This window comes from Pseudomonas sp. NFACC25 (genome assembly GCF_900100935.1).
Lineage (GTDB): Bacteria > Pseudomonadota > Gammaproteobacteria > Pseudomonadales > Pseudomonadaceae > Aquipseudomonas > Aquipseudomonas marginalis.
The window spans coordinates 57672-173014 of sequence record NZ_FMUC01000009.1 but is presented as its reverse complement, the minus strand read 5'-3'; the positions used below and the strand labels follow the sequence as shown (position 1 = coordinate 173014).

Here is a 115343-nt window from a genome sequence, read left to right as displayed (position 1 = left end):
CTGGAGAATTTCATCTTGCCCGGTGGTTCGGCGCTGATTGCCCAGGCCCATGTGTGCCGCAGCCTGGCGCGCAGTGCCGAGCGGCGCTGTCAGCACCTGAATGCTGTCGAGCCGTTGGAAGGGGTGGGGTTGGCGTATATCAATCGGCTGTCGGATTTGCTGTTTGTGGCGGCAAGGGTGATTGCCAGGCGCCAGGGTGTTGCAGAAGTGTTGTGGCAGGCGGCGGCGAAGCCACACTGATGATGATTCGGTGACTGATAGGGCCTCATCGGGGGCAAGCCCCCTCCCACATTTTGATCACATTCCAAAGTTGGAACCCGGTCGAATGTGAGGGGCTTGCTCCCGATAGGGCCCTTCAGAGCACCATCAAGCCTCAGGCCAGAACGCCCGAATCCCTGCGACACCTTGAGCGCCGGCTTCCCACGCCTGCTCCCGCTCAGCAGGCCCTACCCCACCCAGCAGAAACACCGGTTTGCTGAACCCACGGATCAACTCTGCCGCCTGTTCCCAGCCCAACGGCTGCGCATCGGGATGGGTCTGGGTCAGCTGCACCGGCGACAGCGTGACAAAATCCACGTCCATCAACTCCGCCAACGCCAGTTCCTCCGCGTCATGGCATGACGCCGCCAACCAGCGATCCTTCGGCAACGGCCGGCCCTTGCTCGCATATTTGCGCAGTTGGGCCGAGGTCATATGCCAGCCGGCCGCCGGGAAGTCCCCGAGCCATTCAAACGGTCCCTTGAGCATCAACTGCGCCTTACCGGCGCACAGGCCCACCGCATCTACCGCGAGGTCGCGGTACTTGGGGTCGTAACCATTGGGCGCCCGCAGCTGAATCAGCTTGATGCCACCGGCGATAGCCTTCTGGATCCCGCGCAAGAGCGTGGGCGTTTCCAGCTCGCCCGGCGTGATCAGGTAGTCGGCCGGCAAGCGCGCAGCCGCCACGATCGGCGCATTGGCCGCCGGGAACTCATAGTGGGGCAGATCGCGCGGGGCCACCCATTCCAGCGGTTGTCCCTCGGCGCCGTGGGGCTCGCCGGTAAAGGCCGAGACTTCCCAGACATCCAGCAACACCTGCTTGTCCGGGTAGTCATGTTGCACCTTGATCAGCGGTCGCGCCGTGGAGACCTGAATACCCAGCTCTTCCTGCAACTCACGGGACAGGGCCGTGGCGACCGACTCATCGGCCTCCACCTTGCCACCGGGAAACTCCCACAGGCCGCCCTGATGCTGGGTATCGGCACGGCGCGCCAGCAGGATCCTGCCGTCGACACCGCGGATCACCGCTGCTGCTACATGCACTCGTTTCACCGCGCTTATCCTCTTCTATCAGGTGCGGTATTCCGCATTGATCTTCACGTACTCGTGGGACAGGTCGGTGGTCCAGATGGTTTCGCTGCACTCACCGCGACCGAGTTCGATGCGGATAGTGATTTCTTCCTGCTGCATCACCGCCGAACCCTGGGCTTCGGTGTAGGTCTCGGCACGGGCGCCACGGCTGGCGATGCATACGTCGCCCAGGAACACGTCGATCTTGCTCACGTCCAGGTCCGGCACGCCGGCACGGCCGACGGCGGCCAGAATGCGGCCCCAGTTCGGGTCGGAGGCGAACAGCGCGGTCTTGATCAGCGGCGAGTGGGCCACGGTATAGCCGACATCCAGGCATTCCTGATGGTTGCCGCCGCCGTTGACTTCAACGGTCACGAACTTGGTCGCGCCTTCACCGTCACGCACGATGGCCTGGGCCACGTCCATGCACACCTCGAACACCGCCTGCTTCAGCGCCGCGAACAGCGGGCCGCTGGCTTCGGTGATTTCCGGCAGGTTGGCCTGGCCGGTGGCGATCAGCATGCAGCAGTCATTGGTGGACGTGTCGCCATCAATGGTGATGCGGTTGAACGACTTGTTGGCGCCGTCCAGGATCAGGCTGTGCAGCACATCGCGGGAAACCTTGGCGTCGGTGGCGATATAGCCAAGCATGGTGGCCATGTTCGGGCGAATCATGCCCGCGCCCTTGCTGATGCCAGTCACGGTAACCGTCACACCGTCGTGCACGAACTGGCGGCTCGCGCCTTTTGGCAGGGTGTCGGTGGTCATGATGCCGGTGGCGGCTGCCGCCCAGTTATCCACAGACAGGTCGTCCAGCGCGGCTTGCAGGGCGCCTTCGATTTTTTCGACCGGCAGCGGCTCACCGATGACGCCGGTGGAGTATGGCAGCACTTGGCTGGCGTCCACGCCGGCCAGTTGGGCCAGCTTGGCACAGGTACGTGCGGCGGCGACCAGCCCAGGCTCACCGGTACCGGCGTTGGCATTGCCGGTGTTGGTCAGCAGGTAACGAATCGAGCCGGCAACACGCTGCTTGGCCAGGATCACCGGCGCGGCGCAGAAGGCGTTGAGGGTGAACACGCCCGCAACGGTCGAGCCTTCGGCACAGCGCATCACCACCACATCCTTGCGCCCTGGGCGCTTGATGCCGGCCGAAGCGATACCGAGCTCAAAACCGGCAACCGGGTGCAATGTGGGCAAAGGACCAAGACCAACAGCCATGAATGCGCTCCTTAAAAATAGGTGATGTCTGTGCCGTCGTGATCGACGGTGAAGTTAATGGCAAAACGCCGCGACGGCAGGGGCCGGTCGCGGCGCGGGGTGTAGCAGCGTCAGGCAAAAATCTTAGTTGATTTCGCCGTGGCAGTGTTTGTACTTCTTGCCCGAACCGCACCAGCACAGTTCGTTGCGGCCCAGCTTCTGCTCGTTGCGAACCGGGGTCTGGGCCAGGGCCACATCGACCTCTTCACCCAATACTTCAGGCGCTTCCAGACCGGGTGCCTCGTCGTGCTGGAACTGCATGCGCGCAGCCAGTGCCTCGGCCTCCTGGCGCAGGCGCGCTTCTTCCTCGATCGGGTCTTCGCGACGCACCTGAACGTGGGACAGAACGCGAATCGAATCGCGCTTGATCGAATCCAGCAACTCGGAGAACAGCGTGAACGACTCGCGCTTGTACTCCTGCTTCGGGTTCTTCTGGGCATAGCCACGCAAGTGGATGCCGTGACGCAGGTGGTCCATGGTCGACAGGTGGTCTTTCCACAGGTCGTCCAGCACGCGCAGTACGATTTGCTTCTCGAAGGTGCGCAGTGCTTCGGCACTCGCCTGCTCTTCTTTCTCGTTGTATGCGGCCAGCAGCTCGGTCATGAGCTTCTCGCGCAGGGTTTCTTCGTACAGGTGGTCGTCTTCGTCGAGCCATTGCTGGACCGGCAAGTCGACACCGAAGTCGCTCTTCAACGCCGCTTCCAGGCCAGCGACATCCCACTGCTCAGGCAGCGATTGTGGCGGGATATGTGCGCTGACGGTGGCGTTGAGCACGTCCTGACGGAAATCGGCGATGGTTTCGCCAATGTTGTCGGCGGCCAGCAACGTGTTACGCATGTGATAGATCACTTTACGCTGTTCGTTGTTGACGTCATCGAACTCGAGCAGTTGCTTACGAATGTCGAAGTTACGGCCTTCTACCTTGCGCTGGGCCTTCTCGATGGCGTTGGTCACCATGCGGTGCTCGATCGCTTCACCGGACTGCATGCCCAGGGCCTTCATGAAGTTCTTCACCCGATCCGAGGCGAAGATACGCATCAGGCTGTCTTCCAGGGACAGGTAGAAACGGCTGGAACCGGCGTCACCCTGGCGGCCGGCACGACCGCGCAGCTGGTTGTCGATACGACGGGATTCGTGGCGCTCGGATGCGATCACCTGCAAGCCACCGGATTCCAGCACGGCCTGGTGGCGTTTCTGCCAGTCTGCCTTGATCTGGGCGATCTGCTCAGGGGTCGGATCGTCCAGCGAAGCCACTTCCACTTCCCAGTTGCCGCCCAGCAGGATGTCGGTACCACGACCGGCCATGTTGGTGGCGATGGTCAGCGCACCCGGGCGACCGGCCTGGGCGATGATCTCGGCTTCTTTTTCGTGGAACTTGGCGTTGAGGACCTTGTGCTCGATGCCTTCCTTGTTGAGCAGGTTGGACACGTGCTCGGAAGTCTCGATGGTGGCGGTACCCACCAGGATCGGACGACCCTGGGCCATGCCGTCCTTGATGTCGTTGATGATCGCCGCGTATTTCTCTTCGGCAGTCAGGAACACCAGGTCGTTGAAGTCTTTACGGGCCAGCGGCTTGTTCGGCGGGATGACCACCACCGACAGGCCGTAGATCTGGTGGAATTCGAACGCTTCGGTGTCGGCGGTACCGGTCATGCCGGACAGCTTGTTGTACAGGCGGAAGTAGTTCTGGAAGGTGGTGGACGCCAACGTCTGGCTTTCGGCCTGGATGTTGAGCATTTCCTTGGCTTCGATGGCCTGGTGCAGGCCTTCGGACAGACGACGGCCCGGCATGGTACGCCCGGTGTGTTCGTCGACCAGTACGACCTGGCCATCCTGCACGATGTATTCGACATTGCGATGGAACAGCTTGTGGGCACGCAGGCCGGCATACACGTGGGTCAGCAGGCTCAGGTTGTGGGCCGAGTACAGGCTCTCGCCTTCGGCCAGCAGGCCGATCTGGGTCAGCATGTCTTCGACGAACTGGTGACCGGCTTCGTTGAGTTCGACCTGGCGGGTCTTCTCGTCGATGGTGAAGTGACCTTCTTTGGTCACCACGCCTTCCACTTCCTCGATGTGCTGCTCAAGGCGCGGGATCAACTTGTTGATCTCGGTGTACAGGCGCGAGCTGTCTTCGGCCTGGCCGGAGATGATCAGCGGGGTACGGGCTTCGTCGATGAGGATGGAGTCGACTTCGTCGATCACGGCAAAGTTGAGTTCGCGCTGGAATTTTTCTTCCATGCTGAACGCCATGTTGTCGCGCAGGTAGTCGAAACCGAATTCGTTGTTGGTACCGTAGGTGATGTCGGCGGCGTAGGCGGCGCGCTTCTCTTCCGGCGGCTGGAACGGCGTTACCACGCCGACGGTCAGGCCGAGGAATTCATACAGCGGGCGCATCCAGTTGGCGTCCCGACGAGCCAGGTAGTCGTTCACCGTCACAACGTGCACGCCCTTGCCGGACAGTGCGTTGAGGTAAACACCCAGGGTTGCTACCAGGGTCTTGCCTTCACCGGTACGCATTTCGGCAATCATGCCTTCATGCAAGGTCATGCCGCCGATCAACTGCACGTCGAAGTGGCGCATGCCCATGACACGCTTACCGGCTTCACGGGCAACCGCAAAGGCTTCGGGAAGCAGCTTGTCGAGGGTTTCACCTTTGGCTATGCGGGCCTTGAACTCTTCGGTCTTGGCGCGCAATTGCTCGTCCGAAAGGGCAACCATCTGCTCTTCGAAGGCATTGACCAGCTGCACCGTCTTGAGCATGCGTTTGACTTCGCGCTCATTCTTGCTTCCAAAAAGTTTCTTTAACAAAGGCGCAAACATATCGGCAGGTTCTTCCACACATAGGGATGGAGGGCGCACCGTGAGTGGCCCGAGCAGCCCTCACGGCCGCATGCGAACGCGCATTCTACCCGGAATCGTGGGTGAGGAAAGTGGCGTTGTTCCCCGAGGCGGGCAAGGGGCTGTGAGAGGGCTTGTTTAAAATAAGGGCTTTTGCGCGAACTTCAACCCGTGGAGCTCATTGATTTTGTGGATAAAGCCCCGGCAATGCATTGCCCGGGGCCGCGTAGACGCTTTCTGCTAAGATGGCCGCTCTGTTACTTAAGGTGTCCAATCATGGCATTTCGCCCTCTTACAGCCCGCGCGCCCAGCGTGTTGCTTCGCGAAGCCAAGCCGTTGAAAGCCATCTTTGGCCATGCGCAACGCTTGGGCCATTTGCAACGCCTGCTCGAAAGCCAACTGCAACCGGCGGCCCGTGAGCACTGCCACGTGGCGTCCTGGCGTGAAGGCAACCTGCTGCTGATTGTCACAGATGGCCACTGGGCGACCCGCCTGCGCTATCAGCAAAAACGCCTGCAGCGTCAATTGATGGCGTTCGATGAGTTCGCCAGCTTGACGCGCATCCAGTTCAAGGTGCAGCCGCCGACCGTGCAGCAAGGCGCGGCGGGCCACACGATGGACTTGTCGGAGACGGCGGCCGAGACGATTCAGGCCACGGCCGACGGCATCAGCGATCCGGGCCTGCGCGCGGCACTTGAGCGGCTGGCCGCCCATGGCAAGCCCAAGCCCTGAACCGTTACTTGCGCTTACTGCCGCCCAGCAAAGACCCCAGCAAACCACGCACCAGTTGGCGCCCCATCTGATTGGCGGCCTGCTGCATCGCGGACTTCAGCGCCTTGCCTGCGGTGGTTCCCAGAAACGCCCCGGCCTTGTCGGTGAAGCTGGGCTCCTCGTCGGCCTGCCTGGCCTCTTCGGTCGGTCCAAGCGCCTTGCGCGCCATCAGTACTTCATAGGCCGACTCGCGATCAATCGGCTTGTCATAGCGCCCCTGCAAGGGCGAACCGGCCACCAATGCAGCGCGTTCAGCGACGCTGAGCGGCCCGATTCGCGATTGCGGCGGCGCGACCAGTACGCGCTGGACCACTTCAGGCGTACCTTTTTCCTGCAAGGTGCCCACCAATGCCTCACCCGTGCCCAACTCGGTCAACACCGATAACGCATCAAACGCCGGGTTCGGCCGGAACCCGTCTGCGACCGCCCGCAAGGATTTCTGTTCTTTCGTGGTGAACGCCCGCAGGCCATGCTGGATGCGCAAACCCAGTTGCGCCAGCACGGAGTCCGGCAGGTCGCCCGGCGATTGGGTGACGAAATACACCCCCACGCCCTTGGAACGGATCAGCCGCACCACTTGCTCCAAGCGCTCCTGCAAAGCCTTGGGCGTGTCGGCAAACAACAAATGCGCCTCGTCGAAAAACAGCGCCAGCAACGGTTTGTCGGCATCGCCGCGCTCGGGCAGCTGCTCGAACAATTCCGCCAACAGCCACAACAGGAAGGTCGCGTACACCTTCGGCGCTTCATGCACCAGGCGGCTGGCATCCAGCAGATGGATACGCCCGCGTCCCTCGCGGGTGGGCTGCAAGATGTCTTCAAGCTGCAGGGCCGGCTCGCCAAACAACGCCTCGGCGCCCTGCTGCTCCAATACTGCCAGACGCCGCAACAGCGCCTGGCTGGAGCCGGTGGTCATCAGCGCCGCATCCTCGCCGAGCAACTCCGGGTGATAACGCAGGTGGTTGAGCAGGGCCTTGAGGTCCTTGAGGTCCAGCAGCAACAGGCCTTCGCGATCCGCCACCTTGAACGCCGCGTAAAGGGCCGACTGCTGGCTGTCCGTGAGTTCCAGCAAACTGCCGAGCAACAAAGGCCCCATTTCGCTGATGGTGGTGCGCAATGGATGACCGGACTGCCCGTGGATGTCCCATAGCGTGACCGGATACGCCTTGGCCGTGTAATTAAGGAACGGCATGCCGGCGATGCGCTCTGCGACTTTGCCCTGAGGGTTGGCGGCGGCACCCAGGCCACAGAGGTCACCTTTGATATCCGCGGCAAATACCGCGACGCCCGCATCACTGAACGCTTCTGCCAGACGTTGCAACGTGACCGTCTTGCCTGTGCCCGTGGCGCCGGCGATCAAGCCGTGACGGTTGGCCAGGCGCATGGCCTGGGCAATGGGCTGGCCGTCAAGACCGGCACCGATAAGGAGTTGCGTGGAGTCAGGCATTTCGTCACCCATGGTTAATCTTTAATGTCGCCAGGTCGATAAGACAGATGTGAGACCCACAAAGTCTAAAAAACGCTCAGATAGTTCCTACAGGGACCAACGGAAATATCAAACTTTTTTTGACGCTACCCTCCCGCGTGTTCCACAAGGACGCGCTTCGGATATTAAGACCTTAGCGGACCCTTCAAGCTATGAATAAAAATCTGCGTTTCAGCCATAAAATCCTGCTTGCAGCCTCCCTTATCGTCATCGCGGCATTTACGCTGTTCACCCTTTATAACGACTATTTGCAACGTAACGCGATACGCGAAGACCTCAATAGCTACCTGCACGAGATGGGCGACGTCACCGCCAACAGTATCCAGACCTGGCTGACCGGACGTATCGCATTGGTGGAAAACGCCGCACAGAACATCGCCATCAACCCTGAACCCGCTGCGGTTGCAAGCCTGCTGGAGCAGAAAACCCTGACGTCATCGTTCATGGCTACCTACGTGGGTGACAGTCAGGGCGCCTTCACCATCCGTCCCGACACCAAGATGCCGGACGGCTTCGATCCACGCGTTCGCCCCTGGTACAAAGGTGCCCAGAGCAGCAACGGTTCGACCCTGACCGAGCCCTACATCGACGCAGCCACCGGGCAATTGATCATCTCCATCGCCACCCCCAGCGCCAAGGGTAGCCAGAGCATCGGCGTGGTCGGCGGCGACCTGAGCCTGCAGACCCTGGTGGACAACATCGGTGCACTGAACTTCGGTGGCATGGGCTATGCGTTCCTGGTCAGTGCCGACGGCAAGGTGCTGGTACACCCGGACAAAAGCCTGGTGATGAAGTCGCTCTCCGATGTCTACCCAAAACACACGCCCACCATCAGCGGCGACTTCAGCGAAGTCGAAGCCAACGGCAAGGACAACATCGTTACTTTCACACGGATCAAGGGGCTGCCCTCGGTGAACTGGTACCTCGGGGTATCAGTGGACAAGGACGAAGCCTACGCAATGCTCAGCAAATTCCGCACCTCCGCCGTAATCGCCACCGTGATTGCCGTGGTGATCATCATCGCTCTGCTCGGCATGCTGATACGCGTGCTGCTGCAGCCGCTGCACGTGATGACTCGCGCGATGCAGGACATCGCCGACGGCGAAGGTGACCTGACTCGCCGCCTGGCCATCCAGAATCACGATGAGTTCGGCACCCTGGGTAACGCATTCAACAGCTTCGTAGAGCGCATTCATACATCGATCCGCGAAGTGTCCTCAGCCACCCAACAGGTGAATGAAGTCGCACTGCGGGTTGTCAGTGCGTCCAACTCGTCGATGGTCAATTCCGACGAACAGGCCAACCGCACCAACAGCGTTGCCGCCGCGATCAACGAACTGGGCGCCGCCGCACAGGAAATCGCGCGTAACGCCGCACAGGCCTCCAACCAGGCCAGCGATGCACGGCAATTGGCCGAAGACGGTCAACAGGTGGTCGAACGCAATATCAAGGCGATGACTCAGCTGTCTGCAATGATCAGTGCCTCAAGCAGCAATATCGAAGCACTTAACAGCAAGACGGTGAATATCGGCCAGATTCTTGAGGTAATCACCAGTATTTCCCAGCAAACCAACCTGCTGGCACTGAATGCCGCCATCGAAGCCGCACGCGCCGGGGAAGCCGGGCGCGGGTTTGCGGTGGTCGCCGATGAAGTGCGCAACCTGGCCCATCGCACCCAGGAATCGGCACAGCAAGTACAAAAGATGATCGAGGAGCTGCAAATCGGTGCCCGTGACTCAGTCAGCACCATGAGCGACAGCCAGCGCCACAGTCATGACAGCGTGGAAATCGCCAACCTGGCCGGCGAACGCTTGAACAGCGTGACCCAGCGCATTGGCGAGATCGACGGCATGAACCAGTCGGTGGCCACCGCGACCGAAGAGCAGACCTCGGTCGTGGAGTCGATCAACATGGACATCACCGAGATCAACACCCTCAATCAGGAAGGCGTGGAAAACCTGCAATCGACGCTGCGCGCCTGCGCCGACCTGGAACAGCAGGCGGCACGGTTGAAACAGCTGGTGGGCAGCTTCCGGATCTGAACTACCGCAGGAGCCGGTCAGGCTCCCGCACTGTTTTCACGATGAACGCCAACCGAACATCTATCCTTAGCTCAGGTCCACGTTAGGAGAGCAATGGATCGGAGGGATGTTCATCGTGCATATCGCTGACATAACCATGTTCTACGCCCCGACAAGCGGCGGCGTGCGCACTTACCTGGACGCCAAGCACCGACGCCTGAGGCTTAAGCCCGGCATTCGCCATAGCCTGTTGATTCCTGGCGCGCAATGGAGCAACCAGGATGGCATCTTCAAGGTACCGGCTCCCGCGCTGCCCTTCGGCAAAGGCTACCGCTTCCCCCTTCGCCTCGCCCCTTGGCGAAATGTCCTGCACGATTTACAGCCCGATCTGATCGAGGTAGGTGATCCCTATCTCACCGCCTGGGCCGCGCTGGATGCCCGGCGCCAGCTGGATGTGCCGGTGATCGGCTTTTACCACTCCGACTTACCGCTACTGGTGAGCAACCGCATGGGGTCTTGGTTTGCCCCGAACGTTGAAGCCTATGTCAGCAAACTCTATGGAAGTTTCGACCGGGTACTGGCGCCCAGCCAGGTAATGGCCGACAAGCTCATGGGGCTCGGCGTGAAGAATGTGTTCGTCCAACCACTGGGCGTGGACCTGCAAACCTTTACCCCTGACGCCCGCGACCCAGGCCTGCGCGCCGAGTTGGGGATCGGCGAAGACACCCGCCTGCTGATCTTTGCCGGGCGCGGCTCCAAGGAAAAAAACCTGCCGATCCTGCTTCGCTGCATGAAACGCCTGGGGGACGGCTATCACTTGGTGCTGGTGGGCTCCGGCATGCCGACCAGCGTGCCGGCCAATGTCACCGTCATCGAGGGGTTTCGCCCGGCACAGCATGTCGCCCGGCTGATGGCCAGTGCCGATGCCTTGCTGCATGGCGGCGACCAGGAAACCTTTGGCCTGGTCATCCTCGAAGCCATGGCTTGCGGCATACCGGTAATCGCGGTGGCGGCTGGCGCGTTCACGGAGATAGTCGACGAACGCTGCGGCCTGCTGTGCGCACCGAACAACCCAAGGGCGATGGCCGATACGGTGCGCGAGCTGTTCAACCTCGGCAGCAGGCGCCTGGGCGCGCAGGCTCGGCGTCATGTAGAACAACATTACGCCTGGTATACGGTGGTCGACAGCCTGCTCGGCCACTACCACGCGGTACTGGGCAGTCACAAGCCGATGCCTTCCCATGCATGAGCGCTCGGTATTACTGGTGCTGCACGATGTGGCGCCGCACAACTGGGCCGATTATCGGCCCTTTGTCGAAGCCGTCGATGCCCTGGGCGCCGTGCCAATCACATGGTTGGTGGTGCCGGACTTCCATCATCGCGACGCCTTGACTGCCCACGGCGATTTTCAACGCCTGCTGGATCGCCGCGTGACCAAGGGCGATGAACTTGCCTTGCACGGTTACTACCATTGCGATGACCAACCGGCACCGCGCACACCCAAAGACTGGTTCATGCGCCGCCTCTACACCCATGAGGCTGAGTTTTATCAACTGTCTCAAGCCCAGGCCCTTGATCGTCTTCAGGATGGCATTGAAGTATTCCGGCGTCATGACTGGCCGTTGCACGGCTTCGTCGCACCCGCCTGGTTAATGAGCCAAGGCACTCGCGAGGCCCTGCGCCAACTACCGCTGAGCTACACCAGCAGCCCGCAGCATCTGTATCGACTGCCCGATTTCACGCCGATCGAAGCCCCGGGCCTGACCTGGAGTGCGCGCAGTGCATGGCGCCGAGGGGTGTCCAGAGTCATCAGCGATCGTCGCGAACAGCGCTGGCACGCCGCCCCGGTGATTCGCCTGGGCGTGCACCCGGTAGACATGCGCCACGCATTCTCTCGCGGCTATTGGCTTGAAACCGTACAACGCCTACTCGACGCAGGGCGAACACCGCAGACCAAGGCTGCCTGGCTGGCTGAACAGGTGGTCGCTCAAGCACCTCGGCCAGGGGCTCCGGGCAATTCATCGGCCTCCTGCAATTGCTCCCACAGCTCGGCGGCTCCCGGAAAGTCCGTACCGTCTTCCGGCTCCAGCGCATCCGGGTCGTAACGACTCAGGCAGCCCTCACCCAACGTCGCAGGCGCCTTGGACGTGGCTTTATCAAGTGGGTCGGTCATGGCCTGGTCCTGAAAAGTGCGGGGAATGAAAAAGGGCCTGCAGCGATTTAACGCCCAGGCCCTTCTTTGTTCAACCAAGACGCTTGAATCAGAATACGACCGTCTTGTTGCCGTGCACCAGCACGCGGTCTTCCAGGTGATAGCGCAGGCCACGGGCCAGCACCATCTTCTCGACATCACGGCCAAACCGCACCATGTCCTCAATGCTGTCACTGTGGCTGACACGCACCACGTCCTGCTCGATGATCGGACCGGCATCCAGCTCTTCGGTGACGTAATGGCAGGTTGCGCCAATCAACTTCACGCCCCGCAGGGAAGCCTGGTGGTAAGGCTTGGCCCCCACGAACGACGGCAGGAAGCTGTGGTGAATGTTGATCACCTTGCCTGCGTATTCGCGGCACAGCTCAGGCGGCAGGATTTGCATGTAGCGCGCCAGCACAACCACGTCGGCCTCATGCTGCTTGACCAGGCGAGAGACCTCGGCGAACGCCGGCTCCTTGTCCTGCGGGTTGACCGGCACGTGGTAGTAAGGGATGCCATGCCACTCGACCATGCTGCGCAGGTCGTCATGGTTGGAGATCACGCACGCGATCTCGCAATCCAGCTCGTCGCTGTGCCAGCGGTGCAACAAATCGGCCAGGCAGTGGGATTCGCGGCTGGCCATCAACACCACGCGCTTTTTCTGCTCGGTGTCGGTGATGTGCCAGGTCATCGAAAACTCTTCCGCGATGGGTGAAAATGCCTCGCGGAACGCTTCAAGACCAAAGGGCAGCGTGTCGGCACGGATTTCGTGACGCATGAAGAACCAACCGCTGAGGTTGTCCGAGTGATGGCTCGCCTCGGTGATCCAGCCGTTGTGGGAGGCCAGAAAGTTACTGACTTTGGCAACGATGCCGACCCGGTCCGGGCAAGCAATCACCAGCCGAAAAGTGCGCATTAGGGGGGAACTCCAGAACTTCACAAAGGCCGCCATTCTAGCGATTGTGCAGAAAAACTGCAGTATTCGATGAGCCTTATTCTGATCCGTTGCCCTGGCCACATCCCTTAATAGCGCATGGTTTTACCATTGCTATATGAATGAACAGCGCACGCTGCAGCAATTATGCGAATTTCAAGGAGATTATTTTCGGGGTAGCCCCTACTAATTAACTCGATTGCATAGCGTCTTCACAAACATTCAAAGTAATTCACCTGAATACGCGCTTAAATGTTTACTTGGGGAAACCGCCTGACTATTATTGGGCCACTATCCCTGTCAATCAGCGTTCTACATAAGGTAGTCCACATGTCTCTGATCAACGAATACCGTGCCACCGAAGAAGCTATCAAAGAGCTGCAAGCTCGTTTGAAGAACCTGTCCCAAGATGACAAACTGAAAACCGAGCTGGAATTCGAAGGCAAACTGCGCACCCTCATGGGTGAATACTCCAAATCCCTGCGTGACATCATCGCGCTGCTGGATCCAGAGTCGAAAGTTAAAGCACCCCGTGGCGCCGTGAAAACTACCGGTACCAAGCGTGCGCGCAAGGTCAAGCAATACAAAAACCCGCACAACGGTGAAGTGATTGAAACCAAAGGCGGCAACCACAAAACCCTGAAAGAGTGGAAAGCCAAGTGGGGCGGTGACGTGGTTGAAGGCTGGGCTACCCTGCTGGGCTAAGCCTCACCCGGTCTGCGCTTGATACGCAACCCATTAAAAACGCCAGCTTGCTGGCGTTTTTTATTGACCGTCTTTTCTACAAACCGCTATTACCGATTCACACGAGCGGCTAAAGAGTCGGCATATCTCTGCCATTGCTCCAGCACCTGCTGCTGAAACGGCGTCGCACTAACGGCCAACTCCTGCCGAGCGTGATTAAATGCCTCCAGGGTATTCGGCGCGCCGAATTCAGGATTTGCCAAACGTTGCTGACAGAAAAGTTTCCAGCGTTGTTGCTCCTCGCTGTTCAGCGTATTGGGGAAGTTACGCGCCCGGTAGCGAAACAATAATTCAGGCAAACGCTGATCATCAAAAGGCCACTGCTGGCTGGCTAACTGCGCAGGCTCAGCCGCCCGGACTTGCTCGCATAAGCGTCGATCACGATCCCCGATAAAACCCTCGTAAAGCTGCTGTTCCGGGTCTGAACTCGGGGCAAAATCTTCCTCGGCGTAAATGACTGCCAACTTATCGCGCCAAAGTGCCTGTGCGTCAGTTAGCCGCAGGGCTCGCGCCTGGCAAATATCCATATCCAATTGCAGGCGTTCACGATCCTCGGCCCGCAGTACGTTCAAGGGCGCGACCACGGGGCAACGGTTGATATGCACCAACTTGAGCGGCACCGGCAGTTCACCTTCGGCAAGGTCCTCGCGACGGGTATACAGGCGTTGGCGCAAGGCAGCGGCATCCAGGTCCAGCAGCCCCTGGGGATCGAGCCCAAGGTCGCAGACAATCAGTGCATTGCGGTTGCGCGGGTGCCAGGCCAGGGGCAGCACGACCCCCAGGTAATGACGCTCGGCGGAAAAACGTCCGGAGATATGCACCATGGGTTGCAGCAGGCGCACCTGGTCCATCACCCGTTGCTTGCTGCGCAGTTGAAACAGCCAGTCGTACAGCTTGGGCTGCTTCTCGCGCACCAGGCGCGCCAGGGCGATGGTGGCACGCACGTCGGATAACGCATCGTGGGCCTGGCCATGGTCAATCCCGTTGGCGGCGGTCAGGCGCTCGAGCTTGAGGGTCACGCGCCCATCCTGCTGCGGCCACTCGATGCCTTCCGGGCGCAGGGCGTAGGCAGTGCGAACCACATCGATCAGGTCCCAGCGGCTGTTACCGCCCTGCCACTCCCGCGCGTAGGGGTCGAAAAAGTTGCGATACAGGCTGTAGCGCGTCATTTCGTCGTCAAACCGCAAGGTGTTGTAACCTGCGCCGCACGTCCCCGGGGCCGCCAGTTCGGCATGTACACGGGTCATGAAATCGGCCTCGGCCAGGCCTTTTTCCGCCAGTATTCCAGGGGTTATACCGGTAATGGCACAGGCGGCGGGATGGGGCAGGATGTCGTCGCTGGGCAGGCAGTAAAGATTGACCGGCGGGCCGACCTCGTTGAGATCGAGGTCCGTACGAATGCCGGCAACCTGCAGTGGGCGATCGCTGCGCGGGTTGATGCCGGTGGTTTCATAGTCGTACCAGAAAATGGAGGTCACGGGCTATTCCTGTGCTGAAGATCGACGAAGTCTAGGCGTTCAGCCGTGTTCGGAGCCAGCACCAATTCCACTGTACAAACATCCAGCAAAACCTTGAGTAGTTGCTTCCATCACGGACACTGTTAGCATCCGTGTCTCCAGCCGCTCTGCACTGCCAAGGATCGCGATGCCATCAGCCCCATTGGACACCCTCTACCAGATCGAGACCCCGGAGGGCATCGACCTGCCGCTGCGCCCAGCCGGCCTGGTGCCACGGGCGCTGGCATTTGCCTTCGACCTCGGCGCGCGTGCAGTGATCATGGGCGTGCTGCTGGTGCCATTGGCGTTGCTCGGCAATATAGGTGTTGGCCTGGGATCGCTTCTGCTGTTCCTGGTCAGTTGGTGGTACATGGTGCTGTTCGAGGTGCTCAACCAAGGCTGCTCACCGGGCAAACAGGTCATGGGCTTACGGGTCGTGCAGGACGACGGGACCCCTATAGGCTGGTCGGCGTCGCTGATCCGCAACCTCCTGCGGTTTGTCGACATGCTGCCTTTCGGCTACTTTCTCGGCGCCATCAGTTGCCTGCAACATCCTCACTTCAAACGCCTTGGCGACCTGGCCGCCGGCGCCCTGGTGGTCTACCGCGAACAGCCGCAGGCACGTCCCCAGGTGCCCCAAGCTGCAGCCCTGCGCTTGCCGTTTGCCCTGGACCTGAGTGAACAGCGAGCGATTCTTGGCTTCGCCGAACGCCAGGGCGAACTGTCCCCTGAACGGGTACACGAACTCGCCTCGATCCTTGCGACGCCGCTGCAGGTGTCCCCGGCCCGCGCCGTGGAGCAACTCAACGGTGTGGCCCGCGGCCTGCTGGGGCCGACATGAAGCAGAGTCTTTTCGAGAGCCGTTACCAACACCAATGGCAAGCGTTTGCCGAACAACTGAAGCAGTTGGAACACGGCAAGGCCAAGGCCAGTGATATGGCCGATTTCCCTCATCAATACCGGCGTCTATGCCAGCTCCTGGCCCTCGCCCAGGAGCGCGGCTACAGCAGTTACCTGGTGGATCCCCTGCAACAACTGGCATTGCGCGGCCATCAACAACTGTATCGCCACCGCAGCCAATTGGCCGCGAACGTGCTGAGTTTCGTCCTGGCCGATTTTCCGCGTCTGGTGCGAGAACAGTGGCGTTTCGTGTTGATTGCCAGCCTGCTGTTCTTTGGCAGCCTGCTGGGCATTGCCCTGCTGGTCTACCTGTTTCCCGACCTGATCTACAGCATTGTCAGCCCCCAGCAGGTGGCAGAGATGCAGGGCATGTATGACCCCGAGGCCAGCCGGCTGGGGCGCGCTGCCGAACGTGCTTCGAGCGAAGACTGGATGATGTTTGGCTACTACGTGATGCACAACATCGGTATCGCCTTTCAGACATTTGCCGCCGGCTTGCTGTTCGGCCTGGGCAGTGTGTTTTTCCTGATATTCAATGGGCTGATCATCGGCGCGATTTCCGGGCACCTGACCGAAATCGGCTATGGGCAGACCTTCTGGTCATTTGTCATCGGCCATGGGGCCTTTGAGTTGACGGCCATTGCACTCGCCGGTGCCGCGGGCCTGCAACTGGGCTGGGCGTTGATCGCCCCGGGGCAACTGACCCGTGGCGAATCCCTGCGGCTCGCCGCTCGCAAGAGTGTGCAACTGCTGTGCGGTGTCATGGTGTTCCTGCTGATCGCAGCATTTATCGAGGCCTACTGGTCTTCCACCACCCAGATCGCCCCTTGGATCAAATACCTGGTGGGTGCTGCACTTTGGCTAATGGTGGCGGCTTACCTGACCCTTGCCGGACGGACTCGCCATGCGCCTGAGTAATGCCAGCGTGGCGATTCGCCCGCGTACCGCATGGGAGGCCATGGACCTTGGGGTATTAATGGCCCGGGAGCATCGCCTGCTGTTGATGAGCAGTTGGGCGCTGGTGACCCTGCCGGTTTTTGCCCTGCTTACCGCGTTGCTATGGAAATACCCGTCCACAGCCGTGTTCCTGTTCTGGTGGCTCAAACCGGCGTTCGACCGCTTGCCTTTATATATCCTCTCCAAAGCCCTGTTCGGCGAAACACCCAGCCTTAAGCAGGCCGTGCGCCAATGGCCAAGACTGCTTAACCACCAACTGCTGGCCAGCCTGACCTGGCGCCGACTTAGCCTCAGCCGCAGTTTTATAATGCCGGTCAGCCAGCTCGAAGGCCTGGACGGCCAGGCGCGCCAGAAACGCCTGGGCGTGCTGCAGCAGCGCAATGCCGGTGCAGCGCGCTGGTTGACCACCGTTGGGGTGCACCTGGAAATCGGCTTGTGGTTCGGCTGCATGGCGCTGTTCTATCTATTCATTCCGCAACAGCTTGAACTGGATTGGGATTGGCAACGGTTGGCGCTGGCGACGGGCTCCGAGGGGGTCTGGCTGGAACACTTGAGCAATGCCTTCTACGCCTTGATCCTGGTGTTTTGGGAGCCCATCTATGTCGCCTGTGGTTTCAGCCTTTATCTCAATCGCCGCACCCTGCTGGAGGCGTGGGACCTGGAGCTGGTATTCCGCCGCCTGCGCCAGCGTCTGAGCAGTGTGGCGCCACTGTTAGTGCTGGTGATCGGGCTGACCTTGCTGCCATTCAACCCGCCCGCCATGGCGGATGACGCCAAGCCACTGCCCCCCCAGAGCGCAAGCCAGTCCATCAAGTCGCTGCTGGACAAGCCGCCCTTCAAAAATCCGGAAACCGTCACCCGCTATCGCTTTGGCGAAGAAAAGTCCGTCGTTAAAAACAAGGCACACAGTGACGGCAAACTTCCGGCGTGGCTGCAGGCACTGCTGGACAACCTCAACAGCAACACGTTCAAGCCTGTCGCCCAAGGCCTGGAAGTGCTGTTATGGAGCCTGCTGATCGGTGGCGTGGCCCTGGTGGCCTGGCGTTATCGGGACTGGTTGCGCACCTTTGTCAGCCTGCGCGGGGCACGTACACCCAAAGCAGCGAAACCACCACCCGCGCAATTGTTCGGCCTGGAACTGGGCGCCGAGACCCTGCCCGAGGATATCGCCAGCGCCGCCGAGCAACTCTGGTCTACCCAGCCACGGGAGGCCCTCGGCCTTTTGTATCGTGGCCTGCTGAGCAGGTTGCTGCATGACTTCAACCTGCCCCTTAGAAGCGCTGACACCGAAGGCGAGGTCCTGCAACGGGTTCACCAGTTGCAGCAGCCGCAGTTGCTGGCCTTCAGTGATGAATTGACGCGGCACTGGCAAAACCTCGCCTATGGCCATCACCTGCCCCCGGTCTCAGTCCAGCAGACATTGTGCAACGATTGGCGTGCCCTGTTCAGTGCGGGAGGCGCCCGATGAACCGGCCATTACTGTGGGTGGGGCTGCTGTTGGCGTGCCTGCTTGGAGCGGGCGGTTTTTACGCATGGAGCAAAGCGATCCCCTATGAAGAAGTGGTGGACCGCGGCCCCTCCCCGGAAGCCCTGGCCAATCCTTACCTGGCAGCCGAACACTTTCTGCGCCTGCAAGGCCTGGCCGTTGAGCGCGCCAATGGCCTGGAACGCCTGGCGAGCCTGCCCGCCAAGGGCAACAGCCTGCTGTTGCTGGGCGAACGCGGCAACATGTCACCACGCCAGGCAGGGCAACTCCTGGACTGGGCCAGGTCCGGCGGCCATCTACTGGTGGTCGCCGAGGCCCTGTGGGACGAAGAAACCGGCAAGAGCGGTGACCTGCTGCTCGATCGCCTGCCTATCCACCAAGTCCTCAGCGATGAACCCGATGCCCCGGCCCCAGCCCCCAAAAATAAAGCACCGGACCTGACCAAACTGTATGTCGACAACGACACAGCCCCGGTCTATTTCAGTTTCGACACCGACTTCAACCTTATCGACCCCAAGCACCTGGCACAATTTTCAGCCAATAGCGCCCGGTCGAGCCACTTGATGCAACTCGACCTCGGGCAAGGCCGCGTAACGGTGATCACCGACAGCGAGCTGTGGAAAACGCCGGACATTGGCAAACACGACAATGCCTGGCTGCTGTGGCATCTGACCCAGGGCACTGCCGTAACCTTGTTGTTCAACGGCGATGTAGATGACCTGTTCACCCTGCTGCTGCGTTATTTCCCCCAGGCGTTGGTGGCGCTTATTGCCCTGATTGCCCTGGCACTCTGGCAGGCAGGTATGCGCCAGGGCCCAATCCAGGCGCCCGCCCCCAAGGCACGCCGGCAATTGCAGGAGCACCTGAAAGCCAGCGCCGACTTCCTGCTGCGTCGCAGCGGCCAAGGCACCCTGTTGCAGGCCTTGCAGCGCGACATCCTGCGCGCCGCACGGCGGCGTCACCCCGGCTTTGAACATCTCGACAACACGGAACAGGGGCGAGTACTTGCCCACCTGACGCGCCAACCCTCCCACGTCATCAGCCAGGCCCTCGGCCCACTCCCGACGAAACGGCTTTCCAGTGCCGATTTCAGCCGGCAGGTGGCGTGCCTGCAAACTCTCAGGAATGCCCTATGAGCGAATTTCCCAGCGCTACCACCCTGCCCGGCGACTCTCTGCAACGCGCCAGCCAGCAGGCCCAGGCCCTGCGCATTGAACTGCGCAAGGCAGTGATCGGGCAGGATCAGGTAATCGATGATGTACTCACCGCGCTGATCGCCGGCGGCCACGTATTGCTCGAGGGTGTCCCCGGGCTGGGCAAGACCTTGCTGGTACGTGCCCTGGCCCGTTGCTTTGACGGCGAATTCGCGCGGATCCAGTTCACCCCGGACCTGATGCCCAGCGATGTCACCGGCCACGCGGTGTACGACCTGCACACCGAACAGTTCAAGCTGCGCAAGGGGCCAGTATTCACCCACTTGTTGCTGGCCGACGAAATCAACCGCGCTCCGGCCAAGACCCAGGCAGCCCTGCTCGAAGCCATGCAGGAACGGCAAGTCACCCTCGAAGGCGAGGCGCTGCCCATTGGCCAGCCGTTCATGGTACTTGCCACGCAAAATCCCATCGAACAGGAAGGCACCTACCCCCTGCCGGAAGCCGAACTGGACCGTTTCATGCTCAAGGTACGCATGGACTACCCCGATGCGCAGCAGGAACTGGATATGGTGCGCGAAGTGACACGCTCATCACGGGCCGACATGCTGGACGTGCACCCGTTGCGCACCGTGCTGAAGGCCGAGGACGTGCTGCAACTGCAGCTGGTCGCCAGTGAACTGGCCCTGGATGAACACGTGCTCGACTATGCCGTGCGCCTGGCGCGAGCAACCCGCAGCTGGCCGGGACTGGCCATAGGCGCCGGCCCGCGAGCCTCCATCGCCCTGGTACGCGGCGCCCGCGCACGGGCCTTGTTACGTGCAGGCGAGTTCGTCACACCGGATGACATCAAGGACTGTGCCCTGGCGGTACTGCGTCATCGGGTACGTCTTGCGCCAGAACTGGATATAGACGGGCTGGAGGTCGACCAGGTGCTCAAGCAGCTGCTGGACCAGATTCCGGCACCCCGGCAATGACCCGTCCATGAAACCGACCCGTCTGTTATTAGCCTGGCTCAGCGTACTGCTGGGCTTGAGCATCCTGCTGGGCGCTGCGGCCGCCTTGCAGCTCAAGGTACCCGAGACCTTGCACTCAATAACATGGGGCTTGCTCCTGGCGCTGTTGCTGCTGGCCATGCTCGACGCGCTGCGACTGCGCCGCCGACCCTCACCACGCGTGCACCGGCAGATGCCCGGCAGCCTGGCGCTGGGGCGCTGGGGCGAAGTCCGCCTGTCCCTGGAACATGACTACCCACAGGCGCTGACAGTGCAGGTGTTCGATCACGTCCCCGACGGGCTGAGCGTGGAAAACCTGCCCCAGTCCATCGAACTGCACCCTGGTGAACGCAGTGAGCTGGGTTATCGCCTGCGCCCCTTGCGGCGTGGGCATTTCGCGTTCAGTCGCTGCGAAGTCCACCTGCCCAGTCCCTTGGGGCTCTGGTCTGCACGGCGTTTTATCGAAGCCGAGGATGCCACCCGCGTCTACCCGGACTTCGCCCGCCTGTACGGGGCACAACTGCTGGGTGTGGATAACTGGTTGAGCCAACTGGGGGTCCGTCAACGGCAACGACGAGGATTGGGACTGGAGTTTCATCAGCTGCGCGAGTTTCGTGAGGGCGACAGCCTGCGGCAAATCGATTGGAAAGCGACCGCGCGGCAACGTACCCCCATCGCCAGGGAGTATCAGGACGAGCGCGACCAGCAGATCGTGTTCATGCTCGATTGCGGCCGACGCATGCGCAGCCAGGATGACGAGCTGTCCCATTTCGACCACGCCCTCAATGCCTGCCTGCTGCTTAGCTACGTGGCCCTGCGCCAGGGCGATGCGGTGGGGTTGTGCACCTTTGCCACTGACCAGCCACGCTACCTGGCACCGGTCAAGGGCAGCAGCCAATTGAACCTGTTGCTCAATACGGTCTATGACCTGGACACCAGCCGCCGAACCGCCGACTACCAGGCAGCGGCCAGCCAACTGCTGGCCCGGCAAAAACGGCGGGCATTGGTCATTATTGTCAGCAACCTGCGGGATGAGGATGATGAAGCCCTGCTCTCCGCCGTCAAGCGCATCAGTCGTCAACATCGGGTGCTGGTGGCGAGCATGCGTGAGGAAGTACTCGATCGACTGCGCCAATCCCCCGTACAAACCTTGCCCGAAGCCCTGGCCTACAGCGGTACTGTCGACTACCTCAATACTCGGGATGAATTGCATGACCGCATGAACGCCCACGGTCTGTCGGCGTTGGATACGTTGCCATCAGAAATGGGGGCGGCCCTGGTGACACGCTACCTGGGTTGGAAGAAAGCCGGAGTATTCTAAAAAAGCGCACGACTGCGGCAGGGATGGCAGCACCCCGGCCGCGTCGACAGCGCGCCGCTTCTAGGCCGAAGCCTGCAAGGGATCAAAACTGAAGTACTGCAACAGCACGTTGATCAGTTGCCCATATTCCTCGGGAGCCTCAAGCACGCTGAACCCGGAATCGTAGTGCTGCGGGTTGATATCTTCATGGCTCCACAGGCAGGTCGCCGTGATGTCAATGACATGGAACGTGTCGTCAGCCCCGGGTATCTTCAAGCGCAACTCGAAGTCCACATCGACCATCATGGGTAACTGGCTGACCAACATCAGCCCGTCGTCAGAGACGTTACCCAGAAAACCTATGGGTTTGTCGGTGACACGGTTAAACACTTGCAGGAAATACGGTAGTTGATGCCGCTCGATCCGTCGGTCGGTAAACATGGTGAGATCGCCATCCAGTGGCCATGACTCTGGCCGTGCCAGTGATTCGGAACGAGCGCAATTGCTCGCTCTCCCTGGATCTCGGTGTGACAACGGACAACATTTTGTCACTCGACAGCTGCCGAATCCGGGCCCTGCATCCGTTCGAATAGAAACTTGTACAAACGAACGTTGAAAGAATAGCCCAAGACTGGCAACGGGCCAGTTATTAAATGACGAATGCCATTACAAAGAGGCAGGCCGCGGCTGTGCCACGCTCGCACCGGGGTAATGGCCCAGTTGCTGCAAGGTATCCAGCCTCGCGCGGGCACGGTAGGCATACTCGCTCGACGGGTACTGGTTAATGATGAATTGATAGGTTTGCACGGCATCGACGAACAGTTTCTGGCGTTCCAGGCATTGCCCGCGCAACATCGAAACTTCCGGTTGTACATAACGCCGTGTACGGCTCTCGCGGTCGACCTGGGATAGCTCCAAGGTGACGCGCTCGCAATCACCGACCTTGTATGCACGGTAGGCATTGTTCAAATGGTGGTCCATCGACCAACGGGTGCAGCCGACAACACTGACGGCCAGGGCAGCAATGAGCAAAATTCGCATGAAGTTCTCCTGTCTTGTGCAGTGTATCGACCCCTCGTCAAAAATCTTCAAGGATGTTCATCTATTCAACCGGCGCGAAAACAAGCGAATCGTCGATAAGTAGTGCAAACGAACAATGACTACAACCAAAGAGCATAGTAGCCTTCCTCAGCGCTTGAACTCAGGAGTCTGTGCATGTCCGTCCGTCGTACCAAAATCGTCGCCACCCTTGGCCCGGCCAGCAACTCGCCGGAAGTCCTCGAACAGCTGATTCTGGCTGGTTTGGACGTTGCCCGTCTGAACTTCTCCCACGGCACCCCGGACGAGCACAAGGCTCGCGCCAAGCTGGTGCGTGACTTGGCCGCCAAGCACGGCCGCTTCGTCGCACTGCTGGGTGACCTGCAAGGCCCGAAAATCCGTATCGCCAAATTCGCCAACAAGCGTATCGAGCTGAAGATCGGTGACAAATTCACCTTCTCCACCAGCCACCCGCTGACCGAAGGCACCCAGGACGTCGTAGGTATCGACTACCCGGACCTGGTCAAGGATTGCGGCGTCGGTGACGAGCTGCTGCTGGACGACGGTCGCGTGGTGATGCGCGTCGACACCGCGACCCCGACCGAACTGAATTGCACCGTGATCATCGGCGGCCCGCTGTCCGATCACAAAGGCATCAACCGTCGTGGCGGTGGCTTGACCGCCCCGGCCCTGACTGAAAAAGACAAGGCCGACATCAAGCTCGCCGCTGAAATGGAAGTGGACTACCTCGCCGTGTCCTTCCCACGCGATGCCGCCGACATGGAATACGCCCGTAAACTGCGCGACGAAGCCGGCGGTACCGCCTGGCTGGTGGCGAAGATCGAACGCGCCGAAGCCGTGGCCGATGATGAAACCCTCGACGGCCTGATCAAGGCGTCCGACGCGGTGATGGTTGCCCGTGGCGACCTGGGTGTGGAAATCGGCGACGCCGAGCTGATCGGCATCCAGAAGAAGATCATCCTGCACGCGCGCCGCCACAACAAAGCGGTGATCGTCGCGACCCAGATGATGGAGTCGATGATCCAGAACCCGATGCCGACCCGCGCCGAAGTGTCCGACGTGGCCAACGCCGTGCTCGACTACACCGACGCCGTAATGCTCTCGGCCGAAAGCGCCGCCGGCCCGTACCCACTGGAAGCCGTGCAGGCCATGGCGCGTATCTGCGTCGGTGCCGAAAAGCACCCGACCAGCAAGACCTCCAGCCACCGCATCGGCAAAGTCTTCGAAAGCTGCGACCAGAGCATTGCCCTGGCCGCCATGTACACCGCCAACCACTTCCCGGGCGTGAAAGCGATCATTGCCCTTACCGAAAGTGGCTATACGCCGTTGATCATGTCGCGTATCCGTTCTTCGGTACCGATCTACGCGTTCTCCCCGCACCGCGAAACCCAGGCCCGTGCGGCCATGTTCCGTGGCGTATACACCGTGCCGTTCGACCCGGCGTCGTTGCCGCCCCATGAAGTCAGCCAGGCGGCCATCGACGAGTTGATCAAGCGCGGCGTAGTGGAGAAAGGCGACTGGGTCATCCTGACCAAAGGCGACAGCTACCACACCATCGGCGGCACCAACGGCATGAAGATCCTGCACGTTGGCGACCCAATGGTCTGAGTGACAGGCTGAAAACCAAAAGCCCTGCCATGTGAATGGCGGGGCTTTTTGCTTTCCGTGTGGCAGGGAGCATGTCGAATCGTCGCACCCACATGGGGTTAGCGCCTATCCATAAACCCCGACAACGCCGCAATCGCTTCCGGCGACTTCAAGCGCTGCACAAACAACGCCCCCTCTTCCTCGATCACTTGCCGCAACTGCTCACGGTCCACGCTCTTCATCAACTGCTTGCAGACCTGCACCGCTCCCGGCGCCAGGGTTTCAAAGCGCTCGGCCATCTCCCGCGCCTTGGCCAACGCCGCCTCGCCACTGCCCAACGCTTCGGTCGCAATCCCCCACGCGGCCGCTTGTTCGCCGCTGAAGCCCTCACCCAGCAACAGCAGTTCAGCCGCCTTCGCGTGTCCCAGCAAACGCGGGAGGATCAGGCTCGACCCAAACTCCGGACATAGCCCCAAATTGACGAACGGCATGCGTAACCGTGCATCGCGGCTGATGTACACCAGGTCGCAATGCAGCAGCAGGGTCGTGCCGATCCCCACCGCCGCACCCGCTACGGCTGCGATCACCGGCTTGCGGCAGTTGAGCAGGCTTTTCATAAAGTGAAACGGCGGGCTGTCGAGGTCGCCGGGCGGCTGTTCAAGAAAGTCGCCGATATCGTTGCCGGCGGTAAAACACTCGCTGCTGCCCTGGATCAGCACGGCATTGATCTGCGGGTCCGCATCGGCCTGCTCCAACGCCTCGGCCAATTGGCTGTACATGGCTCGGGTCAGGGCGTTTTTCTTATCCGGGCGATTGAGCTGCAGGGTCAGCAGCCCGCGCTCGCGTTGCAGCAGGATGGCGTCGGTCATGGCGAATCTCACGGCAGTGGAATTCAGCACTCAACCACGGGGCAGGAACACATCGGCCAGCAGTTGATTGCGCGGCAGCCCCGCCAGGAACAGGCGCCTGGAGAAGGCCTCGACGCTGACAGGATGCCCGCAGAGTAAGGCCAGGGTTTGCCGGGAAACAAGCCGCAGTTGCGCCAATGCCTGGGCCGACTGCGCCGCAGTCCACAGCTCCACCGTCAGGTTCGGATGACGCGCAGCCAGTTCGGCCAGGGGCCCGGCCAGGTAATGACCGTCGGCATCATGGGCCAGGTGAATCACCCGGATGGCGCCCTGGTGATCCTGGCGCAACGCCTCGCGCAGCACACCCCACAGCGGCCCCAGGCCGGTACCGGAAGCCAGCAGCCACAGCGGCCGGGATTGCCAGTCGGGATCGTATTGCAGTGCTCCGCCACGCAGTTCTCCCAGGCGCAGGCGATCACCCACCGACAACGCGCGCGCGGCATCGCTGAATGCGCCGGGCTGGCGGCAATCGATATGAAACTCCAGGAAGGCATCCTCCTGAGGCAGGCTGGCCAGGGAATAAGGCCGTGCCACCTGCCCGGCCCACAACACCATGTGCTGCCCGGCGCGATAGCGCAGTCCACGCTCCGCTTGCAGCCGCAGGCGCAGCACCGAGGCATTCAACCAATCGGCCCCCACCACCAGGGCCGGCAGGCCGTCCCGCAGCGGGTCGAACGCCTCGACCTGCAGATCGCCGATCACCTGGCACTGGCACGCCAGGCGCCAGCCCTCCTGGCGTTGTGCCGGGCTCAAAGCAGCGGGCTGCCGGTCCTCGACCTCGCCCTGGCACCGCACCAGGCAAGCATGGCAGCTGCCGGCACGGCAACTGTAAGGCACGGCCACACCCGCCTGGTTCAAGGCATCCAGCAGGTTGCTGCCGGTGGCTACCGACCAATGGTGTTCGCCGACGTACAGTTCAGGCATAGCAGGACTCGATCACAAGGGGCGCGCACAGGGAATCATGCCTGCGACAGTTTGACCATAGTCGGGTGTATCGGCCACCGTGCCGGGTTATACTGCCGCGCCTTTTTAGCGTCGCGCCTGCACCACTTGGCGTGCCTTGGAAAGGTGGACTCAGCCGACCGATGCACCCCACTGAGCCCACCTTTATTGAATGTTCCCTTATAGAGGAGCGCGACTCATGACCGTGATCAAGCAAGACGACCTGATTCAGAGCGTTGCCGACGCCCTGCAATTCATTTCCTACTACCACCCCGTTGATTTCATCCAGGCGATGCACGAGGCCTACCTGCGCGAAGAATCGCCGGCAGCCCGTGACTCCATCGCGCAGATCCTGATCAACTCGCGCATGTGCGCCACCGGCCATCGCCCGATCTGCCAGGACACCGGTATCGTCACCGTGTTCGTGCGCGTGGGCATGGACGTACGTTGGGATGGCGCCACCATGGGCCTGGACGACATGATCAACGAAGGCGTGCGTCGCGCCTACAACCTGCCGGAAAACGTCCTGCGCGCCTCCATCCTGGCCGACCCGGCCGGTGCGCGTAAAAACACCAAGGACAACACCCCGGCCGTGATCCACTACTCCATCGTTCCGGGTAACACCGTGGAAGTGGATGTGGCGGCCAAGGGCGGCGGTTCCGAGAACAAGTCGAAGATGGCCATGCTCAACCCGTCCGACTCGATCGTCGACTGGGTGCTCAAGACCGTTCCGACCATGGGCGCCGGCTGGTGCCCACCGGGCATGCTCGGCATCGGCATCGGCGGCACCGCCGAGAAAGCCGCGGTGATGGCCAAGGAAGTGTTGATGGAATCCATCGACATCCACGAGCTGAAAAAGCGCGGCCCGCAGAACCGTATCGAAGAGATGCGCCTGGAGTTGTTCGAGAAGGTCAACCAACTGGGCATCGGCGCCCAGGGCCTGGGTGGCCTGACCACCGTGCTCGACGTGAAGATCATGGACTACCCGACCCACGCCGCTTCGCTGCCGGTGTGCATGATCCCCAACTGCGCCGCCACCCGTCACGCGCACTTCGTGCTCGACGGTTCGGGCCCGGCGTCGCTGGAAGCGCCACCGCTGGACGCCTACCCGGAAATCGTCTGGGAAGCCGGTCCATCGGCCCGTCGCGTCAACCTCGACACCCTGACCCCGGAAGAAGTGCAGAGCTGGAAGCCGGGCGAAACCGTGCTGCTCAACGGCAAGATGCTCACCGGTCGCGACGCCGCGCACAAGCGCATGGTCGAGATGCTGAACAAGGGCGAAAGCCTGCCGGTGGACCTCAAGGGTCGCTTTATCTACTACGTCGGCCCGGTTGATCCGGTGCGCGAAGAAGTGGTTGGCCCGGCTGGCCCGACCACCGCGACGCGGATGGACAAGTTCACCCGTCAGATCCTCGAGCAAACCGGCCTGCTGGGCATGATCGGTAAATCCGAGCGCGGCCCTACCGCGATCGAAGCGATCAAGGACCACAAGGCCGTGTACCTGATGGCCGTGGGCGGCGCCGCTTACCTGGTGGCCCAAGCCATCAAGAAGTCGCGTGTAGTGGCCTTCGCCGAACTGGGCATGGAAGCGATCTACGAGTTCGACGTGAAAGACATGCCGGTCACCGTTGCGGTGGACAGCAAGGGCGAATCCGTCCACATCACCGGTCCTGCCATCTGGCAGAAAAAGATCAGTGAAAGCCTGGCGGTAGAAGTGCAGTAAGCACCCTCCCCCAATAGTGAGGCGACCGCGGCCCATGGCCCGGTCGCTTTTTTATTGCCTGCTGATTCACCTATGGCAAGCGGGTTTATTGTGGTGAGCGGGCTTGCCCCGCTCACCACAAGAAGCCCACTCTCCCTTCAGCCACGACAGCCCCTCACCACAAGACCCAAGCCGCTCATGCTATGGTGCACTCCCCTTACCGTGCCTGCCCATCACCGTATGATCGTGATCCCTCGCCCGCTGCGCCTGACCTTCTACTCCCTGCTGATCATCGCCGGTGCGCTGCTGGCCGCGGCCTTGGCCACGCGCCATGCCGAACGCCAGGCGTTGGTGGACGATGCGGCCCGCGCCAACCAGCAGCTCGCGCTGTATGCCAACTCGTTGCACACCCTGATCGAACGCTACCGCGCCCTGCCCGCTGTGCTGGCACTGGACTCGGAAATGATCAACGCGCTCAAAGGCCCGTTGGACCCAGGCACCCAGGACCTGCTCAACCGCAAGCTCGAACGCATCAATGGAGCGGCGCAGTCCTCCACCCTGGAGTTGATGGACCGCACCGGCCTGGCCGTGGCCGCCAGCAACTGGAACTTGCCGAGCAGTTATGTCGGGCACAACTACGCGTTTCGGCCGTATTTCAGCCAGACCAAGAGCCAGGGCACCGGGCGCTTTTACGCGGTCGGCGTAACCACCGGGATCCCGGGGTATTTCCTCTCCAGCGCCGTGCTGGATGAACACGAGCAGTTCCTTGGCGCCATGGTGGTGAAACTGGAATTCCCTGAGCTGGAGCGCGAATGGGCCCAGGGCGATGACCTGTTGCTGGTCAGCGACGCACGCGGCATCGTGTTTATCGCCAACCAACCGGGCTGGCGTTATCGCAACCTGCACCCGTTGTCGGCCAGCGACCTGGTCGAACTCAAGGCCACCCGCCAATACGACAAGAAACAACTGCAGCCGCTGGACACCCAGACGTTGCAACGCTTCGACGAAAACAGCCACCTGATGCGCGTCAACGGCCCCGATGGCAACGCCAATTACATCTGGGAGTCCCTGCCGCTGAAGGCCGAGGGCTGGACCCTGCACCTGTTGCGCAAACCCCAGTTCGCTTTTGAAGACCAGCGCAACGCCGGCCTTGCCGCCGCCGGCTCCTGGCTGGCGCTGGTGTTCCTGGTGCTGTTCCTCAGCCAACGCTGGCGCCTGGCCCGTTTGCGCCAGCGCAGCCGCGAAGAACTCGAACAGCTTGTGGAAGAGCGCACCCAGGCCCTGCGCACGGCCCAGGATGGCCTGGTGCAATCGGCGAAATTAGCGGCGTTGGGGCAGATGTCCGCCGCCCTCGCCCATGAGATCAACCAGCCGCTGACCGCCCAGCGCATGCAGTTGGCGACCCTGCGGTTGCTGTTGGACCACGGTCGGGTGGACGACGCCTACAAGGCCCTGACCCCACTGGACGATATGCTCACACGCATGGCCGCGCTGACCGGCCACCTCAAGACCTTTGCGCGCAAAAGCCCCAGCGGCCTGCGCGAACGCCTTGACCTGGCCACCGTGGTCGACCAGTCCCTGCACCTGCTCGACGCGCGCCTGCGTGATGAAGCCATCGGCACCGTGCTGGACCTGACCCGCCCCGCCTGGGTACGCGGCGACGCGATCCGCCTCGAACAGGTGCTGATCAACCTGCTGCGCAACGCCCTCGACGCCATGGCCGACAAACCCCGCAAGCGCCTGGAAATCCGCCTGCATGCCGACCAGCAACTGTGGCAACTCACGGTCAGCGACAGCGGCGGCGGGATTGCCGAAGAGCACCTCAACAGCGTGTTCGACCCGTTCTTTACCACCAAGCCGGTGGGCGACGGGCTCGGCTTGGGCCTGGCGGTTTCCTACGCTATCGTGCACGAATTGGGCGGACGCCTGAGCGCCAGTAACCGTGGCGACGGCGCGGTATTTACCCTGACCTTGCCTATCGCGCTGGAGACACCCGACTTATGTTGAACGCGGTGATTGTGGTCGATGACGAAGCCAGCATTCGGACGGCCGTCGAGCAATGGCTGAGCTTGTCGGGGTTCGAGGTGCAGTTGTTCAGCCGCGCCGAAGCCTGCCTGGCGCAACTGCCCAAGGACTTTCCCGGGGTGATCCTGAGCGACGTGCGCATGCCCGGGCTCAGCGGCCTGGAGCTGCTGGCCGAAGTGCAGCGCCGTGACGCCGACCTGCCCGTCATCCTGCTGACCGGGCATGGCGATGTACCGATGGCCGTCGAAGCCATGCGCGACGGCGCCTACGACTTCCTGGAAAAACCCTTCAGCCCCGATGCCTTGCTCAACAGCCTGCGCCGCGCATTGGACAAGCGCGGGCTGATCCTCGAAAACCGCCGCCTGCACCAACAGGCCGATCATCGGGCACAGTTGGAGTCGAGCCTGCTCGGCGTGTCCCGTGGCTTGCAGAACCTGCGCCGGCAGGTACTCGACCTGGCCACCTTGCCGGTCAACGTGCTGATCCGTGGCGAGACCGGCAGCGGCAAGGAGCTGGTCGCCCGCTGCCTGCATGACTTCGGCCCCCGTGCGAAAAAACCGTTTGTGGCGCTCAATTGCGCGGCGATTCCCGAGCAACTGTTCGAGGCCGAACTGTTCGGCCACGAAAGCGGCGCCTTCACCGGTGCCCAGGGCAAGCGCATCGGCAAACTGGAGTACGCCCATGGCGGTACCCTGTTCCTCGATGAAATCGAAAGCATGCCCCTGGCCCAGCAAGTGAAGCTGTTGCGGGTGTTGCAGGATCAGAAGCTGGAACGCCTGGGCTCCAATCAAAGCATTCATGTGGATTTACGCATCATTGCCGCGACCAAGCCGGACCTGCTGGAAGAAGCCCGCGCCGGGCGCTTTCGCGAAGACCTGGCCTATCGGCTGAACGTTGCACAACTGCGCCTGCCGCCCCTGCGCGAGCGCCGCGAAGACATCCCGCTGCTGTTCGATCACTTTGCCCAAAGCGCCGCCGAGCGCCTGGGCCGCAGCGCGGAACCGCTGAGCGGCGCGCAGTTGGGCCGCCTGCTCAGCCATGACTGGCCGGGCAACGTGCGCGAGCTGGCCAACGTCGCCGAACGCCAGGTGCTGGGCCTTGGCGAGCCGGAGCCGGAAGGGATCGAAGCCGGGCAATCGCTGGCCGCGCAGCAGGAGGCGTTCGAGGCCCATTGCCTGAAGGCTGCATTGACCCGGTATAAAGGCGATATCAAGGCGGTGCTGGCGGAGTTGCAGTTGCCACGGCGCACCTTCAACGAAAAGATGCAGCGCCATGGGTTGGCCAGGGACATGTTCCTGAAAGACGAATGAGCGGATTTCCGCTCATCACCCTCAAAAACATCAGCGACTTTCCGCCCAAAATAAAACCCAGCCCCTTCTAGACCGGGCCTTCATCTACCTGGCACAGCTCCTGCTATAGCCCCAGCCAGGCTGCGCTCGCGCCGCTCCATAAAAACAACTAGATGAAGGATCCTTCAATGGATAACTCCAACACCTTGCCTCTGGGGTCGGCGGCCGCGCCGGCTAAAGAACGCACCACCACCAGCCGCATCAAATCGATCTTCAGCGGATCGGTCGGCAACATGGTCGAGTGGTACGACTGGTATGTCTACGCCGCTTTCTCGCTGTACTTCGCCAAAGCCTTTTTCCCGAAAGGCGACACCACCGCCCAACTGCTCAACACCGCCGCGATCTTCGCCGTGGGCTTCCTGATGCGCCCCATCGGTGGCTGGCTGATGGGCCTGTACGCCGACCGTGCGGGTCGCAAAGCAGCACTGATGGCGTCGGTCCTGCTGATGTGCTTCGGCTCGTTGATCATCGCCCTGAGCCCCGGTTACGAAACCATCGGCGTCGGCGCACCGATCCTGCTGGTGTTCGCCCGCCTGCTGCAAGGCTTGTCGGTCGGTGGCGAATACGGCACCTCGGCCACCTACCTGAGTGAAATGGCCACCAAGGAACGTCGCGGTTTCTTCTCCAGCTTCCAGTACGTGACCCTGATCTCCGGCCAGCTTATCGCCCTGGCCGTGCTGATCGTGCTGCAGCAGATCCTGACCACCGAGCAACTGTACGACTGGGGCTGGCGTATCCCGTTCGCCATCGGCGCCCTGTGCGCAGTGGTCGCGCTGTACCTGCGTCGCGGCATGGAAGAAACCGAGTCGTTCACCAAGAAGGAAAAAGCCAAGGAAAGCGCCATGCGCACCTTGATGCGCCACCCCAAGGAACTGATGACCGTGGTCGGCCTGACCATGGGCGGCACCCTGGCTTTCTACACCTACACCACCTACATGCAGAAGTACCTGGTGAACACCGTCGGCATGAGCATTTCCGACTCCACCACGATCTCGGCGGCAACGCTGTTCCTGTTCATGTGCCTGCAACCGATCGTCGGTGGGCTGTCGGATAAAGTCGGGCGTCGGCCGATCCTGATCGCCTTCGGCATCCTCGGCACGCTGTTCACCGTACCGATCCTCACCACCCTGCACACTATCCAGACCTGGTGGGGCGCGTTCTTCCTGATCATGGCCGCGCTGATCATCGTCAGCGGCTACACCTCGATCAACGCCGTGGTCAAGGCTGAACTGTTCCCAACCGAAATCCGCGCCCTGGGCGTGGGCCTGCCCTATGCACTGACCGTGTCGATCTTCGGCGGTACCGCTGAATACATCGCGCTGTGGTTCAAGAGCATCGGCATGGAAACCGGTTACTACTGGTATGTGACTGCGTGTATTGCAGTGTCGCTGGCGGTCTATGTGACCATGAAGGACACACGCAAGCATTCGCGCATCACCACGGACTAACGGTTGGATGCAGTAACAAATGTGGGAGCGGGCTTGCCCCCTCCCACCTGTTGAATCAGGACACCTCTGCTACCGGGCTCCGGCCATACCGTCGCTGTGCATACGACGCCCCGACAATCATCACCACCAGCACCGCCGCCAATACCGCCGACGATCCAATGGTGCCGAAATCCAATCCGCCCTTTTCATGGGGCTTGGTCAGGAAGTCGCCCAGGGTTGCACCAAACGGCCGGGTCAGTACAAACGCCACCCAGAACAACAGCACCGACGAGATTTGGGTGAAGTACTTGAGCGCCACTACCGCGGCAATGGTCGAGCCAATCAACAAGGCGCCACCGGCAAAGCCGAGCCCCGAATCGTCCGCCAGGAAGTCGCCCAACGCAGTGCCCAGGGTGTTGGAGAACAGGATCGCCATCCAGTAGAACAGCTCGCCTCGGAAAGTCTGCACCTTGTTCACGTTCAGCGAGTCACCACTGAGGTGCCACAAGGCAAAGATGATCATCAGGATCACGATCAGGATCATCGACCCGGTGGCGTAGCCCAGGCCCAGGGTGCGGTCCATGAAGTCCGACATGGTGGTGCCGGCGGTGCTGGTGGAAAGGATCACGATCCAGTACAGCACCGGGTTGTAGGTTTTCGACCAGAGTTGTGTCACCAGAGTGACCAGGAACACGCTGATAAGGATCATCGAGCTGATGGCGTAACCGACGTTCAGGGTCATCGACAACAAGTCCCCGGCGGTTTCGCCCAGGGTGGTTGCGCAGATTTTCATGACCCAGAACGCCAGGGTGATCTGAGGAAGTTTATTCATGCGGTAGAAGGCTCCGAGGCTCAGTCTTATAGGGGGTATCGACCTTGGGCGCAGACTGAACGGGCCGCTGTGAAAAATAGGTGGCCGCTGAATGAAAATTCCATAGGGCCGATGGAAATTCGTCGCCGTGGATTGCACTATGACGGCCTCCCAGAACCCCGCAGCAGGAACCCGGCCATGCCTGACGATATCCACTTCTACGAACCGGCCAACGGCCACGGCCTGCCACACGACCCGTTCAATGCCATTGTCGGGCCACGGCCGATTGGCTGGATTTCATCCCACGACAATAACGGGCGCCTGAACCTGGCGCCCTACAGTTTTTTCAATGCGTTCAACTACATTCCACCGATCATTGGGTTTTCCAGCGTCGGGCGCAAAGACAGCCTGAACAACATCGAACAGACCGGCGAGTTTGTGTGGAACCTGGCCACCCGCCCGCTGGCCGAGCAGATGAACCAGAGCTGCGCGGCCGTCTCGCCGGAGGTGAATGAGTTCGAGTTGTCCGGCCTGACACCGGTGGCGTCGAAAATCGTCGGCGTGCCGCGAGTGGGCGAGAGCCCGGTGTCGTTCGAGTGCAAGGTGACGCAGATCATCCAGCTGCAGCGCGCCGACCAGCAGTTGGTGCCCAGCTGGCTGGTGCTGGGCGAGGTGGTCGCGGTGCACATTGCCAAGTGGCTGCTCAAGGATGGGGTGTACGACACCGCAGCCGCGGAGCCGATTTTGCGTGGCGGTGGCCCGGCAGACTACTTCCAGCTGGGGCCGGAGGCGTTGTTCAAGATGTATCGCCCAGGCGCCAGCAAACCCTGACTGAAATACACCAAAAAAGTGGGAGGGGGCTTGCCCCCGATGGCAATGGCACATCCAACATCGTTGTTGACTGACACACTGCTATCGGGAGCAAGCCCCCTCCCACATTAGAGGGTCGGCGTTGTTCAGCTGGCGGCGCTCGCCCAGGTCAGTTGACCCTCTTCATCCACACCGATCAACCGTTCAAGCTGCACGGTGGCTGCATCATCGGCATCGGAGGCGGTCTTGAACGTCTGTCCATCCAGGATCTTGTGAAACTGCGGGGCGCCCATGCCATCAAGTGCCTTGACGGCGACGGCGGCGCTGTAGCCCCCTTCACCCGGTACTACGGCGGAAACGGCTTCGTGGTGGGCAAATTGTTTACGTGCCATGTTGCAGGTCCTGGCCAATGGAAAAGTGGGCCATTCTAACCATTAACCGGCCAGTTGCAGGTACTCGCCGTAGGCATTGGCGGCAGAGGCATCGGTGAAGGTCTGGAAGTCCATGCTGCGCACGACCATGTCGTTCAACAGCTCGGTGAAGATCATCAGGGCCGGCGAGTTGAAGTAGGCGCTCATCGCCTGCTCGCTGCTCCAGAAACCCGAGATCAACCAGACATCGGGATCGACCTGGGAATGCTGCAACGAAAATTGCAGGCAACCCTGAGCCTGGCGGCCCGGTTCGATCAAACTGCTCAAGCGTGCACCCAGTTCGGTGCTGCACCCGGTGCGGGCGCGGATAAAGGCCATATGGCTCGCGGGAATGGGGGTGGACATGTTCGACTCTCCCGTTGAGAAGTGATGCTCGGCAAGCACTGTGGGGGCGTGTTGCCACAGGATCAAAGATAACGGCGCGGGTGCGGGCGCGGTTAGTCAATTCCTGCAGGCTTATTGCACAATCCTGCGAGAAGCGTAGGAAGGACGGAGGGACCGCCGACTCGATTCCACAGGCAAACGCCTTGTTTCAGGGACATGACAGCCCGAGAACTTGCCTGATTCGCGACGCGTCGCAGGATCAGGCAAGGATTGTGCAGAATCGACCTAACACTGCTTGAAAAGCCGCCGCTAAGCTGAGCCCATCAAAAAAGCATGCAGAGGACGCCTTATGCCGTCGCCCGAACATCAGTCCATGCCCCTCGACGCCGAGACGGAAAAACAGCGCGCCGAGCTGGCGAGCATCGTGCATCGTCATACCTGGGAAGACGGCTCCTATGGCACGGCGATTACGTCACTGTTCCTGAACCGCCACAACACACCGCGTGACTTCATGCCGGTGCTGGTGGAGCCGGCGTTGTGCATCCTTGCCAACGGCAGCAAGGAAGTGCGCCTGGCCGACGAAATCTTTGCCTACGACCCGCTCAATTACCTGGTGTTCTCGGTGGCGATGCCCGTGGCCGGGCGGATCATCGATGCCACGCCGGAAGATCCAAACCTGTCAGTACGCATCAATATCGACCCGGCGCAGCTCACTGCCTTGATCGCCGAGGCCGGCCCCATGGGCGTGCCCACGCGCCCGACATCGCGCGGGATGTATGTGGACCGCATCGATCCCCAGTTGCTCGACGCCGTGCTGCGCCTGGCGCGCCTGCTGGATACGCCCAAAGACATTGCCATGCTGGCGCCGCTGATCAACCGTGAAATCCTCTACCGCCTGCTGCGCGGTCCCCAGGGTTATCGCCTGTATGAAATTGCCGTGGCCAACAGCCAGAGCCATCGCGTCAGCCAGGCGATCAAGTGGCTCAATGGCAACTACGAACAACCGCTGCGCATCGATGACCTGGCCAAGGAAGTGAACCTCAGCGTCTCGACCCTGCATCACCGTTTCAAGGCAATTACCGCCATGAGTCCGTTGCAGTACCAAAAGCAGCTGCGCTTGCAGGAGGCACGTCGGCTGATGATTGCCGAAGGGCTGGAAGCGTCGGCGGCGGGGTATCGGGTGGGGTATGAAAGCCCGTCGCAGTTCAGCCGGGAGTACAGCCGGTTGTTTGGGGCACCGCCGCTGAGGGATTTGGCACGACTGCGCCAAAGCGTCTGACACACAGACGATCAAAATGTGGGAAGGGGTGTGCCCCCTCCCCTATTTGTCCAATGGTGTTTTCAGTCCAGGGTCCTGGGCAGTTGCAGGGTGACCCGCAAGCCGCCCTCACGCAAATTCTGCAAACTCACTTCACCGCCATGGCTATGGGCAATATTGCGCGCAATACCCAAGCCCAAACCGTAGCCCTGCTGCTGGCCGGCCAGGCGAAAATGCGGTTCGAAGACCTGTTCCAAACGCTGTTCCGGCACGCCAGGGCCTTCGTCGTCGACGTGCAGGATGAACTCCGCGCCATCGTCCTCAATACGCAAATGGGCGTTCTGCCCGTACTTCAAGGCATTGTCGATCAGGTTGCCGATGCAGCGCTTGAGCGCCAGCGGCTTGCCCGGGTACGCCGCCACCGCTGCGCCGTCCAGGGTGACCCGGCCGTTGCCGTTGGGGGCCACATAAGGCTCCACCAGGCATTCGAGCACATGGTTGAGGTCGACCGGCTGGATGTTCTCGTGGATATCGGTGTCTTTCACACATTGCAGCGCGCCTTTGACCAGCAACTCCAACTCATCCAGGTCACGGCCGAACTTGGTTTGCAGGTTCTCGTCTTCGAGCAATTCCACGCGCAGGCGCAGGCGGGTAATCGGTGTGCGCAGGTCGTGGGAAATCGCGCTGAACAACTGGCTGCGCTCCGTGAGGTAACGGCTGATGCGTTCGCGCATGGCATTGAACGCGCGGCCCACTTCCACCACTTCACTGCCGCCGCCTTCGGCCACCGGCTCCACATCGGCCCCCAGGGACATGTCTCGCGCCGCCCGCGCCAGGCGCTTGAGCGGCCGGCTTTGCCAGTGCACCAGCAGGCCGATGAACAGCAGCAAGAAGCCGCTGGTCAGCACGATAAACCACACCTGCTGGGACGGCAGGCCCTGTTCTTCCAGGCTGGTGTAGGGCTCGGGCAACAGCGAAGCGATGTACAGCCATTCGCCGGGGGCGAGTTCGATCTGGGTCACCAATACCGGCGGATTGACCGGTTCCAGGGTCAGCGCGTAATGGGCCCAGGAGCGCGGCAACTCATCCAGTTTCAAGCCGGCGTTGAAGATGCGCAGGTCTTCGGCGCTGACGAACTCCACCGAGATAGGCACGTCGGCGCCCAGGGTCTGGCGCAGGACTTCATCCACGGCCACCAGCACCGCCTGTTTACGCGGGGTTTGCGGCAACACTTGCATGTCGAGGGGCCGATCATTGAGGGTCACGACAAAACGGGTGCCGCCCATACTGCGCAGCTGGTCAAGGACCAACGGCCGATAGGCCACCGGCAACGAACGGAAATAACTCACGCTGGCGGTCATCGAGTGCGCCAGGCTACGGGCGCTGGTGACCAGGCCTTCTAGCTGGGTGGCGCGCAACTGCGAGACCCAGATCACGCTGGACAGCGCCTGGGCGAACAGCACTGCAAGCAAGGTCAGCAACAACATGCGCCCCAGCAGCGAGCGCGGTACCGGGAAGCGCCGGCGGCGTTCGCTCAGCGGCTCAGTGGGCATTGCCGGCAACCACGCTGGCTGCCAGTTGATAGCCGCTGCCGCGCACGGTGCGGATCAGCCTCGGGGGTTTTTCGGTGTCGCGCAGGCGTTGACGCAGGCGGCTGACAGCCATGTCGACGATCCGGTCCAGCGGCATCAGGTCGCGGCCACGGGTGGCATTGCCGATGGTGTCGCGGTCGAGAATCTGCTGCGGGTGATCGAGAAACAGCTTGAGCAGGGCAAAGTCGGCACCGGAGAGGATCACCTCTTCGCCATCCACGTGGAACAGCCGATGACTGATCATATCCAGGCGCCACTCATCGAACACCAGCACATCGCCATTGCCGCTGCGCTCCTGGCCGAACTGGCAGCGGCGCAACAAGGCCTTGATCCGCGCCTGCAACTCACGGGGGCTGAAGGGCTTGCCGATATAGTCGTCGGCCCCCAGTTCCAGGCCGATCACACGGTCGGCTTCGTCGGAACTGGCGGTGAGCATGATGATCGGCACCTGCGCCTGGCGCGGGTGCTGGCGAATCCAGCGGCAAAGGCTGAAACCGTCTTCGTCCGGCAGCATCACATCGAGGATGACCAGATCGCACGGCGCCTCGTTCATCGCCTGGCGGAACCCCGCGCCATCCGGCACGCCACGCACCTGGAAACCGGCGCGACTGAGGTAGGTCTGCAGCAATTCGCGGATTTCCTGGTCGTCGTCGACGAGGAGAATCGATTTACTGATTACGCTCACGGGGTCCTCCTTGTTGTTATTAGGTGGTGCGGGTCAGGCAAACGCCTGCTCCAATGCGACGCCCGCCCCGGTCAACCCGGAATACGGCGCGGTCACCAGCCACACCGGGATGCCCTTGAAGTAGTCGCTCATGCAGCCTTTGTCACTGAAGCTCCTGGCAAAACCGCTGTGGATGAAGAAGTCGGCAAACCGCGGAATCACCCCACCCACGATATACACACCACCGCGTCCACCGGTGGTCAGCACATTGTTGCCGGCCACCCGGCCCAGCCAGATGCTGAATTGATCCAACACTTCCATGGCCACCGGGTCGCCCGCCAGGCCCGCCGCCGTGATGGCTTCGGGGGTGTCGAGCACGGGTGTGTGGCCATCGACCGCGCAAATCGCCCGGTACAGACGCGGCAGACCGCCACCGCTCAAGGCGGTTTCGGCGCTGACGTGGCCGATCTCGGTGTAGATATGCTGCCACAGCTGGGTTTCCCGTGGGCTGCTCAGGGGCAGGTCGACGTGGCCGCCCTCCCCCGGCAACGCCGCGTAACGGCCTGCGCCGAGGTCCAGCAGGGTACCGACGCCCAGGCCGGTACCCGGACCGATCACCACCGCCGGGCGCAACGGTTCCGGCGTGCCAGGGCAGACCACGCGGAATTCGTCGGGTTTAAGACGCGTCATGCCCAGGGCCATGGCCGAGAAGTCATTGACCAGCAGCAGTTCATCCACCTGTAAGGCCTGGCAAAACGCAGTCTTGCTCAAGCGCCAGTGATTGTTGGTGAATTTGAATTCATCCCCGCTCACCGGCCCGGCGACCGACAGGCACACCGCACCGATGTCGCCGATTTGCAGGCCTTCTTCCTTGAGGTAGACCTTGATCGCGTCCTCAGGGCTTTGGTGATCAGCCGTGGCATGCACCCGGATCGAATGCAGTGCCTGATCTCGCCACAACGCAAAACGGGCGTTGGTACCCCCGATGTCACCGACCAGCGCTAGCTTCACTTAAGCGTCTCCAAGGCACAGGTAAAGGCGCTGGCGCCCTGCTCTGCGGAGCTTGCGGCCAAGCGCATAAATGCAAACAGCTCGCGACCGGCCCCCACGTTATTGCCCAACAGGCCCGTGGCAGGCGTGCGCGCTGCAAATTCTTCGGCGTCCACCTTAAGCTCCAAGGTGCCCTTCACGCCATCCACGCGAATGATATCGCCATCTTTGACCCGTGCCAGTGGCCCGCCGCTCTGGGCTTCGGGGTTGACGTGAATCGCGGCGGGGATCTTACCCGACGCGCCGGACATACGCCCGTCTGTCACCAGCGCCACCTTGAAACCACGGTCCTGCAGCACGCCGAGGAACGGCGTCATCTTGTGCAGTTCCGGCATTCCGTTGGAGCGCGGGCCCTGGAAGCGCATCACGGCGACAAAATCCTTTTCCAGCTGGCCGGCCTTGAACGCATCGGCCAGGTCCTGCTGGTCCTGGAACACCACCGCCGGCGCTTCGACGATCTGATGCTCAGGCGCTACGGCAGAGACTTTCATGACACCGCGGCCGAGGTTGCCTTCCATCACACGCAGGCCGCCTTCCGGCGAGAACGCACGCGCCACCGGGCGCAGGATGGTTTCGTCGAGGCTTTCGATCGGGCCGTCGCGCCACACCAGCTCGCCGTCGACCAGGAATGGTTCCTGGACATAACGGCTCAGGCCCTTGCCCGCCACGGTGTTGACGTCGTCGTGAAGCAGGCCGGCTTCAAGCAGCTCGCGGATCAGGAACGACATGCCGCCCGCCGCCTGGAAGTGGTTGATGTCGGCCTTGCCGTTTGGATACACGTGGGACAGGGTCGGCACCACCTCGGAGAGGTCGGCCATGTCATCCCAGGTGAGGATGATGCCCGCCGACATGGCGATGGCCGGCATGTGCAGGGTGTGGTTGGTGGAGCCGCCCGTCGCGTTGAGCGCAACGATGGCGTTGACGATGGATTTCTCATCGACGATCTCGCCGATCGGCGTGAAGTTGCCGTTGGCCTTGGTCAAGCGCGTGACCTGGTGCGCGGCTTCGCGGGTCAGGGCGTCACGCAGCGGCGTGTACGGGTTGACGAACGAGGCACCCGGCAAATGCAGGCCCATCACTTCCATCAGCAGTTGATTGGTGTTGGCGGTGCCGTAGAAGGTGCAGGTGCCGGGGCTGTGGTAGGACTTCATCTCCGATTCCAGCAGCTCTTCGCGAGTGGCCTTGCCTTCGGCGTAGCGCTGGCGCACATCGGCCTTCTGCTTGTTGGAGATGCCCGAAGGCATCGGACCGCCCGGTACGAAGATCATCGGCAGGTGGCCGTAGCGCAGCGCGCCCATCATCAGGCCGGGCACGATCTTGTCGCAGATGCCCAGCATCAGCGCGGCGTCGAACATGTTGTGGGACAGCGCTACCGCCGTGGACATGGCGATGACTTCACGGCTGAGCAGGCTCAGCTCCATGCCGGGCTCGCCCTGGGTCACGCCGTCGCACATGGCCGGGGTGCCGCCAGCGAACTGGCCGACCGAGCCGACTTCGCGCAGGGCTTTCTTGATTTGTTCCGGGAAATGTTCGTACGGCTGGTGCGCCGAGAGCATGTCGTTATATGACGAAACAATTGCCACGTTGGCGGCGTTCATCATGCGCAGGCTGTTTTTATCTTCGGTGCCGCAACCGGCCACGCCATGGGCGAAGTTGGCGCATTGCAGCTTGCCGCGCATCGGACCGTCGCTGGCTGCGCCGCGAATGAGCGCAAGGTAAGCCTCACGAGTGGCGCGGCTGCGGGCGATAAGCCGTTCGGTGACCTCAAGGACGCGGGGATGCATGTGTAGAACTCCAGGCTAACGGATGTGGCGACCTGAGTGTCTATGCTGATCAAACGCCCGCAGCTCATGGGATGGCAGAGAGTCGTTTGGATCATCGGACCAGTTGATTCAGGTCACTCGTTGTAGATTGAACAAAATATTGCCACTAAAAAGGCTTGTTTTCTATTTTTATGCGAATAATCTTGTAATTCTTACAACAAATCGACGACAGGCACTTTCCAATGACTCTTCGTATCGCAATCAATGGTTTTGGCCGTATCGGCCGTAATGTCCTGCGCGCACTGTATACCCAAGGCTATCGCCAGGATTTGCAGATCGTCGCCATCAATGATTTGGGCGACAGCTCGATCAACGCCCACCTGCTCAAATACGACACCGTGCACGGCACTTTCGATGCAGAGGTCGCCCACGATCAGGAAAGCCTGACCGTCAATGGTGACCGGATTGCCGTCAGTGCCATTCGCAACCCGGCCGACCTGCCGTGGGCGGCGCACAAGGTCGACGTGGTGTTCGAATGCACCGGTCTGTTCACCGACCGTGACAAGGCTGCCGCCCATATTACCGCCGGCGCACGCAAAGTGATCATCTCCGCCCCGGCCAAAGGCGCGGACGCGACCGTGGTCTACGGCGTGAACCACGACATCCTGCGTCAATCCCACCAGATCATCTCCAACGCCTCGTGCACCACCAACTGCCTGGCGCCGGTCGCCCAGGTGCTGCATCGCGAATTGGGTATCGAAAGCGGCTTGATGACCACGATTCATGCCTATACCAACGACCAGAACCTGACGGACGTCTACCACACCGACCCGTACCGCGCGCGTTCGGCCACCCAGAACATGATCCCAAGCAAGACCGGCGCCGCCGAAGCGGTGGGCCTGGTGCTGCCGGAGCTGGCAGGCAAGCTGACCGGCATGGCCGTGCGTGTACCGGTGATCAACGTGTCGCTGGTGGACCTCACCGTGCAGTTGAAGAAAGACGCCACTGCCGACGAAGTCAACGCACTGCTCAAGGAAGCCAGCCAACACTCGAAGATCCTCGGCTATAACACCCTGCCGCTGGTCTCCAGTGACTTCAACCATAACCCGCTGTCGTCGATCTTCGATGCCAACCACACCAAGGTCAGCGGCAAGCTGCTGAAAGTGCTGGCCTGGTATGACAACGAGTGGGGCTTCTCGAACCGCATGCTGGATAACTGCCTGGCGTTGTGCAACGCCGAGTAATGCGGTCCTGTGGGAGGGGCAAGTCGAATCGTCGCACCGCCCTTCCCACATTGTTCTATGTAGACACAGAGGAATAGCCACTTGCCATTTGAGTTGATGATAAGCATTATCATTAACTGCAAATCGGTCTGGTATCACTGTGAGCCAATCTCGCTTCAACCAAGTCTTTCTCACCCAACGGGTGATTCTGCTACGCACCTTGCAGCGGATGGTGAATAACCACAGCACCGCCGAGGACCTGTTGCAGGAAACCTACCTGCGCGTCACCCGGGCCCTCAGCGAGCGGCCGATCGATCACCTCGAACCCTTCGTCTACCAGACCGCACGTAACCTGGCGCTGGATCACTTGCGTTCACGCAGGATTCAAGCGCGCACCCTGCAGGAAGATGTGCCACTGGAGATCCTGCAAAGCGTCGCCGCCCCCATCAGCACCCCCGAAGACGCAACCCAGGCCGAGCAATTGCTTGAACACCTGAGCATCAGCCTCGGCCAGTTGAGCGCGCGCCAGCAGCAGATTTTCATCCTCAGCCGCCTGCACGGTTGCAGCTACCAGGAGATCGCCGATCAGTTGGACGTGTCCTTGAGCACCGTGCAAAAGGAACTGAAATTGATCATGGCCATTTGTGTAGGTGTGGCCGAAAGACTGGATCGGCCTTAAGCTTCAACCGACAGAATTGTCGACCCAAGCTGTAGGAAAGATGAATAAAACGTGGCGAAGACCCGAGGAACACCGTGACGGACCCGAATAAACTGCGCCCCCATGAGCTGGCTCATGAGGTGTTGCAAGATACAGCTATGGACCAGGCCCTCGATTGGCTGATCGCCTTGCAGTGCCCAGCGCCCGGGCAGCAGGCCGAGTTTGAAGCCTGGCTGGCCCAAGACCCCGCCCACGTCCACGCCTTCGGCAAGGCCCAGGCCGCCTGGGGTGGCGCGCCGGTGCACAGCGCCGCCGTCGCCCTGGCCGCGCCGCGCAAGCCCAGGGGCTGGCGCCGGATCAAGCCGCACTGGAAACCGCTGGCCACCGCCGCCGTGCTGTTGATCGGCCTGTTCAGCTTCAGCAACCTGCCGGTACGCCTGCAAGCCGACCATCTCACGGTGGTGGGCGAACGCCAGCGCCTGCAATTGGACGATGGCTCGAAAGTGTTGCTGAACACCAATTCGGCGTTTTCCAGCAGCATCAAGGACCACCAGCGGATCGTTCGCCTGTACCAGGGCGAAGCCTTTTTCGAAATCATGCCCGGCCATGGCCTGCCCCTGGAAATCGACGCCGGCCCCGTGCGCGCCAGCGTGCGTGATACCGCCTTCGCCGTGCGCTACCTCAACGGCGAAGCCCAGGTGCAGGTGCAGCGTGGCGATGTCGACCTGAGCAACACCTTCGACGATGCCCGCGTGCGCCTGAGTGCCGGCGAAAGCATCCGCATCGGGCCCAAGGGCTTTGGCCAACCGGCCAGGCTGGATGCCAACAAGGACCTGGCCTGGGTGCAAGGCCGGCTGATTTTCGAAAACTGCCCGATGAGCGAAGTGCTCGCCGAACTGCGTCGTTACTACCCCGGCTGGATCGTCAACACCAACGACAAGCTCGCCAGCGTCGCCGTCACCGGCAACTACCGCCTCGACCAACCCCTGGATGTGGTGCGCTCCCTGGCACACATCACCTCAGCGAAGTTGTCGGAATACCCCGCGCTGGTGATTTTGAACTAAATGAGAATTATTTTTACTCGATAGCCTTCGGCGGTACGTCTCGTCTTAGCCAATGCAACTGATTCCTATTTGGTTCGGTTCGCAACTATAAGATTCGTACCTTCCGGAGCGCTCTCGATGTCCTCTCGTTTCAACCGCCGGTCCTCCTCCCCCGTGCTGTCCTTGCTGACCGCCGCCATCCTGCTGGCCGGTTCGCCAGTGATGGCCGCCACTGCCGCCGAACCTGCCGCCCGCAGCCACGGCAACTACAGCTTCAGCATCGAGCAACAGCCACTGGTTTCGGCGCTGAACGCCTTTACCAGCGTGACCGGCTGGCAAGTCGGCCTGCCCGCCGAGCTGGGCCAGGGTGTGTCGTCCCCTGGGGTGCGCGGCGCCCTGTCGCCGGAGAAAGCCCTGGACCGGCTGTTGGTGGGGACCAACCTGAGCTACCGCAAGCTGGGCAATAACAACATCGTCCTGGAAAAGCGCACGGCGGGCAGCACCCTCAACCTGCAACAGGTGACCATCAGCGCTACCCGTAACGCGCAGGATGTGAACAGCGTACCGAGCACCGTCAGCGTGCATGATCGCGAAGAACTGGACCGCCAGAACGTCAACACCATCCGTGAGCTGGTGCGCTACGAGCCCGGCGTCTCGGTAGGCGGCGCAGGCACCCGCGCCGGCAATGCCGGGTTCAACATCCGCGGGATCGACGGCGACCGCATCCTTACCCAGGTGGACGGTGTGGAAGTGCCCGACAACTTCTTCAACGGCCCCTACGCCAAGACCCGCCGCAACTACGTCGACCCGGAAGTCGTCAAGCGCGTCGAGATCCTGCGCGGCCCGGCCTCGGCCCTCTACGGCAGCAGCGCCATCGGCGGCGCCGTGAGTTACTTCACCCTCGACCCGGACGACATCATCAAGCCCGGCCAGGACGTCGGCGCACGCTTGAAGACCGGCTACAGTTCCGCCGACGAAAGCTGGCTGACCTCCGGCACCGTCGCCGGCCGCGTGCAGGACTTCGATGGCTTGCTGCACCTGAGCCAGCGCAATGGCCATGAGACCGAATCCTACGACGGCAACAACGCCACCGGCCTGGCCCGTACCGGCGCCAACCCCGAGGACGCGCGCACCACCAACATCCTGGCCAAGCTCGGCTGGAACTATGGCGATGACAACCGCCTGGGCCTGACCTATGAGAAGTACAAGGATGATCGCGACGTCAACCTGAAGAACGCGGTGGGCGGCCCGTTCATCGGCGGCCGAGGCTTCAACCTCTACCGTGATCGCCGTGGTAACGACACCATTACCCGCGAACGTTTCGGCCTGGAAAACAGCTTCGCCCTTGAGTCGCCGATTGCCGACCGGATCAAGACCAGCCTCAACTACCAGATCGCCAAGACCGACCAGACCACTGCCGAGATCTATCAGTCAGGTCGTCGTGTCCTGCGCACCCGCGACACGCTGTACCAGGAAAAACAGTGGATTTTCGATGCGCAGTTGGACAAAGCGTTCAGCCTCGGTGAAACCGATCACCAAGTGACCTACGGCACTACCCTCAAGCAGCAGAAAGTCACCGGCTCGCGCGAGGGCGGCGCGACCTGTGTGGCCGTCGGCAGTGGCTGCACCGCCATCGGCGCCCCCAGCCCGATGGCCTCCGACAGTGTGAAAAAGTCCAGCGACTTCCCCGACCCGACCATCAACACCTACTCGCTGTTCGCACAGGACCAGATCAGTTGGGACAAATGGACCTTCCTGCCCGCCGTGCGCTACGACTACACCCAGCTCAAACCCAAGCTGACCCAGGAGTTCCTCAACACCGTCAACCCGACTGGCGCGGACCCGGTGAGCGATAAGGAAAAAACCTGGCACCGTGTGACGCCCAAGTTCGGCCTGACTTACGCCCTGACGGATCAATACACCTGGTTCGGCCAATATGCCGAAGGTTTCCGTACGCCATCCGCCAAGGCGTTGTACGGCCGCTTTGAAAACCTCAACCTGGGCTACACCGTCGAGCCGAACCCCGACCTCAAGCCAGAAACCAGCAAGGGCATCGAAACCGGGATTCGCGGCAAATTTGACGAGGGATCCTTTGAAATCGCCGTGTTTTACAACAAGTACCGCGACTTTATCGATGAGGACAACGCCGTCGTCGGCGGCACGGTCGAACAGTTCCAGGCCATCAATATCAAGCGCGCCACCATCAAGGGGGCCGAAGCCAAAGGGCGCCTGAACCTGGATGCATTCGGCGCCCCGCAGGGCCTCTACACCCAGGGTTCGGTGTCCTATGCCTACGGTCGTAACGACGATAACGGCGAGCCGCTGAACAGCGTCAACCCGCTCAAGGGCGTATTTGGCCTGGGCTACGATCAGGACAACTACGGTGGTCTGTTGAGCTGGACCCTGGTGAAAAAACAGGATCGCGTCGACAGCAGTACCTTCCACGCGCCGGACGGCGACACCAGCGGCCCCTTCAAGACCCCGGGCTTCGGGGTTGTCGACCTGACCGCCTTCTACAAAGTCACCCAGGACGTGACCATCAACGGCGGCCTCTACAACCTCACCGACAAGAAATACTGGAACTGGGATGACGTACGCAGCTACGACAGTGTCGGCGAAGCCGCGGTGACCGGACCGGCCAACCTCGACCGCCTGACCCAGCCGGGCCGCAACGTTGCGATCAACCTGATCTGGGACATCTGACGACACCCGACTCACCTCGTCGAAATTTCAGCGGCGAGGTGAGGATTTTTTACTGTGCCGCGTCTTCTTGTTCGTCTAGTTGATAACAGCTCTCTTTAAGGGCCATAAGGCGCTCCCCCTTCTCAAGGACTTTTTCATGACCGCTTCTTCTACCGCAGAACGCCCAAGCCTGCGCTCCCAGCGCCTGAACCAGATTACCCACGAGCCACACACCAGGCTGGACGCGTTGGTGAAGGCCCACGCGCCGTTTGAAACCCAGGCCAACTTCGCGCGTTTCGTAGTGGCGCAGTACCTGTTCCAGTCGGAACTGGTGGCCCTGTACAACGATGCCGAACTGATCAAGATCGTGCCTGACCTGGCCGAACGCTGCCGCGCCGAAGCCGCCAGGCTGGACCTGGCTGACCTGGATACCGAAGTGCCAGCACCGCTCCCCGGCGCGCTGAAAAACCCGAGCAAGGCCGAAGCCCTGGGCTGGTTGTTCGTGTCCGAAGGTTCCAAGCTGGGCGCGGCGTTCCTGATCAAGCGCGCCGTAGGTCTGGGCCTGAGCGAAACCTTCGGTGCCCGCCACCTGGGTGAGCCGGCCGGTGGTCGCGCCGAAGGCTGGAAAAGCTTCACTCGCACCCTGGATGCGTTGCAATTGAGCGCCGAGGAAGAAGCCGCAGCGGAAAAAGGCGCGGTGGATGCATTTGTGCGCTTCACCGTGCTGCTGGAACAGGCGTACGCTAGCGCCCCTGAACTGGCCTGATCGCCCACATTGAAATGCGGTTTAAATGTGGGAGGGGGCTTGCTCCCGATAGCGGTGCATCAGTCAACAAATAGGTACCTGACCCTCCGCCATCGGGGGCAAGCCCCCTCCCACAGTTGATTGCATTTCAATGCCGACTCTTTTGTTATCCCCTACTTTGCACACACCATGACCCGCAAACCCCAATCCACCTCGAAAATCGCACAGATCCTCTTCGGCCTGCTGGCCTACGTCAGCCTGGGCATCGGGCTGGTGGCGATTGTGGTGCCGGGTTTGCCCACCACCGAGTTCATCCTCCTGGCCGCCTGGGCCGCGACCAAAAGCTCACCGCGCCTCAGTGCCTGGCTGGAAAACCACCGCCTGTTCGGACCGATCCTGTTCAACTGGCGCAACGGCAGGATCATCGCGCGCCGGGCCAAAGTCAGTGCCACCGTGAGCATGCTGCTGTGCGCCATCCTGATGCTGGTGATGCTCGACCACGGCTGGCCGATCTACCTGGCGATTGCCGGGATGAGCCTGGGCAACCTATGGATCTGGTCACGCCCGGAACGGCTCGCACAGCCCGTGTGACGCCGGCTGTAGCCGTTCTCCTACCGCTCATCGCCTGCCTCTCATGAATTAATTTGTTACGCCGATGTTTCAGACATAGCGCTGAATGGACTTGGCCTGCACTGCGAGCCCTCCAACATGCCCATTCGTGAGTGAACCTATGTTCGACACCCTCTCTATCCGCTTGAAAATCGTGCTGCTGTCCGGGCTCTGCCTGTTGGGGGTGATTGCGCTGGTGGTCGGCATCAACATCTACAACACCAACCAGAACGATCAGTTGGTCAGCGACTCAAGCTCGCGCATGCTTACCGACGGCGTGGAACAACTGCTGCAAGCCAGGGCGGCCGAACAGGCAGTGCAACTGCAGAAAACCTTCGGCGACAGCCTGCTGGCGCTGACCGCACTGGCCGACCAGGTCAAGGACCTGCGCACCATGGCCAGCAAGCGTGGCCTGGACGCCGGCGCGCTGCGCGAAGAAATCAACCAGAGCCTGAAAACCACGTTCGATCGCAACAGCAAAGTGCTGGGTTTCTGGCTGTCGTTCGAACCCAACAGCCTGGATGGCAAGGACAGCGAATTCGTCGATGACAAAGCGCGCGCCTCCAACGAAAAAGGGCGCTTCTCCAGTTATTGGAGCCGTGCCGGCGGCGAAGGCTTGAACACCGTCATGGTCGAAGAGGACCTGAACAAGACCACCCTCACCCTCAACGGTACGCCCTACAACATCTGGTACACCTGCCCACGGGACACCCGCACTACCTGCCTGCTGGACCCGTATGAAGACACAGTGGGGGGCAAAAAGGTGCTGATGACCACCATCGCTTCGCCGCTGATCGTCGACGGCAAACTCATCGGCGTCATCGGTGTGGACATTGCCCTCACCGCCCTGCAAGCCACCACCGACGCCGCACAGAAAGACCTGTTCAACGGCGCGGCGCACCTGGAGATTCTTTCCAGTACCGGCCTGATTGCCGCCTACAGCGGCGAACCGGACAAGGTCGGCAAGAACCTGATCGACACCCTTGGCGCCGAAGGCAAGGAAATCGTGCAATTGCTGGCCAGTGACAACCGCATGATCCGTGAACAGGGCGACACCATTCGCGCCGTGTACCCGGTCAAGCCACTCGCCGATGCCAAGCCATGGGGCGTGGTGATCAAACTGCCCAAAAGCGTGATGCTGGCCGATAACGTCAAGCTGCAGGCGGTACTCGACGACGCCCAGGCCAGCGGCACGCTCAAGGCCTTGCTGGTCGGCGCCGCCGCCGGCCTGCTCGGCTTGCTGCTGATCTGGCTCACCGCCACCGGCGTGACCCGCCCGATCAACAGCGTGGCCGCCATGCTCAAGGACATCGCCAGCGGCGACGGCGATCTCACCCAGCGCCTGGCCTATGCCAAGAAAGATGAACTGGGCGAGTTGGTGAACTGGTTCAACCGCTTCCTCGACAAACTGCAACCAACCATCGCGCAGATCAAGCAAAGCATCACCGAAGCCCGTGGCACGGCTGACCAGTCCTCGGCCATCGCACGCCAGACCAGCGAAGGCATGCAGGTGCAGTTCCGCGAAATCGACCAGGTGGCCACGGCGTCCAACGAAATGAGCGCCACCGCCCATGACGTCGCCAACAGCGCCTCCAATGCCGCCAGCGCGGCACGCGGCGCCGACCACTCGGCCCGTGAAGGCATGTCGATCATCGAGCAGAGCACCCGCGACATCACCACCCTCGCCGAAGAAGTCAGCAAGGCGGTGGGCGAAGTCGAAGCCCTGGCGGTCAACAGCGAACAGATCGGTTCAGTCCTGGAAGTGATCCGCAGCATTGCCGAGCAAACCAACCTGCTGGCGCTCAACGCGGCGATCGAAGCCGCACGCGCCGGGGAAAGCGGCCGGGGGTTTGCGGTGGTGGCCGACGAAGTGCGCAACCTGGCCAAGCGCACCCAGGATTCGGTGGAGGAAATCCGCCAGGTGATCGAACGTATCCAGAGCGGCACCCGTGGCGTGGTGGCAACCATGCACTCGAGCCAGAGCCAGGCCCAGAGTAACGCAGGGCAGATCCATCAAGCCGCGCAGGCCCTGGGCAAGATCAGTGATGCCGTGACGGTGATCAGCGACATGAACCTGCAAATCGCCAGCGCCGCCGAGCAGCAAAGCGCCGTGGCCGAAGAGGTCAACCGCAACGTCTCGGCGATCCGCACCGTGACCGAAACCCTCACTGGCCAGGCCACCGAGTCGGCGGCCATCAGCAGCCAGCTCAATGCGTTGGCCAGCCAGCAGATGAAACTCATGGATCAGTTCAAGGTGTAAGACACACCAACGGTCAAATGTGGGAGGAGGCTTGCCCCCTCCCACATTTTGACCGCCTACTGCTTAGAGACCCGTCCAGGCCTGCACAAACGCCGCCACATCTTCCTTCGGCGCCGTACGCGGCGGGTTCTGCGGTGTACCCAAATAAAGGAAGCCAATCACCTCCTCATCCGCCGTCAGCCCCAGGCCTTTGGCGACATGAGCCGAGTAGGACAGTTCACCCGTGCGCCACACCGCACCAATCCCCTGGGCATAGGCCGCCAGCAGAATACCGTGGGCCGCGCAGGCGGCTGCCAACAGTTGTTCAGACTTGGGCACCTTGAAGTGTTCCTGCAGGCGGGCAATCACCACCACCACCAGCGGCGCCCGCAGCGGGCCGTTCTGGGCCTTGTCGATGACAGCCTGGGGAGCATCGGCGTCCTGCAGGCGAGCGGCTTCGGCCAACAGCGTGCCCATCTGCTCACGGGCGGCACCTTCCACGGTGAGGAAACGCCAAGGGCGCAGTTGGCCGTGGTCGGGCGCACGCATGGCTGCGGCGAACAGCACATCGCGCTGCTCCTGGGTCGGTGCCGGTTCCAGCAAACGCGGCACGGAAACACGGTTGAGCAAAGCGTCGAGAGCCTGCATTGGCCACCTCCAGAAAAAAATGTGCGGTCATTCTAGCGGGAATGAATCGGGATGCCACCAAACGATAATTGCTCTTATTCAATCCGCCCCGCCCTGTTAGACTTTGCGACCTTATTTTCAGCCTTGGTCCGGGAAACTCGATGTTTCGTTCGCTTTTTCGCCTGTGCGCAGCGTTGATGGCCTTGAGCCTGGCCGCCTGCGACGACGCCCCACGCTTCACCAAGGCCGAGCCGGGTGAAGCGCGAGCGGGCGGCGCGACGACGGTGAACAAGCGCGACCAGAATGCGTTTTCCCTGCCCTCGGCCAACCTGTCGCCCACGCGCCGCCTGGATTTCAGCGTGGGCAACAGCTTCTTCCGCAGCCCCTGGGTGATCGCGCCGTCCACCACCACCGCCCGCGATGGCCTGGGCCCGCTGTTCAATACCAACGCCTGCCAGAACTGCCATATCAAGGACGGCCGTGGCCACCCGCCGCTGCCCGACGCGGCCAATGCGGTGTCGATGCTGGTGCGCCTGTCGATTCCCCTGTCTACCCAGGACCAGCCGCCCTACGCCAAGCTCATCGAGCAAGCCGGGGTGGTACCCGAGCCCGTCTACGGCGGGCAACTGCAGGACATGGCGGTGCCCGGCGTGCCGCCGGAAGGCAAGGTGCGCGTCGACTACACGCCGGTCAACGTCACCTTCAAGGACGGCACCGTCGTCGAGTTGCGCAAGCCCGACCTGCAAATCACCCAGCTCGGCTATGGCCCGATGCACCCGGACACGCGCTTCTCCGCACGCATCGCCCCACCGATGATCGGCCTGGGCCTGCTCGAAGCCATCAGCGACGCGGACATCCTGCGAAATACCGACCCGAAGACCGCCGACGAGGAAGCCCTCGTCGGCCGCGCGAATCGGGTCTGGGATGACGCCGAGCAAAAAACCGTACTCGGGCGTTTTGGCTGGAAAGCCGGGCAACCCAATCTCAATCAACAAAATGTTCACGCGTTCTCTGGTGATATGGGCCTTACCACCTCCCTGAGACCCTTCGATGACTGCACCGACGCCCAAGTCGCCTGCAAACAGGCACCCAACGGCAATGGCCCCGATGGCGAGCCGGAAGTCAGCGACAACATCCTGCGCCTGGTGCTGTTCTATACGCGCAACCTGGCAGTGCCCGTGCGCCGCGACGTCGACACGCCGCAGGTGCTGGCCGGGAAAAACCTGTTCTACCAGGCCGGTTGCCAGGGTTGCCATAAACCGACGTTCACCACCGCTGCGAATGCCGCCGAACCCGAGTTGGCCAACCAGGTGATTCGCCCCTACAGCGACCTGCTGTTGCACGACATGGGGCCAGGCCTGGCCGACAACCGCACGGAATTCAAGGCCGGTGGCCGCGACTGGCGCACGCCGCCGTTGTGGGGCATCGGCCTGACGCAGACCGTCAGTGGCCATACCCAGTTCCTGCATGACGGCCGCGCCCGCAACCTGCTCGAAGCCGTGCTGTGGCACGGCGGCGAAGCACAAGCGGCGCAGCAGCATGTGTTGTCCTTCAATGCCGAGCAGCGCGCTGCGTTGCTGGCGTTCCTGAATTCTTTATAAGCTTCGCCCCAATTACAGAAGGGAGCTCGACATGTTCCGTCCCAAGTTGTTGTTCACCAGCCTGGCCGCCCTCGCCCTGGGCGCCTGCTCGCCACAAGACCCGCAAGCCGTGACCTCGGCGGCGATCGCCAAGCAGGTGATCCTGCCGACCTACAGCCGCTGGGTCGAAGCCGACCGTCAGTTGGCCGTCAGCGCCCTCGCCTACTGCCAGGGCAAGGAAAGCCTGGACACTGCCCGCGCCGACTTCCTCCACGCGCAAAAAGCCTGGGCCGAGTTGCAACCGCTGCTGATCGGCCCGCTGGCCGAGGGCAACCGCTCGTGGCAGGTGCAGTTCTGGCCGGACAAGAAGAACCTGGTGGGCCGCCAGGTCGAGCAACTGGTCGCCGCCCAGCCGCAGATCGACGGTGCCGCACTGGCCAAGTCCAGCGTGGTGGTGCAGGGCCTGTCGGCCTACGAATACATCCTCTACGACGCCAGGACCGACATCGCCGACGAGGCGCAGAAAGCCCGTTACTGCCCGCTGCTGGTGGCCATCGGTGAGCGCCAGAAAGCCCTGGCCGAAGAGATCCTGGCCAGTTGGAACAGCACCGACGGCATGCTCGCGCAGATGAGCAAGTTCCCGAACCAGCGCTACGCTGATTCCCACGAAGCCATCGCCGATCTGCTGCGCGTACAAGTGACCGCACTGGACACCCTGAAGAAAAAACTCGGCACGCCCATGGGCCGCCAGACCAAGGGCATCCCGCAGCCGTTCCAGGCCGATGCATGGCGTAGCCAGTCGTCCCTGCAAAGCCTGGAAGCCAGCCTCGCCGCCGCCCAGACCGTGTGGGTGGGCGTGGACAACAAGGGCCTGCGTGGTTTGCTGCCGGCGGATCAGAAGCCGTTGGCCGACAAGATCGACGCAGCCTATGCGGCCGCGCTGAAACTGTTCGCCAGCAACCAGCGTACCCTCAACGAACTGTTGAACGATGACGCCGGGCGCCAGCAGCTCAACGACATCTACGACAGCCTCAACGTCGTCCACCGCCTGCACGAAGGCGAGCTGGCCAAGGCGCTGGGGATTCAACTGGGCTTCAATGCCAACGACGGTGACTGATGATGCTCAGGCGACAGGCTTTGGCGATCGGCAGCGTGCTGCTCAGCGCACTCACGTTGGGTGGCTGGACGCTGTTCAAAGGGAAAGGCAAGCGCCCGCTGCTGCTGTCGGCCCGCGATGATGCAGACGGCAAGCACTATGCCGTGGGCTTTCAGCTGGACGGCAAGCAGGTGTTCGCCACCCAGGTCGGCCAGCGCTGCCACGACATCATCAACCACCCGACGCTGCCGATTGCGCTGTTTGTTGCCCGCCGCCCGGGCACCGAGAGTTACCTGATCGACCTGCGCGATGGCGCGCTGTTGCAAACCCTCACCTCGAACGCCAACCGCCACTTCTATGGCCATGCGGTCATCCACAAGAGCGGCGATTGGCTGTACGCCACCGAGAACGACACGTCCGATCCCGGCCGTGGCCTGCTCGGTGTGTACAAGTTCGAAGGCGAGTGCCTGGTGCACAGCGGCGAGATCTCCACCCATGGCATCGGCCCGCACCAGGTGTCGTGGATGCCCGACGGCGAAACCCTGGCGGTGGCCAACGGCGGCATTCGCACCGAAGCCGAAAGCCGCGTGGAGATGAACCTCAACGCGATGGAACCGAGCCTGGTGCTGATGCACCGTGACGGCACGCTGATCAGCAAGGAAACCCTCGGCCAGCAGATGAACAGCGTGCGCCATATGGGCATCGCCAGCGATGGCACCCTTCTCACCGGCCAGCAGTTCATGGGACCGTCCCAGGAGCGCTCCGAGTTGCTGGCGATCAAGCGCCCGGGCGAGCCGTTCATGGCGTTCCCGGTGGCCGATGAGCAGTTGCAGGCCATGGGGCATTACACCGCCAGCGTCGCCGTGCACAGCGAATTGCGCCTGGTGGCGTTGACCGCACCCCGTGGCAACCGCTTCTTTATCTGGGACATGGACACTGCCGAGCTGCGCCTGGATGGACCGCTGCCCGACTGCGCAGGCGTCGGTGCAGTGGCAGACGGGTTTGTCGTCACCTCGGGCCAAGGGCGTTGCCGCTACTACGATTGCCGCCAGAAACAGTTGGTCGCCAAACCGTTGGAATTGCCGGCAGGGCTCTGGGATAACCACCTGCATCTGATCTGAGCTGCGTAGATACCGCCTAGCCAACGCCGCGCCCCCGTAGCAGCCGCGTTGCGGATAAGGTTTGAAAGGCAAAAAAAAGGGCCTCGCATCGCAAGGCCCTTCTTCGGGGGTTTGAATCGTTTCAACTCTGCGGCCTCATCCCTTGGGACATCCCAAACATGAACAACAGCAACTCATGATCAGGCTTGACCGCCGCACTCGCCTTGGCGACCCGGGGCAGCAGGCATTGCCCGCCGCCTTGCACCGCACTGAGTACCTGTGTGCGAGGTTGCTCCCATGCAGCCAGGGCCAGGGCGGCAATGCCCATCGCCCCGACCAGGAACAGACCTCGTGCTATTTCTAGCTTCATCTGGTTAAACCCTTGATAGCGCTGCCAAACGCCGTTTCATAAAAGTAGCTGAGTTTTTCCCAGTCGGTGCTGTTCCACGACGAATGGCGACGCAGCTGCAACATGTCATGGGAGGCTGCCCGATAAGCGGTCAAGCGCTGGCGGCATTTCTCGAAGTCCAGCAGCGCCACTTCCACCTGGGCCGAGTCGCCCTCGCCCGTCACCCGCACGAAAATATGCTTGATGTACAGGCAACCGTGCTGCCAGCGTCCCTTGTGCATGCGGGCCAGGGTAGCGGCCAACGCCTTGAGCAAGCGCTCGTGCACCTGCTCGCCATACTGTTCGCGACCACCGGCGGCGTACCAGTTTTCAATTTCGTCGAAGCCGTCGAGGGCGGCGGTCACCAGCAGCGCCTTCCAGCGGTGCTCGGGGTCACGACGCGCCTCACAAAAGACCATTTCGGGCACGCGAACATCCAGCAGTCGCAGGCCCCTGAGGGCATCCCGCTCGCGCAGCACCGTGGGGCGTCCGAACGGGTGCAGCCAACTGCGGTAGATATGGCCCGTCTGGCGCTTGCTGTAGAGCAAACGGCCATTAGCGGTCATGACCCGCTGTACACCACTTTCACCGCCACGCCGGCGATTGGGCTCTTCGACCCATTCGCCTTGCTGACGCCAGAAATAATCGAAGCGTTCTTCGGGAGCTACGTGACTGCCTGCTACGCACTCAACTGCCATCCTGTTACCTCTTGCGCAATACATACACCCGCCACATGGCGTAGAGCGGTATGAAGTCCAGGGATTCCTGAACACGGAATCCGGCTTGCTCGAACTCTGATTCAACAGTAGCAGCCGGTAACACAAATCTGTTCTGGTAACCTTCCTGCTCACCTGTCTTGCGACGCTTTCCTTCCAGACGCTTGCGTTTCCAGGCTTTGAAATTGCCATCGACCCACAGCGAAATGATCACGCTGTCACGCGTAACCCGCTGAAACTCCCGCAGAATTGCCTGACGGTGCGCCGGATCACCGATGTGGTGGAGCAGGCGCATACAGAAAATGCTGTCGACCGAGTTATCCGGCAAATCGATATCGAAGGCAGATGTCTGCAAGGGCCGTACCCGTTTCACCACTTCTGCGGGCTGGGCGGCCATCGCGACCTTCAACATGGAGGCCGAATTGTCGGCGCCGATGATCACACGGTTGGGTTTTTCCGCCAGCAGCGGCCAGAAGCGCCCGGCGCCACACGGCAGGTCCAGCACCAGGCCTGGCTCGCCGGCCATCGCCAACGCGCCACGGGCCAGTTGCTCGTCGCGTTTGTGGGACAACCGGCGAGCCAGATTGTCCTGATGCTTGAGCAAATATTCGTGGGCGTGCTGGTCGTCGTACTTTTCGGAAAATTCGAGCTTGATCGGGGTAGGCATCAACGGATCTCCAGTTGCTGATGCCTACAACCTTAAGCAGCGTCCTGTGATCAACAGGTCAACCCCTTGTGAAAAACTTGTCCTGTCCAATCCCATACATTTCAAGACTTTACAGACACAAGCAATATCATGGGGCCATCTTCGCCGATTTACGGGGATCTCTGGCAGGATAACGGCAGGGGGAACGCTCAGGCGTTGACCTGACTCAACTGGACGTGAAAGCGACAGCCATTGGGCTCCATGGTGCTGAGGGTAACGCTCCAGCCCTGGTTCTCGCAGATGCGCTGGACCAGTGACAACCCCAACCCCAGGCCCTCACCGCGCTTCTCACTGCCGCGGACGAACGGCTCGAACATCGCTTCGCGCTTGTCTTCGGGAATGCCGACGCCACTGTCTTCCACCACAAACCCGGTCGGCTCCAGGGTCAGCCGGATGAAGCCGTTTTCGGTGTAATGCAGGGCATTGCGCAACAGGTTGCCCATCACGGCATGCAGGAAGGTCGCGTTGTAGCGCGTATCCAACGGGTCGCCCGGCTGGTAGATCAACTCCAGGCCCTTGTGCTCGATGGGCTCGCGCCAGATGCCGAGCAGATCATCAGCGACCTGGGACAGATTGGCCTTAGGCGACATGCTTCCGTCATCATGCTGAGCCCGGGCCAGCATCAGGAAGGTCTGCACCAGTTCGCGCATTTCTTCGCAGGCCCGGGCGATTCGCTCGACCTGGTTACGCCCACGCTGATCGATAGCCGGGTTTTCCAGCAACAGTTCGCAGGAACTGGCCAGCACCATCAAAGGCGTGCGCAGTTCGTGGCTGACATCGCTGGTGAACAACTGCTCGCGGGACAATGCCTGGCGCAGGCGCCCCAGCGTGGCGTCGAAGGCCACCGCCAGCTCACCTACTTCGTCGGCCGCGTAGTCCGGGGCCAGGGGCGGCGCCAGGCCCAGCAACTGGTCGCGGTGCCGCACCTGGCGGGCCAGGCGTACCACCGGCGCCATCACTTTACGGGCCAGTACCCAGCCGAGGAATACCGCCAGCGCCAGGCTGAGCACGAAGCCCACCAGCACCACGGCAAACAGCACGCGCTCGCGCTCTTCGAAATCGCTTTGATCCTGCAGCAGCACATAGCGCCGACCGTCGACCACTTCGACCATGGCGTGGTACGACAACGCCTCGCGAAACACCTCATGAAACCCTGGTTCCAGATGCCGCAGGTCCTTGGGCAATTCAAAATCCCCGGGGCCACCGCTGAAGTAAAACAGCTGGTCGGGCTCGGGGCGGTGCCGCCAGTCCTCGACGGTGTCCATCAGCAGCAGGCGCTGCAGGTCACCGCCCAAGCCTGCCGAGATCAGCTTCTCTTCCACCAGGTGCACGGTGGCGACGATGCCCATGGCGAAGGCCCCCGCCACCAACGCACTCATCAAGGCAAAGGCGATGATGATCCGTTGGGCAAGGCTTTGCTTAAACTCCATCACGGCCCTCGGCCAGGCGGTAACCCACACCATGCACGGTTTGCAGCAACGGCTTGGCGAACGGCTTATCGATCACCTGGCGCAATTGGTGCACGTGGCTGCGCAGGCTGTCGCTGTCCGGGCAGTCATCGCCCCACAGGGCCTCTTCCAGCACTTCCCGACGCAGTACGTGGGGACTTTTCTGCATCAAGACCGCGAGCAGCTTGAGGCCGACCGGGTTGAGCTTGAGCAGGCGCCCTTCGCGGGTCACTTCCAGGGTATCGAGGTCGTAATTCAGATCGGCCACTTGCAGGGCGCGGCGACCGCCGCCTTGGGCACGGCGCAGCACGGCTTCGATGCGCGCGGCCAGTTCCGACAGGGCAAACGGTTTGAGCAAGTAATCGTCGGCACCGGACTTGAAGCCCTGCAGCCGGTCATCCAACTGGTCGCGGGCAGTGAGCATGATCACCGGCGTGTCGCGGCGCGCGTCTTCACGCAGGCGTTTGCACAGGGTGTAGCCATCGATGCCAGGCAGCATGATGTCGAGCACGATCAAGTCGTAATGCTCGGTGGCGGCCAGGTGCAGACCCGACAAACCGTCCTGCGCACAGTCCACGGTGTAGCCTTTTAGCCCCAGGTAGTCGGCCAGGTTGGCCAGAATATCGCGGTTGTCTTCAACCAGTAGAATTCGCATGGGCAGTGTCTCCGTACGCGGTAACGGCCGTGTTGGCTCGCGCAGCTTAAGGCCAAGTGTGGCTCAGGGATAGAGCGGAAAGGCGTGCCAATAAAGGTTTTCAACCGATTCAGCCTACCAACGAGTTTTTCACTATAGCTTCACAAACTGACTACAGTGTCAGGCAGAAGATCGCCACCCATTGATATAAGGAACATGGACATGGGGTTTCTCAAGACGGCGCCAATGCGCTATCTGCTGTTGGTAACCGGTGCCTGGCTGGTTATTTTCCTGCTCACTCGCAGCGTGCTGCTCATCACCCATTTGGATGAAGTCGGCGGCAACCTGCTGCCAGTGTTTGGCGTGGGCCTGCTGTACGACCTGGGTTTCCTGGCCTATGCGGCACTGCCGCTGGGCCTGTATTTGCTGCTGTGCCCACCCGCGCTGTGGCGCCGTCGCGGTCACCGCTGGTTCCTGCAGGCCGTGCTCACCGTCAGCCTGTTCGCCATGCTGTTTACCTCGGTGGCCGAGTGGCTGTTCTGGGATGAATTCGGCGTGCGCTTCAACTTCATTGCCGTCGATTACCTGGTGTACTCCGACGAGGTGTTGAACAACCTGCTCGAGTCCTACCCGATCGGCAAACTGCTGAGCCTGCTCGCCATGCTGGCGATTGTCTTGAGCCTGGCCTTGCGCAAGCCGTTCAATGCGGCGATGAACGCCCCACTGCCGCCGATGCGTGGCCGGCTAGTGAATGCCTTGGCCCTGTTGGTCGTTGCCGGCCTCAGCCTGCAACTGATCAGCCAGGACAGCCCGCGTGCTCAGGGCGGCAATGCCTACAAGAACGAACTGGCCAGCAATGGTCCGTATCAGTTTTTCGCCGCATTCCGTAACAACGAACTGGATTACCCACAGTTCTACAAAACCCTGCCGACTGAGGTTATCGCCACGCAACTGCGTGCAGAGCTGAGCGAACCCAACGCCCGCTTTATCGGCCAGGACCCGCTGGATATCCGCCGCGCCATCACCAATCCGGGCACGCCGCGCAAACCCAATGTCGTGCTGGTGACCATCGAAAGTTTCAGCGCCAAGTACATGGGCAGCAACGGCGACGAGCGCAACCTCACGCCTAACCTGGATGCGCTGCGTAAACAGAGCCTGTATTTCAATAATTTCTATGCCACCGGCACCCGCACCGACCGTGGCCTGGAGGCGATCACCCTGGCGATTCCACCCACGCCCGGGCGCTCGATCGTCAAGCGCATCGGTCGTGAAAGCGGCTTCGCCAGCCTGGGGCAACAGCTCACGGCCGTCGGTTACGACAGCGTGTTTGTGTACGGCGGGCGCGGGTACTTCGATAACATGAACGCGTTTTTCAGCGGCAACGGTTATCGCGTCGTGGACCAGAGCAGCGTGCCCGAGTCAGAAATCTCGTTCAAGAACGCCTGGGGCATGGCCGACGAGGACCTGTACAACCAAACCCTGAAACTGGCCGACACCGACTACGCCAAGCAGCAGCCCTTTTTGCTGCAACTGATGACCACCTCCAACCACCGCCCCTACACCTACCCGGATGGGCGTATCGACATCAAATCCGGGAATGGCCGCGACGGCGCGGTGAAATACACCGACCAGGCCATCGGCCAATTCCTGGAAGCCGCCCGCCAAAAACCCTGGTTCGATAACACGATCTTCATCTTCGTCGCCGACCACACCGCCGGCAGCGCAGGCAAGGAAGACCTGCCCATCACCAACTACCAGATTCCGCTGTTCATCTATGCGCCCAAGCTGATCGACGCACGGGAAAGCGCACAACTGGCCAGCCAGATCGACCTGGCGCCCACGCTGCTGGGCCTGCTCAACCTGAGCTACGAATCCACCTTCTTTGGTCGCAACCTGTTGCAGGACAACCCACTGCCACCTCGGGTGGTGGTCGGCAACTACCAGCACCTGGGCCTGTTCGACGGCAAGGACCTGGCCATTCTCAGCCCACGCCTGGGCCTGCGCCGCCACGACCAGGCCCTGGGTGAGAGCCAGGAGTTGCGGGTCGGCAGCGATGACCCGTTGATCCAGCGGGCGATCACCTACTACCAGGCCGCCAGCTATGGCTTCAAACAACAGTTGCTGAGCTGGAGAGCGCCCAAGGAAGAGGCCCCGGCACTGAGCACGCGCTAACCAAAACGTCCCGTACAGGTCAGTACGGGACGTTTTTCACCAGGGTCCACCATGGGCACAACCCCCGCCGTCCCCGTCTCCAAACCTCTCAACCTATGGCTCTGCCTGGGCATCCCCGGCGGCGCTGCTCTCCTATTGCTGCTGCTGGAGCTGACCTCACTGGACATGGACCTCGCCAAGCTGTTCTACAACGGTGCGGAGGGCGGTTTCATCGGGCGTTACAGTTTCTTCCTCGAAGACATCCTGCATGATCGTGCCAAACAGTTGGTCATCCTGTTCTCGGTCCTGGCGATCCTGGGATTTGCCGGCACGTTTATTCTCCGACGGCTCAAACCCTATCGTCGTGAACTGGGCTGCCTGGTGCTGTCACTCGGGCTGGCGACCGCGTTTGTCGCTCCGCTGAAAACCATCACCGGCGTCCAGTGCCCGTGGAGCGTCCAGGAATTCGGCGGTCAGGAAACCTACAGCAAATTGCTGAGCCCTCGCCCGCCCACCGATAAACCCGGGCGCTGCTGGCCAGGCGGTCATGCCGCCACCGGGTTCGCCTTGTTTGCCCTGTTTTTTGCACTGCGTGACCGGCAGCCACGGATGGCGCGCAGCGCATTCATCTTCGCCGTCGGCTTGGGCAGCGTGTTTTCCGTCAGCCGCATGATGCAAGGCGCACACTTCTTTTCCCATAACGTGTGGACGGCAATTTTCTGCTGGCTGATCTGCCTGGGGCTGTATTGCCTGTTGCTGTACCGGCCCTCCACGCGCGCAACGCCCACCTGAAGCCAAAGACAGCGCCCACAAAAAAGCCCCGCCTGCATCACTGCAGGCGGGGCTTTTTCAGTACAGGGGTAAGGCTGGCTTACATCATGCCGCCCATGCCACCCATGCCGCCCATGTCTGGCATACCGCCGCCAGCCGAGCCTTCAGCCTTCGGCTTGTCAGCGATTGCAGCTTCGGTGGTCAGGATCAGACCACCGATGGAGGCTGCGGCCTGCAGCGCGGAACGAGTCACCTTGGTAGGGTCCAGGATGCCCATTTCGATCATGTCGCCGTAGACGCCAGTCGCAGCGTTGTAACCGTAGTTACCTTTGCCGTTCTTGACTTCGTTGACCACAACACTTGGCTCGTCGCCGGAGTTGGCAGCGATCTGGCGCAGCGGTGCTTCAACCGCACGACGCAGCACAGCGATACCGACGTTCTGGTCAGCGTTGTCGCCGGTCAGGTTGGTCAGGGCTTCCAGGGCACGGATCAGCGCAACGCCACCGCCAGGTACCACGCCTTCTTCGACGGCTGCGCGGGTTGCGTGCAGGGCGTCTTCAACGCGGGCTTTCTTCTCTTTCATTTCAACTTCGGAACCCGCGCCAACCTTGATCACTGCAACGCCGCCGGACAGTTTGGCCAGGCGCTCTTGCAGTTTTTCACGGTCGTAGTCCGAGGACGTCTCGGCAACCTGGGCACGGATCTGAGTGATGCGCGATTGGATGTCGCCGTCAACGCCAGCACCGTCAACGATGATGGTGTTTTCCTTGGAGATGGTCACGCGCTTGGCGCTACCCAGGTTTTCCAGGGTGGCGCTTTCCAGGCTCAGGCCGATCTCTTCGGAGATAACGGTACCGCCGGTCAGGACGGCGATGTCCTGCAGCATGGCCTTGCGACGGTCGCCGAAGCCTGGAGCCTTGACGGCTGCGACTTTAACGATGCCACGCATGTTGTTCACAACCAGGGTCGCCAGGGCTTCGCCTTCAACGTCTTCGGAAACGATCAGCAGTGGGCGGCCGGCTTTGGCAACGGCTTCCAGCACTGGCAGCATTTCGCGGATGTTGGAGATCTTCTTGTCGACCAGCAGGATCAGCGGGCTGTCCAGCTCGGCAACCATGGTTTCCGGCTTGTTGACGAAGTACGGGGACAGGTAGCCACGGTCGAACTGCATGCCTTCGACAACCGACAGTTCGTTTTCCAGGCCAGTGCCTTCTTCAACGGTGATCACGCCTTCTTTACCGACTTTTTCCATGGCTTCGGCAATGATGTCGCCGATGGAGCTGTCGGAGTTGGCGGAGATGGTGCCTACCTGGGCGATAGCCTTGGTGTCGGCGCAAGGCTTGGACAGGTTCTTCAGCTCAGCGACGATGGCGATGGTGGCCTTGTCGATGCCGCGCTTGAGGTCCATCGGGTTCATGCCGGCAGCAACGGCCTTGTAGCCTTCGTTGACGATCGCCTGAGCCAGAACGGTGGCGGTGGTAGTACCGTCGCCTGCGTCATCGTTGGCACGGGAGGCAACGTCTTTGACCAGCTGCGCGCCCATGTTTTCGAAACGGTCTTCCAGTTCGATTTCTTTGGCGACGGAAACGCCGTCCTTGGTGATGGTCGGAGCGCCGAAGCTCTTTTCGATGATCACGTTACGGCCTTTCGGGCCCAGGGTCGCTTTTACTGCGTCAGCCAGGATGTTGACACCGGTGAGCATTTTCTTACGGGCGGAATCGCCGAATTTAACTTCTTTAGCAGCCATGATCGATATTCCTTAAATACTTTGTAGTAACGGGAAAATGAGCGGGGAAATCAGTCTTCCAGAACGGCGAGAATCTCGTTCTCAGCCATAACCAGCAGGTCTTCGCCGTCGACTTTCACAGTGTTGCTGCCGGAGTAAGGGCCAAATACAACCTTGTCACCGACTTTAACGGCCAGCGCACGTACGTCACCGTTTTCCAGAGTCTTGCCTGGGCCTGCAGCGACGATCACACCGTGGTTGGCTTTTTCAGCAGCCGAACCTGGCAGAACGATACCGCCAGCGGTTTTCTTTTCTTCTTCGCTGCGACGGATTACGACGCGGTCGTGCAGAGGACGAAGCTTGCTCATTGTCGATCTCTCCTAATTGTGTTTTTCATCGGCCGGTATCGATACCGGCGGGTTGTATTCCGGCAGTGCCGGTCGCGGTTCGCTGGGCGAAACACGGAAGTCTGTCCGGTGTCGCCACCAGAAACCTTGCGGTGACCGTTACATAAGGGCGCATAAGCTTATTACAAGGGGCCGGCGATGATTTTTTTTGCGTCTGCCAGCCTATAAAAGCAACACGGCACCCGAAGGTGCCGTGCCAGTGAAGCGGTTATTTGCTGTCGCGGTGTTCGAACTCGCCTTCGATCACGTCGCCTTCTCGCCCCAACGGTTGGCGCGGAGCCGGGCCGCCACGGGGTTGCAGGTCGTCGGCGAACGCACGTTGGCGAAGAGCGGCCTCTTCGGCGCGCTGGCGCATCTTGCCCGCCAGCAATTTGCGGGTGAACGGCAGCAGCATCACCAGGCCCACTACGTCGCTGATAAAGCCGGGCAGGATCAACAGGCCGCCCGCCAACGCCATCATCAGGCCTTCGAGCATGGTCTGGGCCGGCAGTTCGCCGCGGTTCAGGCTCTCACGGGCGCGCAGCGCCGTGGCCAGGCCGGCGACACGCAGCACCAGGACGCCGAGCATCGAGCCGAGAATGATCAGCAACAGGGCCGGGAAAAACCCGATCGCACCGCTGACTTGAACGAATACGAACAGCTCCAACACCGGGAACAGCAGAAAGAGCAATAAAAAAGGGCGCATCAAAAGGTTCCTCAACGCAAGAATGCCTTGCCAGTCCACCTTAGATGACGTCGCCGTTTCGTGAATTCAAGCTTCAGCGGCGGCTTTTTTCGGCCAGACCTCAGCGTGGGCCAATGAAACCAGGGCTTCGCGTACTTGTGTCGGCGTGTTGCAAGATGCCGCAAACGGCAGCCAGTGCAAAGCCTGGCCGATGCGCAGGTGCAGGCCTTCGCTGTCGATGCCGGCCAATTGCGCAGGTTCGAAAGCAGGCAAGCCGGCCAACTCGACGTAGTGGGCAATGGCCTTGGTGTGGTCGCTGTTCATGTGCTCGATCATGCTGCGCTCGGCCTTGCCCGCGAAGGGGTTGGCCAGGGTCAATTGGTCGATCCAGTGAATCGCGCCAAACCCGCCGATATAACGGTGGCGCACCGGCTTGAGCACCCAGAAATCGAAATCGTGGGCCTGGTGGTAGTTGGCCGAATCGGGGAAGTAGCGGTAATAGCGCTCGGCCGCTGCTTCGATGGCGGCCGGGTCCTCGAGTTTCTCGGCTTCGGCCAGGTAGGTCAGGCGCCCCACGGCCTGCACGTCATCCGCTTCGCGCTCGCCGACCAGCAGCGAGCACTTGGGATCTTTTTGCAGGTTATGGGTGTGCTGGGCAATACGGCTGATCAGGATCAGCGGGCGGCCCTGCTCGTCGAGGCAATACGGCACGACCGAGCCGAACGGAAAGCCGGGCATGGCCTTGGAGAGTGTGGAGAGAGCCCCACGGTATTCCTTGAGCAACAGCTCTCGGGCGTTCTTGGCAACCTGCGCGCTCAATGTATGAGTCCTCGGGTATTCAGCCGCCCATAGCGTATGGGAATGGATCTCAACACAAGGTAATCAATCTACGCGCCGGTTGCCAGGGCTCGATTACCAGGCGACGCCGAAGCCTGCGGTATAGCGGGTTTTGCTCAGGCTGCTTTCCGAATCGCCGCTGATCACGTCGCGCTCGGCCTTGAGGTTGAGCGATGCCCACTCTGTGACTTTATAGCGCAGGCCCATTTCCGCATCCAGGGAGTACTCGGCCGGGCCGTCGATAGGCTTGCCCACCTCGCCATTGGTGAAGAACTCAACGGTCTTGCCCACCAGGTAGCGGTTGTAGTTCCACTTCATGGCCAGGGAATAGAAGTTGTCCTTGCCGCCATCGGCGTACTCGTAATCGGTGCGGTTGACCAGCGAGCCGAGGGAGAATGCCCCCAGCTCGTCGTCCCAGAACTGGTAGCCCGGGCCGGTACCGACGGTACGTTGGCGCGCCAGGTCTTCAACCTTGTCGCGCTTGTAGGTCAGGCGCCCCTGCCAGAACCAGTGCTCGGTGATGAAGCGGTCCAGGTCATACTCCAGCGCCCAGTTGTCGGTGGTGGTGACGTCGTCCTGGAACTCGCGGTTGTATTCGCCCTGCCCGGTATGGCGCCATTGGCCATGGCGCGCGGTGGTCTTGAAGTCGATGTCGTAGTCGTTGGTGTCTTTTTCGGCGCGCTTGTAGTCCAGCGCCATGTCGACATTGCCCTTCCACACCAGGTCTTCGATCACCGGCTTGGGCTTGATGATCTGCTGGATACTTGCCAGCTCGACAGTCTTGGGCGCCTCGCCATTGGCCAGCACCACCTTGCCATCGTCCGCCGCCTGCAGGGACTTGGCCTTCTCGCCGGTGTAGGCGTCCTGCTTGACCAGCAACTCCTGGTCGCTCTCCAGGGTTTTCACCTGCTTCCAGTCCACCGGAATGGCGCCGGCGTAGTCGGTCTGGATCAGCAGCTTGCCACCGTCGAAGACCTTGATCTTGCCGGTCAGGCGGTCACCGTTTTTTAACCAGACGGTATCGGCCAGCAGGGGCGTGGAGGCACTGAAGACAGCGAGGCACAGCAGGGTTCTGGACAACATAAGCGGATGGGGAGCTCAAGGTTGGCGAAAAGGGGCGATTATCGTGTTAGATAGCTAGGACTGACTCAAGGATTTGTGTTGAGTTCAATTCTCAACAGCATACTTACAGACGTTTCTTACAAAAGACCGACGATCCCAACGGATATGCCCACAGTGAATCAGCCTGCCGATGCCCCACAAACCCCCGCCGAGATGCGCCGCACCGCGCTGTACCTGACCCTGGCGCAAGTCCCCGCCGGTTGCGTGGTGAGTTACGGCGAGCTGGCGCAACTGGCCGGGCTGGGGCGCGCCGCGCGCTGGGTGGGTCGTACCTTGAGCCAACTTCCCGAGGGCACCACATTGCCCTGGCATCGTGTGCTGGGTGCCGGTGGTCGGATAAGTCTGCCGGTGGGCAGCGCCTCGGGCGACGAGCAACGGGCACGCTTGCGCGATGAGGGCGTCACGGTGCGCAACAATCGCGTGGATATTCAGCGCCATGGCTGGCGCCCGGTAGAGCACAGCGGTTAGAGTGCGCGCTTTGTTTCCGTGAATCTGAGGCAGACTCCAGCCCATGCCCCGTAAAACCTGGCGCGCCGCGCTCGCCGCCTATGCCAGCCCCTCGACGTTAGTGCTGTTGTTGCTCGGCTTTGCCGCCGGCTTGCCTTACATGTTGGTGTTCTCGACGCTTTCGGTGTGGCTGCGTGAGGCCGGTGTGGCCCGCGAGACCATCGGCTATGCGAGCCTGATCGGTTTGGCGTATGCCTTCAAATGGGTCTGGTCGCCGCTGCTCGACCAATGGCGCCTGCCACTGCTCGGTAAACTCGGACGTCGTCGCTCCTGGCTGGTGCTTGCACAGTCGCTGGTGATCCTCGGATTGATCGGCATGGGGTTCTGCGACCCGCAGAAACACCTGTCCTGGCTGATCGCCATTGCCGTCGTGGTGGCCTTTGCTTCCGCCACCCAGGACATCGCGGTCGACGCCTATCGCCTGGAAATCGCCGACGACAGCCGCCAGGCTGCCCTGGCCGCCAGCTATATGTCCGGCTACCGCATCGCCGCCCTGCTGGCCACGGCCGGTGCGCTGTTCTTTGCCGAAGGCTTCGGCTCCACCGGCTTCAACTATAAGCACTCGGCCTGGACCGGTACCTATGTGCTGTTCGGCGTGCTGATGATCCCGGCGCTGCTGACCACGCTGTTCATGCGCGAACCGAATGTACCGCTGCGCACCCAGTTGCAGGCCGGGCGCTATAGCTTCGTGCATCAACTGGTGTCGGTGTTTGTGCTGATCGTGTTGCTGGTATCCGTACCGGCGATGTTCACCCAGTTGTTCAACACCGACTTCGCCAGCGTGCTGTTTCACGGCGTCAGCCTGTGGGACTTGCTGATGGACGACCGCGCGTTCCTGCGCGCCATTCTCTATATCATTCTCACCACGCTGTGCCTGTCGGCAATGGGCCGGCGGGGCCTGGCGCCGGTGCTCACGCCGGTCAACGACTTTATCCTGCGCTACCGCTGGCAGGCATTGCTGCTGCTGGGGCTGATCGCCACCTATCGTATGTCCGACACGGTGATGGGCGTGATGGCCAACGTGTTCTACATCGACCAAGGTTTTACCAAGGACCAGATCGCCGGGGTCAGCAAGATCTTCGGCCTGATCATGACCCTGCTCGGCGCCGGCATGGGCGGCCTGCTGATCGTGCGCTTCGGCATCCTGCCGATCCTGTTTATCGGTGGCGTGGCGTCGGCGGGGACCAACCTGCTGTTCGTGATGCTCGCCGACATGGGCCCCGACCTGCAGATGCTGATCTTTACCATCTCCCTGGATAACTTCAGCTCGGGCCTGGCCACGTCGGCATTCGTGGCCTACCTGTCGAGCCTGACCAACCTCAAGTTTTCCGCCACCCAATATGCGCTGCTCAGTTCGATCATGCTGTTGCTGCCGCGCCTGATCGGCGGGTACTCGGGGGTGATGGTGGAGAAGTTCGGGTACCACAACTTCTTCCTGATCACCTGCATGCTGGGCGTACCGACACTGCTGCTGATTGCGTTGCACTGGTATCAGGAAAATCGGCGGATGCGGTTGAATCCGCCGGTAGAGGACTGATTCTGGGGGCCCTTTAAAAGCCAGACCGCGGCGCCCCATCGCGAGCAAGCTCTGCGCCTACAGACAGCCCTGCATTCTGATGCCTGTACGGCGGCAGTTTGCGCCCGTACAATCCCAAGTCATTTCAAGTTCAAGCAACCGACAACGGCCTACCATGCGTACCAGTCAATATTTGCTCGCCACACAGAAAGAAACGCCTTCCGATGCGGTCGTGATCAGCCACCAGCTGATGCTGCGCGCCGGCATGATTCGCAAACTGGCCTCGGGCCTGTACACCTGGCTGCCCATGGGCTTGAAGGTGATGCGCAAGGTCGAAGCCATCGTTCGCGAAGAAATGAACGCCGCCGGCTCTCTCGAAGTGTTGATGCCGAGCACCCAACCGGCCGAGCTGTGGCAGGAATCCGGGCGCTGGGAAGAGTACGGCCCTGAGTTGCTGCGCTTCAAGGACCGTCATGGCCGCGACTTCTGCGCCGGCCCGACCCATGAAGAAGTGATCACCGACCTGATGCGCAACGAGTTGAGCAGCTATAAACAGTTGCCTCTGAACCTGTATCAGATCCAGACCAAATTCCGCGATGAAATCCGCCCACGCTTCGGTTTGATGCGCGGCCGCGAATTCATCATGAAGGACGCCTATTCGTTCCACGCCGACCAGGCATCGCTGCAGGTCACCTATGACCGCATGCACCAGGCCTACTGCAATGTGTTCACGCGCCTGGGCCTGAAGTTCCGGGCGGTTGAAGCGGACAATGGCTCCATCGGCGGTGCCGGCTCCCACGAATTCCACGTACTGGCCGAGTCCGGCGAAGACGATATCGCGTTCAGCAACGGTTCCGACTACGCGGCGAACATCGAGAAAGCCGAAGCCGTGCCACGGGAAACCTCCCGTCCAGCCCCGGCTGAAGAACTGCGCCTGGTGGATACGCCAGAGACCAAGACCATCGCGGCCCTGGTGGAGAAATTCAATCTGCCGATTGAAAAGACCATCAAGACCCTGATCGTGCACGCCGAAGAAGAAGGCAAGCTGATCGCCCTGGTGATCCGTGGCGACCACGAACTCAACGAAATCAAGGCCGCCCAGCAACCTGGCGTGGCCAGCCCGCTGGTCATGGCCAGCGATGCCGAACTGCGCGACGCCATTGGCGCCGGTGCCGGTTCCCTCGGCCCGCTGAACCTGCCGCTGCCGATCATCATCGACCGTTCGGTCGAGCTGATGAGCGACTTCGGTATCGGCGCGAACATCGACGACAAGCACTACTTCGGCGTGAACTGGGAGCGTGACCTGCCGGTGCCGACCGTGGCCGACCTGCGCAACGTCGTTGCTGGCGACCCAAGCCCGGACGGCCAGGGCACCCTGGAAATCAAGCGCGGCATCGAAGTCGGGCACATCTTCCAGCTGGGCAACAAGTACAGCAAGGCGATGAAGTGCGAAGTGCTGGGCGAGAACGGCAAGCCGATCACCCTCGACATGGGCTGCTACGGCATTGGCGTTTCCCGCGTGGTTGCCGCTGCCATCGAGCAGAACAACGACGAGAAAGGCATTATCTGGAGTGACGCCCTGGCGCCTTTCCAGGTGGCCCTGGTACCGCTGCGTTACGAAACCGAGCAAGTACGCGAAGCCACCGACAAACTGTACGCCGAACTCACGGCCGCTGGTTTTGAAGTGCTGCTGGATGACCGCGACAAGAAAACCAGCCCGGGCATCAAGTTCGCCGACATGGAGCTGATTGGCATCCCGCACCGGATCGTGGTCAGTGACCGCGGCCTGGCCGATGGCAATCTGGAATACAAGAGCCGGACCGAAGCCGAAGCCCAACCCTTGCCGGTGGCTGACGTGCTGTCTTTCCTCCAGGCGCGTATTCGTCGCTGAAAACCAGATCAAGAGAAGTCATGTTCAAGCGAAACACCAGAGCCCTGGGGGGCGCCGCCTTGTGCGGCGCCCTGCTGGTCAGCGGCTGCGCCAATCAGATGTCGCAACGCAGTGAGCACGAGGAGCGGGTCGAGCGTAAGTTGCTCGACCACAGCCTGCAGATCGATGTAGGCGAACCCAAAGTGCTGGAACTGCCGCAACGCCGGGTTCGCATTCACGAGCAAAAGACCTTTGAGGTCACCGAATTCGAAGTTACCCGTCGTTACGATCGCTACACGCCTTACCAGCCCTGGCGCAAACTCTATGAGATGCCCCTGGGTGCAGTGGCTTTGGTCGCGGGTGCGGGCGCCAACGTGGCGAACATCTTCGCCCTCGGCAACCTGCCGACCAGCATGACCCACGACTGGCTGACCTACGGCGTGGACGGTCTCAACCCGTTCATGAACGTGCAATCCCATGGGCGCGCGCAACAGAACCTGGCGGGTATCGATGAAGTCCAGCGCGACAAACGCGTGGAGTATTCGAGCCTGCCCTGGAGCGAGCGCCCGGTCCAGGTCACCGCCGGCAAACAGACCCATGATCTGACCACCGACCGCAACGGCGTGCTGCGCCTGAACCTGTTGGACAGCCCGTTTGCCGAGCAGGACCTGAACCGCGTCACGACCTTGAAGATCAGCGTGGAAGATGGCCAGGACGACGTGCACTCGGACTCGACCCTGGCGATCAGCAGCACCCTGCGCGGCAAGTTGCTGGAAGCCCACGGCCTGATCTACGACGACCTGGAAGACGATGAAGTCAGCCAGTGGGTGCACCGGGTCAAGCGCCTGTCGGAGCTGGGCCTGGAGGAAGAAGCCAGCGAACTGGAACAAAGCCTGATCGAACTGACCCGCAATGATCCCGAGCTGCAGCAGGAATTCCTGCAGGCGTTGACCAAGGATGCAGGGCGGTTGGTGGCGGATCCCGGAGCACGCTGAGGCTTCGAAAACGCTGCAGATCCAAATGTGGGAGGGGGCTTGCTTCCTCCCACATTTTTTCCCGGCTTCTACCAGGAGAACTCTAACTGTTCGTTCCCGCCACTCAGGTCCAGCAGCCGCACCCCAATCCCCAACAACCGCACCGGTTTCCCACCGCGATTGAACGCCTGGGTCATCAACTGTTGATAACTCTCCAGATCCCGCGCCGCGCCCGCCTGCTCCAGCGTCGTCTGGGTAAAGTCATGGAACTTCACCTTAACGAACGGCTTGCCCGCCTTGTAGCTGCTGTCGATACGCGCCATGCGCCCTGCCAGGGTCTCCATCAACTCTGGAAGTTTCGCCAGGCAGCTTGAGAGATCCGGCAAATCCACATCGTAGGTATTTTCCACACTGATGGACTGCCGCCGGCTGTCGTTCTGCACCACACGTTCATCTATCCCACGGGCCAGGCTCCACAAGCGCTCGCCAAAGCTGCCGAACTCACGCACCAGCGCCAACTTGTTCCATTCGCGCAATTGCAGGCAGTCTTCGATGCCCAGGCGCGCCAGCTTGTCTGCCGTCACCTTGCCCACGCCGTGCAACTTGCTTACCCGCAGTTGGGAGACAAAGTCCTCGACCTGATCCGGGGTGATGACAAACAGGCCGTTGGGCTTTTTCCAATCACTGGCGATCTTGGCCAAAAACTTATTCGGCGCCACGCCGGCGGACACAGTGATGTGCAATTGGTTGGAGACCCGGCGCCGAATGTCCTGGGCGATGCGTGTGGCGCTGCCGCCAAAGTGCGGGCTGTCGGAGACATCCAGGTAGGCCTCGTCCAGCGACAGGGGCTCGATCAGGTCGGTGTAGTCGCGAAAGATCGTCTGGATTTCCTTCGACGCCTCCTTATAGGCATCCATGCGCGGCTTGACGATGGTCAGGTCCGGGCAGAGCTTCAGGGCATGCCGCGACGACATGGCGGAACGCACCCCATACGCCCGCGCTTCGTAGTTGCATGTAGCGATCACGCCCCTTCGATCTGCCGACCCACCTACCGCCAGGGGCTTTTGCGCCAGGCTCGGGTCATCGCGCATCTCAATGGCGGCGTAGAAGCAATCACAGTCAACGTGGATGATTTTGCGCTGCGTCATAAGTAGAAAGGCGGGTGTAATCCAACGGATGGCCAGTATCGCATTCACCCCTGTATATAGCACCAGTAGTTTGAATCTTCCGCCTGAGTGGTAGGAAATTTCCCAGATGAATTTATTTTCTCAATCGAAATCAGCCTTCCAATAGAGCTGAAACCCTTGGCCCCACTGGCCCGAACCCCTCAAACGGCTCTACATGGAGAGCTAACCGATTGAACCACAAGCGCTTTTCTTCGATTCACCGGTTGACACACTCGCGATCCTCTGTAGAATGCCGACACACAGACGCGGGATGGAGCAGTCTGGTAGCTCGTCGGGCTCATAACCCGAAGGTCGTCGGTTCAAATCCGGCTCCCGCAACCAAACATCAAAAAAGGCTACTCGAAAGAGTGGCCTTTTTTGTTTTAGCGAGCGGGCTTGACCCGCGCTGGACTGGCAAGCAGCCCCACACAAGATAGTGTGCACTTCACCACGGACTGCTCCGCAGCCCGGCGCGGGGCAAGCCCGCTCACTACAAAAAGCGTTTTCAATCGCGAACTTAGGTTACATGTCAGCTATTTCACACTTATTTGACCCATCGGCTCATTAACGGTTGACACCTCGCCATCTGGCTGTAGAATGCCGCCCACAGACGCGGGATGGAGCAGTCTGGTAGCTCGTCGGGCTCATAACCCGAAGGTCGTCGGTTCAAATCCGGCTCCCGCAACCAAACATCAAAAAAGGCTACTCGAAAGAGTGGCCTTTTTTGTATCCGATGAAAAAGTTCTTCTGAAACAATGGTATGGCATCTTTCATGAAACCGTACGCGGTTTGTTGAGTCCATCTCATTGCACGCTATGCTTACGCCTCTACGACCAATGGCCGCAGTCGCCGCACCCGGTGATCCGCGTTAATATTTGTAATTATTTTGTCCATAGGGATTGGTAACTTGGCTGGATACCTCCATCCTGTCGCGCACAATCCACGAGGTGATTGATGCGCGCCAACTCGTCTGAACCACAAGACACCGTCACAGCAGAACAACCTATCGCCCCCACCCGCTTGCGCTGGCTGGATCTGTTGAGCAAATACCGGCAACCCATCGGGCTGGCCGTGACCTTGTTGCTGTTCGCAATCGCCCTGATCGCCTGTCGGCACCTGCTATTGGAGCTGGATCTCTACGCCCTCCACGACTCGATCCTGGAAGTGCCCAAACCCGCGTTGCTCGGTGCGTTCGCCGCCGCCGTCGCCGGGTTCGTCATTCTGCTGGGCTATGAGTTTTCCGGCGCACGTTATGCCGGGGTGAACCTGCCTGCCAAGACCTTGGCCCTTGGCGGCTTTACTGCCTTTGCGATCGGCAATGCCATTGGCCTGTCGATGCTCTCGGGCGGCTCGGTACGCTACCGTTTATATGCACGCCATGGCATCGGGGCTTCGGAAGTCGCCCACATGACCGTGTTCGCCAGCCTGGCACTGGGCTGCGCCCTGCCCCCGCTGGCTGCACTGGCCACGCTGAGCAACTTGCCGGCAGCGTCGACCTACCTGCATTTGCCACAAACGGTGCTCGGCGGCGTTGCCGGCGCAGTGCTGTTGCTGTCGGCCATGTTGTGCATCGGCATCTACCGCCGCCGCCTGCCGGAACAGCCCTACCCGGACAACCTGCTGGTAAAGGCCGGGCGTCGAACCCTGCGTCTGCCCGGTCGCCGCCTGACATTCCTGCAACTGATCATCACCGCACTGGACGTTGCCGCCGCCGCTACCGTCCTTTATATGCTGCTGCCGGAAGCACCGCCTTTCGGCCCGTTCCTGCTGGTGTATCTGCTGGCGTTGGCCGCCGGTGTACTCAGCCATGTGCCAGGGGGCGTGGGCGTATTCGAAGCCATCCTGCTCGCCGCATTCGCCGACAAGCTCGGCGCCGCGCCCTTGGCCGCCGCCCTGCTGCTGTACCGAATGATCTACGTGGTCCTGCCGCTGCTGATCGCCTGTGTGTTCCTGCTGGTCAACGAGGCCCAGCGCCTGTTCCAGACTCAGCAAAGCCTGCGGGTAGCCTCGGGTTTGGCGGCGCCGGTGCTGGCCGTACTGGTTTTTTTGTCCGGCGTGGTCCTGCTGTTTTCCGGCGCCACGCCAGAAATCGACTCACGCCTGGAAAACATCGGCTTCCTGATTCCCCACCGCCTGATTGACGCCTCGCACTTCGGTGCCAGCCTGATCGGCGTGCTGTGCCTGTTGCTGGCCCAGGGCCTGCGTCGACGCCTGTCGGCTGCGTGGATGCTGACCATGGTGCTGCTGCTGGTGGGCGCCCTGCTCTCGCTGCTCAAGGGCTTCGATTGGGAAGAAGCCAGCCTGATGACCATGACGGCGATACTGCTGGCGATCTTCCGCCGCTCGTTCTATCGCGCCAGCCGCCTGACCGAGCTGCCTTTCTCACCGCTGTACCTGGTAGCCAGCGTCTGTGTGCTGGGGGCTTCTATCTGGCTGCTGCTGTTCGCGTATCAAGATGTACCGTACAGCCATCAACTGTGGTGGCAGTTCACTCTCGACGCCAACGCCCCGCGCGGCCTGCGCTCGTTGCTGGGCGCCGCCGTGCTGCTGGTCATCGTCTCGCTGACCTGGCTGCTGCGCACCGCACGCCCGGTGATCCACCTGCCGACTCCCGAGGAGCTGGAACGCGCCAGCAAGATCCTGATGGCATCGTCGCAACCCGACGGCGGCCTGGCGCTGACCGGCGACAAGGCGCTGCTGTTCCATCCGAATGACGAAGCGTTCCTGATGTATGCCCGTCGCGGCCGCAGCCTGGTGGCCTTGTATGACCCGATCGGTCCGACCCAGCCCCGTGCCGAAATGATCTGGCAGTTCCGCGATCTGTGCGACATCCATCATGCACGCCCGGTGTTCTATCAGGTACGCGCCGAGAACCTGCCCTATTACATGGACATCGGCCTCACCGCGATCAAGCTGGGCGAAGAGGCGCGCGTCGACCTGAAACGCTTTGACCTGGAAGCCAAGGGCAAAGAGATGAAGGACCTGCGCTACACCTGGAACCGTGGCACCCGGGACGGCCTGTCCCTGGAGATCTTTGAACCCGGCACGGCACCGATGGATGAATTAAAAGTCATCTCGGACGCCTGGCTTACCGGTAAGAATGTGCGGGAAAAAGGCTTTTCCCTCGGACGCTTCAGCGACGACTACCTCAAGCACTTTCGTATCGCGATCATTCGCTTCGAAGGCCGCCCGGTGGCCTTCGCCAACCTGCTCGAGACCTACAACCACGACCTGGCCAGCCTCGACCTGATGCGCGCCCACCCGGATGCGCCCAAGTTGACCATGGAATTCATGATGGTCGGCCTGATTCAACACTATAAGAGTCACGGCTACGCCCGCTTCAGCCTCGGCATGGTGCCGTTGTCGGGCCTGCAACCGCGACGCGGCGCGCCACTGACCCAGCGCCTGGGCTCGATGGTGTTCCGTCGCGGCGAGCAACTGTATAACTTCCAAGGCTTGCGCCGCTTCAAAGACAAGTTCCAGCCTGACTGGGAACCCCGTTACATGGCCGTGCCCGCAGGACTTGACCCGCTGGTGGCACTGGCCGATACCGCCGCCCTGATCGCGGGCGGCTTGACTGGATTGGTGAAACGCTGATGATTCGACGCTCCTGGCGGTATGTATTGGCCTTTGTAGTGCTGCTCGCCCTGGTCCTGGGTGGCGGCTTTTGGTTCTGGAACCGCCCTGCCCCGCAGCCGACCCTGGAGCAACTGCCCCAGGCCGACGGCTCGGTGATGACCCGCGTGACCCCGGCCGGCACCCCGAAAGCCCGCGTCGCGGTGGCGGTGATGGCTGACGAAACACTGACCGATAGCCAGTTGATTACCCTGAGCCAGGGCGGCAAGGCGCAGATCGTCCAGGTGATCCTGCCAAAGGATGACTGCAAGCTGCAGGAACAAGCGCTGCAAAGCGCCCTGGGCCAGCTCAAGGGCCCCGCGACCCTGGTCAGCGGCATCGGCCCTGGCGCCGCCCTCGCCTGGCGCTGGCTGGCCACTCAGAGCGACGACAAGGCCAACGCCATCTCCGTCGGCTTCGCGTTGGTGCAGGAAGGGTGCAAGGACCCACTGCCGAAAACCGCCGCACACGGTAATTGGTTGGTGGCCTGGAACGACAACCCTGACGATGAAAGCGCCAGTTTCGTACGTGACACCCCGCGCGCCACCACCAGTATCAGCGACTACGACATTCACTATCCGCAAGTGCTGAACAACGAACTGCGCAAGCAACTGGTGGGTTCGGACAACGGCGGCCTGGCGATTCCCGTGGTGGAAGTGCCGGCTGGCCAGGCCAAGGACACCGTGACGCTGTTCCTTTCCGGGGATGGCGGCTGGCGTGACCTCGACCGCGACGTGGCCGGCGAAATGGCCAAGATCGGCTACCCGGTGGTCGGCATCGACACCCTGCGCTACTACTGGCAGCACAAGACCCCGGAACAAAGCGCCAAGGACCTCACCGAGCTGATGCAGCACTACCGGCAGAAATGGGGCACCAAGCGCTTCGTGCTGACCGGTTACTCCTTCGGCGCGGACGTCCTGCCGGCGATCTACAACCGCCTGCCGGAAAACGAACAACAGCGTGTGGACGTCATCATCCTGCTGGCCTTCGCCCGCACCGGCAGCTTTGAAATCGAAGTGGAAGGCTGGCTGGGCAACGCCGGCAAAGAAGCCGCGACCGGCCCGGAAATGGCCAAGCTGCCGGCTGACAAGGTGGTGTGCATCTACGGTGCCGAAGAAGTCGACGAGAGTGGCTGCACCGACAAGACCGCCGTGGGCGAGGCGGTGAAACTGCCGGGCGGGCATCACTTCGATGAGAACTACCCGGCACTGGCCAAGCGTCTGGTAGACATCATCGTGAAGCATCAGGCCAAGTCCGAGTAATTCCGGGCGGTACGCCAAACAAACTGTGGGAGGGGCTTGCCCTCGATAGCGGTAGGTCAGTCACAGCATTGTTGACTGACACTCAGCTATCGGGGCAACCCCCTCCCACAGTTTTTTGCGGCGTCGGTAAGATCTAGCGCGGCTCGATGTGGGCAATCATCAGTTGCACGGTTTCATTGCCACGAAACTCGTTCACATCCAGTTTGTAGGCCAACTCCACCCAACGTACGGTCGGGTTCGGCCAGACTTCCCGGTCGACGCCGAAGGCAATGCCATCGAGCTTCACCGACCCGCATTCGCTCTTGAGCACCACTTTCAGGTGCCGTTCCCCTACTACCCGCTGCTCGACCAGCTGGAACACGCCATGGAACAACGGTTCGGGAAAGTGCTGCCCCCACGGTCCGGCGTGGCGCAGTGCGCGCGCCAGCTCCAGGTGAAACTCTTCCACCGCCAGGGTACCGTCGGACAGCAGGCGCCCGGTGAGGTCTTCTTCGCGCAGCTGCCGACGCACTTCGGCGTCAAAGGCCTCGGCAAACAGTGGGAAATTTTCCTCGGGCAAGGTCAACCCCGCCGCCATGGCGTGGCCGCCGTATTTGGCGATCAGGTTGGGATGCTGGCTCGCAACCACCGCCAGGGCATCGCGGATGTGGAAGCCTTGCACAGAGCGCCCTGAGCCCTTGAGCAGCCCATCGCCTGCATCGGCGAAGGCAATGGTGGGGCGGAAATAGCGCTCCTTCATGCGCGACGCAAGAATGCCGATCACACCTTGGTGCCAGTCCGGATCAAACAGGCACAAGCCGTAGGGCATTGAGTCCACCGGCAAGTCCTTGAGCTGAGCCAGGGCTTCGCGCTGCATGCCCTGCTCGATGGATTTGCGGTCCTGGTTCATGCCGTCCAGTTGTGCGGCCATTTCCCGTGCCGCGGCGAAATCCGTGGTGAGCAGGCATTCGATGCCCAGGCTCATATCGTCCAGGCGCCCGGCGGCGTTCAAGCGTGGCCCGAGGATAAAGCCGAGGTCGGTGGAGGTGATGCGCGCCGCATCCCGCTTGGCCACTTCGAGGATCGCCTTGATCCCCGGCCGTGCGCGACCGGCACGAATACGCTCCAGGCCCTGATGCACGAGGATGCGGTTATTGGCGTCCAGGGGCACCACGTCGGCGACGCTGCCCAGGGCGACCAGGTCGAGCAGCTCGCCAATGTTGGGTTGAGGCTTGTTTTCATACCAGCCCAAACTGCGCAAACGCGCGCGCAGGGCCATCAGTACGTAGAAGATCACGCCCACGCCGGCCAGGGCCTTGCTCGGGAACTCACAGCCCGGCTGGTTCGGGTTGACGATGGCATCCGCCGCCGGCAGCTCATCCCCGGGCAAGTGGTGGTCGGTCACCAGCACCTTCAGCCCCGCCGCTTTTGCCGCCGCCACGCCTTCGACACTGGAGATGCCATTGTCCACGGTGATCAGCAACTGCGGCTCGCGCTGCAGGGCCACCGCGACGATTTCCGGGGTCAGGCCATAGCCGTATTCGAAGCGGTTGGGCACCAGGTAATCGACATGGGCCGCACCGAGCAAACGCAGACCCAGGGTACCTACGGTGCTGGCGGTGGCACCATCGGCGTCGAAGTCACCGACGATGAGGATGCGCTGGCGCTGCTCCAATGCCGTCACCAGCAAGTCCACCGCCGCGTCGATACCCTTGAGCTGCTGATAGGGAATCAACCGCGCCAGGCTCTTATCCAGCTCGGCCTCGGACCGCACGCCGCGTGCGGCGTAGAGACGGGTCAACAGCGGTGGCAATTCCCCCAGGAAGGGCAGGACGGCGGGCAACGGGCGGGGATCGATACGCATGGGTGACGGGAGCTTCTCTTGAATACAACGGTTAAACGACAACTCTGAAGGGAACATAGATCAAATGTGGGAGGGGGCTTGCCCCCTCCCACATTTTCAACCGCGCTCGCCGACCAGCCATTGCAGTTGCACTTCGTGCTGGCCACGGTCGTCGGTGACGAAGATCGTGCCTTCACTGATCATCACGTCCCACTTGATCACGCGGGGCATGTCCTTGGCCAGGACCTCCAGAATCTCCTGGGGCACTGCTGCGATGTGGACATTCTTCAGGGTGTTCGCCACCGGCACCACTTTGCCTTCCCAAACGCGCAAGCTGCCGTATGCCAGCAGGCTGGTGCGCTCAGTGCGACGCGAGCACCAGGTCAGGCGGTCGGCATCCGGCTGGCCGACTTCAATCCAGTGCAAAACCCGATCATCCAGGCTTTTTTCCCACAGGGCTGGCTCGTCTACATCTGACAGGCCACGGCCGAACGCCAACTGTTCGTTGTAAAAAAGGGCGTAGGCCAGCAGACGCACGGTCATGCGTTCTTCAGTTTCCGAGGGGTGGCGAGCGATGGTCTGCTTGACGCTCTCGTACACCGAACGGTCGAGGTCGGTGAGGTTGAGTTCGAATTTGTAGGTCGTGGACGGCTGGGCCATGAACGGGCTTCTAGAGACAGGGAAAGGCGGCCAGTCTAACCGATGGCGAGGTCATTCAACGAATCCTGCGCTGCATCATCCTTATCCCTGGGCTGCTCGCCTATGTTAAAAGGCTTCACACCACCGTTCTGCGCAGACAAGGATCCCCATGTCGTTTAATGCCAAACCGCTTGCCGGCCTGAAAGTCATCGAACTCGGCACCCTGATCGCCGGCCCCTTCGCCTCACGCATTTGTGCTGAATTCGGTGCCGAGGTGGTCAAGGTCGAGTCCCCGGACGGCGGCGATCCGTTGCGCAAATGGCGCAAGCTGTACGAAGGCACCTCGTTGTGGTGGTTTGTGCAGGCGCGCAACAAAAAGTCCCTGACGTTGAACCTCAAGCACCCGGACGGGCTGGCGATTCTCAAGCAACTGCTGGCAGACGCCGACATCCTGATCGAAAACTTCCGCCCCGGCGTACTGGAGAAGCTTGGCCTGAGCTGGGAAACCCTGCATGGGCTGAACCCGAAACTGGTGATGGTGCGCCTCTCGGGTTTTGGCCAGACCGGACCGATGAAAGACCAGCCCGGGTTTGGTGCAGTGGGTGAGTCCATGGGTGGGCTGCGCTATATCACCGGTTTCGAAGATCGCCCGCCGGTGCGCACCGGAATCTCCATTGGCGACTCCATCGCCGCGCTGTGGGCGGTCATCGGCGCCTTGATGGCGCTGCGTCATCGCGAGGTTAACGGCGGTGTGGGCCAGGTGGTCGATGTGGCGCTGTATGAAGCCATCTTCGCCATGATGGAAAGCATGATCCCCGAGTTCGACGTATTCGGGTTTATTCGCGAACGTACCGGCAACATCATGCCCGGCATTACGCCGTCGTCGATCCACACCAGCGCGGACGGCAAGCACGTACAGATCGGTGCCAACGGTGATGCCATCTTCAAACGTTTCATGAGCGCCATCGGCCGGGAAGACCTGGCGAACGATCCACAATTGGCCAGCAATGACGGGCGCGACAGCCGTCGCGATGAACTCTATGGCGTGATTGATCGCTGGGTGAACTCGCTGCCGCTGGAGCAGGTGGTGGAGCAACTCAACAAGGCTGAAGTGCCCGCCAGCCGTATCTACAGTGCCGAGGACATGCTGGGCGACCCGCAATTCCTCGCGCGCGAGATGTTCCTCAAGGCCCGGCTTCCCGGCGGCAAGGACTTCAAGATGCCGGGCATCGTGCCCAAGCTGTCGGACACACCGGGCAGTTGCGAATGGGTGGGGCCGCAACTGGGTGAACACAACGGCGTGGTGCTGGGCGAGCTGGGATACGACGCCGCCGCCATTGTCCGCCTGCGTGAGCAAGGTGCAATCTGATGCCCCACGGCTGCAAACACTGGCTCATTGCGCTGTACCTGGCCGCCATGCTGGCCAGCGGCTGGTCCGTACCGGCGAGTGCAGAGGGCACGTTGATCTGGTTATTGCGCGACTTGCCGCCGCTGACCATCTTCGAAGGGCCAGGCAAAGGCCAGGGTGCCCTGGACCAGTTGCTGCCGATACTGATCGGACACTTGCCGGAGTATCGCCACCAGGTAATGCACGTCAATCGCGCGCGCGGCATGCAGATGCTGCGCGAGCCCACGCTCACCTGCGATCCATCCTTGCTGTGGACGGCCGAGCGGGCCAGGTACATCGTATTTTCCAGGCAGGCGTTTGTGGTCGCCAGTAATGGCATCACGATCCGGCGCAGCCAACAGGGCGCCCTGGCGGCGTTTATCGTAGACGGCCAGTTCGACCTGCAGGCCTTCTTCGACGCCCATGAGGCAAGGGTCGGCGCGATCGCGGAACGCAGCTACGGCGCCGTTATCGATGAGCGACTGAAACAGGCCGACACACACAAACTCGCACTGCACTACGGCAACGATGCCCTTGGCAGCTTGCTGCAGATGCAGCGCCTGGGCCGGCTGGAGGCGGTGCTGGGCTATTGGCCGGAAATCCGCTACCACGCGATGCAACAGGGGATCGCAGCCGACGACCTCAGCTTCTACCCCATCAAGGGCACAGCGCCTTACCAGCGCACGCATATCGGCTGCTCGGATACACCTGAGGGGCGCGAGGCCATGGAACGGATCAACCAGGTCCTGCTCAGCCTCCCGCTGGAACACGTACAGCAGTCCTACGCTGCCTGGCTGGACCCTGCCATGCGTGAACACTACCTGCGAGACAACCCGAGCTTTTTCCAGGACTCGCCAGCGCCGTGACAAATCCCAGGCAAAAAGAAACCCCGAAGAGTGGGGAGACACTTCGGGGTTAAACGTGGCCTACAAAGACCAGTACAACAAGGCACAAACACCGGAGCACAATGTTTGCTCTTGCTGTTACGAAATCTGACCGGCCATGACGTGGGAAGTTTCCATCTATAAACAATTCTTCATGCAACGGCAGCGCTGCGGGTCTGGGCGGCATTGCGCAAGGCCGCGATGACCGAGGGTTCCAGGCGTCCTTCAGCGATCTTGAGGTCACGCAGCAGGCAATCCACCACATCCACCAATAGGCGCTTATCGAGCAATTGCGCCCGGTCGACTTCACGCTCGACCATGATCGCACCGGCGGGGTTCTTTACGGTTACCAGGCACTCGTCCTGCACACCTGCGGTGGTCAATGTCACCTGATAAGGGCTCAGTGCTTCTTCGAGCAATAGGCTGATACTTTCCATCTCGATCACCACTCAATAGTTCGCAAACATTCTTGTAAACGGGAGCTGCATCTATCCTAAGTGACTGGTTGTGACGTAGGAAAGTTCGCTTTTTCGTTTATGCGGGGTTGTCGGGGGATGACGTTTCCAGCATGCGCTTGCAACATGACAGGCAAAAAACGGCGGCACATAAATGCTTACGCAATGGGCTGCTGTTTTGGGCTCCCCCTGCCGCGCAGGCCATGGGTGAATCCTATACTCGATGAGCGCTGATCACGGTGCCACGTGGGTAAAGCGTATGCCAAAGGCCCTTATTGCGAAGGAGGAATGCGATGGTGGAAAACGATGAGCGACTGGCGACGATGGAGAAAATGCATGCCGATGTAAGGCGCATCTACGCAGAAATATCACGCATGCAGGCTGAGCAAGACAAGCTCAGATCGAAATCCCTGAAAATAAACTGTGAAACTTTCTGGTACCCCATGGGCGTAGCAATGGCCGTGGTCGCAACGATTGCTTCGATTACTGGAGTAGCGATTAAGTTGCTCTTGTAACCGGCACGCCGTCGGGCCTGCCAGAAACAAAAAACGCCGCTGACCCAAGGAAGGGAAAGCGGCGTTTTTGTCTGGGTGACCTGCCTTACAAAGGCTTGCCACGATTGCCATGCTGGCTGACAAACGCCTGCATCGCCTTCAAGTCATTCGGCAGCACCGTGCAGCGCTCTTCACGCTCGAACAGGTCGGTCAGATGCACCGGCAGTTCCAGCGCCTTGCCGACACCCGCCTTCTCCACCGCTTCCGGGAATTTCACTGGATGGGCGGTGCCGAGGATCACCATCGGGATATCCAGGCTGCGACGGCATTCACGGGCGGCCTTGACCCCAATGGCGGTGTGCGGGTCGAGCAACTCGCCGGTCTGGGCGTAGACCTCGGCGATGGTTTCACAGGTCTGCGCGTCATCCACGGCCAGGGAGTCGAACAGCTTGCGGGTTTCGGTCCAGCGCTCTTCATCAACGCTGAAACCGCCGCCGCTCTTGAAGGTGTCCATCAAGCCGGCGATGGCTGCGCCGTTGCGACCGTGCATGTCGAACAACAGGCGTTCGAAGTTCGACGACACCATGATGTCCATGGACGGCGACAGGGTGGCGTGCAGGGTTTCCTTGACGTACTGGTTGCCGCTCATGAAGCGGTGCAGGATGTCGTTGCGGTTGGTGGCGACGATCAACTGGTTGATCGGCAGCCCCATGTTACGGGCCAGGTAGCCGGCGAAGATGTCGCCGAAATTGCCGGTCGGCACCGAGAACGATACCGAGCGCGCCGGGCCGCCCAACTGCAGCGAGGCGTGGAAGTAGTAGACGATCTGGGCCATGATCCGCGCCCAGTTGATCGAGTTCACCGCCACCAGGCGTGTGCCTTTGAGGAAGCCCTGGTCGGCGAAGCTGTTCTTGACCATTTCCTGGCAGTCATCGAAGTTGCCTTCGATGGCGATGTTATGGATGTTCTCACCGAAGATGGTGGTCATCTGGCGGCGCTGTACTTCCGACACACGCTTGTGCGGGTGCAGGATGAAGATGTCGACGTTTTCGCAGTGCTTGCAGCCTTCGATGGCGGCCGAACCGGTATCACCGGAGGTGGCGCCGATGATCACCACGCGCTCGCCGCGCTTCTCCAGCACGTAGTCCAGCAGACGACCCAGCAGTTGCAGGGCGAAGTCCTTGAACGCCAGGGTCGGGCCATGGAACAGCTCGAGCACCCATTCGTTGCCGTTGAGCTGGCGCAGAGGCGCGATGGCGCTGTGGGAAAACACGCCGTAGGTCTCTTCCAGAATCTTTTTGAAATCAGCATCGGGGATGCTGCCGGTGACGAATGGGCGCATCACCCGGAACGCCAGCTCGTGGTACGGCAGGCCGGCCCACGAAGCGATTTCTTCCTGGGTAAAGCGTGGCAGGTTTTCCGGCACGTACAGGCCGCCGTCGGTGGCAAGGCCTGCCAGCAAGACGTCTTCGAAATTCAGGGCCGGTGCCTGGCCGCGGGTGCTGATGTAACGCATGACTGGCTCCTCTAAAACATTCTCGAACAGAGGCCGCCGCACACACGGGGCCTCTGGAACAGATCGGTTAGTTCAGGTGTTCGACGCGAATCCGCACCACCGGGCCCACGACGCCTTGCAAGGCTTCCAGCGCGGTGATGGCATCGTTGATGTGCTGCTCGAGCACCCGGTGGGTCAGCAGGATCATCGGCACCTGGCCGTTCTGCTCCTCGACTTCCTTCTGCATGATCGACTCGATGTTGATACCGCGCTCCGACAGGATACTGGCCACCTGGGCCAACACGCCCGGGTGATCCTTGGCCTGGATGCGCAGGTAGTAGGCGCTTTCGCAGGCCTCGATCGGCAGGATCGGGTGGGCCGACAGCGAATCCGGCTGGAAGGCCAGGTGCGGCACGCGGTTTTCCGGGTCGCTGGTCATGGCGCGAACCACGTCCACCAGGTCGGCGATCACCGACGAAGCGGTCGGCTCCATGCCGGCACCGGCGCCGTAGAACAGGGTGGACCCGGCAGCGTCACCGTTGACCATCACGGCGTTCATCACGCCATTGACGTTGGCGATCAGGCGGTCGGCCGGGATCAGCGTCGGGTGCACACGCAACTCGATACCCGCCGGGGTGCTGCGCGCGACACCGAGGTGCTTGATGCGGTAGCCCAGGGCTTCGGCGTAGTTCACGTCGGCAGTGGTCAGCTTGGTGATGCCTTCGGTGTAGGCCTTGTCGAACTGCAGCGGGATACCAAAGGCGATGGACGCCAGGATGGTCAGCTTGTGCGCCGCGTCGATGCCTTCCACGTCGAATGTCGGGTCGGCTTCGGCGTACCCCAGGGCCTGGGCTTCGGCCAGTACGTCTTCGAAGGTACGGCCCTTCTCGCGCATTTCGGTGAGGATGAAGTTACCGGTGCCGTTGATGATGCCAGCCACCCAGTTGATGCGGTTGGCGGACAGGCCTTCACGGATCGCCTTGATCACCGGGATACCGCCGGCAACCGCGGCCTCGAACGCCACGATCACGCCCTTCTCGCGGGCCTTGGCGAAGATCTCGTTGCCGTGTACAGCGATCAGCGCCTTGTTGGCGGTGACCACGTGCTTGCCGTTTTCGATCGCCTTGAGCACCAGCTCACGAGCCACGGTGTAACCGCCCACCAGCTCGATGACGATATCGATTTCAGGGTTGGTGGCCACGGCGAAGACATCGTTGGTAATCGCAATACCGGTCGTTTGGAACTGAGGCTTTGGCGAACGCGTGGCAATTTGCGCCACTTCAATCCCGCGCCCTGCACGGCGGGAAATTTCTTCAGCATTACGCTGAAGTACGTTGAAGGTGCCGCCACCGACGGTCCCTAACCCACAGATGCCTACTTTGACCGGTTTCACTGAAGAACTCCCCATGAAACGGCCGACGCTAGGTCGGCCGTGGAAAACAGCCGCACAACTGCGGCTTTCAATTAATGGCCCGTCGACTTATCCACAGGCCATGATCGTCAAAGGTTCGACGATGCTGGTTTATTTGGCACCCAGCGCCAGTTTGGCAACTTGTGGTGCCGGCTGGTAGCCCGGAATCACCTGGCCGTCAGCCAAAACGATGGCCGGTGTACCGTTGACGCCGATGGACTGGCCCAGGGCAAATTGCTTCGACACCGGGTTGGCGCACTTGGCGGCCTTGATTTCCTTGCCATCGACCATCTTGTCCATGGCCGCTTTCTTGTCGGCCGAGCACCATACGGCCTGCAACTGCTCGTCGCCTGGCGAACCCAGGCCCTGGCGGGGGAACGCTACGTAGCGGACTTCCACACCCAGCTTGTTCAGCGCAGGCACTTCGGCATGCAACTTATGGCAGTACGGGCACGTGGTGTCGGTAAACACGGTGATATGGGTCTTGGTCTCGCCGATGGCCGGGTAAACCACGGTTTCAGCCACCGGGATGCCGTTGATCAGCTTGGACACGCCCAGGCGCTCGGCTTTCTCGGTCAGGTTGACCGGCTTGCCGTCCTTGAGCTGGAACAGGTAGCCCTGGACGATGTACTGACCGTCTGCACTGGCGTACAGCACGCGGCTGCCCTTGAGCTTGACTTCATACAGGCCGGCCATCGGGCTGGCACTGATGCTTTCGATTGGGGTATCGAGCTGCAGGTTGGCCAGGCTCTTGCGGATGGTCTGCTCGGCAGCGTCATCGGCGACGGCAAAGGTGGAAACCAACGCAATGGCTGCGGCGGCAATAATCTGGGTCAAGCGCATGGAAACTCCTGAAGGCAGATGCAGGGACGGGTGCAGGCGCGCCAATACGGAAACACGAGTGCGGGCGGTCCCCTTTGCTAACCGGCAAAGCCTACCACAGTTGGGCCGCAGGGCAGCCCGTGGCGGCATAAATTGGCGCTTTTCAGCCTCGCGGGTGGTGCTTGGCATGCATATCCTGCAAGCGCGCACGCGCCACATGGGTGTAGATCTGGGTGGTGGATAAGTCGCTGTGCCCGAGCAGCATTTGCACCACGCGCAAATCCGCACCGTGGTTGAGCAAATGGGTGGCGAATGCATGGCGCAAGGTGTGGGGCGACAGGCTCTTGCCGATCCCCGCGACCCTGGCCTGGTGTTTGATGCGATGCCAGAACGTCTGGCGGGTCATCTGTTCGCCACGCTGGCTGGGAAACAGCACATCGCTGGGCCGCCCGCCCAGCAGCTCGCTGCGAGCATCGCGCATATAGCGCTCGACCCACACAATCGCCTCCTCCCCCATCGGCACCAGCCGTTCCTTGCTGCCCTTGCCCATTACCCGCAGCACCCCCTGGCGCAGATTGACTTGCTCCAGGGTCAGGCTGATCAGCTCCGTGACCCGCAGGCCACAGGCATACAACACTTCCAGCATGGCGCGGTCACGCTGGCCGATGGCTTCGCTGAGGTCGGGCGCAGCGAGCAAGGCATCGACGTCGGCTTCCGACAGGGATTTGGGCAAGGGCCTGCCCAGTTGCGGCATATCGATTTGCAGGGTCGGATCGAGGGCGATCAGTTTTTCCCTCAGCAAATAACGATAAAACCCACGCACACCGGAGAGAAATCGTGCAGTGGAACGGGGCTTGTAATTCTGTTCCAGGCGCCAGGCCAGATGATCGAGGATCAGCTCGCGACCGGCATTGATCAGTTCCAGGTTTTTTTCCTGCAGCCAGCCGTTGAACAGCGCCAGGTCGCTGCGGTAGGCCTGGCGGGTGTTATCTGACAGGCCTTTCTCCAGCCATAGGGCATCGAGGAAACGGTCGATCAGGGGGTGGTCGATGGCAGGCATAGGGACTCGAACAGAAAAGTGGCGGAACCAGGTAGATCCTATCCCGGACCTCAAATCGCGGGCACAAAAAAGCAGCCCGTAGGCTGCTTTTTTCTGCATCGGGAAGCTGGACTTAAGCCAGTTTTTCCTTGATGCGAGCTGCTTTACCGGACAGGTCACGCAGGTAGTACAGCTTGGCTTTACGTACGTCACCGCGACGCTTGACGGCCATGCTGTCGATTTGCGGGCTGTAGGTCTGGAAAGTACGCTCTACGCCAACACCGTTGGAGATTTTACGAACAGTGAAAGCACTGTTCACACCACGGTTACGCTTGGCGATTACCACGCCTTCGAACGCTTGCAGACGCGAACGGTCGCCTTCCTTCACTTTCACCTGAACGACAATGGTGTCGCCCGGGGCAAAGGTAGGGATCTCTTTGGTCATCTGCTCTGCTTCGAGTGCAAGGATGATTTTGTTAGTCATGCTGTGCTCCTAAGGTAAGTCAATGGACCTACCATCGATACGTTGTTAACTATCGTCCCGCGCGAGGATGTATTCCTCGAGCAGCTTCTTCTCTTCTCCAGAAAGCGAGCGGCTTTCCAGAAGATCGGCGCGTCGTTCATAGGTCCGACCAAGGGACTGCTGTAAACGCCAACGCCGGATGTGTGCGTGATTGCCACTTAGCAATACGTCGGGAACACGCTGATCCGCATACACCTCCGGTCGGGTGTAGTGCGGGCAATCCAGCAAACCGTCCGTGAAGGAATCTTCCTCCGCGGAGTCCGCATGCCCTAAAGCTCCAGGCAGCAGTCGTGTAACCGCATCTATCAGGACCATCGCCGGCAGCTCGCCGCCAGACAGGACATAGTCCCCAATCGACCACTCTTCATCGACATGAGCTTCAATAAACCGCTCGTCAATGCCTTCATAGCGACCGGCAATCAGGATCATTGCTTCCTCATTCGCCAGTTCGCGGACCCCAGCCTGCTTCAGCTGACGGCCTTGAGGGGACAGGTAAATTACCTTCGCCTTCTCCCCGGCGGCTGCCTTGGCCTGAACCAACGCATCTTCCAGGGGCTTGATCTTCATCACCATGCCCGGGCCACCGCCAAATGGGCGATCGTCCACAGTGTGATGTCGATCCGTCGTGTAGTCTCGCGGGTTCCAACAGGTGAGCTGCAACAGCCCCTGCTTCACCGCCCGACTGGTGATGCCGTACTCGCTGATGGCGGAGAACATCTCGGGAAACAAACTGATCACTTCAATGCGCAAATTAGCCACGCTTAGAAGTCCGCGTCCCATTCCACCTTCATCTCGCCCGCCGCCAGGTCAACAGCCAACACGCATTGCTCGGTATAGGGCAACAGGCGTTCGCGATCATCCAGGCTGCCAGCGCAAGGCTTGACCACCATTACATCATTGGCGCCGGTTTCCAGAAGATGATCGATTTTCCCGAACAATTGCCCGAGTTGATCAATAACCTTCAGACCTTCCAGCTGGTACCAGTAGTACTCGCCGTCGGTCAATTCAGGGAACAGGTTGCGCGGCACGCAGATCTCATAACCGGCCAGAAGACGAGCTTCTTCACGATCATCAAGACCCTTGAGCTTCGCGACCAGGAACTTATCGCTCCCGCGTCCACTGACCAGCTCGACCTGTTTCACACTACCTTCGCGCTTGAGCGTCCAGGTCTTGTACTGCAACAGGTTTTCAGTCGGATCAGTAAAGGAATACACCTTCACTTCGCCGCGAACGCCATGAACAGAATAAATCTTGCCGATAACGATCAAATCATCAGCAACAGTTGGCGTCGCGTTCATATTGCTCAGGCTGCGGCCTTAGCCGAGTCCTTCAACAACTTGGCAACACGCTCAGACGGTTGTGCACCAACGCTCAGCCAGTAGGCTACGCGCTCTTGGTTCACGGACAGGCGGACTTCTTGACCACGAGCGATCGGGTTGAAGAAACCTACTTGTTCCTTGTGAGAGCCGTCACGTGGGTTGCGGCTGTCAGTTACGGTCAAGTGGTAAAACGGGCGCTTTTTGGAGCCGCCAAGGGCAAGACGGATTGTTAGCATGTGAACATCGTTCCTGTAGTCGGTGCTGCAAATCTAAATGCACAGCGGGCATAGGTGCCCGAAAGGCCGCATATTCTAAGGAATATCCGGACTTTTGCAAATGTCTTTTTCTGGCGCCTATCAGCGTGCCATTCAGATCTGCTAGAGAGCCGTCGGTTAAAACGGCAGGTCAGCCCCCGCCAACGGCGGGTTTGCTGGAGATCCCACATCCCTGTGGGTCGGAGCAGGAGTGAACTCCCGCTCGAATACTTTACATTTTCGGCATGCCGCCGCCGGGCAACATACCGCCCATGCCGCGCATCATCTTGGCCATTCCGCCCTTGGCGGAGAATTTCTTCATCATCTTCTGCATCTGCTTGTGCTGCTTGATCAAGCGCCCGATGTCCTGCACCTGGGTGCCGGAACCCATGGCGATCCGACGCTTGCGCGAACCGCTGATCAGCTCAGGGTCGCGGCGCTCGGCCGGGGTCATGGAGTTGATGATGGCTTCCATCTGCTTGAACTGCTTCTCTGCCGCGCCCTGGGCATTGCCCATTTGCGCCAGGTTCACGCCGCCGATGTTCGGCAGCTTGTCCATCAGGCCGCCGAGGCCGCCCATGTTCTTCATTTGTTGCAGCTGGTCGCGGAAGTCTTCGAGGTCGAAGCCTTTGCCCTTCTTCAACTTTTTCGCAAGCTTATCGGCTTTGTCCTTGTCGAGCGTCGCTTCGGCCTGCTCGATCAGGCTGAGCACGTCACCCATGCCGAGGATACGCGAGGCGATACGCTCAGGGTGGAACGGCTCGAGCGCTTCGCTCTTCTCGCCCATACCGATGAACTTGATCGGCTTGCCGGTGATGGCACGCACCGACAGCGCGGCACCGCCACGGGCGTCGCCGTCGACCTTGGTGAGGATCACGCCGGTCAGCGGCAGCGCGTCGCCGAAGGCCTTGGCGGTGTTGGCCGCATCCTGGCCGGTCATGGCATCGACCACGAACAGCGTCTCGACCGGGTTGATCGCGGCATGCAGCGCCTTGATCTCGCCCATCATCTCTTCATCGATGTGCAGGCGACCGGCGGTATCGACGATGACCACGTCGATGAACTTGAGCCTTGCTTCTTTAATAGCAGCGTTGGCGATGTCGACCGGCTTCTGGCTCAGGTCGGACGGGAAGAAGGTCACGCCCACTTCGCCCGCGAGCATTTCCAGCTGCTTGATGGCCGCCGGACGGTACACGTCGGCCGACACCACCATCACGGACTTCTTCTTGCGCTCTTTAAGGAAGCGCGCCAGCTTGCCGGCGGTGGTGGTCTTGCCCGCACCTTGCAGACCGGCCATCAGCACGACGGCCGGTGGCACGGCACTGAGGTTCAAATCTTCGTTGGCCGCGCCCATCAGGCTTTCGAGTTCGGCCTGGACGATCTTCACAAAGGCCTGGCCCGGGGTCAGGCTGCGGGACACTTCAGTGCCGACCGCGCGCTCCTTGACCGAGTTGACGAAGTCCTTGACCACAGGCAAGGCGACGTCGGCTTCCAGCAACGCCATGCGCACTTCGCGCAGGGTGTCTTTAATATTGTCCTCGGTCAGCTTGGCCTTGCCGGTTACATGGCGCAGCGTCTGCGAGAGACGGTCAGTCAGGTTTTCAAACATGCGCGATCCTTTCAGGCCCTATTCATCGAAATGCATTGGTAGACCGAGGTAATGGCGGCCCAGGCTGTGGTAAATCGCTATTAAACACAGCGTTCGGCGAGCCTGCGGCGTGGGCTGGTCGCGGATTATAGCGAAGACTGCGCCCATGCACACCCGCTGTCTGGCCCTGGAGTCTTTCGTGGAGCGCAGGTGTGTGCCAAACTCAGCGCCTTTCGGGCTTGTCTATCAGGATTTATGCTCCCCTTGTCACCCAGTTTGCTACCCAGCCTCGCCGCCGCCATCTTGTATGCCGCTGCGACCCTCTATCAGGGCTCTCGTCTGGCCCAAGGCGCCAAGGCGGACAAACGCCTGCTGGTCGGCCTTGGCGTCCTCGCCCTGCTGGCCCATGCCGCGAGCCTGTTCACCCACCTGATGACGCCGGTTGGCCTGGGCCTGGACTTCTTCAGCGCCGCCAGCCTGATCGCCGCGGCGGTGATTGCGCTGACGCTGATGGCCTGTTATCGGATTCCTGTCGAGAACCTGCTGGTCCTGCTCTTCCCATTGGGCGTACTGACGGTGCTGCTCGCGCAGTTCGCCCCCACCGGCACGGTGCAGGTGATCGATGAAGAGCCAGGCATCCTCGCTCATATCCTGCTGTCGATCCTGGCCTACGGCATGTTCACCATCGCGGTGTTCCAGGCCTTGCTCCTGCTGTTGCAGGACCACCAGCTCAAGCACAAGCACCCTTCCGGACTGATCAAGAACTTCCCGCCGCTGCAAACCATGGAAAGCCTGCTGTTCGGTTTCCTGTGGGCCGGCTGGACGCTGCTGTCGCTGTCGCTGATTTCCGGTTGGCTGTTCGTCGAAAACCTGTTTGCCCAGCACCTGGTGCACAAGACCCTGCTGGCGTGCCTGGCCTGGGTGGTGTTCAGCGTATTGCTGTGGGGCCGCAACCGCCTTGGCTGGCGCGGGCACAAGGCGATTCGCTGGACCCTGGCCGGTTTCTGCCTGCTGATGCTGGCCTATTTCGGCAGCAAGCTGGTTCGCGAATACATCCTGCATATCTGACGGGCAGCCAAAATGGACAACTTGCCCCTGGGGCCGATGCTCGCGGTAATCGCCTTGCTGGTGTTATGGGCGGCGCTGTTTACCGCCATCGAAGCCGCACAACAACACCTGCTGGCCTTGCGCCCCGGTACGCGCCAGGGCGACAAGGCTGCCGCCCGCCTGAGTTTCCCGCGCCACAGCCTGATCCTGTGCAACAGCCTGTGCCGTGCGGCCGTGGTCATCCTCTGCACCCTGCTGGCGATTTATGCCTGGGCACAGAACGGCCCGTGGCTCGGCTGGCTGATCTCCTGCGCCGTCCTGCTGATCCTGGCCGACTACCTGCCCCGCGCCCTGGCAACCCGGCATCCGCAAGCGGTGCTGGGCTTCGGCAACACGCTGCTGGGCGTGCCATTGAAAATCCTCTATCCCGCCGCCTGGCTGCTCAATGGCATCAGCCTGTTGCTGCTGCGCCCGTTTGCCCGCAAGCCCGGCGTGGTGAAAAACAGCGACGAGCCACAGCCCGACCACGACGATGAACCGCAACCCGAGGCCGACGACAGTCGTACCCCTGGCATGCCGGGCATCCACGCCCTGGACAACATCACCGTCAATGACATCCTGGTGCCCCGCAGCGAAGTGGACGGTATCAACCTGGATGACTCGATCGAAGAAATCATCGAGCAACTGCGCACCTCCCCGCGCACTCGCCTGCCGGTGTTCCACAGTGACATCAACCAGGTCGAGGCCGTACTGAACACCCGGCTGATCCAGCATCTGCTGCCGGACGCCAGCCTGACCAAGGAAGCCTTGCTCGAGGCCTCCTACGAACCCTACTTCGTCCCGGAAAGCACGCCCCTGCAACTGCAATTGCTGAACTTCCACAAGCAGCAGCGGCGCCTGGGCATGGTGGTGGATGAATACGGCGAAGTCCTGGGTATCGTCACCCTGGAAGATATTCTCGAAGAAATCGTCGGCGAATTCGAAAACGAGCAAAGTGCGGACAACCCGCATATCGAAGCGCAGCCCGATGGCCGCTATATCATCGACGGCGCCGCGTCGATCCGCGAATTGAACAAGAGCCTGGGCTGGCACCTGCCCAGCGACGGCCCCAAGACCCTCAACGGCCTGGTCACCGAGGCCCTGGAAACCATTCCGGATTGCGCGGTGTGCCTGAAGATCGGCCGCTACCGCCTGGAAATCCTCGAGACCGAGGATAACCGCGTCAGCAAGGTGCTGATCTGGCATACCAGCCACATGCCTGTGGCCGCATGACTTCCTGATAAACCGCAATCCAGTCACTTGTTGTAATTCCAAACCCCTTCCTATAATCCCTGCGGCTTACCCAAGCCCCCGCCCGACCGCGTGCTACCCGCACTCAGCGTGTCCAGGCACCGCTTTACCATGTCCGACCGGTGTTCGCTCCCATCCCGAGCCGCCCCGCGCACAACCCTGATCCAAGGGTGTTCGACCCAATAATAATCCGCGTCCAAACGCGCAATGACCGTCAGGGATACCGCCATGAGCACCACCTATAACGAGGCCGCGACCGCCGCCCCGACCAACTCGACCGCACGTGTCGCCACCGCGAGCATCGTCGGCACCGCCATCGAGTTCTACGACTTCTATATCTATGCCACGGCTGCCGCGCTGGTGATCGGGCCGGTGTTCTTTCCGCAGACTTCCGGTACCGCGCAGATGCTGGCGTCGTTCCTGACCTTCGGTATCGCCTTTATCGCCCGCCCTCTGGGCTCGGCGCTGTTCGGCCACTTCGGCGACCGCATCGGCCGCAAGTCGACCCTGGTGGCCTCGCTGCTGCTGATGGGCGTGTGCACCACGCTGATCGGCCTGCTGCCCGGTTATGACAGCATCGGTGCCTGGGCACCTATCCTGTTGTGTGTGCTGCGCTTCGGCCAAGGCCTGGGGCTTGGCGGGGAATGGGGCGGTGCAGCGTTGCTGGCCACCGAGAACGCGCCGAAAGGCAAGCGCGCCTGGTTCGGCATGTTCCCGCAACTGGGGCCATCGATCGGATTCCTGGCAGCCAACGGCTTGTTCCTGATCCTGGCGATGAGCCTGAATGACGAGCAGTTCCGCAGTTGGGGTTGGCGCATCCCGTTCATCCTCAGCGCAGCCTTGGTGATGGTCGGCCTGTATGCGCGCCTGAAGCTGCATGAAACCCCGGTGTTCGCCAATGCCGTGGCGAAGGAAGCCCCGGTGAAAGTGCCGCTGGTGGAGCTGTTCAGCCAGCATTGGTTGCCGGTCCTGCTGGGCGCCGCGTCGATGGTGGTGTGCTACGCGCTGTTCTACATCACCACGGCCTTTTCCCTGAGCTACGGCGTTTCGACCCTGGGCTACAGCCGCGAGACGTTCCTGGGGTTGCTGTGCTTTGCAGTGCTGTTCATGGGCCTGGCCACACCGTTGGCGGCCTTGGCCAGTGATCGCTACGGGCGCAAACCGGTGCTGATCGTCGGCGCGGTCCTGGCGATTCTGTCGGGCTTCACCATGGAGCCATTGCTGACCCACGGTTCGACCTGGGCCGTAGCGCTGTTTTTGGCCCTGGAGCTGTTCCTGATGGGGGTGACCTTCGCGCCGATGGGTGCGCTGTTGCCGGAATTGTTCCCGACTCGCGTGCGTTATACCGGGGCTTCGGCGGCGTATAACCTGGGTGGGATCGTGGGTGCTTCGGCCGCACCGTTCTTCGCAACCAAGCTGGTGGCGATGGGTGGGCTGAGTTATGTCGGTGGGTATGTGTCGGCGGCGGCGTTGCTCAGCTTGATTGCGGTGCTGTGCCTGAAAGAGACGCGGGATAATGATTTGAACAGGGTTGCCGGATAAACAGCTATCGGGGCAGGCCCCCTCCCACATTCGAGTGTGGGAGGGGGCTTGCTCCCGATGCTTTTAGAGCTCTACCACAACCGCTTGGGAAGCACGGGTCGCCTTGGCACGAGCCGCTTCAATCGACTCATCCCGCGCCAACGCCACGCCCATGCGGCGCTGGCCATTCACTTCCGGCTTGCCAAACAGACGCAACGCCGTGTCCGGCTCACTCAAGGCCGCGCCGAGGTTGGCGAATGCGGTCTGGGTCGACTGCCCTTCCACCAGAATCACCGCCGAAGCCGAAGGCCCGAACTGACGGATCAACGGGATCGGCAGGCCGAGGATGGCGCGCGCATGCAGGGCAAACTGTGACAGGTCCTGGGAAATCAGGGTCACCAGGCCGGTGTCATGGGGGCGCGGCGACACTTCGCTGAACCACACCTGATCGCCTTTGATGAACAGCTCCACGCCAAACAGGCCACGACCGCCCAACGCCTCGGTCACTGCCTTGGCCACGCGCTCGGACTCGGCCAGGGCAACCGGGCTCATGGCTTGCGGCTGCCAGGATTCCTGGTAGTCGCCCTTCTCCTGACGGTGGCCGACCGGCGCGCAGAAGGTGGTGCCGCCGATGTGACGCACGGTCAGCAGGGTGATTTCGTAGTCGAAGTCGATAAAGCCTTCGATGATCACCCGGCCTTTACCGGCACGCCCGCCTTCCTGGGCGTAGTCCCAGGCTTTCTGCACGTCGTCGACGCTGCGCAGCAGGCTCTGGCCCTTGCCCGACGAGCTCATCACCGGCTTGACCACGCAGGGGAAGCCCAGGTCCTGGACGGCCTTGCTGTAGTCTTCGAAGGTGTCGGCGAAGTGGTACGGCGAGGTCGGCAGGTCCAGCTCTTCGGCGGCCAGGCGACGGATGCCCTCACGGTTCATGGTCAGCGACGTGGCGCGGGCGGTCGGGATCACCGTGAAGCCTTCGGCCTCCAGCTCCACCAGGGTGGCGGTGGCGATGGCTTCGATTTCCGGCACGATGAAGTGCGGTTTTTCCGCTTCGATCACCGCACGCAGGGCGGCACCGTCGAGCATGTTGATCACATGGCTGCGATGGGCAACCTGCATGGCCGGCGCGCTGGCGTAGCGATCCACGGCAATCACTTCAACGCCCAGGCGTTGCAGTTCAATCACCACTTCCTTGCCCAGCTCACCGCAGCCACACAGCAAAACGCGGGTCGCGGTTGGCGACAATGGAGTTCCGATTCGGGTCATCTCAGGTCCTCAGGGGAGCGGATCATGGGGAGAAAGGCCGGCATTTTACATGAACTGTAAAAATTGGCCTCAGTTGGCGACGGCCCGCTTGCGGATGCGCCAGGCCATGATCAGCCACACCACCGTGACCCCGGCGAACTTCGACGCCAAGGCAGTGCCCACCACGGCAGGGGTGAGCGCACCGATCAGGCCGAAGAAGATAAACGTGTCGAGGGGAATGCTCAGCGCCGAACTTATCCACAGGCGGTCGTGGAGCGGGCGCTTGGTGATGCTGAACACCAGCCAGTCGATGCACTCGGACACCGCGAATGCCGTGGCGCTGGCCAGGGCGATGGAGGGATCGGAGGTGATATACGACAATGCCAGCGCCGCCAGCATGGCGATGATCGCCCCATGGCCGAAGCGGGTCTGCACCATGTCGCGCAGGATAAACACCAGGCCGCCCCAGGCCGACCAGATGACGTCCAGGTGCGGGGCGGTGGAGAAGGCGAAGTTGATCAGCACGACGCTGCTGATGTAGGCGATCAGGAAGAGCATGGGGCGAGGGACCTGTGAACAAGGGGCACAGGGTACTTCACATTTGGAAATATGTCGTCTGGGCGGGCCTTATCGGGGGCAAGCCCCCTCCCACACTTAACCGCGTTTAATCTGTAGGAATGCGGTCAAAATGTGGGAGGGGGCTTGCCCCCGATGGCGATCCATCAGGCTCCGGATTTACCAGAAGCCATAAACACCAACCCACCCGCCACCGCCCGCTCATGACACAAACCCAACACCACCCGGCGCTCGGCGTTGTCCATGCGGCTCCAACGCGTAATCTCATCCACGGTGCGCTGGCAGCCGGTGCAGATATCGTCATCATCCAGCGCACAAATACTCACGCAGGGCGAGGCAACAGGTCGTTCAACTGCACTCATTCTTCCTGCTCTGCCAGATCCCGCGCGTAACGCTGGGCGTTATGCACATAGTGCGCAGCGCTGGCTTCCAGCATCCGCTTCTGTGCGTCGGTCAATTCACGCACCACTTTGCCCGGCGAGCCCATCACCAGGGAACCATCGGGGATTTCCTTGCCTTCACCGATCAACGAGTTGGCGCCGATGATGCAGTGCTTGCCGATCTTGGCGCCGTTGAGGATCACCGCATTGATACCGATCAGGCTGTAATCGTCGACCGTGCAGCCATGCAGCATGGCGTTATGGCCGATGGTCACGCCGGTGCCCAGGGTCAGCGGGTAGCCCATGTCGGTGTGCATCACGCTGCCGTCCTGCACGTTGCTGTTCTTGCCGATCAGGATCAGCTCGTTGTCGCCACGCAGCACCGCGTTGAACCAGACATTGGCGCCCTCCTCCAGCTTGACCTTGCCCACCAGCGTGGCATTCGGCGCCACCCAGCTGTGCGGATGGGTCTCGACGCGGGCATCGCCCAGACGGTATTTCATGCTGTTCCCTCACGGCTGGCCGTTCAAACGACGGCTTAGGTATTGATGAAGCTCTTGGGCGGCTGGTGCAGGCTGATCTGGGCGTCGTCATAAAGCAGGTTGATCAACTCGACGATCATGATTGCCGTCAGGCCCCAGATCTTGTATTCGCCGAAGCGATAACTGGGCACGTACCAACTGCGGCCCTGGTAATCGATGCGGTGGGTATGTTCGCGCGGGTCCTGTCGGAAAAAATCCAAAGGCACGCTGAAGACGGCGGCAATCTCGGCATCGTTGGCCAGGTATTCGACATAGTCGGGGATCACCCCCACATAGGGCGTGACCCGGATGCCGTGCAGGGAGATCAACGGACTCAGCGGGCCGATGACCTCCACCAGGCCGGGGGGCAGGCCGATTTCTTCTTCGGCTTCACGCAGGGCGGTGAAGATCAGGTCCGGGTCTTCGGGGTCGCGGCGCCCGCCGGGAAAGGCCACTTCGCCACCATGGGTCGACAGGCCGCTGGCGCGCAGGGTCAGGATCAGCTCAGGTTCGTCACTGCGGGTAATCGGCACCAGCACCGCGGCCTCGGGGAAACGCCCGTCGGTTTCCAGCGTGTGGGGGGTGTGATTGCTTACCCGGCGAAGTAGCTCGTCCAGCATGAGTCATCTCGGTCTGTTGGCTACCTTGCATCATGCACCAAAGCCGCCGGGCGCCCAACCCCAAAACCCGGAGCATGTCGCTAAACGACAACTTGCAGGGCCCTGCCAGCCAAGCCAAGATAGACGCACTTTCCAGGAACCCCAGCATGAATTTCTGCAGCCAGTGCGGTAAACCGGTTACCCAGCGCATTCCCGAAGGCGACGCCCGCCTGCGTTTCGTGTGTGATCACTGCTCGACCATTCACTATCAGAACCCCAATATCGTCGCCGGCACCCTGCCGGTATGGGGCGATAAAGTGCTGCTGTGCCGCCGCGCCATCGAGCCGCGCCTGGGTTACTGGACCCTGCCCGCAGGCTTCATGGAGAACGGCGAGACCGTGGAACAGGCCGCCATGCGCGAAACCCTGGAAGAGGCCTGCGCCCGGGTGCGCAACCTGAGCCTCTACACCCTGATCGATGTGCCGCACATCAGCCAGGTGCATATCTTCTACCGCGCCGAACTGGTCGACCTGGACTTCGCCGCAGGCCCCGAAAGCCTCGAAGTGCAGCTGTTCGACGAGGCGGACATCCCTTGGTCCGAGCTGGCTTTCCGCACGGTCGGGCGTACCCTAGAATACTTTTTCGCTGACCGCCGCCAGCAGTCGTTCCCGGTGCGCAGCGAAGCCGTGCCACCTCTTTCCAAGCCCGCCCAATAACCATTCGGCAGCTCGTCGCCACAGGGATACCGTTTTAATGCGTTGGTTGCTTGCTCTGATCTGCCTGTCGTTCGCCACGCTTTCGCCGGCCTCTACCGTGGAAACCCTGGGCGGCAAGACGGTCGAAAAAGTCCTGGTGCTCAAGTCCGCCCACCAATTGCAGTTGATCAACGACGGCAAGCCCCTCAAGACCTATCGGATTTCCCTGGGCAAGAACCCCAAGGGCCACAAGCTGATCGAGGGCGACCGCCGCACGCCGGAAGGCCTGTACTGGATCGACTGGCGCAAGACCAGCGACCGCTACTACCTGTCCATGCACATCTCCTACCCGAATATCAGCGATGCCGCCCGCGCCCGCCGCGAAGGGGTGAAGCCCGGCAGCATGATCATGATCCACGGCACGCCCGACACCGAAGAGTACCCGGAGCAGTGGTTCCACACCCTGGACTGGACCGACGGCTGCATCGGCATGCGCAACGTCGACATGCGCGAAGTCTGGAACCTGGTCAAGGACGGCACGCTGATCGAGATCCGCCCGTAAATCTTCGACCGTTCGTAATTTAATTAAAAATATTTCCCTCCCCCTCCCACGCCTGCCGGTGAATACCAGTTCACCGCGCGGGCTGCGCATTTCTGCGCGCGATAAAGACCTCTCTAATACCACTTGATACCAGGCACCATTAAGGCGCCCTGAAACCGGTACTTGCACCGTTTTAGCGGCATTGACATGGTATTTAAGTGGTATTAGCTTCCGGCCAATACCGGGCGACAACACTCCAATAACCGCATCGGAAACTTCATAGATGAACCCCATCCTGACGCTGCGTCCCGACGACAAGCAATCCACGCCGCTGTACCTGCAATTGGCCCGCAACCTCGAAGCGGCGATCCATGCCGGCCAGTGGAAATCCGAACAGGCCCTGCCCTCGGAGCGCGCCCTCAGCGAACAGCTGAGCATTTCGCGGGTCACCGCCCGTAAAGCGTTGGAAGTGTTATTCGCCCAAGGCCTGATCCGCCGCAGCCAGGGCTCCGGCACCTTTATCACGCCACGCCTGGAACAGCCGCTGTCGCGCTTGTCGGGGTTCAGCGAGATGTTGCGCCTCAAGGGCTTTGTGCCCAGCTCCCAATGGCTCGAGCGCGAGATCACCCCGCCGACCCACGAAGAACTGATCCGCCTGTGCCTGTCGCCGACCGACAAGGTGGCGCGTCTCAAACGCCTGCGTAAGGCCGATGACACCGTGATGGCCATCGAGATGACCGCCATGCCCGCCTCGGTACTGCCGCAGCCGCAAGCCATCGGCCATTCGCTGTACGAATACCTGGAAGGCATCGGCAAACCCATCGTTCGCGCCCTGCAACACATCCAGGCGATCAACGCCTCGGACGAATTCGCCAGGCTGGTGGGCATCGCCCCCGGCACCGCCATGCTGCTGATGACCCGAGTCGGCTACACCGCCGACAACACGCCGATCGAAATCACCGACACCTACTGCCGCAACGACTACTACGACTTTGTCGCAGAGCTTCGCCGTTATGACTTTGCCGCCGAGTTGCGGCCTTAGAGAACTGCCCATGTCCGAAGACAATATCCTCACGCCCCACGGCTGGATGCGCGGCCGCCTGGTGCACCAGCACGGCAAGGTCATCGCCATCGAGGGCGAACCTTGCGACCCGGCTGAAAACGACTTGCCCTACCTGCTGCCGGGTTTTATCGACCTGCACGTCCACGGCGGCGGCGGTAAAGACATCATGGAAGGCGCCGACGCGTTCGAGACCATCACCCGCACCCATGTGCGTTTTGGTACGACGTCGCTGTTGGCCACCACCATGACCGCGCCGGTGGACGAAATCTCCAGCGTGCTCGGCCAACTCGGGCGCTTCTGCGAGCAGCGTCCTACGGGCAGCGCCCGGGTACTCGGCGTGCACCTGGAAGGCCCCTACATCAACCCGGGAAAACTCGGCGCGCAGCCCAACTTCGCCCACACCGCCTTGATGGCCGAAGTCGAAGCCTACCTGCGCCTGGCGCCGATCCGGGTGATCACCATCGCCCCGGAAATCGCCGGCCACGACGCCCTGATCCGCGCCCTCAGCGAACGCGGCGTGCGCATGCAGATCGGCCACACCCTGGGCAGCTATGAAGAAGGCGTCGCCGCCCTCGCCGCCGGCGCCACCAGCTTCACCCATTTGTACAACGCCATGAGCCCGTTGCATCACCGCGAACCCGGCATCGTCGGCGCGGCACTGGCCCACGCCAAGTACGCCGAGCTGATCCCGGACCTGCTCCACGTGCACCCCGGCGCCATGCGCGTGGCCCTGCGCGCGATCCCGTGCCTGTACTGCGTCACCGACTCCACCGCCGCCGCCGGCATGCCCGACGGCGAGTACAAGCTGGGCAGCCACACCGTGACCAAATGCCTGGGCGGCGTGCGCCTGGCCGACGGCACCCTGGCCGGCAGCACCCTGACCATGGATCAGGCGCTGCGCAACCTGGTGAAGATCGGCCTGCCCATCAGCGAAGCCTCACAACGTCTGTCGCAATTTCCGGCGGACTACCTGGGCCTGGAACAACGCGGTCGCCTGCAACCCGGCAGCTTTGCCGACTGCGTGCGCCTGGACCGCTCCCTGCACCTCACCGACGTCATGGTCGAAGGAGAAACCATTGTCTTCAAAAATGCTTGAAGAGGCCTTGGCCTCCGGTGACGCCGTCGCGGCGCAACTGCAACGCCTGGGCCCACGGCTGGAAGAAGTCGCCGGCCGCCTGCGCCGCCAGCCGCCGCAAGTGGCGATGACCATTGCGCGGGGCAGCTCGGACCACGCCGCCAGCTATTTCGCCTACCTGGCCATGCAGCATGTCGGCATCCCGGTGGCGTCGTTGCCGATGTCGGTGGTGACCTTGTTGCAAGCACCCATGAAAGTCAGCGGCCAGGTAGCGTTCGGTTTCTCCCAGTCGGGGCAGAGCCCGGACCTGGTCAACAGCCTGCGCCTGTTGCGCAAGCGTGGCGCCTTGAGCATCTCGCTGGTCAACGCCGAAGACTCGCCGCTGGAAGCCGCCTGCGAATTCCATGTGCCCCTGTGCGCCGGGCCGGAACTCAGCGTGGCCGCGACCAAGAGCTTTATCGCCACCCTCAGCGCCAGCGCGCTGTTGATCGGCCACTGGAACCAGGAGCCCGACTTGCTGCAAGCCTGCCAGGCCCTGCCCGAAGGCCTGCGTGAAGCCGCCAGGCAGGACTGGACCCACGCAATCGAGGCGCTGCGCGGCTGCCAGCAACTCATGGTGATCGGCCGGGGCGCCGGTTTTGCCATCGCCCAGGAAGCGGCGCTCAAGCTCAAGGAAACCTCGGCGATCCAGGCCGAAGCCTTCAGCAGCGCCGAGGTGCGCCACGGGCCGATGGCCTTGATCGGCGCGGACTACCCGCTGCTGGTCTTCGCACCACGGGGTGCCGAGCAAGCCGGCCTGTTGAGCCTGGCCGCCGATATGCGCCAACGCGGTGCCCGCGTGCTGCTCGCAGCACCGGACGATATCGCCGAACGCGACTTGACCCTGAGCCGCGCCGAACACCCGAGCCTGGACCCGATCCTGGCGATCCAGAGTTTCTATGTCATGGCGGCCGGCCTGTCCGTCGCCCGAGGCATGGACCCGGACCAGCCGCGCCACCTGAGCAAAGTTACCCGCACTCACTGAGTCGCGCTTTCCTGATGAGTACCGTGCCCATGCCCAACAACAATAATGAACTAACCCTCAACGCCCCCCTCAGTGGGCCGTTACTGGCCCTGGGCAACGTGCCTGACGACGTGTTCGCCAGCGGCGCCCTGGGCGACGGCATGGCTATCGACCCGCTCAACGATTGCCTGCATGCGCCGTGCGATGGTGTGGTCATCCATGTCGCCCGCACCGGCCACGCCTTGACGATACGCGCCGACAACGGCGCCGAAGTGTTGCTGCACATCGGCATCGACACGGTCGAATTGAACGGCGAAGGGTTTGCCCTGCTGGTCAAGGACGGCGCCCGGGTCAGCAATGGGCAGGCGCTGGTGCGCTTTGACCTGGACCGTATCGCCCGCCAGTGCAAAAGCCTGGTCAGCCTGATCATCCTCACCAATGGCGAACACTTTGAACTGCGCCCGCTGGCCGCGAAAACCGTCAGGCTGGGCGACCCTCTGGTGCAGGTTGTGCCGCGTGCGAACGCAGCGCAGCAAGCGGCGGTGGATAACGCCGTCGCCGAAGCCAGCGCCAGCGTGCGCGTGACTCACCGTGGCGGCCTGCACGCGCGGCCGGCGGCGTTGATCCGCAAGATCGCCCAGGGTTTCAGCAGCCAGGCGCAGGTGCACTTCGGCGCCAGGTCGGCCGCCTGCGACAGCCTGATCGGCCTGATGGGGCTGGGCATTGGCGAAGGCGACGAGGTGCGCGTGAGCTGTCGCGGCAAGGACGCCGAGGCCGCGCTGCAGGCGCTGGTCGCGGCCTTGTCCGCCGCCGTCAAGGCAGAACACCACGCACCGGTCGTCGCCATGCCGCGCCGGGCAACGACGGAAGTTGATGTGTTGCAGGGCGTGTGCGCGGCACCGGGCCTGGTCTGCGGGCCGTTGTTTCGGCTGGCCGGTATCGAGTTGCCGTCGGACCCCGGCCATCACGTCACTGACGAACAACTGCAACGCCTGGACGCAGCCCTGGAGCAGGTGCGCGGTGAAATCCGCAGCACCCTGGACCAGGCGCGCCAACGCAAGGCCGTCGAAGAAGAAGAGATCTTCGCCGCCCACCTGGCCCTGCTCGAAGACCCCGCCCTGCTGGAAGCCGCCGCCGACGCCATCGAACACGGCAGCGCCGCGACCCACGCCTGGCGCGATGCGATCCAGGCGCAGTGCGCGGTATTGCTGGCCCTGGGCAAGCCGCTGTTCGCCGAACGCGCCAACGACCTGCGCGACCTGCAGCAACGGGTCCTGCGCGCACTGTTGGGTGAAGCCTGGCATTTCGAATTGCCTGCGGGAGCGATTGTCAGCGCCCATGAACTGACTCCTTCGGATTTGCTGCACCTGAGTGCGCAACAGGCTGCCGGGATCTGCATGGCCGAAGGCGGCGCCACGTCCCATGTCGCCATCCTGGCGCGGGGCAAAGGCTTGCCATGTGTCGTCGCGTTGGGCGCTGAGGTACTCGATGTGCCGCACGGCCAGCGCGTGGTGCTCGACGCCGGCAACGGCCGCCTGGAACTGGCCCCCAGCGAGGCGCGTCATGCCGAAGTCCACCGGATCCGCGACGCGCAGACACTGCGTCGTCGGCAGCAACAGGCCCAGGCCCAACAACCGGCGCAAACCCGCGATGGCGTGAACATCGAAGTGGCCGCCAATGTCGCCTCCAGCGCCGAGGCCCAGGTGGCCTTTGAAAACGGCGCCGACGGCGTCGGCCTGCTGCGCACCGAGTTCCTCTTCGTCGACCGCCGCACCGCGCCGGATGAACAGGAACAATGCCACGCTTATCAAGCCGTGCTGGACGCCATGGGCGACAAGTCGGTGATCATCCGCACCATCGATGTCGGTGGCGACAAGCAGCTCGACTACCTGCCGCTGCCCGCCGAAGCCAACCCGGTGTTGGGCCTGCGCGGCATCCGCATGGCCCAGGTACGTCCAGAACTGCTCGACCAGCAACTGCGGGCGCTGCTGCAAGTCTCCCCGTTGGCGCGCTGCCGCATCCTGCTGCCGATGGTCAGCGAAGTCGACGAACTGCTGCAGATTCGCCAGCGCCTGGATGAGTTGTGTGCAGAGCTGGAACTGAGCCAGCGCCCCGAGCTGGGGGTGATGATCGAAGTGCCCGCTGCGGCGCTGATGGCCGAACAATTGGCCGAGCACGCGGACTTCCTGTCCATCGGCACCAACGACCTGTCCCAGTACACCCTGGCCATGGACCGCGACCATGCGGGCCTCGCCGCGCGTGTCGATGCCCTGCACCCGGCGCTGTTGCGGCTGATCGCCCAGACCTGCGCCGGCGCGGCGAAACACGGACGTTGGGTCGGCGTGTGCGGCGCCCTGGCGTCCGACCCGTTGGCCACGCCGGTGTTGATCGGCCTGGGAGTCAGCGAACTGTCGGTGAGCCCGCCGCAGATCGCAGAAATCAAGGACCGCGTCCGTCACTTGGACGCGGCGCAATGCCGGCAACTGAGCCTTGGCCTGCTTGACCTGAGCAGCGCCAGGGCGGTTCGCCAAGCCTGTCAACACCACTGGCCGCTGAGCTGACAACAACAAGAAAAAGGAGATCCGCCATGTACCCATTATTCATAGAAGGCCTGCAACGCCTGGGCCGCGCGCTGATGCTGCCCATCGCCATCCTGCCGATTGCCGGCCTGCTGCTGCGATTGGGTGACACCGACCTGTTGAACATCGCGGTGATGCACGACGCCGGGCAGGCGATTTTCGCCAACCTGGCACTGATCTTCGCCATCGGCATCGCCGTGGGCTTTGCCCGTGACAATAACGGCACGGCGGGACTGGCCGGGGCGATTGGTTACCTGGTGATGATCTCCACCCTCAAGGTGATGGACAGCAGCATCAACATGGGCATGCTCGCCGGTATCGCCAGCGGCCTGATGGCCGGTGCGCTGTATAACCGCTTCAAGGACATCAAGCTGCCGGAATACCTGGCGTTCTTCGGCGGGCGGCGGTTTGTGCCGATTGTCACCGGGTTCTCGGCCGTTGCATTGGGAGTGATCTTTGGCCTGATCTGGCCTCCGATCCAGCACGGTATCAACAGCTTCGGCGTATTGCTGATGGAGAGCGGCAGCTTCGGCGCGTTCGTATTTGGCGTGTTCAACCGCCTGCTGATCGTCACCGGTTTGCACCATATCCTCAACAATATGGCGTGGTTTGTGTTCGGTACCTTCACCGACCCCGTCACCGGTGCCGTCGTCACCGGCGACCTGACCCGCTATTTTGCCGGCGACCCCAAAGGCGGCCAGTTCATGACCGGCATGTTCCCGGTGATGCTGTTCGGCCTGCCCGCCGCCTGCCTGGCGATGTACCGCAACGCCCTGCCGGAGCGGCGCAAGGTGATGGGCGGGATTTTCCTGTCGATGGCCCTGACGTCGTTCCTCACCGGGGTGACCGAGCCGATCGAATTCGCCTTCATGTTCCTCGCGCCGTTCCTGTACCTGATCCATGCACTGCTCACCGGCCTGTCGATGGCGGTGACCAATCTGCTGAATATCCACCTGGGCTTTACCTTCTCCGGTGGGTTTATCGACATGGTGCTGGGCTGGGGCAAATCCACCAATGGCTGGCTGGTAGTCCCGGTGGGCCTGGCATACGCGGCGATCTACTACAGCGTGTTCAGCTACTGCATCCGCCGCTTCAACCTGAAGACCCCGGGCCGTGAGGATATCCAGGTGGCACAGGCTGAAGCGATGACTGATAACCAGCGCGCCACGGCTTATATCCGGGCCTTGGGCGGTGCGGCCAATTTGCTCAGTGTGGGCGCCTGCACCACGCGCCTGCGGTTGGACATGGTCGACCGCAACAAGGCCATGGATGCCGAGTTGAAAGCCCTGGGCGCCATGGCCGTGGTTCGCCCCGGCAATGGCGGCAGTTTGCAGGTGGTGGTCGGGCCGCTGGCGGACAGCATTGCCGATGAGATTCGGTTGGCGATGCCAGGGTTTGCGGCCCTCGCTCCCGTAATGCCTGCGCCTGTGGATAAGCCGGCTGCGGTGAATGTGCAGGAAGCCGAACAATGGCTGGCCGCACTGGGCGGTCGAGGCAATGTGCGCCAGCTGGAAGCGGTGGCGATGACCCGGCTGCGAGTGGAGTTGGGCGATGATTCGGTGGTGTCCGAAGCGCAACTGACGGCGTTGGGTTGCCAGGGTGTGAGCCAGCTGGATAGCGGGGTCTGGCACCTAGTGATGGGTGACCAGGCGTCGGGGTTGGGAGAAGCATTGGAGCGCTTGGTTGGTGGTCGTGAGGTAGGCGCCGGGGTATAGAACTGCGGTGACAGTACTGGCCAATCGCGAGCAAGCCCGCTCCCACATTTTGATCGTATTGCCAAGTCGGGCACCGATCAAAATGTGGGAGCGGGCTTGCTCGCGAATGGGCCTCATCGGCGCCGCATTACTGCTGCGCAGGCACCTCGGATAAATCCAGCACTCGATCCACCATCAACTGGATCCCCTCCACCATCCGATGAATCCCCAGCACCGCATCACGCTGCGAGCCGTCGATATCAAACGCCAGATGGGCCGCCAGCGCCTGCACGGACGCCAGGTCCTGGGATGCATTGGCAAGCAAGGTTTCGCTGTTCAGATGGGGAAGTACGGTGAAGAGTTGGTCGGTGGGTTGAGAGGCGGATGGGGGATTTTGACTGTCTTTGATCATGGTAAACCTCTGGTGTGAAGTAAGCGCTACCAGCATCACTTGCAGTTGATGGGTGGCAGCTGTGTGCAGGCCTGCAAGACCGAGAATCACCAGTAAATCTCGGTAGACCCGAAGGTCTCCCGCACACAGCCACCATAGGATGACCATGAAAAAGCGCCGCAATTATAAAGGCGCTTGTGACTAACTGGTGAGGTTTCGGCGGGCTTGCAGTCCCGGTCGCTGAATAAGCAGCGACTGGCGAAGGTTAGTGAGGTGAGTTCCTAGGGACAACCTGAAAGGGTTGTAGGAAACATGCAGGTCGCAGTCGGGTAGATTCATTCCCACCAATCAAAAAACTACTTATCTACCTCCCTGCCAATGGCCCGCCTGCGCATGCTCAAGGTTCTTACCCCCGCATGGAGAGCGTACCTGTGAGCACAACATCCCAGACCTTTGAAGGTATCAAAGGCCACCTCAATCAGATCGGGCACCACCTGCTCCAGATCGAAAAGCCGCTGGTGCCCGAACACACACCGTCTACCGAACTGGCCTACCTGGAAAAAACCAACGGCATCCTGAAGCGTTACCGCCAGCAGTTCCTGGCCAAGAGCCGCGCGCTCTATCAGGACATCACCCAGGGCGATCTGCTCACTCGAGTCGAAGCACTCAAGTCCAGCTTGAATACCTATCTGCTGGCACTCGATCGCAACGAGCAAATCGACGGCAAGCCGCGCAAATCCTTCATGACCTTTGAAGCCGGCTACACCGCCCTGGCCAATGAAACGGCGGTCAGTACCCAGGACCGCCTGCTGCATCCGCAGCAACAGGCCATGCTTGCGCGTGTACCGCTGGGCGCCACGTTGCGCCCAGGCCTGTATGCGCTGAGCTTTCGTTACCAGGAGCGGACGGTGGAGCTGGCCGGCGCCTTTGTGCTGACTGAAACGTCCCGCCCCGTGGTCACCGACCTGAGCGCTGTGCCGGTAGGGGAAGTGATGCTGTTCACGCCTTCGCGCGGGATCGAGGCATTCGGCTCGCTGACACAACTCAATACGCACGTGCTCCAGGGCCTGGAGGATGCCGGGCAGCGACGCGACTTCATGGCACTGTTGCCCGTGCGTTATCGCGATGTGACGCCCGGTGCCATCTGGCCGCTGCAACTGACGCCGATCACCGACAAACCGCTGTTCGAACACACCTACAACGCCCTGCTCGACAAGCGCACCGAGGACATCGAGCGCGCCTTGAGCCTGGTAGACAATCCGGCCCACGAGGCCGCTGTGCTGATCGACGCCCTGGACCAGGCCATCGCGGCGGCCTTGCCGGACTTAGAAGCACGTCTGCAATGGCGCAGCCGACGCCTGCTGGAGCGTCACCTGCGCCACAGCGCACCGGACTGGTATCGTAGCGCCAGCGAACCGCGGCGGGCCGCGCTCGCCGCTCACCTGGCGAGCTATAACGCGGCGCGCCAGGATCTGCTCGACGTGCTGGGCCCGGTCGCTACCCCTGAGGCCCTGGCCCGCTATCGACTGCTTGAACGCTTGAGCGATGAGCTGGACATCCACGACCTGGCGCCGGAACACCTGCTGGTCAACACCCGGCGCTACGTCGACCCCATCGGTGAATACGAACACGACCGCAATCTGGTTGACCTGGCCCTGCGCGGGCTGCAGGCCGGTGATGCCGAGCCGGGTTCGGACTTCCTGAACAAAACCACGCTGACCTACCACGAGGCACCGCTGCCGCCGGCCTATCAGGACCTGACCCCCGCCTGGCTGGCACAGGTATTGACCACCCTGCAGCCGCGTATCGAGTTCGGTGAGTTGCAACAGCAGATGCATGCCAAGCCTGCGCTCAGCCGCGCGATCGAACAGATGCTCGACCAGCGGATCAACGCGCTGGCCTATACCGCCATGCTCCAGGGTCATCTCAGTGAAGAGGACTTTCAGTTGGTGCAGAATCTGCGCCAGGGCACCGACGCGCGCCTGAGCGCCGCCACCCTGTCACTGCATGCGGCCCAGTTGCAGGACATATGGGTATTGCGCCAAACCGACGCCAGCGGCACGGTCACCCGCCTGCTGCTGTGCACGCCCGAGGCACCACGGGAGCAGCAATTCCAGGCCTTCGACACTGAGCTTGCGTGCCAGCAGCACATCCTCGGCTGGAGCCTGGACAACGGTGAAAAACATCCGCCTGGCACCCTGACCGACTACCTGATCAAGCGGGTCGCCCTGCGTTTTCGCGCAGCGATGAAGCGGGTGTTGAGCGGCTTGAGCTTCAAGGTTCAAGACCGCGAGTACCAAGAGATCAGCTTTGGCAACGTCGGCAGCCATGCCGACTGCCTCAAGGCCATGTCCGCCCATGTGCTGGCGAGCCGCGTCGACGATTACGAGTTCAGCACCCCGAACTGGTACCGCTCCACCCACGCCGACAACCGCCGCAAGCTGTTGAAACTGGCCGAGGACAGCGAAGGCGCGTTGCTCACCTACCAGGACTTTCCGCTGTCTGACGCGCAGTTTCCCAGCTTCGCCGACTACCTGCATGAACAGGCAAAAAAACGCCTGAACCTGCTGCTGGGACGGCCTCAGAACGATGTCGACCCCGACACCGTCTGGGCATTTTCACCGCCGGCGCTGCTCGGCTCATTGACCCCGCCGCCCCTGACCTATACCCAGCTGTACCGCGACGGTTATGCCGACGGTGTGGGGTTCCTCGACGAGAAGTTCTCCCGCGCCGCCCAATTCAAAGGCCCCAAGGGGATTGACCTGAGCGCGTTGACCGCGGAAAAAGTCGCCCGCTCGGTCACCGGCACCTGGGTCGGCGCGCGCTACATCAGCGAGGTGCGGACCCGATTGCTGAATGTCGGCAGCGCGGACTATGACCTGCGGCGCAATGCAACGCTGAGCATCACCCAGCGCCAGATGCAGAACGCCGCCCTGGAGTGCCGGCTCGAGGGCCACATCGCCGGGGTCGATTGGACCTGGCTGGAACGCAGTATCGCCAGCATGGATGAAACGGCCACCGACACACGCGGCACCTACGCCATTCATCGCCTGCTGATCAATGGCGAATGGGTGATGGGCACTTTCCTCTTCAGCCATGCTGATTTTCCGACGCTGCTCTACACCCCCAACGCACCGGATGGCATCAGCTTTCGCGAGGCCAGGCAGTTCAACTACCTGTTGAAAAAGGTGCCCGGCATGGTCGCCTATTTCACCCTGCGGGTCGGCGCCCAATCCCAGGCCAACGTGCGCACCTTTCTGGAGACCGCCAAGGCGCAGTTGCCCGAGGACCTGAACAAAACCGACACCAGCCCGGCACGCTATGACGCAACCCGCGCCCAGCCGCCCCTGCTGGATCTGCGTCGGGCGCTGTACGACATGAAGCTGCAGCGCAGGATCGACGACGTTGAAGGCACCACGGCCAATCGCACCCAGATGATCACGGGCATCCTCTGGACCTGCGTGGAATGGGTCACCGCCATTGCTACCGCACCGTTTCCCATCGTCAGCCTGAGCCTGGGCATGCTGCTGGCGTTCAAGGACGGCATGCTGGCCCTGAACGCCTATCAACAAGGCGACACGAGCGCCGCCGTGGCACACCTGATCGGTTATGTACTGAACAGCGCCGGCGCGGCATTCACCGACCTGCGTCCGGCATTGGTTTCCCTTAAACAGCTGGCAACACCGGCCCTGCGCGAGGCCGCCCAGAGCGCCACCGCGGCCAGCGAGGCCCTGAAACTGGTGCATCCCCTGCAACCCCCGGCACTGGCGCCGGCAGACATGCAGGCGGTGTTGTTCGATGGCGAGTTGCTTTGGGCGAAGAACACCCCGGACCCGATCGGACATTATTTGTTGTACCGACTCGATCCGCCTACCGGCAAACTGATCTCCACGACTCGCGTGGCCGCGCCCGATGCACAAGGCGTCTGGCGCCGCACCGGCGTCACCGGTGGCGCGCCCAAGTATGAAAAATTGCCCGACACACCGGAGCCGCTCAAGCCTTATGAGATGCCGGCAAAGTACGCCAACAAACTGGAACTGGTGCTCGACCCGGATGTGCGCACCGGGATACTGCTGCGGTCGGAGTGGGATTTCGGCTCGCAAGACGTGATCCTGGGAAGCGCCGCCATTGAACTCAAATCCCTTCGCACCGCTTACCTGCAACAGGCCGAACGCCTGGCCACCGACGCCCAGGACTTTTTCAAGACCCTTGACCCGTTGCCGGCCCGCGCCGAGCTTCCGGCCCTGGACGCCAGCACGTCGTTTGCACAACTGATCGCCAGCGATGCCTTCAGCGGTAACAAGAACCTGGTCATTGGCGCGGTGCCCGGCTCCATTGCCAGTAAACAGCTGCTGGTCACACACATGGACGCGTTGATCAGCAAGGGTTTCAAACACCTTTATATCGAGTACCTGCCCGGTGATGTGTTTCGTCCAAAACTGGAGAAGCTCAACAGCGGAAAATCCTGGCAGCACATCGAGCGGCACCTGAAGACCGTCGACAAAGCCTTTGGCTTGGCCGACAACGCCGAGTACTCCTACGTCGCCCTGGTACGCAAGGCTCAGGAAAAGGGCGTGAAGATCAAGGCCCTGGATGCCTCAACCTCGTACTTGCTGGACGACGCCCTGCAAATGGGCGACACCCCACCGACGACGCCACGCGGCAACAGCATCAGAAACTATTACTCCCACAAAGCCATTCAGGCCGATGCCCTCGACGAGCAGGATGAACGCTGGGTGGCCCTGGTGGATCATTCCCGGCTGCGTACTTTCGAGCAAACGCCTGGCCTGGCGGACCTGCAGGACGCGGTCGCACTGCGCGTGGTGGATGTGGGTACGGACCAACCCGTGGGCGTGTGGATCGACACCCCCTTGGCGGGTGAAGCGCTGGCCAGAGGCGATTACCAATTGACCATGCGCACCCCGTACAAAGCCCCCGAACCGGCAACATCGCCCAGCGCTGTGCCTGCGGCCGCCGCGCATTACAGCGAATACGACATTGCCGTCCCGCTCCGCGAGAGCATCGTCCGACAGACCAGCACACGGCATGGCCTGGACACGCGCTACTTCCCGCAGAATCCGCAGCATCAGGAAGCCTTCAGGGCGTTTGTGGATACCCGCGCACGCCTGAGTGCGGATGCCGACACGTACCTGGCCAGCCACGTGCCGTCAGCCCGGCCCGAGCCATCCGTCCTGGGCCTGCCGAACACCCCCGAGGCATTGCTGGAGAAAATCCGTCACAGCGAGTTTTCGGGACTGGTGATCGGTGAAGGGCACAACGCGCAATCGAGCAAACGCCTACTGCGCGATTACATGGGAAAGCTCAAGGACCTGGAGTTCAAGACGCTGTACGTGGAGCATCTGCTGACCGATATGCACCAGCACGAGCTGGATTTATTTGTGCAGACACAACGGCTGCCGGACAACCTCAAGCGCTACCTCACCCAGCTGGATCGGGGCCATATGCCGGGCTACAAAGGCAGCGATACCTACACCGAAGTGATCCAGATCGCGGCAAGGCACGGCATGCGCATTCGCGCCCTGGACTGCACCGCCAGTTACCACATCAAGGGGTTGGGGGACGCGGATGTCTCACGCAACCAGCTGTTCAGTTACTTCGCCTCCAAGGTCATCGACGCCGACCAGGCCGCACACGGGCCCCACAAGTGGGTGGCCTTCGTGGGCAGCGCGCACACCAACACCCACCTGAGCGTGCCTGGCCTCGCGGAACTCCAGGGCGCGGTCAGCCTGCATGTGCGGGACACCGCCCCGGCCCTGGCCCGGAACATTCGAGCGGGGGCCTGGGAGACCGTTTCCGAAGGCATCAGCCCTTACACCAGGGCCTTGCGCAGCGACTTGATCCTCGACGCCGGGGTTGCCGGCACCAAAGCCCCGGCGCCCTTCGTAGCGGTGGACAGGACACGCCTGAGCCGGCCCGGCCTGTTCCTGATCGAACGCCCGTCGCCCTCGCAGAACATCCTGCTGCATCGTTCGCGCACCGGGGAAATCGTGTCGACGCCGATCAAGGTCGACCACAATGGCCTGTTTTATGTCGACCGCTGGGAGCCGATGCAGGGCAAGCGGTTCAGCTACGAAAACATGTTGATCAGTGCATTGAAGGCAGAAGTCGGGTTGACCCCCGCGCCCTGAGCCATTGAGGCTTTGACACCGGGTTCATGAGCACCCACAAAAAAACCCGCTGGCCAACCTGGCCCAGCGGGTTTCTTGTATCTACAGCCGGCGGATCAGAAATCCGCCAACGGCCACACTTCATAAGCCGGTGTCTCATAGGGGTGGCTGAGCTTCAACGCAGCGACCACCGCGTTGATCAACGCATCGGCCACCACCAACTCGACCTTCCATTCTTCAACCACTTCAACCTGGCCAACCTGCCCGATAAACGGCTGGCTGCCGTCCAACGCGCGAAACTGGCCCTGGCCCAGCACTTGCCAGGCGCAGCTGTCGTAGTCGCCGATGCGCCCGCCGCCAGCGGCGAAGACGGCGGCTTTCACCGTCTCCACATGGCTGTCGGGCACAAAGAAGGCAAGCTTGTACACCGCCTTAGTTCACCCACACACGGGCGTTGCGGAACATGCGCATCCACGCGCCGTCTTCGTTCCACTCTTCCGGGCGCCACGAGTTCTGCACGGCGCGGAACACGCGCTCCGGGTGCGGCATCATGATGGTCACGCGACCGTCGCGGCTGGTGAGGCCGGTGATCCCGCGCGGCGAGCCGTTCGGGTTGGCCGGGTAGCTTTCGGTGACCTTGCCGTGGTTGTCGACGAAACGCATGGCCACGCAGCCGGACAGATCGGCTTCGAGCAAGGCTTCTTCGCTTTCGAACTCGGCATGGCCTTCACCGTGGGCGATGGCGATCGGCATGCGCGAACCGGCCATGCCTTGCAGGAAGATCGAGTTGGATTCCTGCACCTGCACCATGGCGACGCGGGCTTCGAACTGCTCCGAGCGGTTACGCACGAAGTGCGGCCAGAACTCGCTCCCCGGGATCAGCTCGTGGAGGTTGGACATCATCTGGCAACCGTTGCACACACCCAGGGTGAAGCTGTCGTTGCGCTCGAAGAAGCCCTGGAACGCGTCGCGGGCACGGCTGTTGAACAGGGCCGACTTGGCCCAGCCTTCGCCTGCACCCAATACGTCGCCGTAGGAGAAACCACCGCAGGCCACCAGGCCCTTGAACTCATTGAGGTCAACGCGACCGGCGAGGATGTCGCTCATGTGCACGTCGATCGCATTGAAGCCGGCGCGGTCGAACGCGGCCGCCATTTCCACCTGGCCGTTGACGCCCTGCTCACGCAGCACGGCAACCTGTGGGCGGATGCCTTTCTTGATGT

100 protein-coding genes, 2 tRNA genes and 3 pseudogenes (2 of these 105 cut by a window edge) are annotated in these 115343 nt (G+C 61.6%); 55 read left to right on the top strand and 50 right to left on the bottom strand.

Annotated features, from left to right (window positions below; all coding sequences use genetic code 11):
• Nucleotides 1-240: the 3' end of a cob(I)yrinic acid a,c-diamide adenosyltransferase gene (locus BLQ09_RS20660; protein ID WP_027605529.1), read on the top strand. It extends 339 nt beyond the left edge of the window; 240 of the gene's 579 nt are visible here — the last part of the coding sequence; its start codon lies beyond the left edge, outside the window; its stop codon occupies nt 238-240.
• Between the two features lie 126 nt (nt 241-366).
• Here BLQ09_RS20660 and BLQ09_RS20655 read toward each other — a convergent pair whose 3' ends face one another.
• The 3 genes from BLQ09_RS20655 to secA form a co-directional block, all read right to left on the bottom strand.
• Nucleotides 367-1311, bottom strand: a complete 945-nt coding sequence (locus BLQ09_RS20655) for a Nudix family hydrolase (protein ID WP_092358388.1) — start codon at nt 1309-1311, stop codon at nt 367-369.
• An 18-nt stretch (nt 1312-1329) separates the two neighbouring features.
• Nucleotides 1330-2547, bottom strand: a complete 1218-nt coding sequence (gene argJ / locus BLQ09_RS20650) for a bifunctional glutamate N-acetyltransferase/amino-acid acetyltransferase ArgJ (RefSeq protein WP_027605527.1) — start codon at nt 2545-2547, stop codon at nt 1330-1332.
• A 123-nt stretch (nt 2548-2670) separates the two neighbouring features.
• Entirely contained in the window at nt 2671-5406 is a 2736-nt protein-coding gene (gene secA / locus BLQ09_RS20645) for a preprotein translocase subunit SecA (protein WP_092358386.1), read from the bottom strand.
• Nucleotides 5407-5700: 294 nt separating this feature from the next.
• On the opposite strand from secA, the gene BLQ09_RS20640 reads away from it, so the two are divergent.
• Nucleotides 5701-6156, top strand: coding sequence for a DUF721 domain-containing protein (locus tag BLQ09_RS20640; RefSeq protein ID WP_027605525.1), 456 nt, complete (start codon nt 5701-5703; stop codon nt 6154-6156).
• 4 nt (nt 6157-6160) lie between these two features.
• Here the strand turns inward: BLQ09_RS20640 and BLQ09_RS20635 are convergent, their stop codons facing one another.
• Nucleotides 6161-7639, bottom strand: a complete 1479-nt coding sequence (locus BLQ09_RS20635) for a helicase HerA-like domain-containing protein (RefSeq protein WP_051429346.1) — start codon at nt 7637-7639, stop codon at nt 6161-6163.
• A 191-nt stretch (nt 7640-7830) separates the two neighbouring features.
• On the opposite strand from BLQ09_RS20635, the pseudogene BLQ09_RS31970 reads away from it, so the two are divergent.
• From BLQ09_RS31970 to BLQ09_RS20620, 4 genes and pseudogenes are all read left to right on the top strand, one after another.
• Nucleotides 7831-8862 (top strand): annotated as a pseudogene (locus tag BLQ09_RS31970) (cache domain-containing protein); the annotation flags it as partial.
• A gap of 93 nt (nt 8863-8955) precedes the next feature.
• Nucleotides 8956-9720: a methyl-accepting chemotaxis protein gene (locus BLQ09_RS31965; protein ID WP_370671262.1), complete on the top strand. Its 765-nt coding sequence runs from the start codon at nt 8956-8958 to the stop codon at nt 9718-9720.
• Nucleotides 9721-9826: 106 nt separating this feature from the next.
• Entirely contained in the window at nt 9827-10948 is a 1122-nt protein-coding gene (locus BLQ09_RS20625; protein ID WP_027605522.1) for an N-acetylglucosaminyl phosphatidylglycerol synthase, read from the top strand.
• Nucleotides 10941-11678, top strand: a pseudogene (locus tag BLQ09_RS20620) (DUF2334 domain-containing protein); the annotation flags it as partial. The gene BLQ09_RS20625 and the pseudogene BLQ09_RS20620, both read left to right, overlap by 8 nt.
• A gap of 8 nt (nt 11679-11686) precedes the next feature.
• Here BLQ09_RS20620 and BLQ09_RS31680 read toward each other — a convergent pair.
• Nucleotides 11687-11872: a hypothetical protein gene (locus BLQ09_RS31680; RefSeq protein WP_081744424.1), complete on the bottom strand. Its 186-nt coding sequence runs from the start codon at nt 11870-11872 to the stop codon at nt 11687-11689.
• A gap of 88 nt (nt 11873-11960) precedes the next feature.
• Nucleotides 11961-12809, bottom strand: a complete 849-nt coding sequence (gene purU / locus BLQ09_RS20610) for a formyltetrahydrofolate deformylase (RefSeq protein ID WP_027605521.1) — start codon at nt 12807-12809, stop codon at nt 11961-11963.
• Nucleotides 12810-13157: 348 nt separating this feature from the next.
• On the opposite strand from purU, the gene mvaT reads away from it, so the two are divergent.
• Nucleotides 13158-13532: a histone-like nucleoid-structuring protein MvaT gene (gene mvaT, locus BLQ09_RS20605; RefSeq protein ID WP_003175830.1), complete on the top strand. Its 375-nt coding sequence runs from the start codon at nt 13158-13160 to the stop codon at nt 13530-13532.
• Nucleotides 13533-13621: 89 nt separating this feature from the next.
• Here mvaT and sbcB read toward each other — a convergent pair whose 3' ends face one another.
• Nucleotides 13622-15049 carry an exodeoxyribonuclease I gene (sbcB, locus tag BLQ09_RS20600; RefSeq protein ID WP_092358384.1) on the bottom strand — a complete coding sequence of 476 codons (1428 nt, stop codon included), beginning with the start codon at nt 15047-15049 and terminating at the stop codon, nt 13622-13624.
• Nucleotides 15050-15215: 166 nt separating this feature from the next.
• Between sbcB and BLQ09_RS20595 the strand changes: the two genes are divergently transcribed.
• Genes BLQ09_RS20595 through BLQ09_RS20570 form a run of 6 tightly spaced genes read left to right on the top strand, consistent with a single transcriptional unit; the run spans nt 15216 to nt 21877 of the window.
• Nucleotides 15216-15908, top strand: a complete 693-nt coding sequence (locus BLQ09_RS20595; protein WP_092358382.1) for an RDD family protein — start codon at nt 15216-15218, stop codon at nt 15906-15908.
• On the top strand, nt 15905-16885 hold the full coding sequence (locus BLQ09_RS20590; protein ID WP_092358380.1) for a stage II sporulation protein M: 981 nt from the start codon (nt 15905-15907) through the stop codon (nt 16883-16885). Before BLQ09_RS20595 ends, BLQ09_RS20590 begins: the two co-directional genes overlap by 4 nt.
• The gene (locus tag BLQ09_RS20585; RefSeq protein ID WP_092358378.1) at nt 16872-18392 is read left to right on the top strand and encodes a DUF4129 domain-containing protein; all 1521 of its coding nucleotides are present in this window, start codon (nt 16872-16874) and stop codon (nt 18390-18392) included. Before BLQ09_RS20590 ends, BLQ09_RS20585 begins: the two co-directional genes overlap by 14 nt.
• Nucleotides 18389-19546, top strand: a complete 1158-nt coding sequence (locus BLQ09_RS20580; RefSeq protein ID WP_092358376.1) for a DUF4350 domain-containing protein — start codon at nt 18389-18391, stop codon at nt 19544-19546. Before BLQ09_RS20585 ends, BLQ09_RS20580 begins: the two co-directional genes overlap by 4 nt.
• Nucleotides 19543-20538, top strand: coding sequence for an AAA family ATPase (locus BLQ09_RS20575; RefSeq protein ID WP_027605515.1), 996 nt, complete (start codon nt 19543-19545; stop codon nt 20536-20538). The genes BLQ09_RS20580 and BLQ09_RS20575 overlap by 4 nt, the downstream gene beginning before the upstream one ends.
• A gap of 7 nt (nt 20539-20545) precedes the next feature.
• Nucleotides 20546-21877 (top strand): DUF58 domain-containing protein, encoded by a 1332-nt coding sequence (locus tag BLQ09_RS20570; protein WP_027605514.1) that lies wholly within the window; start codon nt 20546-20548, stop codon nt 21875-21877.
• A 60-nt stretch (nt 21878-21937) separates the two neighbouring features.
• Here the strand turns inward: BLQ09_RS20570 and BLQ09_RS20565 are convergent, their stop codons facing one another.
• Nucleotides 21938-22297, bottom strand: coding sequence for a PilZ domain-containing protein (locus tag BLQ09_RS20565; protein WP_092358374.1), 360 nt, complete (start codon nt 22295-22297; stop codon nt 21938-21940).
• Between the two features lie 225 nt (nt 22298-22522).
• Nucleotides 22523-22897, bottom strand: a complete 375-nt coding sequence (locus BLQ09_RS20560) for a tol-pal system YbgF family protein (RefSeq protein WP_025854787.1) — start codon at nt 22895-22897, stop codon at nt 22523-22525.
• A gap of 174 nt (nt 22898-23071) precedes the next feature.
• Between BLQ09_RS20560 and pyk the strand changes: the two genes are divergently transcribed.
• Nucleotides 23072-24523, top strand: a complete 1452-nt coding sequence (gene pyk / locus BLQ09_RS20555) for a pyruvate kinase (RefSeq protein WP_027605512.1) — start codon at nt 23072-23074, stop codon at nt 24521-24523.
• A gap of 98 nt (nt 24524-24621) precedes the next feature.
• Here pyk and BLQ09_RS20550 read toward each other — a convergent pair whose 3' ends face one another.
• A complete protein-coding gene (locus BLQ09_RS20550; RefSeq protein ID WP_092358372.1) occupies nt 24622-25371 on the bottom strand; it encodes an enoyl-CoA hydratase-related protein in 750 nt (249 codons plus the stop codon).
• A 30-nt stretch (nt 25372-25401) separates the two neighbouring features.
• The gene (locus BLQ09_RS20545) at nt 25402-26334 is read right to left on the bottom strand and encodes an iron-sulfur-binding ferredoxin reductase (protein WP_092358370.1); all 933 of its coding nucleotides are present in this window, start codon (nt 26332-26334) and stop codon (nt 25402-25404) included.
• A gap of 217 nt (nt 26335-26551) precedes the next feature.
• Here BLQ09_RS20545 and BLQ09_RS20540 point away from each other — a divergent pair, with 217 nt between their 5' ends.
• The 4 genes from BLQ09_RS20540 to BLQ09_RS20525 all read left to right on the top strand — a co-directional run bounded on the left by BLQ09_RS20540 (nt 26552) and on the right by BLQ09_RS20525 (nt 32876).
• Nucleotides 26552-28075 (top strand): fumarate hydratase, encoded by a 1524-nt coding sequence (locus BLQ09_RS20540; RefSeq protein WP_027605509.1) that lies wholly within the window; start codon nt 26552-26554, stop codon nt 28073-28075.
• 219 nt (nt 28076-28294) lie between these two features.
• The gene (locus tag BLQ09_RS20535) at nt 28295-30061 is read left to right on the top strand and encodes an ATP-binding protein (RefSeq protein WP_092358368.1); all 1767 of its coding nucleotides are present in this window, start codon (nt 28295-28297) and stop codon (nt 30059-30061) included.
• Nucleotides 30055-31389, top strand: coding sequence for a sigma-54-dependent transcriptional regulator (locus tag BLQ09_RS20530; protein WP_027605507.1), 1335 nt, complete (start codon nt 30055-30057; stop codon nt 31387-31389). The genes BLQ09_RS20535 and BLQ09_RS20530 overlap by 7 nt, the downstream gene beginning before the upstream one ends.
• 167 nt (nt 31390-31556) lie before the next feature.
• On the top strand, nt 31557-32876 hold the full coding sequence (locus BLQ09_RS20525; protein WP_065939189.1) for an MFS transporter: 1320 nt from the start codon (nt 31557-31559) through the stop codon (nt 32874-32876).
• 55 nt (nt 32877-32931) lie between these two features.
• Here BLQ09_RS20525 and BLQ09_RS20520 read toward each other — a convergent pair whose 3' ends face one another.
• On the bottom strand, nt 32932-33687 hold the full coding sequence (locus BLQ09_RS20520; RefSeq protein WP_065939190.1) for a COG4705 family protein: 756 nt from the start codon (nt 33685-33687) through the stop codon (nt 32932-32934).
• Nucleotides 33688-33864: 177 nt separating this feature from the next.
• On the opposite strand from BLQ09_RS20520, the gene BLQ09_RS20515 reads away from it, so the two are divergent.
• Entirely contained in the window at nt 33865-34497 is a 633-nt protein-coding gene (locus BLQ09_RS20515; RefSeq protein WP_092358366.1) for a flavin reductase family protein, read from the top strand.
• Nucleotides 34498-34622: 125 nt separating this feature from the next.
• Here the strand turns inward: BLQ09_RS20515 and BLQ09_RS20510 are convergent, their stop codons facing one another.
• Together BLQ09_RS20510 and BLQ09_RS20505 are read right to left on the bottom strand one after the other, a co-directional pair.
• Nucleotides 34623-34868 carry a hypothetical protein gene (locus BLQ09_RS20510; protein ID WP_027605503.1) on the bottom strand — a complete coding sequence of 82 codons (246 nt, stop codon included), beginning with the start codon at nt 34866-34868 and terminating at the stop codon, nt 34623-34625.
• A 42-nt stretch (nt 34869-34910) separates the two neighbouring features.
• Nucleotides 34911-35252 carry an antibiotic biosynthesis monooxygenase family protein gene (locus BLQ09_RS20505; RefSeq protein WP_065925866.1) on the bottom strand — a complete coding sequence of 114 codons (342 nt, stop codon included), beginning with the start codon at nt 35250-35252 and terminating at the stop codon, nt 34911-34913.
• 328 nt (nt 35253-35580) lie between these two features.
• Between BLQ09_RS20505 and BLQ09_RS20500 the strand changes: the two genes are divergently transcribed.
• The gene (locus BLQ09_RS20500) at nt 35581-36510 is read left to right on the top strand and encodes an AraC family transcriptional regulator (RefSeq protein WP_027605501.1); all 930 of its coding nucleotides are present in this window, start codon (nt 35581-35583) and stop codon (nt 36508-36510) included.
• A 62-nt stretch (nt 36511-36572) separates the two neighbouring features.
• Here BLQ09_RS20500 and BLQ09_RS20495 read toward each other — a convergent pair whose 3' ends face one another.
• Genes BLQ09_RS20495 through edd form a run of 4 tightly spaced genes read right to left on the bottom strand, consistent with a single transcriptional unit; the run spans nt 36573 to nt 41579 of the window.
• Entirely contained in the window at nt 36573-38042 is a 1470-nt protein-coding gene (locus BLQ09_RS20495) for an ATP-binding protein (RefSeq protein WP_027605500.1), read from the bottom strand.
• Complete coding sequence (locus BLQ09_RS20490; RefSeq protein WP_024077192.1) at nt 38032-38766, bottom strand: response regulator; 735 nt, start codon at nt 38764-38766, stop codon at nt 38032-38034. The genes BLQ09_RS20495 and BLQ09_RS20490 overlap by 11 nt, the downstream gene beginning before the upstream one ends.
• A 33-nt stretch (nt 38767-38799) precedes the next feature.
• A complete protein-coding gene (locus BLQ09_RS20485; RefSeq protein WP_027605499.1) occupies nt 38800-39756 on the bottom strand; it encodes a glucokinase in 957 nt (318 codons plus the stop codon).
• Nucleotides 39753-41579, bottom strand: a complete 1827-nt coding sequence (gene edd, locus BLQ09_RS20480; protein WP_027605498.1) for a phosphogluconate dehydratase — start codon at nt 41577-41579, stop codon at nt 39753-39755. The genes BLQ09_RS20485 and edd overlap by 4 nt, the downstream gene beginning before the upstream one ends.
• A 221-nt stretch (nt 41580-41800) precedes the next feature.
• On the opposite strand from edd, the gene gap reads away from it, so the two are divergent.
• The 8 genes and pseudogenes from gap (at nt 41801) to BLQ09_RS31955 (ending at nt 50778) form a co-directional block, all read left to right on the top strand.
• A complete protein-coding gene (gene gap / locus BLQ09_RS20475; RefSeq protein WP_065925864.1) occupies nt 41801-42802 on the top strand; it encodes a type I glyceraldehyde-3-phosphate dehydrogenase in 1002 nt (333 codons plus the stop codon).
• A 139-nt stretch (nt 42803-42941) separates the two neighbouring features.
• Nucleotides 42942-43460 carry an RNA polymerase sigma factor gene (locus tag BLQ09_RS20470; RefSeq protein WP_027605496.1) on the top strand — a complete coding sequence of 173 codons (519 nt, stop codon included), beginning with the start codon at nt 42942-42944 and terminating at the stop codon, nt 43458-43460.
• Between the two features lie 74 nt (nt 43461-43534).
• Nucleotides 43535-44503, top strand: coding sequence for a FecR family protein (locus BLQ09_RS20465; RefSeq protein WP_027605495.1), 969 nt, complete (start codon nt 43535-43537; stop codon nt 44501-44503).
• Nucleotides 44504-44620: 117 nt separating this feature from the next.
• Nucleotides 44621-47185 carry a TonB-dependent receptor gene (locus tag BLQ09_RS20460; protein ID WP_027605494.1) on the top strand — a complete coding sequence of 855 codons (2565 nt, stop codon included), beginning with the start codon at nt 44621-44623 and terminating at the stop codon, nt 47183-47185.
• A gap of 136 nt (nt 47186-47321) precedes the next feature.
• Nucleotides 47322-47930: a biliverdin-producing heme oxygenase gene (locus tag BLQ09_RS20455; protein WP_027605493.1), complete on the top strand. Its 609-nt coding sequence runs from the start codon at nt 47322-47324 to the stop codon at nt 47928-47930.
• Nucleotides 47931-48098: 168 nt separating this feature from the next.
• Complete coding sequence (locus tag BLQ09_RS20450; protein WP_027605492.1) at nt 48099-48500, top strand: YbaN family protein; 402 nt, start codon at nt 48099-48101, stop codon at nt 48498-48500.
• 85 nt (nt 48501-48585) lie between these two features.
• Nucleotides 48586-49920 (top strand): annotated as a pseudogene (locus tag BLQ09_RS31960) (HAMP domain-containing protein); the annotation flags it as partial.
• Between the two features lie 102 nt (nt 49921-50022).
• Nucleotides 50023-50778 carry a methyl-accepting chemotaxis protein gene (locus BLQ09_RS31955; RefSeq protein ID WP_371263365.1) on the top strand — a complete coding sequence of 252 codons (756 nt, stop codon included), beginning with the start codon at nt 50023-50025 and terminating at the stop codon, nt 50776-50778.
• A gap of 63 nt (nt 50779-50841) precedes the next feature.
• Here BLQ09_RS31955 and BLQ09_RS20440 read toward each other — a convergent pair whose 3' ends face one another.
• Nucleotides 50842-51405 carry an NAD(P)H nitroreductase gene (locus tag BLQ09_RS20440; RefSeq protein WP_027605490.1) on the bottom strand — a complete coding sequence of 188 codons (564 nt, stop codon included), beginning with the start codon at nt 51403-51405 and terminating at the stop codon, nt 50842-50844.
• Between the two features lie 140 nt (nt 51406-51545).
• Between BLQ09_RS20440 and BLQ09_RS20435 the strand changes: the two genes are divergently transcribed.
• From BLQ09_RS20435 to BLQ09_RS20425, 3 genes are read left to right on the top strand one after another with little or no spacing between them, the layout of a single operon-like run.
• Nucleotides 51546-52985: a di-heme oxidoreductase family protein gene (locus BLQ09_RS20435; protein ID WP_027605489.1), complete on the top strand. Its 1440-nt coding sequence runs from the start codon at nt 51546-51548 to the stop codon at nt 52983-52985.
• Nucleotides 52986-53016: 31 nt separating this feature from the next.
• A complete protein-coding gene (locus tag BLQ09_RS20430; protein WP_027605488.1) occupies nt 53017-54081 on the top strand; it encodes an imelysin family protein in 1065 nt (354 codons plus the stop codon).
• A 2-nt stretch (nt 54082-54083) separates the two neighbouring features.
• Nucleotides 54084-55181, top strand: coding sequence for a DUF1513 domain-containing protein (locus BLQ09_RS20425; RefSeq protein WP_092358468.1), 1098 nt, complete (start codon nt 54084-54086; stop codon nt 55179-55181).
• A 121-nt stretch (nt 55182-55302) separates the two neighbouring features.
• On the opposite strand, the gene BLQ09_RS20420 is transcribed toward BLQ09_RS20425, so the two are convergent.
• From BLQ09_RS20420 to colR, 5 genes are all read right to left on the bottom strand, one after another.
• On the bottom strand, nt 55303-55530 hold the full coding sequence (locus tag BLQ09_RS20420; protein ID WP_027605486.1) for a hypothetical protein: 228 nt from the start codon (nt 55528-55530) through the stop codon (nt 55303-55305).
• On the bottom strand, nt 55527-56246 hold the full coding sequence (locus tag BLQ09_RS20415) for a lipopolysaccharide kinase InaA family protein (RefSeq protein ID WP_092358364.1): 720 nt from the start codon (nt 56244-56246) through the stop codon (nt 55527-55529). The genes BLQ09_RS20420 and BLQ09_RS20415 overlap by 4 nt, the downstream gene beginning before the upstream one ends.
• Before the next feature lie 4 nt (nt 56247-56250).
• Entirely contained in the window at nt 56251-56931 is a 681-nt protein-coding gene (locus BLQ09_RS20410; RefSeq protein WP_027605484.1) for a class I SAM-dependent methyltransferase, read from the bottom strand.
• 188 nt (nt 56932-57119) lie between these two features.
• Entirely contained in the window at nt 57120-58400 is a 1281-nt protein-coding gene (locus BLQ09_RS20405) for a sensor histidine kinase (protein ID WP_092358362.1), read from the bottom strand.
• A complete protein-coding gene (gene colR / locus BLQ09_RS20400; protein ID WP_027605482.1) occupies nt 58390-59073 on the bottom strand; it encodes a two-component system response regulator ColR in 684 nt (227 codons plus the stop codon). The genes BLQ09_RS20405 and colR overlap by 11 nt, the downstream gene beginning before the upstream one ends.
• 201 nt (nt 59074-59274) lie before the next feature.
• Between colR and BLQ09_RS20395 the strand changes: the two genes are divergently transcribed.
• Both BLQ09_RS20395 and BLQ09_RS20390 read left to right on the top strand, forming a co-directional pair.
• Nucleotides 59275-61224 (top strand): LTA synthase family protein, encoded by a 1950-nt coding sequence (locus tag BLQ09_RS20395; RefSeq protein ID WP_092358361.1) that lies wholly within the window; start codon nt 59275-59277, stop codon nt 61222-61224.
• 51 nt (nt 61225-61275) lie between these two features.
• Nucleotides 61276-61995, top strand: a complete 720-nt coding sequence (locus BLQ09_RS20390) for a phosphatase PAP2 family protein (RefSeq protein ID WP_092358359.1) — start codon at nt 61276-61278, stop codon at nt 61993-61995.
• Between the two features lie 79 nt (nt 61996-62074).
• On the opposite strand, the gene groL is transcribed toward BLQ09_RS20390, so the two are convergent.
• The 5 genes from groL to BLQ09_RS20365 all read right to left on the bottom strand — a co-directional run bounded on the left by groL (nt 62075) and on the right by BLQ09_RS20365 (nt 66691).
• Nucleotides 62075-63721 (bottom strand): chaperonin GroEL, encoded by a 1647-nt coding sequence (gene groL, locus BLQ09_RS20385; RefSeq protein ID WP_027605479.1) that lies wholly within the window; start codon nt 63719-63721, stop codon nt 62075-62077.
• A 50-nt stretch (nt 63722-63771) separates the two neighbouring features.
• Nucleotides 63772-64068: a co-chaperone GroES gene (gene groES, locus BLQ09_RS20380; RefSeq protein ID WP_003175874.1), complete on the bottom strand. Its 297-nt coding sequence runs from the start codon at nt 64066-64068 to the stop codon at nt 63772-63774.
• 247 nt (nt 64069-64315) lie between these two features.
• Nucleotides 64316-64792, bottom strand: a complete 477-nt coding sequence (locus BLQ09_RS20375) for an FxsA family protein (protein ID WP_027605478.1) — start codon at nt 64790-64792, stop codon at nt 64316-64318.
• 66 nt (nt 64793-64858) lie between these two features.
• Entirely contained in the window at nt 64859-65590 is a 732-nt protein-coding gene (locus BLQ09_RS20370; protein ID WP_027605477.1) for a HugZ family pyridoxamine 5'-phosphate oxidase, read from the bottom strand.
• A 93-nt stretch (nt 65591-65683) separates the two neighbouring features.
• Entirely contained in the window at nt 65684-66691 is a 1008-nt protein-coding gene (locus tag BLQ09_RS20365; protein WP_027605476.1) for a DUF481 domain-containing protein, read from the bottom strand.
• Nucleotides 66692-66835: 144 nt separating this feature from the next.
• On the opposite strand from BLQ09_RS20365, the gene BLQ09_RS20360 reads away from it, so the two are divergent.
• From BLQ09_RS20360 to BLQ09_RS20345, 4 genes are all read left to right on the top strand, one after another.
• The gene (locus BLQ09_RS20360; protein WP_043293512.1) at nt 66836-67198 is read left to right on the top strand and encodes an MGMT family protein; all 363 of its coding nucleotides are present in this window, start codon (nt 66836-66838) and stop codon (nt 67196-67198) included.
• A gap of 43 nt (nt 67199-67241) precedes the next feature.
• A complete protein-coding gene (locus BLQ09_RS20355; protein ID WP_027605474.1) occupies nt 67242-68774 on the top strand; it encodes an AmpG family muropeptide MFS transporter in 1533 nt (510 codons plus the stop codon).
• 154 nt (nt 68775-68928) lie between these two features.
• The gene (locus BLQ09_RS20350; protein ID WP_092358356.1) at nt 68929-70644 is read left to right on the top strand and encodes a proline--tRNA ligase; all 1716 of its coding nucleotides are present in this window, start codon (nt 68929-68931) and stop codon (nt 70642-70644) included.
• A 20-nt stretch (nt 70645-70664) separates the two neighbouring features.
• Nucleotides 70665-71618: a hypothetical protein gene (locus BLQ09_RS20345; RefSeq protein ID WP_092358354.1), complete on the top strand. Its 954-nt coding sequence runs from the start codon at nt 70665-70667 to the stop codon at nt 71616-71618.
• A 68-nt stretch (nt 71619-71686) separates the two neighbouring features.
• On the opposite strand, the gene dinB is transcribed toward BLQ09_RS20345, so the two are convergent.
• Nucleotides 71687-72745 (bottom strand): DNA polymerase IV, encoded by a 1059-nt coding sequence (gene dinB, locus BLQ09_RS20340; RefSeq protein ID WP_027605471.1) that lies wholly within the window; start codon nt 72743-72745, stop codon nt 71687-71689.
• Nucleotides 72746-73028: 283 nt separating this feature from the next.
• On the opposite strand from dinB, the gene BLQ09_RS20335 reads away from it, so the two are divergent.
• The 4 genes from BLQ09_RS20335 to BLQ09_RS20320 all read left to right on the top strand — a co-directional run bounded on the left by BLQ09_RS20335 (nt 73029) and on the right by BLQ09_RS20320 (nt 77640).
• Nucleotides 73029-73105, top strand: a tRNA-Met gene (locus BLQ09_RS20335).
• Nucleotides 73106-73374: 269 nt separating this feature from the next.
• Nucleotides 73375-73451 (top strand) — tRNA-Met (locus BLQ09_RS20330).
• Between the two features lie 266 nt (nt 73452-73717).
• Nucleotides 73718-76360, top strand: coding sequence for a bifunctional lysylphosphatidylglycerol flippase/synthetase MprF (mprF, locus tag BLQ09_RS20325; protein WP_065925010.1), 2643 nt, complete (start codon nt 73718-73720; stop codon nt 76358-76360).
• Entirely contained in the window at nt 76360-77640 is a 1281-nt protein-coding gene (locus BLQ09_RS20320) for a virulence factor family protein (RefSeq protein WP_027605469.1), read from the top strand. The genes mprF and BLQ09_RS20320 overlap by 1 nt, the downstream gene beginning before the upstream one ends.
• A 133-nt stretch (nt 77641-77773) precedes the next feature.
• Here BLQ09_RS20320 and recJ read toward each other — a convergent pair whose 3' ends face one another.
• Together recJ and BLQ09_RS20310 are read right to left on the bottom strand one after the other, a co-directional pair.
• On the bottom strand, nt 77774-79483 hold the full coding sequence (gene recJ / locus BLQ09_RS20315) for a single-stranded-DNA-specific exonuclease RecJ (RefSeq protein WP_027605468.1): 1710 nt from the start codon (nt 79481-79483) through the stop codon (nt 77774-77776).
• Between the two features lie 96 nt (nt 79484-79579).
• Nucleotides 79580-80122, bottom strand: coding sequence for a YaeQ family protein (locus tag BLQ09_RS20310; RefSeq protein ID WP_027605467.1), 543 nt, complete (start codon nt 80120-80122; stop codon nt 79580-79582).
• 148 nt (nt 80123-80270) lie between these two features.
• Here BLQ09_RS20310 and BLQ09_RS20305 point away from each other — a divergent pair, with 148 nt between their 5' ends.
• The gene (locus tag BLQ09_RS20305) at nt 80271-81470 is read left to right on the top strand and encodes a CaiB/BaiF CoA transferase family protein (protein ID WP_027605466.1); all 1200 of its coding nucleotides are present in this window, start codon (nt 80271-80273) and stop codon (nt 81468-81470) included.
• Nucleotides 81470-82354: a TIGR02285 family protein gene (locus BLQ09_RS20300; RefSeq protein ID WP_027605465.1), complete on the top strand. Its 885-nt coding sequence runs from the start codon at nt 81470-81472 to the stop codon at nt 82352-82354. The genes BLQ09_RS20305 and BLQ09_RS20300 overlap by 1 nt, the downstream gene beginning before the upstream one ends.
• A 170-nt stretch (nt 82355-82524) precedes the next feature.
• Here BLQ09_RS20300 and BLQ09_RS20295 read toward each other — a convergent pair whose 3' ends face one another.
• Nucleotides 82525-82809, bottom strand: coding sequence for a DUF3509 domain-containing protein (locus BLQ09_RS20295; RefSeq protein ID WP_027605464.1), 285 nt, complete (start codon nt 82807-82809; stop codon nt 82525-82527).
• A gap of 311 nt (nt 82810-83120) precedes the next feature.
• On the opposite strand from BLQ09_RS20295, the gene BLQ09_RS20290 reads away from it, so the two are divergent.
• On the top strand, nt 83121-83342 hold the full coding sequence (locus tag BLQ09_RS20290; RefSeq protein WP_092358352.1) for a hypothetical protein: 222 nt from the start codon (nt 83121-83123) through the stop codon (nt 83340-83342).
• Between the two features lie 85 nt (nt 83343-83427).
• On the opposite strand, the gene thrC is transcribed toward BLQ09_RS20290, so the two are convergent.
• From thrC to ffh, 9 genes are all read right to left on the bottom strand, one after another.
• The gene (gene thrC / locus BLQ09_RS20285; protein WP_027605462.1) at nt 83428-84837 is read right to left on the bottom strand and encodes a threonine synthase; all 1410 of its coding nucleotides are present in this window, start codon (nt 84835-84837) and stop codon (nt 83428-83430) included.
• A 67-nt stretch (nt 84838-84904) separates the two neighbouring features.
• Complete coding sequence (locus tag BLQ09_RS20280; RefSeq protein ID WP_027605461.1) at nt 84905-86209, bottom strand: homoserine dehydrogenase; 1305 nt, start codon at nt 86207-86209, stop codon at nt 84905-84907.
• A 129-nt stretch (nt 86210-86338) separates the two neighbouring features.
• Entirely contained in the window at nt 86339-87070 is a 732-nt protein-coding gene (locus tag BLQ09_RS20275) for a thioredoxin fold domain-containing protein (RefSeq protein WP_027605460.1), read from the bottom strand.
• Nucleotides 87071-87212: 142 nt separating this feature from the next.
• The gene (xerD, locus tag BLQ09_RS20270; protein ID WP_027605459.1) at nt 87213-88109 is read right to left on the bottom strand and encodes a site-specific tyrosine recombinase XerD; all 897 of its coding nucleotides are present in this window, start codon (nt 88107-88109) and stop codon (nt 87213-87215) included.
• A gap of 112 nt (nt 88110-88221) precedes the next feature.
• Complete coding sequence (gene rplS / locus BLQ09_RS20265) at nt 88222-88572, bottom strand: 50S ribosomal protein L19 (RefSeq protein WP_003175895.1); 351 nt, start codon at nt 88570-88572, stop codon at nt 88222-88224.
• A gap of 45 nt (nt 88573-88617) precedes the next feature.
• On the bottom strand, nt 88618-89391 hold the full coding sequence (gene trmD / locus BLQ09_RS20260) for a tRNA (guanosine(37)-N1)-methyltransferase TrmD (RefSeq protein WP_175472326.1): 774 nt from the start codon (nt 89389-89391) through the stop codon (nt 88618-88620).
• Nucleotides 89373-89909 carry a ribosome maturation factor RimM gene (rimM, locus tag BLQ09_RS20255; RefSeq protein ID WP_027605457.1) on the bottom strand — a complete coding sequence of 179 codons (537 nt, stop codon included), beginning with the start codon at nt 89907-89909 and terminating at the stop codon, nt 89373-89375. The genes trmD and rimM overlap by 19 nt, the downstream gene beginning before the upstream one ends.
• 5 nt (nt 89910-89914) lie before the next feature.
• Nucleotides 89915-90166, bottom strand: coding sequence for a 30S ribosomal protein S16 (gene rpsP / locus BLQ09_RS20250; RefSeq protein ID WP_003238923.1), 252 nt, complete (start codon nt 90164-90166; stop codon nt 89915-89917).
• A 250-nt stretch (nt 90167-90416) separates the two neighbouring features.
• Nucleotides 90417-91793, bottom strand: a complete 1377-nt coding sequence (ffh, locus tag BLQ09_RS20245) for a signal recognition particle protein (RefSeq protein WP_003175900.1) — start codon at nt 91791-91793, stop codon at nt 90417-90419.
• Between the two features lie 234 nt (nt 91794-92027).
• Between ffh and BLQ09_RS20240 the strand changes: the two genes are divergently transcribed.
• The 3 genes from BLQ09_RS20240 to BLQ09_RS20225 all read left to right on the top strand — a co-directional run bounded on the left by BLQ09_RS20240 (nt 92028) and on the right by BLQ09_RS20225 (nt 95651).
• Nucleotides 92028-92840 carry a cytochrome C assembly family protein gene (locus BLQ09_RS20240; protein WP_065939219.1) on the top strand — a complete coding sequence of 271 codons (813 nt, stop codon included), beginning with the start codon at nt 92028-92030 and terminating at the stop codon, nt 92838-92840.
• A 12-nt stretch (nt 92841-92852) separates the two neighbouring features.
• Complete coding sequence (locus BLQ09_RS20235; RefSeq protein WP_027605455.1) at nt 92853-94091, top strand: transporter associated domain-containing protein; 1239 nt, start codon at nt 92853-92855, stop codon at nt 94089-94091.
• Between the two features lie 246 nt (nt 94092-94337).
• Nucleotides 94338-95651: an MFS transporter gene (locus BLQ09_RS20225; protein ID WP_092358350.1), complete on the top strand. Its 1314-nt coding sequence runs from the start codon at nt 94338-94340 to the stop codon at nt 95649-95651.
• 63 nt (nt 95652-95714) lie between these two features.
• Here BLQ09_RS20225 and purT read toward each other — a convergent pair whose 3' ends face one another.
• The 5 genes from purT to BLQ09_RS20200 all read right to left on the bottom strand — a co-directional run bounded on the left by purT (nt 95715) and on the right by BLQ09_RS20200 (nt 98972).
• Nucleotides 95715-96896 (bottom strand): formate-dependent phosphoribosylglycinamide formyltransferase, encoded by a 1182-nt coding sequence (gene purT / locus BLQ09_RS20220; protein ID WP_027605453.1) that lies wholly within the window; start codon nt 96894-96896, stop codon nt 95715-95717.
• A 69-nt stretch (nt 96897-96965) separates the two neighbouring features.
• Nucleotides 96966-97433, bottom strand: a complete 468-nt coding sequence (locus BLQ09_RS20215; protein WP_027605452.1) for a VUT family protein — start codon at nt 97431-97433, stop codon at nt 96966-96968.
• 164 nt (nt 97434-97597) lie between these two features.
• On the bottom strand, nt 97598-97813 hold the full coding sequence (locus BLQ09_RS20210) for a DUF1289 domain-containing protein (protein ID WP_027605451.1): 216 nt from the start codon (nt 97811-97813) through the stop codon (nt 97598-97600).
• Nucleotides 97810-98334 (bottom strand): gamma carbonic anhydrase family protein, encoded by a 525-nt coding sequence (locus BLQ09_RS20205; protein ID WP_027605450.1) that lies wholly within the window; start codon nt 98332-98334, stop codon nt 97810-97812. Before BLQ09_RS20205 ends, BLQ09_RS20210 begins: the two co-directional genes overlap by 4 nt.
• A gap of 35 nt (nt 98335-98369) precedes the next feature.
• On the bottom strand, nt 98370-98972 hold the full coding sequence (locus BLQ09_RS20200; protein WP_015885706.1) for a CoA pyrophosphatase: 603 nt from the start codon (nt 98970-98972) through the stop codon (nt 98370-98372).
• Nucleotides 98973-99118: 146 nt separating this feature from the next.
• Here BLQ09_RS20200 and BLQ09_RS20195 point away from each other — a divergent pair, with 146 nt between their 5' ends.
• The 7 genes from BLQ09_RS20195 to nagE all read left to right on the top strand — a co-directional run bounded on the left by BLQ09_RS20195 (nt 99119) and on the right by nagE (nt 107622).
• Nucleotides 99119-99667 carry an NUDIX hydrolase gene (locus BLQ09_RS20195; protein WP_027605449.1) on the top strand — a complete coding sequence of 183 codons (549 nt, stop codon included), beginning with the start codon at nt 99119-99121 and terminating at the stop codon, nt 99665-99667.
• Nucleotides 99668-99704: 37 nt separating this feature from the next.
• Nucleotides 99705-100208 (top strand): L,D-transpeptidase family protein, encoded by a 504-nt coding sequence (locus BLQ09_RS20190; protein ID WP_027605448.1) that lies wholly within the window; start codon nt 99705-99707, stop codon nt 100206-100208.
• A gap of 262 nt (nt 100209-100470) precedes the next feature.
• Complete coding sequence (locus tag BLQ09_RS20185) at nt 100471-101229, top strand: GntR family transcriptional regulator (RefSeq protein ID WP_027605447.1); 759 nt, start codon at nt 100471-100473, stop codon at nt 101227-101229.
• A gap of 10 nt (nt 101230-101239) precedes the next feature.
• A complete protein-coding gene (gene nagA, locus BLQ09_RS20180; RefSeq protein ID WP_027605446.1) occupies nt 101240-102346 on the top strand; it encodes an N-acetylglucosamine-6-phosphate deacetylase in 1107 nt (368 codons plus the stop codon).
• A complete protein-coding gene (locus BLQ09_RS20175; protein WP_371914536.1) occupies nt 102339-103349 on the top strand; it encodes an SIS domain-containing protein in 1011 nt (336 codons plus the stop codon). The genes nagA and BLQ09_RS20175 overlap by 8 nt, the downstream gene beginning before the upstream one ends.
• Nucleotides 103350-103378: 29 nt before the next feature.
• Nucleotides 103379-105889: a phosphoenolpyruvate--protein phosphotransferase gene (ptsP, locus tag BLQ09_RS20170; protein ID WP_092358346.1), complete on the top strand. Its 2511-nt coding sequence runs from the start codon at nt 103379-103381 to the stop codon at nt 105887-105889.
• A gap of 26 nt (nt 105890-105915) precedes the next feature.
• Entirely contained in the window at nt 105916-107622 is a 1707-nt protein-coding gene (gene nagE / locus BLQ09_RS20165; protein ID WP_092358344.1) for an N-acetylglucosamine-specific PTS transporter subunit IIBC, read from the top strand.
• Between the two features lie 127 nt (nt 107623-107749).
• On the opposite strand, the gene BLQ09_RS20160 is transcribed toward nagE, so the two are convergent.
• Nucleotides 107750-108013 carry a DUF6124 family protein gene (locus BLQ09_RS20160; protein WP_092358342.1) on the bottom strand — a complete coding sequence of 88 codons (264 nt, stop codon included), beginning with the start codon at nt 108011-108013 and terminating at the stop codon, nt 107750-107752.
• A gap of 410 nt (nt 108014-108423) precedes the next feature.
• Here BLQ09_RS20160 and BLQ09_RS20155 point away from each other — a divergent pair, with 410 nt between their 5' ends.
• Complete coding sequence (locus BLQ09_RS20155) at nt 108424-114141, top strand: membrane-targeted effector domain-containing toxin (RefSeq protein WP_092358340.1); 5718 nt, start codon at nt 108424-108426, stop codon at nt 114139-114141.
• Between the two features lie 95 nt (nt 114142-114236).
• On the opposite strand, the gene BLQ09_RS20150 is transcribed toward BLQ09_RS20155, so the two are convergent.
• Complete coding sequence (locus BLQ09_RS20150; protein ID WP_092358338.1) at nt 114237-114548, bottom strand: YqfO family protein; 312 nt, start codon at nt 114546-114548, stop codon at nt 114237-114239.
• 4 nt (nt 114549-114552) lie between these two features.
• A protein-coding gene (purL, locus tag BLQ09_RS20145) for a phosphoribosylformylglycinamidine synthase (protein ID WP_092358336.1) crosses the window boundary here: on the bottom strand, nt 114553-115343 show its end. 3106 nt of this gene lie beyond the right edge of the window; 791 of the gene's 3897 nt are visible here — the last part of the coding sequence; its start codon lies beyond the right edge, outside the window; it ends in the stop codon at nt 114553-114555.

Bases quoted from the DNA above. Each gene is read 5' to 3' on its own strand.
- BLQ09_RS20240 (WP_065939219.1), top strand. From the start codon at position 92,028: ATGCTCCCCTTGTCACCCAGTTTGCTACCCAGCCTCGCCGCCGCCATC.
- recJ (WP_027605468.1), bottom strand. From the start codon at position 79,483: ATGCGTATCGATCCCCGCCCGTTGCCCGCCGTCCTGCCCTTCCTGGGG.
- argJ (WP_027605527.1), bottom strand. From the start codon at position 2,547: ATGGCTGTTGGTCTTGGTCCTTTGCCCACATTGCACCCGGTTGCCGGT.
- BLQ09_RS20455 (WP_027605493.1), top strand. From the start codon at position 47,322: ATGACCGCTTCTTCTACCGCAGAACGCCCAAGCCTGCGCTCCCAGCGC.
- BLQ09_RS20520 (WP_065939190.1), bottom strand. From the start codon at position 33,687: ATGAATAAACTTCCTCAGATCACCCTGGCGTTCTGGGTCATGAAAATC.
- ptsP (WP_092358346.1), top strand. From the start codon at position 103,379: ATGCCCAACAACAATAATGAACTAACCCTCAACGCCCCCCTCAGTGGG.
- BLQ09_RS20375 (WP_027605478.1), bottom strand. From the start codon at position 64,792: ATGCGCCCTTTTTTATTGCTCTTTCTGCTGTTCCCGGTGTTGGAGCTG.
- BLQ09_RS20595 (WP_092358382.1), top strand. From the start codon at position 15,216: ATGCCATCAGCCCCATTGGACACCCTCTACCAGATCGAGACCCCGGAG.
- BLQ09_RS20210 (WP_027605451.1), bottom strand. From the start codon at position 97,813: ATGAGTGCAGTTGAACGACCTGTTGCCTCGCCCTGCGTGAGTATTTGT.
- gap (WP_065925864.1), top strand. From the start codon at position 41,801: ATGACTCTTCGTATCGCAATCAATGGTTTTGGCCGTATCGGCCGTAAT.
- nagE (WP_092358344.1), top strand. From the start codon at position 105,916: ATGTACCCATTATTCATAGAAGGCCTGCAACGCCTGGGCCGCGCGCTG.
- BLQ09_RS20510 (WP_027605503.1), bottom strand. From the start codon at position 34,868: ATGGCACGTAAACAATTTGCCCACCACGAAGCCGTTTCCGCCGTAGTA.
- BLQ09_RS31965 (WP_370671262.1), top strand. From the start codon at position 8,956: ATGGTCAATTCCGACGAACAGGCCAACCGCACCAACAGCGTTGCCGCC.
- rpsP (WP_003238923.1), bottom strand. From the start codon at position 90,166: ATGCTAACAATCCGTCTTGCCCTTGGCGGCTCCAAAAAGCGCCCGTTT.
- rimM (WP_027605457.1), bottom strand. From the start codon at position 89,909: ATGAACGCGACGCCAACTGTTGCTGATGATTTGATCGTTATCGGCAAG.
- BLQ09_RS20200 (WP_015885706.1), bottom strand. From the start codon at position 98,972: ATGCTGGACGAGCTACTTCGCCGGGTAAGCAATCACACCCCCCACACG.
- BLQ09_RS20305 (WP_027605466.1), top strand. From the start codon at position 80,271: ATGTCGTTTAATGCCAAACCGCTTGCCGGCCTGAAAGTCATCGAACTC.
- mvaT (WP_003175830.1), top strand. From the start codon at position 13,158: ATGTCTCTGATCAACGAATACCGTGCCACCGAAGAAGCTATCAAAGAG.
- BLQ09_RS20535 (WP_092358368.1), top strand. From the start codon at position 28,295: ATGATCGTGATCCCTCGCCCGCTGCGCCTGACCTTCTACTCCCTGCTG.
- BLQ09_RS20300 (WP_027605465.1), top strand. From the start codon at position 81,470: ATGCCCCACGGCTGCAAACACTGGCTCATTGCGCTGTACCTGGCCGCC.
- BLQ09_RS20415 (WP_092358364.1), bottom strand. From the start codon at position 56,246: ATGGCAGTTGAGTGCGTAGCAGGCAGTCACGTAGCTCCCGAAGAACGC.
- nagA (WP_027605446.1), top strand. From the start codon at position 101,240: ATGTCCGAAGACAATATCCTCACGCCCCACGGCTGGATGCGCGGCCGC.
- edd (WP_027605498.1), bottom strand. From the start codon at position 41,579: ATGCATCCCCGCGTCCTTGAGGTCACCGAACGGCTTATCGCCCGCAGC.
- thrC (WP_027605462.1), bottom strand. From the start codon at position 84,837: ATGCGTTACATCAGCACCCGCGGCCAGGCACCGGCCCTGAATTTCGAA.
- pyk (WP_027605512.1), top strand. From the start codon at position 23,072: ATGTCCGTCCGTCGTACCAAAATCGTCGCCACCCTTGGCCCGGCCAGC.
- BLQ09_RS20320 (WP_027605469.1), top strand. From the start codon at position 76,360: ATGATTCGACGCTCCTGGCGGTATGTATTGGCCTTTGTAGTGCTGCTC.
- BLQ09_RS31680 (WP_081744424.1), bottom strand. From the start codon at position 11,872: ATGACCGACCCACTTGATAAAGCCACGTCCAAGGCGCCTGCGACGTTG.
- BLQ09_RS20175 (WP_371914536.1), top strand. From the start codon at position 102,339: ATGCTTGAAGAGGCCTTGGCCTCCGGTGACGCCGTCGCGGCGCAACTG.
- BLQ09_RS20390 (WP_092358359.1), top strand. From the start codon at position 61,276: ATGGGCACAACCCCCGCCGTCCCCGTCTCCAAACCTCTCAACCTATGG.
- secA (WP_092358386.1), bottom strand. From the start codon at position 5,406: ATGTTTGCGCCTTTGTTAAAGAAACTTTTTGGAAGCAAGAATGAGCGC.
- BLQ09_RS20625 (WP_027605522.1), top strand. From the start codon at position 9,827: ATGTTCATCGTGCATATCGCTGACATAACCATGTTCTACGCCCCGACA.
- BLQ09_RS20425 (WP_092358468.1), top strand. From the start codon at position 54,084: ATGCTCAGGCGACAGGCTTTGGCGATCGGCAGCGTGCTGCTCAGCGCA.
- BLQ09_RS20350 (WP_092358356.1), top strand. From the start codon at position 68,929: ATGCGTACCAGTCAATATTTGCTCGCCACACAGAAAGAAACGCCTTCC.
- BLQ09_RS20345 (WP_092358354.1), top strand. From the start codon at position 70,665: ATGTTCAAGCGAAACACCAGAGCCCTGGGGGGCGCCGCCTTGTGCGGC.
- BLQ09_RS20500 (WP_027605501.1), top strand. From the start codon at position 35,581: ATGCCGTCGCCCGAACATCAGTCCATGCCCCTCGACGCCGAGACGGAA.
- BLQ09_RS20395 (WP_092358361.1), top strand. From the start codon at position 59,275: ATGGGGTTTCTCAAGACGGCGCCAATGCGCTATCTGCTGTTGGTAACC.
- BLQ09_RS20515 (WP_092358366.1), top strand. From the start codon at position 33,865: ATGCCTGACGATATCCACTTCTACGAACCGGCCAACGGCCACGGCCTG.
- BLQ09_RS20585 (WP_092358378.1), top strand. From the start codon at position 16,872: ATGCGCCTGAGTAATGCCAGCGTGGCGATTCGCCCGCGTACCGCATGG.
- BLQ09_RS20570 (WP_027605514.1), top strand. From the start codon at position 20,546: ATGAAACCGACCCGTCTGTTATTAGCCTGGCTCAGCGTACTGCTGGGC.
- ffh (WP_003175900.1), bottom strand. From the start codon at position 91,793: ATGTTTGAAAACCTGACTGACCGTCTCTCGCAGACGCTGCGCCATGTA.
- BLQ09_RS20495 (WP_027605500.1), bottom strand. From the start codon at position 38,042: ATGCCCACTGAGCCGCTGAGCGAACGCCGCCGGCGCTTCCCGGTACCG.
- BLQ09_RS20190 (WP_027605448.1), top strand. From the start codon at position 99,705: ATGCGTTGGTTGCTTGCTCTGATCTGCCTGTCGTTCGCCACGCTTTCG.
- BLQ09_RS20440 (WP_027605490.1), bottom strand. From the start codon at position 51,405: ATGCAGGCTCTCGACGCTTTGCTCAACCGTGTTTCCGTGCCGCGTTTG.
- BLQ09_RS20295 (WP_027605464.1), bottom strand. From the start codon at position 82,809: ATGGAAAGTATCAGCCTATTGCTCGAAGAAGCACTGAGCCCTTATCAG.
- BLQ09_RS20550 (WP_092358372.1), bottom strand. From the start codon at position 25,371: ATGACCGACGCCATCCTGCTGCAACGCGAGCGCGGGCTGCTGACCCTG.
- BLQ09_RS20290 (WP_092358352.1), top strand. From the start codon at position 83,121: ATGGTGGAAAACGATGAGCGACTGGCGACGATGGAGAAAATGCATGCC.
- xerD (WP_027605459.1), bottom strand. From the start codon at position 88,109: ATGCCTGCCATCGACCACCCCCTGATCGACCGTTTCCTCGATGCCCTA.
- BLQ09_RS31955 (WP_371263365.1), top strand. From the start codon at position 50,023: ATGCAGGTGCAGTTCCGCGAAATCGACCAGGTGGCCACGGCGTCCAAC.
- BLQ09_RS20525 (WP_065939189.1), top strand. From the start codon at position 31,557: ATGGATAACTCCAACACCTTGCCTCTGGGGTCGGCGGCCGCGCCGGCT.
- BLQ09_RS20160 (WP_092358342.1), bottom strand. From the start codon at position 108,013: ATGATCAAAGACAGTCAAAATCCCCCATCCGCCTCTCAACCCACCGAC.
- BLQ09_RS20635 (WP_051429346.1), bottom strand. From the start codon at position 7,639: ATGCCTGACTCCACGCAACTCCTTATCGGTGCCGGTCTTGACGGCCAG.
- BLQ09_RS20590 (WP_092358380.1), top strand. From the start codon at position 15,905: ATGAAGCAGAGTCTTTTCGAGAGCCGTTACCAACACCAATGGCAAGCG.
- BLQ09_RS20580 (WP_092358376.1), top strand. From the start codon at position 18,389: ATGAACCGGCCATTACTGTGGGTGGGGCTGCTGTTGGCGTGCCTGCTT.
- purU (WP_027605521.1), bottom strand. From the start codon at position 12,809: ATGCGCACTTTTCGGCTGGTGATTGCTTGCCCGGACCGGGTCGGCATC.
- BLQ09_RS20310 (WP_027605467.1), bottom strand. From the start codon at position 80,122: ATGGCCCAGCCGTCCACGACCTACAAATTCGAACTCAACCTCACCGAC.
- colR (WP_027605482.1), bottom strand. From the start codon at position 59,073: ATGCGAATTCTACTGGTTGAAGACAACCGCGATATTCTGGCCAACCTG.
- BLQ09_RS20410 (WP_027605484.1), bottom strand. From the start codon at position 56,931: ATGCCTACCCCGATCAAGCTCGAATTTTCCGAAAAGTACGACGACCAG.
- trmD (WP_175472326.1), bottom strand. From the start codon at position 89,391: ATGGGACGCGGACTTCTAAGCGTGGCTAATTTGCGCATTGAAGTGATC.
- BLQ09_RS20420 (WP_027605486.1), bottom strand. From the start codon at position 55,530: ATGAAGCTAGAAATAGCACGAGGTCTGTTCCTGGTCGGGGCGATGGGC.
- BLQ09_RS20195 (WP_027605449.1), top strand. From the start codon at position 99,119: ATGAATTTCTGCAGCCAGTGCGGTAAACCGGTTACCCAGCGCATTCCC.
- BLQ09_RS20185 (WP_027605447.1), top strand. From the start codon at position 100,471: ATGAACCCCATCCTGACGCTGCGTCCCGACGACAAGCAATCCACGCCG.
- BLQ09_RS20435 (WP_027605489.1), top strand. From the start codon at position 51,546: ATGTTTCGTTCGCTTTTTCGCCTGTGCGCAGCGTTGATGGCCTTGAGC.
- BLQ09_RS20560 (WP_025854787.1), bottom strand. From the start codon at position 22,897: ATGCGAATTTTGCTCATTGCTGCCCTGGCCGTCAGTGTTGTCGGCTGC.
- BLQ09_RS20575 (WP_027605515.1), top strand. From the start codon at position 19,543: ATGAGCGAATTTCCCAGCGCTACCACCCTGCCCGGCGACTCTCTGCAA.
- BLQ09_RS20365 (WP_027605476.1), bottom strand. From the start codon at position 66,691: ATGTTGTCCAGAACCCTGCTGTGCCTCGCTGTCTTCAGTGCCTCCACG.
- BLQ09_RS20530 (WP_027605507.1), top strand. From the start codon at position 30,055: ATGTTGAACGCGGTGATTGTGGTCGATGACGAAGCCAGCATTCGGACG.
- BLQ09_RS20225 (WP_092358350.1), top strand. From the start codon at position 94,338: ATGAGCACCACCTATAACGAGGCCGCGACCGCCGCCCCGACCAACTCG.
- BLQ09_RS20355 (WP_027605474.1), top strand. From the start codon at position 67,242: ATGCCCCGTAAAACCTGGCGCGCCGCGCTCGCCGCCTATGCCAGCCCC.
- BLQ09_RS20215 (WP_027605452.1), bottom strand. From the start codon at position 97,433: ATGCTCTTCCTGATCGCCTACATCAGCAGCGTCGTGCTGATCAACTTC.
- purT (WP_027605453.1), bottom strand. From the start codon at position 96,896: ATGACCCGAATCGGAACTCCATTGTCGCCAACCGCGACCCGCGTTTTG.
- BLQ09_RS20405 (WP_092358362.1), bottom strand. From the start codon at position 58,400: ATGGAGTTTAAGCAAAGCCTTGCCCAACGGATCATCATCGCCTTTGCC.
- BLQ09_RS20565 (WP_092358374.1), bottom strand. From the start codon at position 22,297: ATGTTTACCGACCGACGGATCGAGCGGCATCAACTACCGTATTTCCTG.
- BLQ09_RS20505 (WP_065925866.1), bottom strand. From the start codon at position 35,252: ATGTCCACCCCCATTCCCGCGAGCCATATGGCCTTTATCCGCGCCCGC.
- mprF (WP_065925010.1), top strand. From the start codon at position 73,718: ATGCGCGCCAACTCGTCTGAACCACAAGACACCGTCACAGCAGAACAA.
- dinB (WP_027605471.1), bottom strand. From the start codon at position 72,745: ATGACGCAGCGCAAAATCATCCACGTTGACTGTGATTGCTTCTACGCC.
- BLQ09_RS20275 (WP_027605460.1), bottom strand. From the start codon at position 87,070: ATGCGCTTGACCCAGATTATTGCCGCCGCAGCCATTGCGTTGGTTTCC.
- BLQ09_RS20460 (WP_027605494.1), top strand. From the start codon at position 44,621: ATGTCCTCTCGTTTCAACCGCCGGTCCTCCTCCCCCGTGCTGTCCTTG.
- BLQ09_RS20235 (WP_027605455.1), top strand. From the start codon at position 92,853: ATGGACAACTTGCCCCTGGGGCCGATGCTCGCGGTAATCGCCTTGCTG.
- groES (WP_003175874.1), bottom strand. From the start codon at position 64,068: ATGAGCAAGCTTCGTCCTCTGCACGACCGCGTCGTAATCCGTCGCAGC.
- BLQ09_RS20540 (WP_027605509.1), top strand. From the start codon at position 26,552: ATGACCGTGATCAAGCAAGACGACCTGATTCAGAGCGTTGCCGACGCC.
- BLQ09_RS20205 (WP_027605450.1), bottom strand. From the start codon at position 98,334: ATGAAATACCGTCTGGGCGATGCCCGCGTCGAGACCCATCCGCACAGC.
- rplS (WP_003175895.1), bottom strand. From the start codon at position 88,572: ATGACTAACAAAATCATCCTTGCACTCGAAGCAGAGCAGATGACCAAA.
- BLQ09_RS20640 (WP_027605525.1), top strand. From the start codon at position 5,701: ATGGCATTTCGCCCTCTTACAGCCCGCGCGCCCAGCGTGTTGCTTCGC.
- BLQ09_RS20450 (WP_027605492.1), top strand. From the start codon at position 48,099: ATGACCCGCAAACCCCAATCCACCTCGAAAATCGCACAGATCCTCTTC.
- BLQ09_RS20545 (WP_092358370.1), bottom strand. From the start codon at position 26,334: ATGCCTGAACTGTACGTCGGCGAACACCATTGGTCGGTAGCCACCGGC.
- groL (WP_027605479.1), bottom strand. From the start codon at position 63,721: ATGGCTGCTAAAGAAGTTAAATTCGGCGATTCCGCCCGTAAGAAAATG.
- BLQ09_RS20430 (WP_027605488.1), top strand. From the start codon at position 53,017: ATGTTCCGTCCCAAGTTGTTGTTCACCAGCCTGGCCGCCCTCGCCCTG.
- BLQ09_RS20360 (WP_043293512.1), top strand. From the start codon at position 66,836: ATGCCCACAGTGAATCAGCCTGCCGATGCCCCACAAACCCCCGCCGAG.